The following is a 114,285-nucleotide window of genomic DNA, read 5'->3' on the forward strand; positions in this document are numbered from 1 at the left end:
TGCGCGACATCCGCCTCGAATCGCACTGCGAGCATCACATGGTGCCGATCATCGGCAAGGTCCATGTCGGCTACCTGCCCGACAGGCGCGTGGTCGGCATCAGCAAGCTCGCCCGCGTCGTCGACGCCTATGCCTATCGCCTGCAGATCCAGGAGAAGCTGACGGCGCAGATCGCCAACACGCTGCAGGAGGTCCTGCAGCCGCGCGGCGTCGCCGTCGTCATCGAGGCGGCCCACCAGTGCATGACGACGCGCGGCGTCCACAAGTCCGACGTCACCATGGTGACCAGCCGCATGCTGGGCGCCTTCCGCGACAATGGCGAGACCCGCCGCGAGTTCCTGACCATGATCGGCCGGACGTCGGCCTGAGGACTCATGTTCCTCGCCCCCGCCAGGGGGAGAGGAGCAGGACGTCAGGACAGGTCAAAGGAGTACCATGCCAGGGGAGATCGTCGATTCGGTCGAAATGCTGCGCCGCCTCGTGGCCTTCGACACCACCTCGCGCCATTCGAACATGGCGCTGATCGAGTACGTCCAGGGATACCTCGAGGGCCACGGCATCGAGTCGAAGCTGGTGCCGAGCGAGGACGGCAAGAAGGCCAACCTCTTCGCCACCGTGGGTCCGATGGAGAAGGGCGGTGTCGTGCTGTCGGGCCATACCGACGTGGTGCCGGTCGACGGCCAGCCCTGGGACACCGATCCCTGGACGCTCACCCTCAAGGACGGCAAGTACTACGGCCGCGGCACCTGCGACATGAAGGCGTTCTACGCCATCGGCCTCGCCATGCTGCCCGAGTTCAGGAAGGCCAGGCTGAAGAAGCCGATCCACTTCGCGCTCAGCTACGACGAGGAGGTGGGCTGCATCGGCGCCCATTCGCTGGCCGCCCGCATGGCCAGCGAGGTGCCGAAGCCGCGCGCCATCATCATCGGCGAGCCGACCATGATGACCGTCGTGCACGCCCACAAGGGCGCGCAGATCTACGTCACGAAGTTCACCGGCTTCGAGGCCCATTCCTCGATGACCCATCTCGGCGTCAGCGCCATCCATTTCGCCGGCGAGTTCGTGCACTGGCTGAACACGGTGCAGGACGAGCTCGACGCCGCCGCGCCCAAGGGCAGCGAGTTCATGCCGCCGGCGGCGACGTTCAACGTCGGCACGATCGTCGGCGGCACCGCGGGCAACATCCTGGCGCGGGAGTGCGAGGTCCTGTGGGGCTATCGCGAGCTGCCGACCGAGCCGCTCGAGAAGCTCGGCAAGCGGGCCATCGCCTGGCTGCAGGACGAGCTCCTGCCGAAGATGAAGGCGCGCCACCCGGCCGCCGCCATCAGCACCGAGCTGCGCTCCTCGACACCGGCCTTCTCGGCCGAGGGCAACGACGAGGCCAAGCTGCTGGCCGCCAACTGGTCGGGCTCCAACACCGTGGGCAGCGTCGTCTACGCGACCGAAGCCGGCATCTTCCGCAAGACGCTCGATGTCCCCACCGTGGTCTGCGGCCCCGGCGACATCGCCCAGGCGCACCAGCCCAACGAATACATCCTCGCCTCCCAGATCGAGGCCTGCGAGGGCTTCATGCGCCGCATGGTGGAGTGGTGCAGCCGCGACTGAGCGGGTCTTTCCGCCCCCTCACCTGACCTCTCCCCCAACGGGGAGAGGAACATGAGGTGGGTCGCCCCATCATTTTCGGGCTCCTCTCCCCCACCTTGGGGGAGAGGCTGGGTGAGGGGGTGCGATGCGCGGCCTCAGCCCGACAGCGCCGGCAGGGCCTTCTCGAGGGCGACCGGCGACACGCGCATCAGCCCGGTGAAGGGCTGCTGCATGTCCAGGATCAGGTAGAGCGCGGCCGCGCCGCACAGCGCCACGAGCAGCAGGGCCACCATCGAGGTCGGATTGAGCGGCGTGAACAGGCAGAAGCTCACGAACAGGGCGGTCAGCCAGAACACCACGACGTAGAGGATCGGCTGCGGCAGCCGGGCCCGCGACCATTCGAACAGGGCGAGCCGCGTCTGGGCCAGCCGGATCGCCGTCACCAGCCCCTGCTCCTTGAGCGTGAGCTGCAGCGGCGTCGCGGCCTGGAGGCCGGAGATGGAATTGTACAGGGCGTGCGAGGCGCTGCCGAGCGGCGGGGCGCCGTCGCGCGGCTCCTGCCCGTGCCACACCTGGTCGATCAGGCCGGCGATCGCCTGGCGCAGGGCGAGCCGCGTCGGCCTCGCCGCCGTGCCGTAGTTCTCGAGCACCGTGTCGAGCAGGATCACGTCGGCCGCGATCTGCCGGACGTCGGTGCGCTGGGCCTCGAAGGAGTTGTAGGACGAGTTGATCAGCAGGCCGAGCACCAGAGCCGTGATGGTGGCGACCAGCGCCGCGCCGAGCCGGACGATGTCCTTCGCATTCTCGTCGAGATGATGGTCGGGCAGCGCGCGCCGCAGGGCGGTGCCCGCTCCCGCGCCGGCGAGCATCAGCGCCAGCGCCAGCAGGGATTCGGCTAGCGGCTGCATCGTCTCCCTGCCCGCTGTCTTCGTCCTCGCTCGGACTCTAGGGGATATTCAGCCCGGCTGGAATCGGCCGATTCCAGAAACGCGTTTCCCCGACGCCGCTCCTCAGGATTGCGGCGTCTCCGCCGGCCGGGTCGCCGTCATCGACGGCCGCCCGGCGACGCGGTCGTACCAGGCCGCGAGCGCCGGCGCGCCGGTCCGCCAATCGTCCTCGGGATAGCGCCAGTCCTGGTAGCCGCAGGCCACCGCGGTCGTGATCTGGGCGAGGTCGAAGGCCGGCCCGAAGCCGCCGACGCGCGGCTCGAGCGCGGCGAGGCAGCGGAGCTGCCGCTCCCGCATCTTGGCGATGAAGTCGGCCGACCGGTCGGCGGTCCGCAGCAGCTCGGCGCGGCGCAGGATCTGCGCCTCGATCACGGCATTGGCGATCGAGATGTCGGCCAGCCCCCGCCAGCGCGCGGCGCCCTCGCGCGCCAGCAGTCGATAGCCGCCCAGCTCGGCGTTGATGAAGTCGCAGATGGCATGGGACTCGACCAGCGTCACGTCTGGCGTGACCAGGGCCGGGATGCGCTGCACCGGCGTGTCGGCCGCGAAGCTGCCGCCATGCGCCACCGTGCGGGTCGCCCAGTCGTGCGGCCAGCGGGTCGGCACGAACTCGAACCGGTCGCGCAGGCCGAGCTCCAGGATCGACACGACGACCCGCCGGACCCAGGGCGACGCAGGCGTTGTATAGAGGCGCACGTTCCGATCTCCGCGGCGGTGGCTGGATGCCAACCCTAACGCGGCGCGGCCCATGCGGCGAGCACCGCCCCCTCACCTAACCTCTCCCCCGAGGGGGAGAGGAACATGAGAAGGACGCACGCACCTTTCTCTCTTCCCCCTTTCTTTCGAGCTCCTCTCCCCCCTTTGGGGGGAGAGGTTGGGTGAGGGGGGCAACGCGAGGTCGCTACTCCGCCGGCGCGGCCGGCCGCCGCCGGCCGAACGAGGCCATGCTCTGGAACACGCCGTCGCGCCGCACCAGCGCATGGAACAGCGCCGCCGCGAAGTGCAGCAGGATCAGCGCGAAGAAGGCGAGCGCCAGCCAGCGATGCGCCGCCCACAGCAGCGTGTGCAGCTGGTCGCTCTGCGGCAGCAGCGCCGGCAGGCGGATGTTGCCCCACAGCACGACGGGATAGGCGGCCGTCGACAGCATGGCGTAGCCGATCAGCGGCATCGCGATCATCAGCGCATAGAGCGCGTAGTGCGACAGGTGGGCGCCCAGCCGCATCATCGGCGGCAGGTCGGCGGGCAGCGGCGGCGTGCCGGAGATCGAGCGCACGACGATGCGGATCAGCACCAGGAAGAAGATGGTGACGCCCAGCGTCTTGTGGAGGGCGACCAGCGGCACGTAGTCCGGCCGCACCGTCGAGACCATGAAGATGCCGATGAACAGCATCGCCAGGACGCAGATCGCCATCAGCCAGTGCAGCAGCCGCTGCAGGCCCGTGAAGCGCAGAGCCGTGAAGCGCGGTCCCGTGAAGCGCGGTCCGCCCGCTTCCGGCCTCATGGCTTGCCTCCCGGCGGCGCCTTCGGCGTGCGCGGATAGTCCTCGTATTCGGCGGTGCGCAGGTCGTAGGACCTGGCATAGGCCGCCGAACGGGCCGCCGGGAAGGGATCGTCGGACACGCTCATGCCGCGCGGCAGGATCGTGGGATCGAAGTTGATCTCGCGACACGGCCCGTCGGCCTCGGCCTCGATCTTCTCGACCACCAGCGTGCCGGCCGTGACGGTGCGCCGGTCGGCGGGCCACGCCTTGGTCGGATCGGCGGTGATGTCGCCCGGGCCCGCGACCGTCAGCACCAGCGTCCAGCGCTGCGGCGCCGCCGCGACGCGACTCGCGATCTCCTGCTCGAGATGGTTGGGACCGAGCCTGGCGAGGTCCTGCGGCGTGATCGGCACCGGCGTGGCCTCCGGGATCAGCGACCAGCGCACCGCGTGCTGCGTCCCCGACGCGTCCGTGAACAGGAAGGCGTTCAGGCCGTTGAACCGGTCCTCGGCATAGCTCGAGGTCCAGGGCGCCGTGCCGGCCCACTGGGCGAAGGGGACGAACTCCGGATGGGCCGCGACGAAGTCCTTCATCGCCTGCGGGTCCTTGGCATGCGCCGCCCGCTGCAGGTCGTAGAAGCCCTGCGGCGTCGAGACGGCGAAGATCGGCGGATCGATCATGGCGCTGCGCCAGACCGCGCCGTCGGGCGTCGTGATCTGCAGGCCGAGGCCGCGCACGCGCACCGTCGCATCCGGGGCGTTGGGGTCCGGCGTGCCGAGGTTGAAGCGGCCGAGCGCCGGATAGGTGCCGGCGCGGAACACCTGCGCCGTCGACAGCGCCGCGCCGTCGCCGCTCGACCGGAAGGTGCCGGTGAAGCAGATGCCCTTGGCGTGGTTGCGCCGGTGGCCGAGCGCGGGCCCGCCGGCGGGAGCCAGCGAGTTGACCAGCCGCGTCGGCGTCAGCCGCTCCGGCGAGAACCATCCGGCGGTCCAGGCGAACGCGCCGGCGGCGAGGGCGACGCTGGCGGCGATCGCGACCAGGGCCGGAAGGGGGGATCGGGGCGGCGGCTGAAGCATGGTCCGGTACTCTACTGTCGGGTGCTGCCGTGACTCTTTCGAGTATGGGCGCGTCCTTTCCGGTTCGCACGCGCCCCGCGCCTCACGATCCCTTGAGCCGTGTCTCCACCAGGTCGACCTCGCGGACCAGCCGTCTTCCCGTCTCCTCCGACAGCCGGCCCATCCGCACGAGCCGGTAGATCTGCTGGCGCTCGGCCTGCGTCGCGGCGAGCCGCAGCGTCGCCTCGAAGCCCCGGATCTTGCGGCCGAGGTCGCGCTCGGGACCCTTGCGCGACAGCGATTCGATCCGCTGGCGATAGATGCCCGCCACGCGCTCGGCGGCATCGGCATAGGGGTCGGCATCCCGCGCGTGGTTCGCCGCGTCGTGCTGGAGGCGGCGGATCGCCGCCAGTGCGGCATGGCTGGCGGCGAGGCGGGCCTCGTCCTCCGCTTCCTCCTCGCCCGGCTCGGGCGGGAACGGCATGCGGCGCAGCAGCCGGGGCAGCAGCAGGAAGGCGGCCACCAGGGAGGCGATGATCACGCCGGCCGCCAGGAAGATCGCGAGGTCGCGCGCGGGAAAGGGCCGGCCGTCGGCCAGGAAGAAGGGCAGGGCCAGGACGCCGGCCAGCGTGACCGTGCCGCGCGCGCCGGCCACGCTCATCGCCGCGATCGGCCGCCAGCCCGGCACGGTGCGGTCGCCCGTGCCCGTGCCCATGCCCGTACCCGTGCCCGCGCCCATTCCCGGGCGGCGCAGGGCGAGCTTCAGCAGGGCGGCGACCCAGACGAAGCGCAGCGCCATCACGGCGACGTTGATCGCCACGACGTAGACGGCGAGCCAGGCGATCTCGTCGTGTCCGGTCTCGCGCACGACCCTGGCCGCGCCCGAGGCGATGCGCGGCAGCTGCTCGCCCAGCAGGATGAAGATGATGCCGCTGGCGCCGAACTGGACGGTCTCCCAGACGGCGCTGCGCCGCACGCGCGTCACCGCGAGGATGCCGCCGCGCTGCTCGAGCAGGCTCATCGCGATGCCCGCCGCGACCGCGGCCAGGATTCCCGAGCACGCGGCCATCTCGGCCAGCCGGTAGGCGGCGAAGGGGATCAGCAGGCTGATCAGGATCTGCGCCCCGGTATCCTCGCCGTAGCGCCGCGACACCCAGTCCTTGGCGAAGCCGGCCGTCAGCGTCACGGCGGCGCCGATCGCCAGGCCGCCGGCGGCGACCCAGAGGAAGGTGACGAAGGCGTCGGGCAGCGAGAAGGTGCCGGTCAGCAGGGCCGCCAGCGCGAACCGCATGCAGACCAGCCCGGACGCGTCGTTCAGCAGCGCCTCGCCCTCGAGGATGCGCAGGAAGCGCGGCGGCACGCGGGTCCGGGCGGCGATCGCCTGCACCGCCACGGGATCGGTCGGCGAGATGACGGCGGCCAGGGCGAAGGCCACTGCCAGCGGCACCTGCGGGATCATCCAGTGGATCAGGAAGCCGAGGCCGAGCACGGTGAACACGACGAGGCCCAGCGCCAGCGCCGCGATCGTGCCCTTGTCGCGCAGCAGCGCCGCCTTCGGGAGGCGCCAGGCGTCGTAGAACAGGAGCGGCGGCAGGAAGAGCACGAAGAAGAGCTGCGGGTCGAGCTGGACGCCGAGGTCGGCGACCGCGGCGATGAAGGCGCCGAACGCGATCTGCACCAGCGGCAGCGGGATGGGCAGCGGCAGGCTGCGGGCGGTGACGCCGCTCAGCACGACGGCCGTCAGGAGGATCAGCACGACCTCGAGCGGAGCCAACCCTTCCTCCTTGCGCGCCCGGACCCGCCGGAGCCCTGCCTGTCGATACGGTCATTGTGATTCAGGCGCAACCAGCCGCAACGGGCAACCGCCGGTCACGCCCGCCGGCAGCCGATGCGACGTCCCGCAAGATCGCGCTCCCGTCGGCCCTGCCGGAGAGCCGCCGGAGGCGGACCGCCACTTTCGACTTCATCCGCCGCCGGTTCGGCGGTACGGTCACGGGCTTCTCACGCCACGTTTGATCGGACGCGCCACGCGCGTCCTGGCGGCGGCCTCCTCCCGGCTCGGGTGGAGCAGTGGGCAGCCCGCCATCGCAGCGTTCGCGCCCGGCTTCGGCCTCGGCGAACAGGGACGAAGCGAGGCGGGATCGTCGCTCGAGCGGAGAAGGAAGCATGGTCCATCTGCCTGCGCCGGTATTCCGGCGAACCAGGCCGGCGACGGAAACGCCGCAGGCGTTGCGTGGCGATTGCGTCGGCGACGCCCGCCCCGGTCTCGCGCGCGGAGGGATCCGACGGCTGGGACGCGATTGCCGCGATCTCCTCCGCAAGGGATTCGACCGCATGACGGGGCTCGGCCGCCGACATCGAACCCGGCCCGACGCGACCGGTCGCACGGCCAGCTGAATCGTGGCCGGGCCCGCTCGCGCGTCCCCGGTTCCCTCCCACCCGATTCCCGGAATCATCCCATGACCTTCGACGACATGGTCCTGCTGGCTCTCCACATCGCCACCTTCGCCTGCGGAATGGCCCTCCTCTCGCATCGGTTCTTCGCCGCGCAGCAACGATGGCTCGGCGCGAGATTCGGCCTCCAGTCGCACCTGCCGGGCATTGTCGGCCTCGCGCTCATGCTGTTCGGCGTCGTCTCCGCGTCGTCGCTGGGATGGGCGTTCGGCGTCGCGACCGTGCTCGCCGGCGTCGCCGTCGCCTACCTCTACGTGTACGTGCTCCGGCAGCGCATCGAGGCGGGTCTTCTCGGTCCGGTGTTCGCCATGCTCGCGGTCCTGCTGCCGCTCGGCGATCGCTGATCCGGCCCATCGGACGGGCATCGCACGGTCGCGGGACACGAGGCATCCGGCCGACGACGTCGCGTGGCCCCGGGCGTCGGGCGGTGGGATCGGCTGCCCGGCCTCAGGCCGCGCTGGCGTAGATGCGGTCGAGGTCGCCGTCGTCGGAGGCGTATTCGGCCGGGCAGAACTCGCACTTCACGGCGACGCGGCCCGACGGGTCGCACATGTCGTCGAGCTCCTCGCGGCGGATCGCGCGGCGGGACGCGGGTCCTCGGGCCCCGGGCTAGGTTCTGTACTCATAAAGGGATTCCCCTGAGGTCGTAGCTGTGATTCAAGCATCCAAACGGTCGGGAGCTTGTTCATGGCACGGTTTGACCTGAGCGAGAGAGAGTGGACAGTGATCTCGCCACTGCTGCCGAATAAGCCGCGGGGAGTGGCGCGCAAGGACGACCGGCGGGTCTTGAACGGGATCTTCTACACGCTGCGGACGGGCTCTCCGTGGCGCGACCTGCCGGATCGCTATGGGCCCTATACGACTTGCTACAACCGCTTCAACCGCTGGGCCAAGGCCGGCGTCTGGCTGAAGGTGTTTGAGGCCTTGGCCCAGCATTCACCGCAGTCCTTGCAACTCATCGACAGCTCGATCATCCGAGCTCATCAGCACGCCGCCGGGGGTAAAAAGGGGGTCCGGATCACGCCATCGGTCTGTCTCGTGGAGGACTGAGCACCAAAATCCACGCCGTGGTGGACCGTGACGGTCTGCCCATCCGAATCGCTCTCACCGCCGGGCAAACCCACGATCAAACCGCGGTTCCAGCGCTCTTGAGCGATCTGCCGCCAGGCTGCGATGTCGTCGCTGATCGGGGCTACGACAGCAATGCCGTTCTCGACTTCATCCATCAGGCCGGAGCACGTGCCCACATTCCCAGCCTCAGCCGCAGGCTGGTCCGCCGGACGGTCGATCCGGCGATCCATCGCCAGCGCAATCTCGTCGAGCGCTTCTTCAACAGGCTCAAGCACTTCAGGCGCGTCGCGACACGGTTCGACAAGCTCGCCCGAAACTATCTTGCCGCCGTCCTGCTCGCTTCCACCAGACTATGGCTTCGAACTTATGAGTCCACGACCTAGCCCGAGGCGGCCGGTGACCGAGGGCCAAGGAGAATGACGGCGGTGCCCGCGAGGCAAAGGGCTGCCCCGATCATGTCCCAGCGATCGGGCCGCACGCCCTCCGCCAGCCACAGCCAGATCAGGGCGGCGACGATATAGATGCCGCCATAGGCCGCGTAGCTGCGGCCGGCGTGCGCAACGTCGACCAGGGTGAGGAACCAGGCGAACAGGGCCAGGGACACCATGCCCGGCGCCAGCCACCAGGCCGACTTGCCCATCCGCAGCCACGCCCAGAACGTGAAGCATCCGGCAATCTCCGCGACCGCGGCGCCGACGAAGGCGGCAAGTGACAGATTCATGCGATGGACTCCAGGGCGAAGGGCGATTCGCTCTCGACCCTATCAGACGGTGGGGAGGGCGGGTGGAGGGATCGCGGCCCTGTTGGGCGGCGATCTCGATCTAGCTCAGAGCGTAGCTGCCGGCTTGGTCCACATCGAAGTCGCACGTGTGAAGTTCATGAATCTCCCAACGCTGATCCGCATCCGAGGCTTCGCTGCCTCGGCCTCATTGAAGAGGCAAGTATGGCCTTAACAAAATGTTAAGAGGGGAACCATCTGAGGCTCCGCTGCCTCGGATTCATTGAAGGAACCGATAGAGATTGTCGAGCAGGCGGCGCGTGACCCTATCCGAGGCCGTTGCAGCTTCGATCCCATGGAATCTCCGTCTTTTGCCGACAGAGTGGCGACCCTTCGGTCGACCATCGAGACCTCGCATCCCGGTCTCTGCGACGGGCGTGACTGCACTGCAGTCATCAACATGTTGCGATTCGGGGCCCGTCACGCTCTAGCCTTGGCCGTTCCCGGAGCCCAAAAAGTCGCAATAAAATGACCCTGCCTCTGGCGTCTGAGCACATCCCTTGAAATGAACTATTACCCAAGTTATATTCCGGTCATGACCGCCCAAGGCCGCCCCACCCTCTACGACCCCGAGCTCTGCGAGCCGGCGCACAACTACTGCCTGCTGGGTGCGACCAACGACGATCTGGCGGAATTCTTCGGCGTATCGCCCAGCACCATCGACAACTGGATCGCGCGCCATGCCGAATTCGGCGACGCGGTGCGGCGCGGTCGCGTCGTGGCCGACGCGCGGGTGGCGCGCGCGCTCTACGACCGCGCCGTTGGATTCGAGCGGCCAGTGGAGCGGCCAGTGGAGCGGCCAGTGGAGCGGTCCGTGATCGCGGGTGACGCGAAGACGGTCACGACCACGGTCTACTATCCGCCCAGCGTGGCGGCCTGCATCTTCTGGCTGCGTCACCGTCAGCGCAGCTCCTGGAGTGAATCCAGCCAGCTGGCGAAGGGCAGGGCGGTCGACGACCCCGCGGCGTTCGCCGATGACGACATCGCGCGGCTCGAGGCGGCAAGCGAGAGGGCGCGCCGCGGCGGCGAGGGCGCTGTCGGGGCAAGTGCCGGCGATTGAGAGGCGGGCGCTCGCGCATCCGTCGATGCGCGCCGTATCGGGCGTCGCCGGCCTACGCCGCGCTGGCGTAGATCCGGTCGAGGTCGCCGTCGTCGTAGGCGTACTCGGTCGAGCAGAACTCGCACTTCACCGCGACGCGGCCCGACGGGTCGCGCATGTCGTCCAGCTCCTCGCGGCGGATCGCGCGCAGCACGCGGTCGATGCGCTCGCGGCTGCAGCGGCAGCGCGCGGCGAAGGGGCGGGGCGCGAAGCGGCGCGGCTGCTCGGCATGGAACAGCCGGTGCAGGAGGACCTCGCCCGGCAGGCCGGGATCGAGCATCTCGGCCTCGGTCGCCGAGGCCATCAGGATCACCGCCTTGCGCCAGTCGTCCTCGCGCTGCTCCTGGTCGATGTCGAGGCGGCCGGCGTCGAACTCCGGCATCTGCTGCACCATCAGCGCGGCGGCCCGCCAGTGGCCGGCGCCGTCGGCGTCGACCGTGTGCTGCGCGGCGATCTTGATGCCGGTCGGCAGCTGCTCGGACTGGCGGAAATAGGTATGGGCGCAGTCGGCCAGGGTCGCGCCCTCGAGCGGCACGACGCCCTGGTAGCGCTCGGTGTGCTGGCCCTGGTCGACGGTGAAGGAGAGCCGCCCGCGGCCGAACAGGCGCGGCACGTAGGCGTCCGGCGCCTCGCCCGCATGCAGCGGCTTGTCGCCGCCCTCGCCCAGCGCCACCGCCAGCTTCCAGGAATCGAACTGGGCGTAGCCGCGCAGGGCGCCGTCGCTGGTGAGGTCGGTGACGAGGAGGCGGACCGGCCCGTCGCCCGAGATCTGCAGGGTGAAGATGCCGTCGTACTTGAGCGAGGTGGCGAGCGCCGTGCACAGCGTCATCGCCTCCGCGAGCGGCCGCGCCACGGCCAGCGGATAGCCGTGGCGCTCGATCACCGCGTCGAGCGAGCGGCCGAGCCGCACCAGACGCCCGCGCACGCCCAGCGCGTCGAGCTGGAACGGCAGCGCCTGGTCCCCTTCCGGCTTGTCGGCGTCGGAAGAGCGGAAGCCTTCCGACGATCCCATCAGGAAAGGCACCAGGCCAGGATGCTCTTCTGCGCGTGCAGGCGGTTCTCCGCCTCGTCGAACACGACCGACTGCGGCCCGTCGATGACGTCGGTCGTCACCTCCTCGCCGCGATGGGCGGGCAGGCAATGCATGAAGATGGCGTCGGGCTTGGCCTGCTTCATCAGCCGGTCATCGACCTGGTACCCGCGCAGGAGGTTGTGGCGGCGCGCGGCGCTCGGGCTGTGCGGGTCCTCGTCGCCCATCGACACCCAGGTGTCGGTGACGACGCAGTCGGCGCCCTTCACGATCGATTCGGGATCGTGGCCGATCGTGATGCGACCCTGCGACTTCGACGCCCAGTCGACCACGTCGGCCGGTGGCTTGAGCTCGGGCGGGCAGGCGACGCGCAGTTCGAAGTCGAACTGCACGGCGGCATGGATCCAGCTCGTCGCCATGTTGTTGCCGTCGCCCGACCAGGCGATCGACTTGCCCCGGATGGGACCGCGATGCTCCTCGTAGGTCATCACGTCGGCCATGAGCTGGCAGGGATGGGTCTTGTCGGTCAGGCCGTTGATGACCGGCACCGTCGCGTACTTCGCCATCTCGAGGAGCTTCTCCTCGACCGTCGTGCGCATCATGATGATGTCGACGTAGCGGCTGAGCACGCGCGCGGTGTCGGCGATCGTCTCGCCGCGGCCGAGCTGGGTGTCGGTGCGGCCGAGCATGATCGTCTGGCCGCCGAGCTCGCGCATGCCGACCTCGAACGACACGCGGGTGCGGGTCGAGGGCTTCTCGAAGATCATCGCGAGCGTCTTGCCGGCGAGCGGCTTGTCGTGCCCGCCGTTCGCCCGCGCCTTCTTCATCGCCTTGCCGTGATCCAGGATCTGGCGAAGCGTTTGCGGATCGACCTGGTCGAGGTCGAGGAAATGCTTGGGAACCGCCATGGCCTACTCGGCGGCCTTGGTGGCACCCTGAGCCTCGGCCTCGAACGACTGCGCCGCCTTCTCGAGGATCGACACGCCCTCGTCGAGGGCGGCCTTGTCGGCGATCAGCGCCGGGAAGACGCGGATCACGTTTTCCCCGGCGATCGGCACGAGCATGCCGAACGACATCAGCCGGTCGACCATGTCGCCGGCCGGCACGACGCAGCGCAGCCCCTGCAGGAAGCCGGTGCCGCGCGCCTCGGCGAAGACCTTGGGATGCTTCTTCACCAGCGCCTGGAGCTGTCCCTTGAGATACTCGCCGCGCTGGTGGACGCCGTCGAGGAAGCCCGGCTTCGTGATCTCGTCGAGCACCGCATTGGCCACGCCGGTGGCGAGCGGATTGCCGCCGTAGGTCGAGCCGTGCGTGCCCGGCACCATGCCGACGGCCGCCTTCTCGGTCGCCATGAAGGCGCCGATCGGGAAGCCGCCGCCCATGCCCTTGGCCACCGCCATGACGTCGGGCGCCACGCCCGACCATTCGTAGGCGAAGAGCTTGCCGGTGCGGCCGAAGCCGGTGTGGATCTCGTCGTAGAACAGCAGCAGGCCGAACTCGTCGCAGATCGCGCGCAGCGCCTTCAGGAAGTCGGTCGTGGTCTCGCGCACGCCGCCCTCGCCCTGGATCGGCTCGACCAGGATGCCGGCCGTCTCGTCGTCGACCATGTCGCGCACGACGTTGGCGTTGTTCAGCGGCGCGTGGCGGTAACCCGCCGCCGGCGGGCCGAAGCCCTCCAGGTACTTCTCGTTGCCGGTCGCCGCCAGCGCGTTCAGCAGCCGGCCGTGGAAGGCCGCCTGGAAGCAGATGATCTTGTAGCGCTTGGGCTTGCCGTTCACGTACTGGTACTTGCGGATCAGCTTGATGCCGCCCTCGATCGCCTCCGCGCCGGAATTGCAGAAGAACATCGTGTCGGCGAAGGTGAGCTCGGTGAGCCGCGTCGCCAGCTTCTCGCCGTTGCCGATCCGGTAGAGGTTCGACGTGTGCCAGAGCTTCTGGCCCTGCTCGGTCAGCGCCTTGACCAGGGCGGGATGGCAGTGGCCCAGCGCGTTCACGGCGATGCCGGACGTGAAGTCGAGAAAACGTCGGCCGTCCGTCGCGTAGAGATAGTTGCCCTCTCCGCGTTCGAACACGACGTCCTTGCGACCGTACGTCGGCATCACAGCCGTAATCACGGGGAACCTCCTGCAAAAGAAAACACCCTGCTTCGGGACCGCGGCGCCGGAACGGACAGACCGGGTCGAGCAGGGTCGGGCACTATCTTATCCGCGTCCGGGTGTGTCAACGTGGCCCATCTGCTCGCTCTCGCTCATGCTCCTCTCCCCCGTCAGGGGGAGAGGTTGGGTGAGGGGGCCTGCTCCGTTGTCGCCCCCCTCACCTTGCCTCTCCCCCTAGCGGGGGAGAGGAACATGAGATAGGAGACCCGCCTTCCGATGACCGCCACGCCGACCCGCAACGCCACGCTGGCTCTCAGGCGCGCCGATTTCCGATCGGTGCCGGAGATGCTCGGCTACGCCGCGCGCGGCGACACCGGTGTTACCTTTTATAGTGTCAGGGGCGAGATTCTCTCGACCCTCGCATGGCGCGACGTCGAGACGCGCGCGCAGGCGGTGGCGCGTCGGCTGATCGGCGCCGGCTTCCAGCGCGGCGAGCGCATCCTGGTGACGGCCGATACCTGGCCGGGCTTCTTCGACCTGTTCTTCGGCGCCCAGCATGCCGGCCTGCTGCCGGTGCCGGTCTCGGTGCCCGCCGGCATCGGCGGCAAGGACGCCTATGTCGAGCAGCTTCGCCGCCAGCTCAGCGCCTCGGGCGCGGTGGCCGCGATCGCCATCGACGAGCTGCGCGACTTCCTGCTCGAGGCGGCGCGCGACCTGCCGGCGGTGCGGCTGGCCGGCGGCATGGACGTCATCGAGGCGTTGCCCGATGCGGCCGTGGAGCTGCGGCCGCTCGGCCCCGACGAGCTCTGCTACATCCAGTTCTCCTCGGGCAGCACGCGCCATCCGCACGGCGTGCAGATCACCCAGGCGGCGCTGATGGCCAATCTCGCGGGCATCACCGGACCGGCAGGACTCGACGTCGTGGCCGGCGACCGCGCCGTGAGCTGGCTGCCGCTCTATCACGACATGGGACTGATCGGCTTCCTGATGGCGCCGCTCAGCTGCCAGCTTTCGATCGACTATCTGACGCCGCGCGACTTCGCCCGGCGGCCGGCGCAGTGGCTGAACATCATCTCGCAAAATCGCGGCAGCATCGCCTACAGCCCGAGCTTCGGCTACGACCTCGCGGTCCGCCGCGGCGCCAGGCAGGCGCCGGACGATCTCGACCTGTCGAGCTGGCGCCATGCCGGCATCGGCGGCGACATGATCCGGCCCGACGTGCTCCAGCGCTTCGCCGAGACCTTCGCCGGCGCGGGCTTCGACCGCGGCGCCTTCATCCCGAGCTACGGCATGGCCGAGGTCTGCCTCGCCATCACCTTCAGCCCGCACGGCACCGGCGTGCGCACCGACACGGTCGACCGCACCGCGCTGGCGCAGGAGCAGCGCGCCGTGCCGGCCGGCGACGCCGCCGACGAGCAGCGTGCCCGCCGCTTCGTGCTGTGCGGCCGCGTGCTGCCCGGCCATCGGCTCGAGGTCCGCGGCGCCGACGGCGCGGTGCTGGCCGACCGCGCGGTGGGCCGCATCTTCGTGCAGGGGCCCAGCATCATGCCGGGCTACTTCGGCGCGCCCGAGGCCAGCGCCGAGGTCCTGTCGGCCGACGGCTGGCTCGACACCGGCGACCTCGGCTACACGCTGGCGGGCGAGATCGTCGTCACCGGCCGCGCCAAGGACCTCATCATCGTCAACGGCCGCAATGTCTGGCCGCAGGACATCGAATGGGCCATCGAGGCGCGCCGCGTCGTCAAGGGCGGCGATTCCGCGGCCTTCTCGGTCGATACCGGCGAGGGCGAGCGCGTCGTGGTGGCGGTGCTGGCGCGCGTGTCGGGCGACACGGCGCGCGAGGCGCTGGCCCGCGACGTTGCCGGCGTCGTGCGCGAAAGCGTCGCCGTCGACTGCGACGTCGTCCTGGTGCCGCCGTCGATGGGCCTGCCGACCACCTCCTCGGGCAAGCTCTCGCGCTCGCGCGCCAAGGCCAACTACCTGGCCGGCCTCTATGCCCCGAAGACGGCGGCGGCGTGATTTCTCTTCTCCTCCCCGTCGCGGATTCCGCGATGGGGAGGTGCCGCCGGCAGCGGCGGCGGAGGGGTCATGAGCGCCATTATGGTTGCCCATGACCCCTCCGCCCGCTGCCGCGCCTGTGAAGGCGCTCACGCGGGCACCTCCCCCTCGCCGGATCGGCGACGGGGAGGGGGAGTATCGCGGCCATGACCCTCGTCGCGGTCACCGGCGCGACCGGCTTCGTCGGGCCGCACCTGGTGGCGGCGCTGGGGCGGCGCGGCTTCCGGCTGCGCCTGCTGGTGCGGCGCTGGTCGCCGCTGCCGTCGCTGGACGGGGTCGATGCCGAGCTGGTCCTGGGCGACCTGGGCGACCGGCGGGCACTGGCCGCGCTGGTCGACGGCGCCGATGCCGTCATCCATGCCGCCGGCCTGATCAAGGCGCGCCGGCCGGCCGACTTCATGGCGGTCAACCGCGACGGCACGGCGCTTCTGTCGGCGCTGGCGCCCGACGCCACCTTCCTCCTCCTGTCGTCGCTGGCCGCCCGCGAGCCGTCCCTCTCGGCCTATGCCGCCAGCAAGCAGGCGGCCGAGGCGGCCGTGGCCAGCCGGCCGGGCCGCTGGCTGGCCGTGCGCGCGCCCGCGGTCTACGGGCCGGGCGACCGCGAGACCCTGGCCTATTTCAAGGCGGTCGCCCGGGGTCTCGCCCCCGAACCCCGGGTCGCGGAGGCGCGCCTGTCGCTGATCCACGTGGCCGACCTGGCCGAGGCACTGGCCCGGACGGTCGCGGCCCCGCCGCCGCCCGGGGGCTACGAGATCGACGACGGCCACCCGGGGGCCTACGGCTACGGCGACATGGCCGCCGCCGCCGGCCGGGCATTGGGGCGCGAGCCTTTTCGCTTGGCGGTCCCGCGGGCCGTCATGGCGGCGGTCGCCGGCGCCAATGGACTTTTGCAGACCCTGGGCGGGCCGGTCCGCATCCTGACCCCGGGGAAGGTGCGCGAGATCTTCCATCCCGACTGGACGGCCCACGACCGGCGGCTGGCGGCAGCGATCGGCTGGCGGGCGCGTTACGACCTGGAGGCCGGATTCCGCGAGACGATCTTGTGGTACCGGCGGCAGCGGTGGCTCTAGAGGTTGTGAAACACTGCGTAACAATTTGTCATTTCACAAGGAATCACCGTTTCTGTCAGAAGGACGTTGTCTTACCCCGAGACTTTGGAGAGACGCGTTTTGCGCACCGCCCACGAAATGACCGTCGAAAACGGCGGCATCCTCGACACCCTCGCCGCCCCGCAGATCTTCTCGCGGGCGGAGGTGATTCGGGAAATCTGTGTCCATCTCGAACCCTACCGGGTCGGCGAAAGACCGATCACGGGCGGCACGGTGATTGCCAAGGACCTGACCATCGATTCGCTCGCGATCATGGACATGGTCATGGAGCTCGAGGATCGCTTCGACGTTTCCATTCCCATGGGCGTCATCGCCGAGATCCACACGGTCGACCAGCTCGCCGACACGATCCGGGAGCTCGGCGCCCGCGGCTAGGCGGCCGCCGGGACACCGTCATTGAAAATCGGACGCGGGTAGGGGAGCTCGTCACATGGGCTTGTTCGACCGACACGCCGGCCTGCTCGAGGCCTACCGCGACGTCCGGACCACCGGCTACGACCCGTTCCAGATCCGCATGGAGCGGGTCCTGTCGCCGACCGAGGCGATCATCAACGGCCGCAAGACGCTGCTGGTCGGGACGAACAATTATTTCGGCCTGACCTTCGACCCGTCCTGCATGGAAGCGGCGATCGAGGCGATTCGCGCCGAGGGCACCGGCACGACCGGCTCGCGCATCGCCAACGGCTCCTACAGCGAGCACGTCGCGCTCGAGAAGGAGATCGCCGAGTTCTACGGCAAGAAGCACTGCATGGTGTTCACCACCGGCTACCAGGCCAATCTCGGGGTGATCGCCACGCTGGGCGGCGAGGGCGACTTCCTGCTGATCGACGCCGACAGCCACGCCTCGATCTACGACGCCTGCAAGATGACCCAGGCCGAGGTCGTGCGCTTCAAGCACAACGACCCGTCGAGCCTGGAGGCGCGCCTGCGCCGCCTTGGTGATCGGCCGGGCAACCGCATCGTCGTGCTCGAGGGCATCTACTCGATGCTGGGCGACAGCGCGCCGCTCGTCGAGTTCATCGACGTCTGCAAGAAGTACGGCGCCTACGTGCTGATCGACGAGGCCCATTCGCTGGGCGCCTTGGGCGATCACGGCCGCGGCCTCTGCGAGAAGGCGGGCGTGCTCGACGACTGCCACTTCATCGTCGGCACCTTCTCCAAGACGCTGGGCGCCATCGGCGGCTACTGCGTCTCGGACGATCCCGACTTCGACATCCTGCGCGTCACCGTCCGCTCCTACATGTTCACGGCGTCGCTGCCGCCCTCGATCGTCGCCTCGGTGCGCCAGGCGCTGCGGGTCGTGAAGGCACGGCCCGAGCTTCGCACGCAGCTCTGGGACAATGTCGCCACGCTCTACGACGGTCTGAAGGCGCGCGGCTTCACGCTCGGTCCCGAGCACGGCCCGGTGGTCGGCGTGCACCTGCCCGACCGCACCACGGCCATCGGCTTCTGGCGGGCGATGCTGGACGCCGGCATCTACGTCAACGTCGCGGTGCCGCCGGCCACGCCCAACGGCGTGTCCCTGCTGCGCTGCTCGCTCTGCGCCGTGCACACGCGCGAGCAGCTCGAGCACATGGTCGAGGTCATGACCGGGATCGCCCGGCAGTTCGGCGTCCTTCCCACCGAGCCCCAGCTGCGCGCCGCCGGCGCCCGCTGAGGCGCGATGTTCACCCTCGCGCACCTGTCCGATCCGCATCTGCCGATGCCGCCGGCGCGGCCGCTCGAGCTCGTCGGCAAGCGGGCGACCGGATACTTCAACTGGTGGCGCAGCCGCGTGCGCGTGCATGTCCCCGAGGCGCTGGCCGCCATCGTGGCCGACATCGCGCGGCAGGCGCCGGACCATGTCGCGCTCACCGGCGATCTCGTGAACATCTCGCTGGGCACCGAGTTCGAGGTGGCGGCGCGCTGGCTTGCGACGCTGGGGCCGCCCGACCGCGTCACCGTCGTGCCCGGCAACCATGACGTCTATGTCGCGACCGCCTGGCCGCTGAGCCTCGGCCTGTGGGGCGCCTACATGGCGGGCGACGGCCAGCCGGCGGCGCAGGGCTTCGACACCTTCCCGATCGTGCGCCGGCGCGGACCCGGCAGCGAAGGGGTCGCCCTCCTCGGCCTGTCGAGCGGCGTTCCGAAGCCGCCGTTCTTCGCGACCGGCACGCTGGGCGAGGCCCAGCTCGCGCGCGCCGAGCGGCTGCTGGCCGAGCTCGGCGGCGAGGGGCTCTGCCGGGTCGTGCTGATCCACCATCCGCCGCTCACCACCGAGAAGCACTTCAAGCGGCTGACCGACGCCGCCGCCTTCCAGGCGATGATCCGCCGGGTCGGCTGCGAGCTGGTGCTGCACGGCCACAACCATCGCAGCGAGGTGGCGCGCATCGCCGGTCCCGACGGGCCGGTGCCGGTGATCGGCGTCACGTCCGCGTCGGCCGCGCCGGACAGTCCCTACGGCCGCGCCCGCTACCACCTGATCCGCATCGCCCGCACCGGCGCGGGCTGGCGCATCGACGTCGCCCTGCGCGCGCTCCGGCCCGACGGGGCGGGCTGCGAGCCGGACGGCAATCTCGTGTTCCACAGCGGCGGCGGCCTCGCCGCGCTGGCCGCCTGAGGGCGGCCCGGACCCTCATGAGCGCAGCCGACATCGTGGTGTCGCCGGTCACGGACAAGGCCGGCCTCAAGGCCTTCATCGAGCTGCCCAAGCGGCTCTATGCCGGGCACAAGGGCTACATCCCCCATCTCGACACCGAGCGGCGCGAGGCCTTCACGCCCGGCAAGAACCCATTGTTCGGCCATGTCGAGGTCGCCTTCTTCCTCGCCCGCCGCGCCGGCCACGTGGTCGGCCGCATCACAGCTCAGATCGATTCTGTCTCTCTCGAGCGCTACCAGGACGCCACCGGCCACTTCGGCTGCCTGGCGGCCGAGGACGATCCGGCGATCTTCGCCGCCCTGTTCGCGGCGGCCGAGGGCTGGCTGCGATCGAAGGGCATGAAGCGGGCGACCGGCCCGTTCAGCCTGTCGATCAACGAGGAGGTCGGGCTGCTGGTCTGGGGCTTCGACAGCCGTCCGGTCCTGCTGACGCCCTACGATCCGCCCTGGTCGGGCCCGCGCGTCGAGGGCTGCGGCTACGCCAAGCTGAAGGACGTCTTCTCCTACGACTACGACGTCCAGAACGCGCCCGAGACGATCGGCGCCAAGCTGATGGCGCGGGCGGGCATGGCCGGCCGGGTCAAGGTGCGCTCCGCCGACATGAAGTTGTTCGACGCCGAGGTCCGCACCCTGGTCAACATCTTCAATGACGCCTGGAGCGACAACTGGGGCTTCGTGCCCTTCACCCAGGCCGAGATCGACCACGCCTCCAAGGCCTTCGGGCCGGTGATCGTGCCCGACCTCGCGGTGTTCGTGGAGGTCGACGACGAGGCCGTGGCCTTCATCGTCGCGCTGACCAACCTCAACGAGGCGATCGCCGAGTTCAACGGCCGGCTGGGTCCGGTCAACCTGGTGAAGCTCCTGTGGCGGCTCAAGATCGCCGGCGTCGGCAGCACCCGCGTGCCGCTGATGGGGGTGAAGAAGCGGTTCCGCAACCATCCGCTGATGGGGGCGGGACTCGCCATGATGGCGATCGACACGCTGCGGGCCAACGGCAAGCGGCTGGGCAAGACCAGCGCCGAGCTGGGCTGGATCCTCGAGGACAACAAGGCCACCAACAACATCATCCGCTCGGTGGGCGGGGTGCACTACAAGACGCACCGGATCTACGAGAAGGCTTTGTGAACGCCCCGGCCGACGGCGCCGGGCCGCCGCCGGCGCGGCCGCATTCCGCCTTCGCCCCGCTCGCCAACCGCGCCTTCCTGGCGCTGTGGATCGCCAACCTCCTGTCCAACACCGGCGGCTGGATGCAGACCACGGGCGCGGCCTGGGAAATGACCAGCCTGACGGCCGAGCCGATCTTCGTCGCCCTGCTGGCGGCGTCGGGCACGCTGCCCATGTTCCTGTTCTGCTTCCTGGCCGGCATCCTGGCCGACCGCTTCGACCGCCGCCGCTACATCATCGCCTGCCAGGTCTGGATGATGGCCGTGGCCGCCACGCTGGCGGTGCTGGCCTTCCTCGGCCGGCTGGACCACTGGAGCCTGCTGGCGCTCAGCTTCTGCATGGGGCTCGGCAACGCCATGAACGCCCCGGCCTGGCACGCCATCGTGCCCGAGATCGTGTCGGGACCGATGCTGCGGCCGGCGATCGCGCTGAACAGCGCAGGCTTCAACCTCGCCCGCACCGTGGGCCCGGTGGTCGGCCAGATCCTGCTCGGGCTGGTCGGCGTCTTCCTCCTCTTCGCCATCAACGCGCTGACCTATGTCGGCGTCATCCTGGCGATGACGGGCTGGCGGCGGCCGGCCGAAGCCCATGCCGCCCAGCGCCGCGAGGGCTTCGCCGAGGCGGCCCGCTCGGGCATCGCCTTCGTGCGCGCCAACGGCGATCTCAAGGCCATCTTCGCTCGCGGCCTGTGCTTCTTCCTGCCGGGAATCGCCATCGCCACGCTGCTGCCGGTGATCGGCCGGTTCGAGCTCGGGCTGGACGAGTTCGCCTTCGGCATCCTCTACGCCGTGTTCGGAGCCGGGGCGGTCAGCGGCGCCATCCTGATGTCGACCGCCAACCGCCTGCTCGGCCCCGACCGCGCCAACATCTGGGCGATGGGAATCCACGCGGCCGTCACGCTGATCGCCGCGCTCGATCTCACACCGACTGTCGTCGGCGCCTGCGTCGCCGTCACGGGCGCCTGCTGGATCACGGTCATCGCCAACAACGGCGCGGCGGTGCAGATGATCCTGCCCAACTACATGCGGGCCCGCGGCATGGCGGTCCACCAGATGGTGTTCTTCGGCGCCATGGTCGCGGGCGCGCTGCTGTGGGGGAAGATCGCCACGCTGCTCGGCTCGCAGGCGGCGCTGATCATCTCGGCCGGCCTGCTGGTCCCGGCGACCGTGCTGGCGGCGTCGATCCGTCTGCCCGGCTCGTCGCTGCCGCGCGCCTGATCCTGTGATGGCGTGACCACAAGAGACGTAAAAATTTGCCAGTCGGGGCAGAATCTTCTTGCGATGGCGTCGATTAGTTGTAGATAGCGAATTGAAAGACGCCCACGCACGTGCCGCTGGCCCATAGTGGTTACGCAACGACGGAAAGCGTCCTTTTTGGCAGTGCCGGCGCAAGCCGGGTCCGGGAAGGAGCTTCTGAGATGGTTGCTTACCGTGCGGGGCGCGTACCCCGCTATTATGTCGATTGCCCGGTGAACCAGGACCGGGCCTTCTTGACCGCTCCTTCGCTGCTGCAGACCCGGACTCCGTCGAGTATCGGCTGACGCCGCTGCCGTCACGGCACCGCGCGTCACTTTTCGACGTCTGCAGAACCCATCCTCATTGGATTGACGGGGAACCCCCCAGCGATGACCGAGCGTATTTTTCGTTATCTCCGCGAGCAGCAGCCCGAGACGCCGTGCCTGGTGATGGATCTCGACGTGGTCGAGCACAACTTCCGGCGCATGCGTGAGCTGCTGCCGGCGGCGCACATCTTCTACGCCGTGAAGGCCAACCCGGCGGCGCAGATCCTGTCGCGCCTGTCGGGCCTGGGCTCGAAGTTCGACACCGCGAGCCGCGGCGAGATCGAGCTCGTCCAGGCGACCGGCGTCGGCATGGACCGCGTCTCCTTCGGCAACACGATCAAGAAGGAAAAGGACATCGCCTGGGCCTACCAGCAGGGCGTCCGCCTGTTCGCGTTCGACAGCGAGGCCGAGCTGCAGAAGCTCGCCCGCTCGGCGCCGGGCTCGCGCGTCTTCTGCCGCGTGCTGGTCGACTGCGGCGGCGCCGAGTGGCCGCTCAGCAAGAAGTTCGGCTGCGCGCCGGAGATGGCCAAGGACCTGCTGCGCAAGGCCAAGGAGTGGGGGCTCGACGCCTACGGCATCTCCTTCCATGTCGGCAGCCAGCAGACCGACCTCGAGCAGTGGGACCGCGCGCTGGGCCAGGTCTCGCAGATGTTCTTCGCGCTCGCCGAGGCCGGCGTCGACCTGCGGATGGTCAACATGGGCGGCGGCTTCCCGGCCCGCTACCGCGCCGAGGTCAACAGCATCGAGGCCTACTGCGAGGCGGTCGGCCGCGCGCTGGTGCGCCACTTCGGCAACCGCATGCCCGAGGTCATCATCGAGCCGGGCCGCTCCATGGTCGGCGATGCCGGCGTGATCCAGAGCGAGGTCGTGCTGGTGTCGCGCAAGGCGGCCAACGATCGCAAGCGCTGGGTCTACCTCGACATCGGCAAGTTCTCGGGCCTCGCCGAGACGATGGACGAGAGCATCAAGTACCGCGTGCGCACGGCGCGCGACGGCACGCGCGTGGGCCCCGTGGTGCTGGCCGGCCCGACCTGCGATTCGGCCGACATCCTCTACGAGAAGACCGAGTACAAGCTGCCGCTGGCGCTGAAGCCCGGCGACAAGGTCGAGATCCTGTCGACCGGCGCCTACACGACGACCTACTCGTCGGTGGCGTTCAACGGCTTCTCGCCGCTCAAGGCGATCTGCATCTAAGCCTCGTTCCACCTCAGGGACGAACCGACGGGGCCTTGAGAAAGGCCCCGTCGCCGTTTATCGACCACCTTCAACAAGGCAGGGACACGAAATGGCGAAGACCGTCGCGCGGAAGAAGTACCTCGATTTCAAGGGACGCATGGTGATGATCGGCTTCGGCTCGATCGGCCAGGGCGTGCTGCCGCTGATCCTGAAGCATATCGGCATCAAGCCGCGCCAGATCACGGTGATCGCCGAGGATGACCGCGGCGGCCTGCCCGAGACCGAGCGCTACGGCATCGAGTTCATCCAGAAGCGCCTGACCAAGGCCAACTACCGGCAGATGCTGGCCGGCCGGCTCGCCAAGGGCGACTTCCTCGTCAACCTGTCGGTCGAGGTCGCCTCGACCGCGCTGGTCGAGCTCTGCCAGGAGAAGGGCGCCTTCTACATCGACACCTGCATCGAGCCGTGGCCCGGCGGCTACACCGACCCCAGCCTGTCGGTGTCGCTGCGCTCCAACTACGCGCTGCGCGAGACGATGCTGAAGCTGAAGCCCAGGTACGCGGGCGGGCCGACGGCGGTGATCGCGCACGGCGCCAATCCCGGCCTGGTGTCGCACTTCACCAAGCAGGCGCTGCTCAACATCGCGCGCGACACCGGCGTCAAGACGGCGGTTCCGAAGACCCGCGAGGCGTGGGGGCGGCTGGCGCGCCGGCTGGGCGTGAAGGTCATCCACGTCGCCGAGCGCGACACCCAGGTCTCGCCAATCCCGAAGGAGGTCGGCGAGTTCGTCAACACCTGGTCGATCGACGGCTTCGTCTCCGAAGGCAGCCAGCCGGCCGAGATGGGCTGGGGCACGCACGAGAAGGCGCTGCCACCCGACGGCGCGCGCCACAAGTTCGGCTGCGGCGCGGCGATCTACCTGAACCGGCCCGGCCTGCTCACGCGCGTGCGCACCTGGACGCCGCTCGAGGGGCCGTTCCACGGCTTCATCATCACCCACAACGAGTCGATCTCGATGGCCGACTACTTCACCCTGCGCGACGGCGCCAAGGTGCTGTACCGGCCGACCGTGCACTATGCCTACCATCCGTGCGACCAGGCGATCATGTCGATGCACGAGTGCGCGGGGAAGAACCTCCGCCAGCAGAAGCGCCAGCGCCTGATCGTCGACGAGATCGTCTCGGGCCGCGACGAGCTCGGCGTGCTGCTGATGGGCCACAAGAAGGGCGCCTACTGGTACGGCTCGCAGCTCGACATCAAGGAGACGCGCAAGCTTGCGCCCTACAACAACGCGACCTCGATCCAGGTCTGCGCGCCCGTCCTGTCGGGCATCATCTGGGCGCTGGAGAATCCCGATCGCGGCGTCGTCGAGGCCGACGAGATGGACTTCGCCCGCAACCTCGAGATCTGCATGCCCTATCTCGGGCCGGTGGTCGGCAAGTACAGTGACTGGACGCCGCTCAAGGACCGCGGCGGGCTGTTCCCCGAGAAGCTCGACACGCGCGATCCCTGGCAGTTCCAGAACTTCCGCGTGAACTGACGACGATGCCGGCGGCGGTCCTTTCCGTGGGAAGGACCGCCGCTCGCGCGCCTACTTGCCCGACAGGTCGATGAACGACGGCTTCTGGTCGAACGGGATCAGCTTCACGTCCTTCGCCGAGAAGTCGAGCTTCGACAGGTCGAGATAGCGCGGCGTGGGATTGGCATAGTCCCAGATCGCGTAGGTGCCGGCCTTCATGTCGGCGACGGCCGACCATTCGGTGGTCTCGAAGCCGGCCACGCCGCCGCCGGTCGAGCCGCCGGCCTCGGTGGTGATGGCGCCGGGCGGGATGTCGAAGTTGTTCAGGATGTGGCGCGCCGCGTCCATCGCCGCGCCGCCGGTCGGCAGGTCGGGCAGGTTCTGCACGAACATGAAGGCGCGCACGAAGCGCGAGGGCGACAGGAAGTCGCCTGGCATGCCGTGCAGGCCCGCGCCCGTGCTGGGCGCGGCGATCGTGAGGCCGCCCGCCTTGCGCGGCGGCGGCTCCTTGGACGACAGGTTGCCGTAGAGGCCGAGGTTGGCGAGGTGCCAGGGGAACTGCGGCGCGTTGGTCATCACGCCGATCGGGTTGTCGTACATGTGGAGCTGGCCGCCGACATACTCGACCACCAGGCTGTTGCCGTCGCGGTCATGCAGCGTGACGTGCAGCGGCACCGGCGCCTTGAACACGGCCTGCGGCGCGTTGCTGACCTTGATCTTGGGCAGCGCGTTCCTGACCTCGGCCACGGTCGCGAAGTTGGTCAGCATCCAGGTCAGCATCTCGAACGAGGCGATGGAGTTGCGTGCCTCGGATGCCGGGACGTCCTGGTACCTGGCGAGGTTGGGCAGGTAGAGCATGCCGCCCGTCAGGCCCTTCTCGTTCATGCCGTCGACGAGGATGTTCATGCCGAGCGCCGAGGCGCCGGTCGCGCCGAACTTGGTCTTCCACTTCAGGCCGCCGCCGGCGGCGCCGTCCGGACCGTAGGCCGTGTAGTCGTAGTCGCGCGGCATCACGATGAGCTGCGACTGCATCGGCAGGCCGAACTCGAGCGTGCGGCCATAGACGATCGAGCCGTCCTTGGCCTTGATGATGAAGGAGGTGCAGGCCTGGCTGGCGACGGGCGCCACGGCGAGTGACAGCGCGGTGACGGTGGCGAGCGCCGTGCGGGCGATCCTGCCGAACTTCCTCATGCATCCTCCTTTTCTCTCGCTGTCGTACAGCGCGGCCAAGATGGGCGAAACGGTCGGCACTTTCAAACCGCGAGGGAACGTGGAACGATCCTGATGCGCACGAGCGCAGCGAAAGAGGGCACGACGTGCAGGCACCACGAATCCTGAAGCGCCGCGGACTGCTGCGCGTGTCGCTCGCCGGCGCCGTCGTCGCAGGCTGTGCTCCGCGCCACGAGGCGGCCGCGCCGCTGGTCCCCGTCCGCGCCGAGATCGACCGCATCATCGACATCTCGGTCTGCGTGCGTCCGTTCCGTCCCGCCGGGCCGCGCGTCGAGACCGAGCGGCTGGGCGACACGCTGGTCGTGCACAATTACGGGCACGGCGGCAGCGGCTGGTCGCTGTCCTGGGGCTCGAGCGCGCGGGCGGTGCGGATGGCGATGGAGCCCGGCGCGCGCGAGGTCGCGGTGATCGGCTGCGGCATCCTCGGCCTCACCTCGGCGCGCCTCGCGCAGGAGGCGGGTGCGCGCGTGACGATCTACGCCCGCGAGCAGCTGCCGCTCACGACCTCGGCGCGGGCGACCGGCGAATGGACGCCCGATTCGCGGATCGCGCTCGCCTCGGCGGCCGCGCCCGGCTTCCCTTCGGTGTGGGAGGAGATGGCGCGCACCGCCTTCAGGACGCATCGCGGCTATCTCGGCCGGCCGGGCCAGCCGGTGGAGTGGGTCGACCAGTATGCGATCACCGACGATCCGCCGCCGCCGCCGCGCCGGCCGGGCCCGCGCCCCGACGGGATGCGCGTCGATTTCGCCAACTACGGCAACCTGATCGCCGACCTGACGCCGGAATGGCGGCGTCTGCCGCCCGGCGCCACGCCGTTCGCGAACGCCACGGTCGCCCGCAGCGCGATCATGATCTTCAACATCCCGGACTACGGCCGCACGCTGATGAGCGACTTCCTCGCCGCCGGCGGCCGGTATCTCCCGGCCGACTTCAGGACACCGGCCGAGATCGCGGCGCTCGGGCAGAAGGTCGTGATCAACTGCACCGGCTACGGCGCGCGCGACCTGTGGGGCGACACGACGCTGGTCCCCGTGCGCGGCCAGATCGCGCGCCTGATCCCGCAGCCGGAGGTGCGCTACGGGCTCGTCTACCGCCATGTGCTGACGGTGCCACGCCGCGACGGCATCGTCGTGCAGTCGTTCGTCGGCGGCGAGGCCGCCGGCTACGGCGATTCCAGCGAGGTGCCGGATCGTGCCCAGACGGAGGAGGCGGTGAGGGTGCTGGCCGGCCTGTTCTCGCCGTCGCACTGGGTGAGCTGAGCCGGCCGGCCGGCGCCCGTCACGAGGCCGGCGCGGCCTCGCCGGGCGCGCTCCGCACGACGCAGCGGAAGCCGACATGGCTGGTCGTCGTGTCGATCTGCTCGGCGTGGCGGGCCGCCGGCCGGTAGCGCTTGCAGTAGCTCGGTGCGCAGAGATGCGAGCCGCCCTTGAGCACCTTGCGCGGGATCTGCAGCCGGTCGCGCCGGTCGTGGCTCTGCTCCATCGGGCCGCCGCGCGGATTCTCCGGCACGCAGCAGGCCTTGCCGGCATCGGCGGGATGGCGGCTGGAGAACCAGTCTACCGTCCATTCCCAGACATTGCCGATCATGTCGTGGACGCCGTAGCCGTTGGCGGGAAAGGTGCGAACGGGGGAGGTCCGCGCCCAGCCGTCGGCGCGCGAGTTCTCGTGCGGGAAGGCGCCCTGCCAGGTGTTGGCCATGTGCTTGCCGCCGGGCGTCAGCTCGTCGCCCCAGGCGAACTCCGCGCCGTCGAGCCCGCCGCGCGCGGCGAACTCCCATTCTGCCTCGGTCGGCAGCGTCTTGCCCGCCCACCGCGCGTAGGCCTCGGCGTCGCGAAAGGCGATCTGCACCACCGGGTGGTCGTCGAGGCCGCCGATATGGCTGCCCTTGCCGTAGGGCCGCCGCCAGCAGGCGCCGAAGGTGAAGCGCCACCACTGGCTCCAGTCCTCGAGCGAGACGGGCTTCGACGGCGGCGTGAACACGAGGCCGCCCGCCTTCAGCATGTTGGGGCGGGCGCCCGGATAGTCCTTGGGATCGGGCGGGATCTCGGCCCAGGTCACATGGCCGGTCGCCTCGACGAACCGGCGGAACTGGGCGTTGGTGACGGGCGTGGCGTCGATCCAGAATCCGTCGACCGTGACCGAATGGGCCGGCGCCTCCTCGGGATAGTGGTCGTCCGACCCCATGCGGAAAGTGCCGCCGGGGATGCGGATCATGGTCTCGGTGACGCTCATGTCTCGTCCGGACGGGTCCTGGGCTGGCGCCAGCCTAGCCGAGCGGCGCATGCGCTTCCACGGCCGGAGCGATACGGTTTGTGCATCGCGGCATACGCTCCCGCCGGTGCGGCGGCGGTCCTCAGAGGAAGAAGATCACCGTGATCAGCACGAACAGCGGCAGCAGGATGATGCTGGACCAGACCATGTAGCCGAAGAAGCTCGGCATTCGGATGCCGCTTTCCTCGACCACGGCCTTGACCATGAAGTTGGGCGCGTTGCCGATGTAGGAGTTGGCGCCCATGAACACCGCGCCGCAGGAGATGGCGGCCAGCGTGCTGGCCAGCGCGGTCATCAGGGTCGGGGCGTCGCCGCCGGCCAGGTTGAAGAACACGAGGTAGGTCGGCGCATTGTCCAGGAAGCTCGACAGGATGCCGGTCAGCCAGAAGTACCAGATGTCGTTGGGCTGGCCGCCCGAATCGGTCACGAGGGCGACCAGCGGCTCCAGCACGCCCTCGCGGCCGGCCTTCAGGATGGCGATGGCGGGCGCAATGGTGATGAAGATGCCGGCGAACAGCTTGGCGACCTCGGCCATCGGGGCCCAGCTGAAGCCGTTCTCCGTGCGCAGGGTGCGCGGCGTGATGGCCAGCGACACGCCGCAGATCGCGATCAGCGCCAGGTCGCGCAGAACGTTCTGAAGCTCGAGCGTCACGTGGTAGACGTCGAAGTGGATGCCCGGCTTCCAGGTGCCGCTCATCAGCACCGCGCCGACCACGGCGGCCAGCAGGATGATGTTCACGCCGCCCTCGATGCGCACTGGCGATTCCGGCGTCGGGTCACGCTTCATGTGCCCTTCCTTGCGGTACCAGTAGCTGTCGAGCAGGAAGAACAGCACCAGCAGGACGATGACGCAGACCAGCATCTCCGTGAACAGGTGCGAGGTGGTCCAGAAGAAGTCGACGCCCTTGAGGAAGCCCAGGAACAGCGGCGGATCGCCGAGCGGCGTCAGCGCGCCGCCGATGTTCGACACCAGGAAGATGAAGAACACGAACACGTGGATCTTGTGCCGCCGGTCGTCGTTGGCGCGGATCACGGTGCGGATCAGCAGCATCGAGGCGCCCGTCGTGCCCATCCAGCCGGCCAGCACCGTGCCGATGGCCAGCAGGGCGGTGTTCATCGACGGCGAGCCGTGCAGGTTGCCCTTGATGTGGATGCCGCCCGTCACGGTGAACAGCGCCAGCAGCAGCACGATGAAGGGGATGTAATCGAGCAGCAGCAGATGGATGATCTCGTAGACGGCGGTCGGCACGCCATGCAGCAGCGCGAAGGGCACGATCACCAGCGCCGCCCACGCCGCCGACACCTTGCCGAAATGGTGATGCCAGAAGCTCGGGGCGGTGAGCGGCATCACGGCGATCGACAGCAGGATGCCGGCGAAGGGCAGCACCCACAGAAGGTTGAGCTTGCGCCCGTCGATCGCCGGCGCATCGGGCGATGCGGCGAGCGCCGGGACGGAGGTGACGAAGAGGACGAGCGCCGCGGCGGCGAGGATCGATCGATATCGCATTCTGTCAGGCAAGGTACGTGGCCGAGACGCCGCCGTCGACCGTGAGTGTATGGCCGTTGACGTAGGAGGCCGCCGGCGAGGCGAGGAAAAGCGCGGCGCCGGCGATCTCGTGCGGCTCGGCCCAGCGCTTGGCCGGGCAGCGCAGGCGCTGCCGCTCGCCGGCCGGGGAGGCCTTGAGCGCGGCATTGGTCTCGGTGGCGAAGAAGCCCGGCGACAGGATGTTCGAGGTCACGCCGCTGCTGCCGAGCTCGGCCGCCAGCGCGCGGCCGAGCGCCGACAGGCCGCCCTTTGCGGCGGTGTAGGACGAGGCGCCGGGCGTCGCGAGTTCGGCGACGATCGAGCTCACCAGGATCAGGCGGCCCCAGCCGCGCTCGACCATGGCGGGCACGACGAGCTTGACCAGCGCGTGGGCGGCGACGAGGTCGACGTCGACCAGCCGGGCGAAGGCCTCGGGCTCGATCTCGGCGAACGGGCGCCGGTCGCGCTCGCCGACATTGTGGACCAGGATGTCGACCGGCCCCGCCAGGCGCATCGCGTCCCGCATGGCGGCCCGATCGGCCATGTCGAAGACGGCCGGGTCGGCCGCGAAGCCCGCGTCGCGCAGCGCCGCGAGGCGCGGCTCGAGCCGGTCGAGCGCGCGCCCGTGCAGCAGCATGCGGGCGCCAGCCTCGGCCAGCGCGCGGGCGATCTCCCATCCCAGCCCGCGCGCCGACCCGGTCACGAGCGCGGTGCGGCCGTCGAGCCGGAACAGATCGGGGAAAATCGACACGGGGCGGGTCCTTCGTTTATTCCTCCTGCCCGAATAGCGTCGCGGGGGGAAATGCTGCAACTGCCCAAGGTCATCGGTCATCGCGGCGCCGCGGCCTATGCGCCGGAGAACACCCTGGAGTCCTTTCGCGAGGCGAAGCGGCGCGGCGCGACCTGGGTCGAGACCGACGTCAAGCTGACAGCCGACGGCGTGCCCATCCTGATGCACGACGAGTCGCTCAAGCGGACCACCGGCCTGGACCGGCTGGTGGCGCAGACCCCGCGCGCCGAGCTGCCGGCGATCGTGCCGACCTTCGAGGAGGCGATCGCCTGCTGGGCCGGGCTGGGGCTGGGCTGCAACGTCGAGATCAAGCCCTGTCCCGGGCGCGAGGAGGAGACCGCGGTGGCCGCGGTCGAGACCATCCGGCGCTGCTGGCCGGCCAGCCTGCCCATCCCGCTTCTGTCCAGCTTCAAGGATCCGTCGCTGGCGGCCGCCCATCGCGCCGCGCCGGAGCTGCCGCGGGCGCTGCTGATCGATGCGCACGGCGACACCTGGGAGGCGCGGGCCCGGGCGGTGGCGGCGGTCGGGATCAACACCAACGGCAAGCGGCTGACCGCGCCCTGGGCGGTCGACATCAAGCAGGCCGGGTTTCTGCTCAGCGTCTATACGATCGACGATCCGGCGGTCGCCCGCACCCTGGTCGCGATGGGCGCCGACTGCGTCATTACCGACGCTCCGGACGTCGTCCTGGCCGCCCTTTCCTGAGGTTTCGGGGCGCTCTTTACACAGGCGTGGCGGACTGTCATGAGGCTGTAACAAAAGAGACACATCGCAGTCTTGAGGCCCGCCGATACATCGGCAGGGGATTAACCGGGAGGTTTTTCATGACACGGATTCTATTGTCTTCCGTCGCGGCCGCGGCGGCGCTGGCCAGTGCGCCGGCGGCCTGGGCCCAGACCGAGATCCAGTGGTGGCACGCCATGGGCGGCAACCTGGGCGAAACGGTCAACCAGCTGGCCGAGGGCTTCAACAAGTCGCAAAGCGAATACAAGGTGGTGCCGGTCTACAAGGGCTCCTACACGGAGACCCTGACGGCCGCGATCGCCGCCTTCCGCGCCAAGCAGGCGCCGCACATCGTGCAGGTCTTCGAGGTCGGCACGGCCAACATGATGGCCGCCAAGGGCGCCGTCTACCCGGTCTACGAGCTGATGGCCGATGCCAAGGAGCCGTTCGATCCCAAGGCCTATATCGGCCCGGTCTACGGCTACTACTCGACGACCGACGGCAAGCTCCTGTCGATGCCGTTCAACTCCTCGACCCCGGTCCTCTACTGGAACAAGGATCTGCTGAAGAAGGCGGGTCTCGATCCGAACAAGCCGCCGCAGACCTGGCCGGAGCTGGGCGAGATGGCCAAGAAGGCGATCGACGCCGGCGCCAAGTGCGGGTTCACGCCGCAGTGGCAGACCTGGACGATGATCGAAAACTACGGCGCCTGGCACAACCTGCCCTACGCGACCAAGGCGAACGGCTTCGGCGGCACCGACATCGAGCTGAAGTTCAACGACCCGGCCCGCGTGAAGTTCATCCAGATGCTGGCGGACTGGAGCAAGGACAAGCGCTTCGTCTACGGCGGCCGCGAGGGCAAGTCGACGGCCCTGTTCACCGCCGGCGACTGCGTGTTCCACATCGCCTCGTCCGGCAGCGCCGCCGGCATCGACAAGGCGCTGGGCCAGGAGAATGTCGGCATCGCCATGATGCCCTATTCGCCCGACGTCATCGCCAAGCCGCAGAACTCGATCATCGGCGGCGCCACGCTGTGGGTACTGAAGGGCAAGCCGGCCGCCGAGTACAAGGGCGTCGCCAAGTTCCTGAGCTACCTGTCGACGACGCCGGTGCAGGCCAAGTGGCACCAGGAGACCGGCTACGTGCCGATCACCACGGCCGCGGCCGAAGCCACCGAGAAGGCCGGCTTCTACAAGAAGTTCCCGGGCCGCGACATCGCGGTCAAGGAGCTGACGCTGAACCCGCCGACCGAGAACTCGAAGGGCCTGCGAATCGGCAACTTCGTGCAGATCCGCGACGTGGTCGACGAGGAGCTGGAGTCGGTGTGGTCCGGCAAGAAGGACGCCAAGACGGCGCTCGACGAAGCGGTCAAGCGCGGCAACGAGCTGCTGCGCAAGTTCGAAGCCGCCAACAAGTAGGCGTGGTTGTTCGCGATTGCTTCAAGCGCGAGTCACGCCACCTCATGTTCCTCTCCCCCGCGAGGGGGAGAGGCCAGGTGAGGGGGCGCGACGTGCCGTCCCCCCTGACCCAACCTCTCCCCCCAGAGGGGGAGAGGAGCCTGCATGAGCGGGTGCGCGGCGGGCAAAGCGTCGCCTGATGGAAAAGCGCGTCATCTTCAACGAGCGCTGGCTGCCGTATCTCCTGGTGGCGCCTCAGCTGATCATCACGCTCGTCTTCTTCTTCTGGCCCTCGGGCCAGGCGGTCTGGCAGTCGCTGCTGCTGGAGGACGCGTTCGGCGGCAACACCAAGTTCGTCTGGTTCCACAATTTCGAGAATCTTCTCTCGGACCCCCACTACTATGCCTCGGCGCGGCTGACCCTGGTGTTCAGCGCCCTGGTGGCCTCCATCGGGCTCGCGGTGTCGCTGCTGCTGGCGGTGATGGCCGACCGGGTGATCCGCGGTGCCTCCCTCTACAAGACGATCCTGGTATGGCCCTATGCCGTGGCGCCGGCCGTGGTCGGCGTGCTGTGGGGCTTCCTGTTCAATCCGTCGGTCGGCGTCGTGGCCTGGGCGCTGAGCGCCGTCGGCATCGAGTTCAACTACGTGATCAACGGCAACCAGGCCCTGCTGCTGATCGTGGTCGCCGCCGTGTGGAACCAGATCAGCTACAATTTCCTGTTCTTCCTGGCCGGCCTGCAGTCGATCCCCAAGTCGCTGATCGAGGCTGCCGCCATCGACGGCGCGGGGCCGGGCAAGCGGTTCTGGGACATCGCCTTTCCGCTGCTGTCGCCGACCGGCTTCTTCCTGCTGGTCATCAACATCATCTACGCCTTCTTCGGGACGTTCGGCATCGTGGGCTCGCTGACACAGGGCGGCCCGGGGCAGGCGACCAACATCCTGGTCTGGAAGGTCTACAATGACGGTTTCCGCGGCCAGGACCTCGGCGCCTCCTCGGCGCAGTCGGTGATCCTGATGGCCGTCGTCATCGCGCTCACCTTCGTGCAGTTCCGCTTCATCGAGCGGCGGGTCCACTACTGATGGTCGAGAACCGGCCCTTCGTGACCTTCCTCAGCCACCTGGTGCTGATCGTCGGCCTGATCGTCATCGCTTTCCCGGTGTGGATGACCTTCGTCGCCTCGACCCACGACCAGGACACGATGCTGCGATCGCCCGTGCCGATCTGGCCCGGCCCGTATCTGCTCGAGAACTACTGGACGGTGCTCGTCGAGGGCTACAAGAGCCGGCCCGGCACGGTGCCGCTCTACGTCACGCTGACCAACAGCATGGTCATGGCGCTGGGCGTGGCGATCGGCAAGATCCTGATCTCGATCATCTCCGCCTTCGCGATCGTCTACTTCCGGTTCCCCTTCCGGATGGCCTTCTTCTGGGCGATCTTCATCACCCTGATGCTGCCGGTCGAGGTGCGCATCGTGCCCACCTATGGCGTCGTGGCGCGCCTCGACATGCTCGATTCCTACTCGGGCCTGATCATCCCGCTGATCGCCTCGGCGACGGCGACCTTCCTGTTCCGCCAGTTCTTCCTGAGCGTGCCCGACGAGCTCACCGAGGCGGCGCGGGTCGACGGCGCCTCGCCGATGCGCTTCTTCTGGGACATCCTGCTGCCGATGAGCCGCACCTCGATCGCGGCGCTGTTCGTGATCCAGTTCATCTACGGCTGGAACCAGTACCTGTGGCCGCTGCTGATCACGACCAAGGAGAGCTTCTATACGGTGGTCATGGGCGTCTCGCGCCAGGCCAACGTCGTTGATGCCGTGCCGAGCTGGAACCTCCTGATGGCGATGGCGATGCTCGCCATGCTGCCGCCGGTCCTCGTCGTGGTGTTCATGCAGCGCCAGTTCGTGCGCGGCCTCGTCGAGACGGAGAAGTAGGACCATGGCGCAAGTGCACCTGCGCGGCGTGAAGAAGACCTACGACAACAAGGTCGAGGTCATCCACGGCATCGACATGGAGATCGGCGACGGCGAGTTCATCGTGATCGTCGGCCCGTCCGGCTGCGGCAAGTCCACGCTGCTGCGCATGGTCGCCGGCCTCGAGCGCATCACCGGCGGCGAGGTGGCGATCGGCGACAGGGTGGTCAACGAGCTGGAACCCAAGGACCGCGACATCGCCATGGTGTTCCAGAACTACGCGCTCTACCCGCATATGAGCGTGTACGAGAACATGGCCTATGGCCTGAAGATCCGCGGCATGAAGAAGGCCGAGATCGACAGCCGCGTCCAGAAGGCGGCCAAGATCCTCGAGCTCGGCACCTTCCTGCAGCGCCGGCCGCGCCAGCTCTCCGGCGGCCAGCGCCAGCGCGTCGCCATGGGACGCGCCATCGTGCGCGAGCCCGCCGTGTTCCTGTTCGACGAGCCGCTCTCCAACCTCGACGCCAAGCTGCGCGTGCAGATGCGCCTGGAGATCAAGCGCCTGCAGCGCGAGCTCGGCGTCACCTCGATCTACGTCACCCACGACCAGGTCGAGGCCATGACGCTGGCCGACCGGCTGATCGTCATGAATGCCGGCGTCGCCGACCAGATCGGCACGCCCATGGAAGTCTACGATCGGCCGGCCTCGGTGTTCGTGGCAGGCTTCATCGGATCGCCGGCCATGAACTTCCTGGCGGCGAAGGTCGGCCCCGACCGGCGGTCCGTCGAGCTGGTCGGCGTGGGCGACCTCAAGCTGACGCTCGGCGCCGCGACGTCGGCCGCGGCCGGCCAGCCCGTCGCGCTCGGCATCCGGCCCGAGCATCTGCACCCCGCCGACGACGGCCCGATGCAGTTCGAGGTCGAGCTCGCCGAGCCGCTCGGTGCCGACACGCTGCTGCATGGCCGCTTCGGGACGGCCAATGAGATCGTGACCGTTCGACAGAACGGGCATGTCGTCGCGCATCCGGGCGAGAGGCGTCATTTCAAGGCAGAGCCCGGTCATCTTCATCTCTTCGATTCGGACTCCGGCAAGCGACTTCCCGACGCGTGACGCGTCGCGCTTGCCGTTGATGCGACTCATGTGTTCTGGTCTGTCACCCGAGAGCAGTCATCTGCGTTGATCGGCCACCGAGCGACGTCGTCGTTCAGTGGACAAGTCCGGGGATGCTCTCATCCCTGCGCCATAATGTTGCCGCATGCGCACGCAACCTCGAACGGACCGGGGAGTTACGGATGGATGCTGACGATACTCCGGTCCGCGGACGCGCTGGCCGATCCAAGAAGAAGGCGGTGAAGTCGAAGGCCCACGCGGCCAAGGCACCGTCTGTCCTCTACTGTGTCCAGCGTGGCGCGGGTTCACAGTCGGCCGCGAAGCAATGGCCGAGCAGGATCGATGCCGCCGCCGATCTCGGCGCGGACCAGCTCTGCTTCAATCCGTTCCTGCTGAGCGGCGACGATCCGATGCTGATCGCCGACTTCATGCGCGCCGATCCCGCGCTCGGCCTCGCGGGCTCGGCCGACGACGCCGTGCGCGAGCTGGCGGCCCTCTGCAAGAAGCGCGACATGGCGCTCTGCGTCGATCTCGTGCTCGATCGCGTGGCGCTGGATGGCGCCGCCATGGGACAGGTCGAGGGCCTTTTCCAGGCGCTTCACCAGAGCGAGATCATCGACCCGCGGCTCGACCCGTCGATCGCCCGCAGCGCCGTGCTGAGGCCAGGCTGCGTCGACGCGCTCGCCGCCTGGTGGGGCGAGCGTCTGGCGCGCCTCGTCGATGCCGGCGCCGCGAGCTTCCGCCTGCTCGGGCTCGAGCTGCTGCCGCCGGGTGCTGTCGCCGCCGTCGTCGCGGCGGCGCGCCGGCGCGCGACCTGCTCGTTCCTCGCCTGGACCCCGGGACTGTCGTGGATCCGGCATCGCGAGCTGGCGGCCGCCGGCGTCGACGCGGTGTTCGCCTCGACGGCGTGGTGGGACGGCATCGCCGACTGGTACGTCGAGGAGCTCGATTCGCTCTGCCGCACCGCGCCGGTGATCGGCACGGTGCAGCGCGCGCCCAGCGAGGTTTCCTCCGACATCGCCGCGCGCCGCCGGGCCCTGCAACTGGCAGCCGGCACGACCGATGGGCTGTTCCTGGCCGAAGGAATCGAGGCGGGGCTGGAGCCCGACTTCCGCGCGTCCATCGGCCGGCTGCGCGACAGAAGCTCGGATCGGCGCATGATGGCGGCGCGCCGGCTCACCGGCTCGGCGTCCCGTGTCACGGCGGTGGCACGGCTCGACGCCGTCGATCCCCGCAGCGCCTCGCTGGGCCGCGTCGTGCTGGTAAACACCGATGGCGAGCGGCGTCGGCCGGTGCCGGTCAGCCTCGATCCGATCGATCCCGCGGCCGGCGCCGTTCTCGGCGACCCGCGCCTGGCGGACGGCGGTATGGTCCCCGAATTCCTGGAGCCCGGCGAGGTGCTGATGGTCGATGTGAAGCCGTGCCAGGCCGTGCGCGATCCCGAGGCTCCGCCGGTTTCGGCGGCAACGACGCTCTCGCCGGTGGTCATCGACCGCGTCGCCCCGAACGTCGGCGAGGGACTCGCGGTGCGGCGCGTCGTCGGCCGTTCCATCACGGTCGAGGCCGACATCTTCGCCGACGGCCACGACCTGCTGGCGGCCGAGCTCCTGTGGCGGGCCGTCGACGAGACGGAATGGCAGCGCGCGCCCATGGTGCCGCTGGCCAACGATCGCTGGCGCGGCAGCATGATCGGCCGCCGCGTCGGACGGCACGTCTTCACCATCGAGGCGTGGCGCGACGACTACGGCTCGCTCGCACATGCGCTGGAGGTCAAGCACGCGGCCGGCGTCGACGTGTCGGTCGACATGGCCGACGCGGTCGCCCACCTGAAGGAACTGAAGCTCGACGGTCCGCTGAAGGCACTGGCCGCGGCGGAAGGCGAGGCGCGGGTCCACGTGCTCACATCGGCGGAGACCCGCCGCGCGGTGGCCGCCCGCGACGCGCGCGTGCGCGCCTGCCGGCATCCCGAGATCATCATCGAGATCGAGCGTCCGCAGGCCGCCTTCGCCAGCTGGTACGAGCTCTTTCCCCGCTCGCTCGGCACCTTCGACGACGTGATCGCCCACCTGCCGCGGGTCCGCGAGATGGGCTTCGACGTCCTGTACTTCCCGCCGATCCATCCGATCGGCACGACCAACCGGAAGGGCCGGAACAACGTCCTCAAGGCGGCACCGGGCGATCCCGGCAGCCCCTATGCGATCGGTGCGGCCGACGGCGGCCACGACGCGATCCACGCCGAGCTCGGCTCGCCCGAGGATTTCCGCCGCCTGGTCGCGGCCGCGGCCGCACAGGGGCTGGAGATCGCGCTGGACTTCGCGATCCAGTGCTCGCCCGACCATCCGTGGCTGAAGCAGCATCCGGGCTGGTTCAAGCGCCGCTCCGACGGCACGATCCGCTTCGCCGAGAATCCGCCCAAGAAGTACGAGGACATCGTCAACGTCGACTTCTACGCGGATGCGGCGGTGCCCGATCTGTGGCTCGCGCTGCGCGACGTGGTCCTGCACTGGATCGGCGAGGGCGTCCGCATCTTCCGCGTCGACAACCCTCACACCAAGCCGCTGCCCTTCTGGGAGTGGATGATCGCCGACGTGCGCCGGCAGCATCCCGAGGCGATCTTCCTCGCCGAGGCCTTCACGCGGCCGGCGATGATGTACCGGCTCGGAAAGATCGGCTTCTCGCAGTCCTACACCTACTTCACCTGGCGCAACTACAAGGGCGAGCTGACGGACTATCTGCGCGAGCTCGCGGCGCCCCCGGCGGCCGACTTCTACCGGCCGCACTTCTTCGTCAACACGCCCGACATCAACCCGTACTTCCTGCAGAGCTCGGGCCGAGCAGGCTTCCTGATCCGGGCGGTGCTGGCGGCGACCCTCTCGGGCCTGTGGGGCGTCTACTCCGGGTTCGAGATCTGCGAGGCGGCGGCGCTGCCGGGGCGCGAGGAATATCTCGATTCGGAGAAGTACGAGGCGCGGCGCCGCGACTTCGCCCAGTCCGGCAACATCGTCGGCGAGATCACCATGCTCAACCGCCTTCGACGCCTGCATCCGGCGCTGCAGAGCCATCTCGGCGTCACCTTCTACAATGCCTTCAACGACCAGGTGTTGGTCTACGGCAAGGCAACGCCAGGCAGCGAGCGGCAGGACATGATCCTGGTGGCCGTCAGCCTCGATCCGCACAATGCGCAGGAAGCCGATTTCGAGGTTCCCCTGTGGGAGTGGCAGATGCCCGATGACGGAACGGTCGAGGTCGAGGACCTGGTGCACGGCAACCGCTTTTCCTGGCACGGCAAGGTCCAGCACATCCGGCTCGACCCGGGGATGCCCTTCGCCATCTTCCGCCTCGCCCCTCCCGGAGCCCTGTGATGAACGCGCCCTCGACCGAGATCCGCACCGTCAGCGGGCAGGAAAGCGTCTGGTACAAGGACGCGATCATCTACCAGCTCCACGTCAAGTCGTTCTTCGATTCCGACAATGACGGGATCGGCGACTTCCCGGGGCTGATCTCGCGCCTCGACTATATCGCCGAGCTCGGTGTCAACACGCTGTGGCTGCTGCCCTTCTATCCCTCGCCGCGGCGCGACGACGGCTACGACATCGCCGAGTACACTGCCGTGCATCCGGAGTACGGCACGCTCGACGACTTCAAGCGGTTCGTCGAGGAAGCCCACAAGCGCGGCATCCGCGTCATCACCGAGCTGGTCATCAACCACACGTCCGACCAGCATCCGTGGTTCCAGCGCGCGCGGCTGGCGCCCGCCGGCTCGCCCGAGCGCGACTTCTACGTCTGGTCCGACAACGACCAGAAATACAGCGGCACCCGCATCATCTTCCTCGACACCGAGCGCTCGAACTGGACCTGGGACCCGGCGGCGAACGCCTACTACTGGCACCGCTTCTATTCCCACCAGCCCGACCTCAACTTCGACAATCCGGCGGTGCTGGAATCGGTCCTGAACATCATGCGGTTCTGGCTCGATCTCGGCGTCGACGGGCTGCGTCTCGACGCGGTGCCGTACCTCGTCGAGCGCGAGGGCACGATCAACGAGAACCTTCCCGAGACCCATTCCGTCCTGAAGCGGATCCGGGCGGCGCTCGATGCCTCCTATCCCGACCGCATGCTGCTGGCCGAGGCCAACCAGTGGCCGGAAGACACCAAGGAGTATTTCGGCAACGCCGACGAATGCCACATGGCGTTCCATTTCCCGCTGATGCCGCGCATGTACATGGCGCTGGCGCGCGAGGACCGTTTCCCGATCACCGACATCCTGCGCCAGACCCCGCCGATCCCGGAGACCTGCCAGTGGGCGATCTTCCTGCGCAACCACGACGAGCTGACGCTCGAGATGGTGACCGATTCCGAGCGCGACTACCTGTGGCAGGTCTATGCCACCGACCGCCGGGCGCGCCTGAACCTCGGCATCCGCCGCCGCCTGGCGCCGCTGATGGAGCGCGACCGCCGTCGCATCGAGCTGCTGAACTGCCTGCTCTTCTCCATGCCGGGCACGCCGGTGATCTACTACGGCGACGAGCTGGGCATGGGCGACAATATCCGCCTCGGCGACCGCGACGGCGTGCGCACGCCCATGCAGTGGTCGCCCGACCGCAACGGCGGCTTCTCGCGCGCCGACCCGGCGGCGCTCGCGCTGCCGACGATCATGGATCCGCTCTACGGCTACGAGACGATCAACGTCGAATCGCAGACCCGCGACGCCCATTCCCTGCTGCACTGGATGCGGCGGACGCTGGCGATCCGCGGCATGCACGCCGCCTTCGGCCGCGGTGGGCTGCGCTTCCTGTACCCCAAGAACCGCAAGGTGATGGCCTATCTGCGCGAGTTCGAGAACGAGGTCATCCTGTGCGTGGCCAACGTGTCGCGCAGCCCGCAGGCCGTCGAGCTCGACCTGTCGGAGTTCGCCGGCCGCGTGCCGGTCGAGCTGACCGGCGGCTCGCTGTTCCCGCCGATCGGGCAGCTCACCTACCTGCTGACCCTGGCACCCTACGGCTTTTACTGGTTCATCCTGACGACGGAGCACGATGCGCCGTCGTGGCACATGCCGGCGCCGGAGCCGATGCCCGACTATATCACGGTCGTGGTGCGCGACGGGCTCGAGAAGGCGGTCGAGGCCTCGGCCGCGGTGCTCGAGCGCGAGACGCTGCCGTCCTACCTCCAGAAGCGCCGCTGGTTCGGCGCCAAGGACCAGCACCTGCAATCGTCGCGCTTCGCCTACCTCGCGCCGCTGGGCAGCGACCCCAGCCTGCTGCTGGGCGAGCTCGAGGTGCAGACCGACCAGGGCACCAGCCGGTGGCAGCTGCCGCTGTCGGTTGCCTGGGATGACGAGTCACCTGCGGCGCTGCCTTCGCAGCTCGCACTGGCCCGCGTCCGCCGCGGCCGCCGCATGGGCCTGCTCACCGACGCCTTCGCCCTGGCGCCCTTCGCCCGCCGGATGGTGGAGGCGATGGCCGAGGGCGCGCGCATCGACACGCCGCAGGGTCACGTCCATTTCGACCCGATGCCCGATGCGATCGAGCAGCTGCGCCGGCCCGCCGACGCCCCGGTGGCATGGCTGGCCGCCGAGCAGTCCAACAGCTCGCTGATCGTCGACGACATCGTCATGCTGAAGATCTTCCGCTCGATCTCGGCCGGCGAGCATCCCGAGGCCGAGATGGGCCGCTATCTGACGGCGCACGGCTTCGCCAACTCACCGGCCCTGCTGGGCACGGTGCGCCGCATCGACACCGAGGGCCGCGAGCACACGCTGGCCGTCGCGCAGGCCTTCGTGCGCAACCAGGGCGACGCCTGGACCTGGGCGCTGAACCAGTTCAACCGCGCCCTCGACGACACGGCCAGCCACGAGGCCTCGGCCGAATCGCGCGGCGACGACATCCGCGACTATTACGACTTCGCCGCCACCATCGGCCGGCGTCTCGGCACCATGCATGTCGTGCTGGCCCGCCAGACCGACGAGCAGGCCTTCGCGCCCCAGACGGCCTCGAGCAGCGACGCCGACGAGTGGATCGCCCGGGCGACCGGGCTGATGACCCGGGCGCTCGACATCGTGGCGTCACGCCCCTCGTGGGACAACGAGACGGTGGAAGCCGACGCGAAGTCGCTGATCGAGAACCGCGACGCCCTGCTCGAGCTGGTGACCCGGCTCGGGCGGCTGGGCGAGGGCACGCTGATGACCCGCATCCACGGCGACTTCCATCTCGGCCAGGTGCTGGTCGCGACCGGCGACGCCTACATCATCGACTTCGAGGGCGAGCCCGCCCGGCCGCTGCAGGAGCGCCGCCGCAAGGCGAGCCCGCTGCGCGACGTGGCCGGCCTGGTGCGCTCCATCGACTATGCGGTGGCCACGGCGGTCGATCCCAAGAACATCATCGCCAACCGCGTGGCGCCGGCCCGCCGGCAGCGTCTGGCGGTGCGGCTGCGGCACGGGGCCGAGAAGGCCTTCCTCGACGCCTATCGCGAGGCCACGTCCGGCCTCGCCTCCATGGGCAGCGACTCGCTGCTCGATTTCTTCCTGCTGGAGAAGGCGGCCTACGAGGTCGGCTACGAGGCCGCCAACCGGCCGACCTGGCTGCCCACGCCCGTCTCGGGGCTGGCGCGCTTCGGCGGCCGCCTCCTGCGCAACCTGGCCCGGAGCGAAGCATGAGCGACATGACGCCCCCCCGGCTCGATCGCGGCGAGGTCGAGGCGCTGATGACGGCGCGCCACCGCGATTCCTTCAGCGTGCTGGGACCGCACGACGGCCCCGACGGCCGCATGATCCGCGCCTATCTGCCCGGCGCACGGCTCGTCGAGGTGCTGCGGCGCGGCGACGGGGCGAGCCTCGGCAGGCTGGCGGAAGTCGAACCCGGCCTGTTCGAGGGACCGGTGGCCGATGCCTCGCCCTACCGGCTGCGCGTCGAGTGGCCGGGGGCCGTGCAGGAGACGGAGGATCCCTATTCGTTCGGCCCGCTGCTGGGCGAGCTCGACCTTCACCTGTTCAACGAGGGGCGGCACTTCGACCTTGCCAGCGCGCTCGGCGCCAACGTCGCCACGATCGACGGCGTGACCGGCGTGCGCTTCGCGGTGTGGGCGCCCAATGCCGAGCGAGTCGCGGTGGTCGGGGACTTCAATTCGTGGGACGCCCGCCGCAATCCGATGCGCCTGCGCTATCCCTCCGGCATCTGGGAGCTGTTCGTGCCGCGGATCGGCGCGGGCGTGCGCTACAAGTTCGACATCATGGGGCCCGGCGGCGTGCGCCAGACCGAGAAGGCCGATCCGGTCGCCCAGCAGGCCGAGATGGCGCCCGGCACGGCCTCGGTGGTGGCGTCGCCGCGCGGCTTCCAGTGGACCGACGAGGCATGGATGGCGGGGCGGGGGCGGCGCCAGGCGCCCGACGCGCCGATCTCGATCTACGAGGTCCATATCGGCTCTTGGCTGCGCCAGAACGAGGCCGCCCACGGCTCGCTGTGGGACCTCGCGACCGAGCGCCTTATCCCCTATGTCCGCCAGCTCGGCTTCACCCATGTCGAGCTGCTGCCGGTCACCGAGCATCCATTCGGCGGCTCGTGGGGCTACCAGCCGCTCGGCCTGTTCGCGCCCTCGGCGCGCTACGGCTCGCCGGAATCGTTCGCGCGGTTCGTCGACGCGCTGCATGCCAACGGCATCGCCCTGCTGCTCGACTGGGTGCCGGCCCACTTCCCCACCGATCCGCACGGGCTCGCCCGTTTTGACGGCACGGCGCTATACGAGCATCTCGACCCGCGCGAAGGCTTCCATCGCGACTGGAACACCTTCATCTACAATTTCGGTCGGCGCGAGGTGCAGGGCTTCCTGATCGCGAGCGCGCTCCACTGGCTCGAGCGCTTCCACGTCGACGGCCTGCGGGTCGACGCCGTGGCCTCGATGCTCTACCGCGACTACAGCCGCCCGGCCGACGGCTGGGTCCCCAACGTCTATGGCGGTCGCGAGAATCTCGAGGCGGTGGGCTTCCTGCGCCATCTCAATGCCGTGGTCGGCGAACGCTGCCCCGGCGCCATCGTCGTGGCCGAGGAATCGACGGCCTGGCCGGGAGTGACGGCGTTGCAGCCGGACGGGCTCGGCTTCTCGTACAAGTGGAACATGGGCTGGATGCACGACACGCTCCACTACATGGAACGCGAGCCGGTCTATCGCGCCTACCACCACGACGGCATGACGTTCGGCCTGGTCTATGCGTTCTCCGAGAAGTTCATCCTCCCGATCTCTCACGACGAGGTCGTGCACGGAAAAGGCTCGCTGCTCGGCAAGATGCCGGGCGACCGCTGGCAGAAGTTCGCCAACCTGCGCGCCTATCTCGGCTTCATGTGGACGCATCCGGGCAAGAAGCTGCTCTTCATGGGCTGCGAGATCGCCCAGCCCCAGGAGTGGAACCACGATGCCGAGATCGCCTGGCCGCTGCTCGAGGATCCGGCCCATGCCGGCATGCAGCGGCTGGTCGGCGACCTCAATCGCCTCTATGCCGACGAGAAGGCGCTGCACCGACGCGACGCCGTGCCCGAGGGCTTCCGCTGGCTGATCGGCGACGATCGCGCAAACTCGGTCTTCGCCTACCTGCGCCTCGGCGAGGAGGGGGATCCGCCCATTCTGGTCGTCTGCAACATGACGCCGGTACCGCGCCACGGCTACCGGATCGGCGTGCCGAAGCCGGGCCGCTGGCGCGAGGTCGGCAACACCGATTCGCGCTTCTACGGCGGCAGCGACATGGGGAACGGCGGCGGCGCCGAGAGCCTCGACGAGCCCGCGCACGGCCACGCCCAGTCGCTCCTGCTGACCCTGCCGCCCCTCTCGACGATCATGCTGAAGGCGGAGACCTGACGGTGGCCCCTTCGGGCGACCGGCTTCTGCCGGGGGCGCCATATCCCTTGGGCGCTACCAGCGACGGTCTCGGCACCAACTTCGCGGTCTTTTCGGCCAATGCCAGCAAGATCGAGCTCTGCGTGTTCGCCGCCGGCGGCAAGCGCGAGATCGCGCGCTACGAGCTGCCGGAGTGCACCGACGAGGTCTGGCACGGCTACCTGCCCGGGGCGCGCGCCGGCCTGATCTACGGCTACCGCGCCTACGGGCCCTACGAGCCGCAGCGCGGGCATCGGTTCAACCACAACAAGCTGCTGCTCGATCCCTATGCCAAGCGGATCGCGGGCGAGCTGCGCACTTCCGACGCGCTCTACGGCTATCGCTTCGGCTCGCCGCGCGGCGATCTCTCGTTCGACCGCCGCGACAGCGCCCCCGGCATGATCAAGGCGGTGGTGACCGACGACAGCTTCAACTGGGGAGACGACCGGCCGCCGGCCGTGCCGTGGTCCGACACCGTCATCTACGAGGTCCATGTGCGCGGCGCGAGCATGCTGCGCGGCGACCTGCGTCCCAACGAACGCGGCACCTTCGCGGGCTTGTCGCATCCGGCGTTCATCGACCATCTGCGCCGGCTCGGCGTGACGGCGGTGGAGCTGATGCCCGTGCATTCGTTCATCCAGGACCGTTCGCTGCTGGAGAGGGGCCTGCGCAACTACTGGGGCTACAACACGGTCGGCTTCTTCGCCCCCGAGCTCCGCTACCTGTCCGACAACACGCCGGACGACATGCGCATCGCCGTCCGGCGGCTCCACGCGGCCGGCATCGAGGTCATCCTGGACGTCGTCTACAACCATACGGCGGAGGGCAGCGAGCTCGGCCCGACCCTGTCGTTCCGCGGCCTGGACAATGCGAGCTACTACCGGCTCCTGCCCGACAATCCCCGCCACTGCATCAACGACACCGGCACCGGCAACACGGTGAACCTGAGCTCCCCGCGCGTGCTGCAGATGGTCATGGATTCGCTGCGCCACTGGGTGACCAACTACCATATCGACGGCTTCCGCTTCGACCTGGGGGTCACGCTGGGCCGCGAGCAGCACGGTTTCGACCCCAACTCCGGCTTCTTCGACGCCGTCCGCCAGGATCCCGTCCTGGCGCGCGTCAAGCTGATCTCCGAACCCTGGGACATTGGCCCGGGCGGCTACCAGCTGGGGCAGCATCCGCCCGGCTTCGCCGAATGGAATGACCGGTTCCGCGACGGCGTGCGCCGCTACTGGCGCGGCGATCCGGGCCAGCGGGCCGACTTCGCCGCCCGCCTCGCGGGCTCGGCGGATTTCTTCGATCGCCAGTCGCGACGGCCCTGGGCCTCGATCAACTTCGTCGCTGCGCACGACGGCTTCACCCTCGCCGACACGGTGAGCTACGTCGAGCGCCACAACGAGGCCAATGGCGAGGACAACAACGACGGCCATTCCGAGAACTGCTCGTCCAACTGGGGCGTCGAGGGGCCGACCGACGATCCTGCGATCCTCGACGTGCGCCGCCGCCTGCAGCGGGCGATGACGGCGACCGTCCTGCTCGCCCAGGGCACGCCCATGCTGCTCGCGGGCGACGAGTTCGGGCGCACGCAGCAGGGCAACAACAACGCCTACTGTCAGGACAACGAGGTGTCGTGGATCGACTGGAGCCTCGCCGAGACCGCCGAGGGACGGGCCCTCACCGATTTCGTGGCGCGCCTCGTGGCGCTGCGGCACCGCCACGCCGTGCTTCGGGCGCCGCGCTTCCTGCACGGCAAGGAGGGGCTGCTCGACGGGCTTCCCGACATCGCCTGGTTCGATGCTTCGGGCGAGCTCGTGTCAACGGAATCGTGGAACGACCCGGAGGAACGGCGGCTGGTGCTGCGGCGGGCCGGCGGCAACGGCGACGGCAGGATCTCGATCCTGTCGACCTTCCTGAACGCTGCCGACGAGGAACAGCTTTTTCGCCTGCCACCGCCGGGCCTCCCCGCGCGTTTACTCCTCGACAGCGCGTCGCCCGAGGCGCCCGAGCATGCGCTCGACAGCGACGAGATCGTGGTTGGGGCCCGGTCGGTCGTGCTCGTCCTGCATGAACGCCCGAACGACAAGGAGACCAGATGACCCGCTTCGCGCGCGACCTGCCCTTCGGCGCGACGGTGCTGGCGCCTGACCGCACGCGGTTCCGGCTGTGGGCACCGGCCCAGAGCCGGGTCGTTCTCGACATCGAGGGACGCGAGCCGATCGCCATGGCCGGCGACGGCGCCGGCTGGTTCGAGGCCGAGGCAGCGTGCGGGGCGGGGGCCCGCTACCGCTTCCGGCTGGAGGACGGGCTGGCCGTTCCGGATCCGGCGGCGCGGGCGCAGGACATCGACGTCCACGACCCCAGCCTGGTCGTCGATCCCGCTTCCTATACCTGGCGGAACCCGCACTGGCGCGGGCGTCCCTGGCCCCAGACGGTGCTTTACGAGCTGCATCCCGGCGCGATGGGCGGCTTCGCCGGGATCGAGGCTCGTCTGCCGGAGCTGGCCGACCTCGGCGTCACGGCGGTGGAGCTGATGCCGATCGCGGACTTCCCCGGAAAAAGGAACTGGGGCTACGACGGGGTGCTGCCGTTCGCGCCGGACCGCGCCTACGGCACGCCCGACGCGCTGAAGTCGCTGATCGACACCGCCCACGGGCTCGGCCTGATGGTCTTCCTCGATGTCGTCTACAATCACTTCGGACCGGACGGGAACTACCTCTCGGCCTACGCCCCGGCCTTCTTCCGCGACGACGTACCGACCCCGTGGGGCACGGCGATCGACTTCCGCCGGCCCGAGGTACGGCGGTTCTTCACCGAGAACGCGCTGTACTGGCTGATGGAGTACCGCTTCGACGGCCTGCGGCTGGACGCCGTGCATGCCATCGCCACGCCCGACTGGCTGGACGAGATGGCGGCGACGGTGCGCGGCACGGTCGAGCCCGGCCGCGAGGTCCATCTCGTGCTGGAGCACGACGCCAACATCGCCGATCATCTGCGCGGCGACTTCGACGCCCAGTGGAACGACGACGCCCACCATGTGCTGCATGTGCTGCTGACCGGCGAGAGCGACGGCTACTATTCCGACTATGCCGACCGGCCGGCCGAGCGGCTGGCGCGCTGCCTCGCCGAGGGCTTCGTCTATCAGGGCGAGGCGTCGGCCTACCGCAAGGGCGAGCATCGCGGCACGCCCAGCGCGGACCTGCCGCCAACGACCTTCGTGCTGTTCCTGCAGAACCACGACCAGATCGGCAACCGGCCGTTCGGCGACCGGCTCGCCGCCTCGGTCGATCCGCAGGCGCTGGAGGCGGCCGTGGCCTTGCAGCTCCTCTGCCCGCAGATCCCGCTGATCTTCATGGGCGAGGAGGGGGCGAGCCGCACGCCGTTCCTCTATTTCACCGATCATCACGGCGCGCTCGCCGACGCGGTGCGCGAGGGACGGCGCCGCGAGTTCGCGGGCTTCACCGGCTTCCGCGCGGGAGAGGGGACGGCCGCCATTCCCGATCCCAATGCCGCCGCAACCTTCGAGGACAGCCGGCCGGTTGCCGCAGACGAAGGCCGCCGGACGCTCTACCGCCGGCTGCTCGCGCTGCGCGCCGAGCGGATCGTGCCGGGCCTCGCCGGTGCGCGGTCGCTGGGCGCCTCGGCCTGCGGGCCAGCGGCGGTCGCGGCCGGCTGGCGGCTGGGCGATGGCGCCGTGCTGACGCTGCTGACCAATCTCGGGACGGCGCCGTGCAGCGTGCCTCCTCCCGAAGGCGAGTTGCTGTTCGAGTCGCGCGCCGGTCTCGGCGCGGCGGCGGCGCAGGGAAGCCTCGGGCCGAGGGCGACGGTCGCCTTCCTGCGGCCGCGGGCCGAGCCGGCATGAGGGAAGAGGACGTCCTCGACCGCGCGCGCGAGGTCGGCATCGCCGTCGACTGGACCGACGTCGCCGGCCGCCAGCAGCGCGTGCCGACCGAGGTCCTGCGCCGGCTGCTCGACGCAATCGGCGACACCGCGCGGCCAGCCGGCGTGCCGCCGCTGGTCACGGCGCGCGTCGGCCAACGCATCGTCCTGCCCGACGACGCCGTTCTTGCCACCGACCGGCCGGCCGAGCTGGCGCTCGAGCAGGGCGACGTGAAGGCGCTGCGCCTGCGCGACGGCGCACTGCCGGGCATCGCCACGCCGGGCTATCACCGCCTGCGCTTCGGCGATCGGGAGATCGTCTTCGCGGTGGCGCCGCGGCGCTGCGTGACGGTGCAGGACGTCGCCGGGGGACGGCGCCTCTGGGGCGTGGCGGCGCAGATCTACGGCCTGCGGCGGCCGGGCGACGGCGGCATCGGCGATGCCGGCGCGGTGCGCGACCTTGCCGAGGCGGCGGCGCGCCACGGCGCGGATGCCGTGGCGCTCAGCCCCGTGCACAGCCTCTTCCCGCACGAGCCGCACCGGTCGAGCCCCTATTCGCCGTCCAGCCGGCTGTTCATGAACCCGCTCTACGCCGACCCGCGCGTCGTCGCCGAGCTCGAGGGGGAGACCGGCGAGGTGCCGGTGGCCGACCTCATCGATTGGACCGATGCCGGCGCGGCCAAGTTCGCGCATCTGCGCCGCCTGTTCGCGCATTTCGACGCCGGGCACACGGCGCTGGCGGCCGAGTTCGAGCGCTTCGTCGAGCAGGGCGGCGAGATCCTGCGCCAGCATGCGCAGTTCGAGGCCGAGCAGGCGGGGCCGGCGGCGGCCGGCGGCGAGCGCTACCATCTCTTCCTGCAGTGGATCACGGCGCGGTCCTTCGCCGCCGCCCAGCAGGGCGCGCGGGACGCCGGCATGCGCATCGGCCTGATCAGCGACCTCGCGATCGGCATGGACCGCGCCGGCAGCCACGCCTGGTCGCGCCGCTCGGACCTGCTGCTCGGCCTGTCGATCGGCGCGCCGCCCGACCTGTTCAGCCCGGAAGGCCAGGATTGGGGCCTGACCGGCTTCTCGCCGGGCGCCCTGGTGGCCCACGGCTTCGAGCCGTTCCTGGCGACGCTGCGGGCGGCGCTGGCCCATGCCGGCGGCGTGCGCATCGACCACATCATGGGCCTGATGCGCCTGTGGCTGATCCCGCTCGGCCGGCCGGCGGCGGAGGGGGCCTATCTCGCCTATCCGTTCGAGGACCTGCTGCGGCTGCTGGCGCTCGAATCCCATCGCCATCGCGCCGTCGTGATCGGCGAGGACCTCGGCACGGTGCCGCCGGGCTTCCGCGCCCATCTGCGCCGCGCCGGCATCTCCGGCATGGACGTTATGTGGTTCGAGCGCACGCGGCTCAGCTTCCGCCGGTCGTCGCGCTGGCGGGCCGACGCCGTCGCCATGACCACGACGCACGACCTGCCGACCGTCGCCGGCTGGTGGAGCGGCGAGGACATCCGGACGCGCCGCGCCCTCGGCATGGCCGCCGAAGCGCCGGACGAGCGGGCGCGCGACCGCAGCCGCCTGTGGCGCGCCTTCGCCGCCGCCGGTGTCGGCGGGGCGACGCCGCCGCCTGAGGACCGGCCCGCCGCGGCCGTCGATGCGGCGCTCGCCTATGTCGCGCAGTCGCCCGCGGCGCTGATGCTGGCGCCGCTCGAGGATCTGCTCGGCCTCAGCGAGCAGCCGAACCTGCCGGGCACGATCGACGAGCATCCCAACTGGCGCCGCCGCCTGCAGCCGATGGCGCGCGACATCTTCGCCGCGCCCGAGGTCGCGGCGCGCGCCGATCTGATCAACCGCCATCGCGGAGGTGCCTCGTGACGCCGCGCGCGACGCTGCGGCTCCAGTTCCATCGCGGCTTCACCTTCGCCGACGCGCGCGCGCTCGTTCCCTACTTCGCGCGACTGGGCGTCAGCCATCTCTATGCCTCGCCGATCGCGACGGCGCGGGCAGGATCCACGCACGGCTACGACGTGGTCGACGCCACGACCGTCAATCCCGAGCTGGGCGGCGAGGCGGAGCTGCGAGCGCTCCGGACGGCGCTCGACCGCGAAGGAATGGGCCTCGTCCTCGACATCGTGCCCAACCACATGGCGGCCGATCCGGCCAATGCCTGGTGGGCCGACGTGCTGCGCCGCGGCCGGGCGAGCCGCTATGCGCGGTACTTCGACATCGACTGGGAGGCCGACGACAAGGTCCTGCTGCCCATTCTCGGGAAGCCGCTCGACGAGGTCCTGGCGGCCGGCGAGCTGGTGCGCGACGGCGACGTCTTCCGCTACTTCACGCATCGCCTTCCCGCCGCGGAGGGCGGCGTCGAGGACCAGCACTGGCGGCTCGCCTGGTGGCGCAGCGCCGGCGATCGCATCAACTGGCGGCGCTTCTTCGACATCAACGAGCTGGTCTGCCTGCGCATGGAGGAGCCCGAGACCTTCGAGGCCGTGCACGCCCTGCCGCTGCGCCTGCACGCCGAAGGCATCGTCGACGGGCTGCGCATCGACCATGTCGATGGGCTCACCGATCCGGCCGCCTACTGCCGCGCGCTGCGCCGGCGCCTCAAGCCCGGCGCCTGGCTGGTGGTCGAGAAGATCCTGCTTCGCGGCGAGCAGCTTCCCGCCGACTGGGGCTGCGACGGCACGACCGGCTACGATTTCATGGACGAGGTCGACGCGCTGCAGCACGACCCGGCCGGCGCGGCGCCGCTCGCCGCCGGCTGGGCGCGGCTGAGCGGCCGTCCCGCCGACTTCGCCGTCGAGGAGGAGCAGGCGCGGCACGAGGTCGTGGCCCGCAGCTTCGGCGCCCAGCTCGACGCCTGCGCGCGGGCCTTCGCCGGCGGCGAACTGGCGCCACCTGCCCTGCGCCGCGTCCTCGCGGGCCTGCTGGCGCACTTTCCCGTCTATCGCACCTACGGGGTCGACGGCATCCTGTCGGCGGCCGATCGCGCCGTGCTGGCGCGCGCGGCGGAGGGGGCGCAGCGCGACGCGCTGGCGGTCGACCGCTGGGCGGTCGATGCCCTGGTTGCCCGGTTCGAGGAGCCCGGCCGCGCCCGCGCGGTGGCACGCTTCCAGCAGTTGAGCGCGCCGGTCGCGGCCAAGGCGGTCGAGGACACGGCCTTCTATCGCTACGGCCGGCTCCTGTCGCGCAACGACGTCGGCTTCGACGTCGAGACCTTCGCGCTCGACGCCGGTGCCTTCCACGCCCGCATGCGGCGCCGCGCCGAGACGCTGCCGCGCGCCATGCTGACCACGGCCACGCACGACCACAAGCGCGGCGAGGACGTGCGGGCACGGTTGGCCGTCCTGAGCGGGATGGCGACCGAATGGGTGGGGCTGCAGGAACGCTGGGTCGCCGTGGCGCGCGCGCTGGCGCCGGGCGGCGCGCCGTTCGACGGCGACATCGCCATGCTGCTGCAGACGATCGTCGGCGCCTGGCCGTTCGATCTCGAGCGCGGCGACGCGGCCGGCCGGCAGGCCTTCGCCGAACGGCTCGTCGCCTGGCAGGAGAAGGCGCTGCGCGAGGCCAAGCTCGCGAGCGACTGGGCGGCAGTCGACGAGGGCTACGAGACCGCGGCGCGGACCCTGATCGGGGCGCTGGTCGCCGAGGACCGGTCGCCGGCGCTGCTCGACGAGATCGTCGCCCTGGTGCGGCGCATCGCGCCGCCGGGCGCGCTGAACGGGCTGACGCAGGCCCTGCTGCGTCTCACCGTGCCCGGCATCCCCGACCTCTACCAGGGCACGGAACTGTGGGATCTGAGCCTGGTCGATCCGGACAACCGTCGGCCGGTCGACTGGCGCCGCCGCTCCGCGGGTCTCTCGGACGCACCGTTCGCCGAGCTGCTGGGCCGCTGGCGCGACGGTCGCGCGAAGCAGGCGCTGGTGGCACGGCTCCTCGACCTGCGCCGGAGGTTGCCGTCCCTGTTCGAAAGCGGCGACTACCGGCCGGTGACGGTGGAGGGTGCGGCGGCCGGCGAGATCCTCGCCTTCTGCCGCCGCCACGGCGGGGCGTGGTTGCTGGTCGTGGTCCCGCATCTCGCCGACCGCCTGCCGCTCGACGGCGAGGCGCTGACGCTCATTCCCGGCGGCTGGCGCGACACCGCGATCGTGCTGGAGGATGCGCCGGCGCAGGCGTCGTGCGTCCTGGGAAAGCGGACGGTCGCGCTCGCCGGTCCGCTTGTGCCGCTTGCCGATATCTGCGGCGACCTGCCGTTCGCGGTGCTGAGCGTGTCCTGACCTGATCGGCCGCGGCGCCGTCAGCGATGGCGCTGCCGGCGATAGTGGTCGGCCAGCGCGTCGCCGCCGAAGTCGGCGCCGAGGTCGCGCCACACCGAGTGGATGTGGTTGGCGTCGTTCTGCGTGTTGTCGTGCTCGATCAGCGTCGCCGACCCCTGGATGCGGAAATAATGGGCCTCGCCGGGCTGCAGCGACCCCGCCCAGGCGAAGCGGAAGGTCTCGAGCCCCTGCTGCATCACGCGCTGCTTCTGCGCGGCCACGAGGTCGGGCGTCAGGGTGGCGAGGAAACGGTCGAGCAGCGCCTCGACCCGACGGCGGGCATCGGCCGGCATGGCCGAGAGTGCGAGGCCGCGCGGCGCGCCGAGATCGCGCTCGCGCTGCGGGCGGGCGACGATCTCGCCGAACGAGCGGTCGGCGATCAGCGCGGCGCGCCGCTCGGCGTCCGGCAGGCCGGTCATGATCTGCCGCGCAAGGTCCTCCGAGGCGCCGAGCAGCCGGAAGCCGCGATGGGGGCCGCTGCGGACGGTCGCGGGATGGGCGCCGACGAAGTACGGGGTGACGGCGACCTCGCCGGGCGCCGGCAGCGCCACGTTCAGCGACAGGTGATGCCCCTCGAAGCGCCAGCCCCAGGGCAGCGTGCCCGGCGTGCCGAAGATCGACAGGAAGTAGCGGTCGGGATCGCGGAAGCTGCCCTGGCTCTCGCGCAGCACGCCCTCCAGCAGCCGCACGCCGTCGAGCAGCTCGAGCCCGCGCTCGTTCAGCACCGAGGCGAACAGCCGGCGCGCGGCCGCGGCCTGGGCTGCCGTCATCTCGGCGAGGCTCAGCCCGGAACGGCTGCGCGGAATATAGTGCCAGTCGAGGCGGTTGGCCGACGCGTAGGCGATCAGGACCTTGCGACGCTGGCCCTCGTCCAGTCCGGCGAGGAAGGCCGCCGCCTGGTCGGCGATGCGGCGAGCGGCATCCGCGCCCTGCGCGGAGGCGCCGCCGAACGGCAGCATCGTCGCCGCCGCCAGCACGAGCCGCCGCGTCGGCGGATCGTGCCTGTGGGGGGAGGGATGATCGTGCGGGTGCCAGCCGTCGTGCGGCACGGCAGGACCGCGCGGTCCGGGCCTAGCTCGAGCTCGGCGGATACTTCAGCGAGCAGCCGTAGGGCCGGGTCGAGGACTCGGCGATCGGCTTGCCGGCCAGCAGCTCGTCCAGGCCGACGCGCACATACTGCTTGGCCTTGGGAACGTCGGCGACGTTCGACGACGGGATCGAATCGATGCCGCCCTTGTACACGAGCACGCCGTTGGCATCGATGATGTACATGTGCGGCGTCACCGTCGCGCCGTAGGCGCGGGCGATCTTGCTCTGGGGGTCGAGCAGCACCGCGGCCGGCGCCGCGTCGCGCGTCTTGGTGAGATCGTTGGCCTGCGCGGCGGTGACGTGGCCCTGCTCGCCGGTCGCCGACGACGCCGAGGTCAGCCAGACCACGCCCTTGGCCGCGGCCTCGCGCTGCTGCGTCTGCATGTTCTTCGAGGTGTAGTGCTTGCGGACGTACGGGCAGTCGTGGTTCGTCGTCTCGATCACGACGACCTTGCCCTTGAGGTCGGCGAGCGACCAGGTCTTGCCGTTGCTGTCGACGGCGGTGAAGTTCGGCGCCGGCTTGCCGAGATCGGGGCTGGCGGCGAAGGCGGCGGCTGGCACGAGTGCCGCGGCGGCGGTGCCGAGAACGAGGGTACGGCGGGGAATGACCAGCTTGGACATGTTGCCCTCCTAACGCTTGGCCGGCGGGATCGCGGCCAGTTCCGAAAGCATGAGAGATTCGGTGAGCACCTGCGGCAGGATCTTCGGCCGGTCGGCACCCGGGACCCAGAGAAGATAAAGGGGAACGCCGGCGCGGCCCAGTTCCCTCAACGAAGATGTGATCTCGGGATCGCGATTGGTCCAGTCGCCCTTGAGTTTCACGACGCCGGCCTGTTCAAAGGCGCGGCGCACCGCCGGCGTCTCGAGCGCGACACGCTCGTTGACCAGGCAGGTGATGCACCAGGCGGCGGTGAAGTCGACGAACACCGGCTTGCCGGCAGCGACATCCTGCTCGAGCCGCTGGCGCGAGAAGCGCTCCCAGCCCTCGAAGCTGACGCCGCCCGTGCTGCCGGTGGCGGAGGCCGCGGTCGCCGGCGCGTCGTCGATCTTGAGCGTGGCGGCGAAGGCCAGCAGGACCGCGGCGGCGGCCAGGGCGCGGCGGAGCCAGGCGCCGACCGACACGCCGCCCTCGCCGAGCCGGCCGAGCCGCAGCAGCCAGATCGCGAAGGCGATCAGGATCATGCCGCCCAGGGCATAGACCACGCCGTCGGCGCCGGTCTGCTGGGTCAGCACCCAGACCATCCAGACCGCCGAGGCGTACATCGGGAAGGCGAGGAACTGGCGCAGCCGGTCCATCCAGGGCCCCGGCCGGGGCAGCAGCCGCTGCAGGGCGGGCGTGAAGGACAGGACGAGATAGGGCAGGGCAAGCCCCAGGCCCAGCGCCAGCAGGACGGCGACGGTCTGCGGCGCCGGCTGGGTAAGCGCATAGCCGAGTGCGGCGGCCATGAAGGGGACGGTGCAGGGCGTCGCCACGATGACCGCCAGCACGCCGGTGAAGAAGGCTCCGGTGACGCCGCCGCGCGCCGCCAGTCCCTGGCCCACGCCGACGAAGCGGCCGCCGACCTCGAACATGCCGGACAGGTTGAGGCCGACCACGAAGAAGAGATAGGCGACCAGCAGGGAGAAGACCGGCGACTGGAACTGGAAGCCCCAGGTGACCTCGCCGACGCTGCTGCGGATGGCGATGACCGTGGCCGCCATGGCTGCGAACGACACCAGGATGCCGGCCGTGTAGGCGATCCCGTCGCGCCGCGTCTCGTAGAGCGCGTGGCCGGCGAGGCGGGCAAAGGCGGCGGCCTTCATGGCGAGCACCGGAAAGACGCAGGGCATCAGGTTCAGGATCAGCCCGCCCAGCAGGGCGAAGAATAGGGCCTCGACCAGCGACAGGCTCGCCTCGCTGACCGCGGCGAGCGGGCGCATCGATGCGACGGCGGGATCGAGCCGGGCCGACACGTCGAACGCCTGGTGGACGTCGCCGCCGGCCGTCTTCTCGGTCAGGACCAGCGTGCCGGTGAGCTGCGCCGGCGGCGCGCCCTTGGCGTCGCCATGCTTCAGCGGGATGTGGATGCCGTCGGGGCCGATCGTGGCCTTCTGGCGCACCATGGCGGCGACCTGGCCCCATTCGGCGGGGAAGAAGTAGATGTCGGCGATCGTGTCGGCCTTCAGTCCCTTGGCCTCGACCAGCAGTGTCGGATCGCCCGACTTGGTGACGCCGTAGCGCGCTGGCCAGGGGCTGGCGACGGGCACCGCCTGGCGCGCCTTGTCGAACACGGCCCGCACCGGGGGCGCCGCCGGCGCGCCGGTCGCCGACACCGGCAGGTCGAGGGCGAAGCTGCCCTCCTCGGGAATGCAGACATCCTCGCAGACCAGCCAGTTGGCGGTGGCCGCGAGCTTGAACGTGCCGGCGGCATCGGCCGGCGGCGTGATGCGAACCAGCAGCACGGCCTCGTCCTTGAAGCCGTAGTTGATCACGCCGCCGATATTGAAGAGGTGGGGCGCCGGCCAGACGATCGGATCGGCCTTGGCGCCGGCCGGCAGGGTCCAGTTGATGTCGGTCGGCAGGCCCGATTCGCCGGGGTTCTTCCAGTAGGTGTGCCACTTCGGCCGGATGGTCTGGCGCAGGCCGACCCAGAAGGGCTCGCCCGGCTTGACGGCCGACACGTCGGCCAGCAGCTCGGCCCGGACATTGTCGGTCTGGACGACCGACTGGGCCGCCGCCGACTGGGCCGCCGCCGGCAGGGCCGCGAGCAGCACGAGGAGGAACGCGAGCAGACGTCTCATGTCAGCCAGTAAGTGCCGCCGCAACCCGGCCGATGCAAGGCAATCACGTTCACCCCATCGTGATCTTTTGCCCGTGCGATGGCCGCGGTCTAAGGTCTTGGGGCAACTGGAGAATTCATGCTGCGGCTGAATGACGGGCAACTGCTGGAGAGCCTGGACCGGCTGGCCGGGATCGGCGCCATCGAGGGCGGCGGCTGCGCGCGGCTCGCGCTCAGCGACGAGGACCGGGCCGGCCGCGACCTGGTGGTCGGCTGGATGAAGGAGCTCGGGCTGCGGCTGCAGGTCGACGCCATCGGCAACGTCGTGGGCGTGCGGCCGGGAACCGAGGACCTGCCGCCGGTCATGACCGGCTCCCATATCGACACGGTGCGGACCGGCGGCCGCTACGACGGCAACTACGGCGTGCTGGCCGGCCTCGAGGTCGTCCGCGCCCTCAACGACGCGGGGGTGAAGACGCGACGGCCGGTCGCCGTCGCCTTCTTCACCAACGAGGAGGGGGCGCGCTTCCAGCCCGACATGATGGGCAGCCTCGTCTATGCCGGCGGCATGGGCCTGAACGAGGCCTATGCCGCCACCGACAAGGACGGCCGCTCGGTCGGCGACGAGCTGCGCCGCATCGGCTATCTCGGGCCGGCGCGGCCCGGCGCGATCCGGCCGCATGCCTTCGTCGAGCTCCATATCGAGCAGGGTCCGATCCTCGACGAGGAGAAGGTGCGGATCGGCGTCGTCGAGAGCGTGCAGGGCATCTCCTGGACCGAGTATGGCGTGAACGGCGTCTCCAACCACGCCGGGACCACGCCCATGCGCCTGCGCCGGGACGCGGGCTATCTCGCCGCCTCCGTCAGTGTCTTCGCCCGCGCGCTGGCCCTCGAGATGGGCGGCGACCAGGTCGCCACGGTGGGGACGATGGGCTTCCGCCCCAACCTGATCAACGTCGTGCCCAACCGCGCCGTCTTCACCGTCGACCTGCGCAACACCGACGAGGAGAAGCTGAAGCACGCCGAGGCGCGCGTCGCTGCCCATATCGCCGAAGTCGCGGCGGCGGAGCGCGTCGAGGTCGAGGCCAGGGTGCTCGCCCGCTTCGAGCCGGTGATCTTCGATGCCGGTCTGGTCGACCGCGTCGAGCATCATGCGAGGGCGCTGGGGCTCGGCACCCGCCGCATGCCCTCGGGCGCCGGCCACGACGCTCAGATGATGCAGCGGCTCTGCCCGACGGCGATGATCTTCGTGCCCTCGGTCGACGGGCTCAGCCACAACGTCAAGGAGCACACCGAGCCGGCCGACCTGGTCGCCGGCGCCCAGGTGCTGCTGAACCTGATGGTCGAGCTCGCCGGGGAGACGTGACATGGCCACCGATCGCACCGCTTCGCGCCGCATCGTCCTGACCGGCGCCGCCGGCGGCGTCGGCACGATGATCCGCCCGCTGCTGGCGCCGCTCTATCCGGGCCTGGTGCTGAGCGACAAGGCGACGCCGGCCGGGCTGCGCGCGGACGAGACTTTCGTCGCCGCCGACCTCACGCGTCCCGACGAGGTCGCTGCCGTCGTGGCCGGCGCCGACGCGGTCATCCATCTCGGCGGCTATTCGGTGGAAGGGCCGTGGGACGCGATCCTGCAGGCCAACATCGTGGGCTGCCACACTCTTTTCGAGGCGGCGCGACAGGCCGGCGTGCGGCGCGTGGTGTTCGCCTCGTCCAACCACGCGGTCGGCTTCTATCCGCGCGCGCGCACGATCGGGCCCGACGTGACGGTGCGCCCCGACAGCCGCTACGGCGTCAGCAAGGCGTTCGGCGAAGCGCTGGGCGCCCTCTACGCCGACAAGTACGGCATTTCCGTCACCTGCCTGCGCATCGGCAATGTCGGGCCGCGGCCGCTCGACGTGCGGCGCCTGTCGATCTGGGTCTCGCCCGAGGACCTGGTGCAGCTCATCGCCATCGGCCTCGACCATCCCGATATCCGGTACGAGATCCTGTACGGCGCCTCCGACAACGCGGCCGCCTGGTGGGACAATGCGCGCGCCCGCGCGCTCGGCTACCGGCCGACCGGCCGGGCCGAGGACCATCGCGCCCATGCCGAGGCCGAGCAGGCGCGGATCGGACCCGACCCGGTGGGCGACCGGTTCCAGGGCGGCTCGTTCTGCTCGGCGGAGTTCGACAACGATGTCGCGCGCGCCGGGCCGGCGGACTGAGGCCAAAGGCGTGGACCTTGCATCCGCGGCGGCGATAATCGCCGCGAAGGAGTGAAGATGACCCGTACCCTCACCGTGGGCGCCGCGCAGATGGGCCCGATCCAGCGCAGCCATACGCGCCGCGACGTGGTCGAGCGGCTGGTCGCGCATCTGCGCGAAGCGAAGCGCATGGGCTGCGACCTCGTGGTCTTTCCCGAGCTCACGCTGACGACGTTCTTTCCGCGCTGGTGGATGACCGACCAGGCCGAGATCGATTCCTTCTTCGAGAGCGAGATGCCGTCCAACGAGACGGCGCCGCTGTTCACCGAGACGCGGCGTCTCGGCATCGGCTTCTGCCTGGGTTATGCCGAGCTCGTGCGCGAGAACGGCCGCGTGCGCCGCTTCAACACCTCGATCCTGGTCGAGCGCGACGGCCAGATCGTCGGCAAGTACCGCAAGGTCCATCTGCCCGGCCATGCCGAGCACGAGCCGGAGCGGCCCTTCCAGCATCTCGAGAAGCGCTACTTCGAGGTCGGCAACCTCGGCTTCCCCGTGTTCAAGGCGTTCGGCGGCAACATGGGCATGTGCATCTGCAACGACCGGCGCTGGCCCGAGACCTATCGCGTGATGGGCCTGCAGAACGTCGAGATGGTGATGCTGGGCTACAACACGCCGCTGCACAACGCGCCGTCGCCCGACCACGACGAGCATTCGTGGTTCCACAACCAGCTCTCGATGCAGGCCGGCGCCTACCAGAACGGAACCTGGGTCGTCGGCGTGGCCAAGGGCGGCACCGAGGAAGACGTGCCGTCGCTGGCCGACAGCATGATCGTCGCCCCGTCCGGCAAGGTCGTCGCCCGCGCCGGCTCGGACGGCGACGAGCTGATCGTGCATCGCTGCGATCTCGATGCCGGCCTGAGCTACAAGCGCACGACCTTCAACTTCGCCGTCCACCGCCAGCCGGACCAGTACCGGATGATCGTGGAGCGCAAGGGCGCGATCGAGCCGTAGGGCGCTACCCGGTGGCCTTGGTGAACTTCCCGTAGCTGCGCTCGGGCGTGCCGCGGAACAGCGACATGTGCGTGTGGGTGGCGACGAACGGATCGCCGACCTTCTTGCGGCCCAGCGTGACGGTGGTGCGGCCGGGCCGGTCGAAGCGGTCGCCGTTGGGATGGAAGCCGTCCGATTCCCAGATGCCCATGCCGATGGCCATCAGCCGGTCGGCGGAGACGATGGCCTCGATCTTGTCGAGATCGTAGCGGAAGTTGCGGATCGTGCCCCAGACGTTGCGCCACTGCCGCGCCTCGGCGAGGTCGCGACCGGTCATGAAGTCCGTGAAGGTGCCGAAGGCGATCATGTCCTCGGCGAAGATCGGCCGGGCGGCCTCGTAGTCGACGGCGCGGCAGCACTGCGCCAGCGTGTCGAACCAGTCGCGGACCGCCTGCATGTCCTCGGGATTGACGGGGCTGAGCAGCTTCATCGGGAACTCCTATAGGCCGAACCTTTGCCAGTGCAGGCGCTCCTCGAGCGCCGCCAGCGTCGAGGGGCCGATGCCGTCGATGCCGGTGCCGAGGCGCAGGCGCGACAGCAGACCGCGGCGCGGCGCGATCACCGGCAGGCGGACGCGGGCACCGAAACGGGCCTGCAGCGTCTCGCGCAGGTCGCCCAGGGAATCGGCCAGGCCCAGCTCGACGCCGCGCCGGCCGGTCCAGAACTCGCCGCTGAACAGGACGGATTCCTCGGCCTGCAGCCGGCCGGCGCGCCGCTCGCGCACCCAGGCCTTGAAGCCTTCGTGGATCTCGGCCTGAAGCCGCTCCAGCCGCTCGACGTCGTCGGGCTTTTCCGGCCGGAACGGGTCGAGCATGGCCTTGCGCTCGCCCGACGTGTGGACGCGGCGCTCGACGCCGACCCGGGCCAGCAGGTCCTGGAAGCCGAAGCCGGCGCTGATCACGCCGATCGAGCCCACGATCGAGCTGGGATCGACGACGATCTCGTCGGCGGCGCAGGCCAGCCAGTAGCCGCCGGAGGCCGCCACGTCCTCGACGAACGCGATGACTGGCAGTCCCTTCTCGCGCGCGAGCAGGCGGATGCGCTGGCCGATCAGGGCCGACTGGACGGGCGAGCCGCCCGGGGAGTTGATGGTCAGGGCGACCGCCTTGGCGCCGCGCATCTCGAAGGCGCGCTTGAGCAGCGGTGCCACGGTCTCCATCGACAGGCCGCGGCTGCCCAGAAGGCCGCTCGAGGCGATGACTCCCGACAGGCGGACAACGGGAACGACGGGTCCGCGACGAAAGCGGTCTCTCAGCCAACCGAACATGGCGCGCACTGTCGCGGCGGGCCGCTCAGAAGGCAAGCGGAGCGGCGTGGCGCAGGATGGCCTCCGCTTCGTCGGTGAAGCCCCCGTCCGGCCGGTGGAGCGTGAGCGGCGCGACCTCGCGACGTTGCAACACCTCCGACCGGCGGGCCCGCAGCAGCACGCGCGCTGCCGGCGGCAGGCGCTTCACGGCGATGTCGCCCCAGCCCAGCGCGGCCAGGAGTGCGGTCGCCTCGTCGAGGCGATCGCTGCGATGGACGACGATCAGGTCGCCTGCAGGTTTCAGGGCCTGCACCGCCACCGACAACCAGCGGGCGAGCGGCGCCGTCGATTCGACGGTCGCCAGCGCCTTGCTGGGGTCGGGCGAGGGGTCGGCGACGGCGGCGGCCAGATAGGGCGGATTGGTCGCGACATGGTCGAACGATCCGAGCGCCGCGGGCAGGGGGTGCGCGATGTCGTGCTCCACGACGTGCACATGCGCGCTCATGCCGTTCAGTTGGGCATTTTTCGTCGCCAACGTAGCGAGCTCCGCCTGCATCTCGACGCCCACGATCTCGCACCCCGGCGTGCGTGCGGCGATGCAGAGCCCCACGGCACCGACGCCGGCACCGAGATCGAGGATGCGCTGGCCGGGTCGCGAATCGACAGCGGCGGCGAGCAGCACAGCGTCGATGGCGACACGGTAACCGCGCCCGGGTTGCAACAATCTCACACGGCCGCCCAGCAAGGCGTCTTCGGTCAGCGGGCGTTCCATGGTAGGGATCATGTCACGACATCGTGTCGCAACAATCAGGCTTCCGCGCAGACTAGTCTCCGGCATGGCAAAGGTCGTTTCCCTCGAGGGCAAGCGCAAGGCGCCGAGCCTTGAGCCACTGCTGTCGCTCTGCGCCGACGACATGGCACAGGTCGACCGCGAGATCGTGGCGCGCATGCGCTCGCCAGTCGCCCTGATCCCCGAGTTGGCCAATCACCTGGTGGGCGCGGGCGGCAAGCGCATGCGGCCGCTGCTGACCGTCGCGTCGGCCCGGCTGTGCGGCTATCCCGGCAGCGACGATCGCCACATCAAGCTCGCGACCTGTGTCGAGTTCATCCATTCGGCGACGCTGCTGCACGACGACGTCGTCGACGTGAGCGCGCTGCGGCGCGGCAAGCCGTCGGCCAACGCGCTGTGGGGCGACAAGGCCTCGGTGCTGGTCGGCGACTTCCTGTTCACGCGTTCGTTCGAGCTGATGGTCGACGTCGGCTCGCTCGACATCCTGGGCGTGCTGTCGCGCGCCTCCTCGACCATCGCCGAGGGCGAGGTGCTGCAGCTGGTGAGCCAGCGCGACACCAGCACGCCCGAGGCGACCTATCTCGAGGTGATCAAGGCCAAGACCGCCAAACTGTTCGCCGCCGCGGCCGAGGTCGGCGCGATGGTTGCCGGCCGCCACGGCGCCGAGCGCATCGCGCTCGAGAGCTTCGGCATGAATCTCGGCATCGCCTTCCAGCTCGTCGACGACGCGCTCGACTATGACGGGCGCGAGGCCCAGCTCGGCAAGACGATCGGCGACGATTTCCGCGAGGGCAAGATTACCCTGCCGGTGATCCTGGCCTTCCTGCGCGGCCGCGCCGTCGAGCGCGAGTTCTGGAAGCGCGCCATCGAGACGCTGGACCAGCGCGACGGCGATCTCGCGCACGCGCGGATGCTGCTCGACCGTCACGGCGCGATCGCCGATACGCTCGAGCGCGCCCGGCACTACGGCGCCATGGCGCGCGACGCGCTCGGCCTCTTTCCCGACTCGGCGCTGAAAGCCGCGCTGCTGGAAGCCGTCGACTTCGCCATCGTGCGCGCCAACTAGGCGTCGCGATGGCCGCCCGGCACGTCCTTGCGATCGACCAGGGAACCACCAGCACCCGCGCGATCGTGTTCGACGCCGACGGGCGGCCGGTGGCCTCGGCCCAGAAAGAGCTGCCGCAGATCTTCCCGCGGCCGGGCTGGGTCGAGCACGACCCCGACGAGATCTGGTCGGCGACCGTGGAGGTCTGCCGCGGCGCGCTGACGAAGGCGAAGCTGGAGGCGAGCGCGCTGGCCGGGATCGGCATCACCAACCAGCGCGAAACGACGGTCGTCTGGGACCGCAGCACCGGCAAGCCGATCCACAACGCCATCGTCTGGCAGGACCGCCGCACCGCCGATCGCTGCGAGGCGCTGAAGCGCGCCGGCCACGAGGCGGAGGTGACGGAGAGGACGGGCCTGATCCTCGACCCCTATTTCGCGGGCACCAAGATTGCCTGGATCCTCGACACCGTGGCGGGCGCCCGGGAGGCCGCGGAGAAGGGCACGCTGGCCTGCGGCACGATCGAATGCTTCCTGCTGTGGAGGCTGACCGGGGGCAAGGTGCATGCCAGCGACGCGACCAACGCCAGCCGCAGCCTGCTGCTCGACATCCACAAGGGCGACTGGGATGCCGACCTTCAGAAGCTGATCGGCGTGCCCGCCGCGCTGCTGCCGAAAGTGGTCGACTGCTCGGGCGAGCTCGGCGTCGCCACGGCCGACATTCTCGGCGCGCCGGTCCCGGTCCTGGGCATGGCGGGCGATCAGCAGGCGGCCACGGTCGGGCAGGCCTGCATCGTGCCCGGCATGGTCAAGGCGACCTACGGCACCGGATGCTTCGCGCTGCTCAACACCGGCAGCATCGCCATGCGCTCGCACAACCGCCTGCTCACCACCGTCGCCTACCAGCTCGGCGGCCGGCGCACCTATGCGCTGGAGGGCAGCATCTTCGTCGCCGGCGCCGCCGTGCAATGGCTGCGCGACGGGCTGCGGCTGATCGAGACGTCGGCCGACATCGAGCAGGTCGCGAGCGGCGCGCGGCCGGACAACAGCGTCTACATGGTTCCGGCCTTCGTCGGCCTGGGCGCGCCCTACTGGGACGCCGGCGCCCGCGGCGCCCTGCTCGGCCTGACGCGCGACACCGGCCCGGCCGAGATCGCCGCCGCGACCCTCGATTCGGTCTGCTACCAGACGCGCGACCTGATCGACGCCATGCGCGGCGACGGCGCGCAGATCGACGAGCTCAGGGTCGATGGCGGCATGGTGGTCAACGATCCGCTGATGCAGCGCCTCGCCGACACGGTGGCCGTTCCCGTCGAGCGGCCGGTGGTGACCGAGACGACGGCGCTGGGCGCCGCCTTCCTGGCCGGCCTGGCCGCCGGCCTCTGGCCCTCGCTCGACGCGCTGTCCAAGACCTGGGCGCTCGACCGCGCCTTCAAGCCCGCCGAGGACGCCGCCTCGCGCGATCGCCGCTACGCCGGCTGGCAGGACGCGGTGCGCCGGGTGCGGAGTTCCTGATCCGGACGTCCGTCGTCCCGAGCGCGGCGCGGGACCTTTGCGAGGCTCGGGGTCACGGGGAACTCGCCAGGCGCTTGCCCGGCGGAACCTCGGACCTTAGGTTGCGCCCGCCATGGCCGACCGCTCCAATCCCGTCTACTGCGCCGTCGACACCGTCGACCTTCCTCTCGCCGCCCGGCTGATCAGGTCGGTGACCGGCGGGACCTGCCCGGCGGTGGGCGGCATCAAGCTCGGCCTCGAATTCTTCCTGGCCCATGGCGCGCCAGGCGTGCGCTACGCCTTCCCGGCGCCGGTACGCGCCACCGGGATCGGCTTCTTCCTCGACCTCAAGCTGCACGACATCCCCAACACGGTGGCCGGCGGCATCCGCGCCGTCGTCGAGCTGGAGCCGACCTTCATCACCATCCACACGGCGGGCGGCCCGGCGATGATGCGGGCGGCGGCGGAGACCGCGGCGGCGGAGGCGAGCCGTCTCGGCGTCGCCCGGCCGCGCCTGCTCGGGGTCACGGTGCTGACGTCGCTCGACCGCGCCGACCTCGAGGCGACCGGCGTTGCTGCCGATCCTTCCGGGCAGGTGCTGCGTCTGGCCGCGCTCGCCCGGCGCAGTGGCCTCGACGGCGTTATCTGCTCGCCACTCGAGATCGCTGCCCTGCGCGCCGAATGCGGCCCCGACTTCGTGCTGATGGTGCCGGGCATCCGCCCGGCCGGCTCGGCGACCGGCGACCAGAAGCGGGTCATGACTCCGGGCGAGGCGGTGCGGCTCGGCGCCCATCATCTCGTGATCGGCCGGCCGATCACCGAGGCATCCGATCCCGCCGCGGCCGCCCAGGCGATCGCCCGCGAGCTCGGCGCCGGGTGACGCCATGGTCGAGGCCAAGATCTGCGGCCTGTCGACGCCCGAAACCATCGATGCGGCGGTCATGGGCGGCGCCCGCTTCGTCGGCTTCGTCACCTATCCTCGCTCGCCGCGCCATGTCGCCTCCAACGACCTGCTGACAGCGCTGGGCGCGCGCGTGCCCGAGGGCGTGATCCGCACCGGCCTGTTCGTCGATCCCGACGATGCCCTGCTCGACGAGCGCCTCGCCACCGGCGCCATCGACCTCCTGCAGCTCCACGGCGCGGAGACGCCGGAGCGCGTCGCGTCGGTCAGGGCGCGGACGGGCAAGCCGGTGATGAAGGTCATCAAGGTCGGCCAGGCGTCCGACGTCGAGCGCGGCATCGCGGCCTACGGGACAGTCGCCGACCGGCTGATGTTCGATGCCGCCGAGGGGACCCTGCCGGGCGGCAATGCGACGGTCTTCGACTGGTCGTTCCTGTCGGGCCGGCGCGTGCCGCTGCCCTGGATGCTGGCCGGCGGGTTGACTCCGGACAATGTCGCCGAGGCGGTGCGGGTCACCGGCGCGCCGATCGTCGACGTTTCCTCTGGCGTGGAATCCAGCCGCGGTGTCAAATCCATCGAGCGGATTCGCGCCTTCCTCGACCGCGTGAAGGCGCTCCAGGGGAGCCCGGCATGAAGACAGAACGGCGACTGAAGGAGCTCGGCATCGAGCTCACCAAGCCCACCTCGCCGATGGCGAACTACGTCAACGCGGTACGCACCGGCAACCTCCTGTACCTCGCCGGCAAGGGACCGGGCCTGCCGGGCCATCCGCTGCCGGTCGGCAAGGTCGGCCGCGAGTTCACGCGCGAGCAGGGCTACGAGTACGCGCGCCAGACCGGGCTCAGCCTGATCGCCGTCATGAAGGCCGAGCTGGGCGACCTCGACCGGGTGAAGCGGATCGTGAAGATCCTGGGCATGGTCAACGCCACCCCCGACTTCGGCGAGCATCCCGAGGTGATCAACGGCTGCTCGGACCTCTTCGTCACCGTGTTCGGCGACCGCGGCCGCCATGCGCGGTCGGCGGTCGGCATGGGCTCCCTGCCGCGCGGCATCCCGGTCGAGATCGAGGTGATCGTCGAGGTCAATTCCGCGCCGGTGCGCGCCACTACCGCCGCCCGGACCCGCAAGTCGACCCAGAAGGCCAAGCGGAAGTCGGCCAAGACCAAGCGCCGGTAAATCTGCGGGCGGCTTTTGACCGTATCCTGTCGGGCTGCTAAGTCCGCGGTCCGACAGGGAAAGCCATGCCGACCTCACCCAACAGTTTTCGCACCGGTCCCGACGAGCGCGGGCATTTCGGCATCTTCGGCGGCCGCTACGTCGCCGAGACCCTGATGCCGCTCATCCTCGAGCTGGAGCAGGCCTACAATACGGCCAAGGCCGATCCGCAGTTCCAGGGCGAGCTCACGTCGCTGCTGAAGCACTATGCCGGGCGGCCGAGCCCCCTCTACTTCGCCGACCGCCTGACGAAGAAGCTGGGCGGCGCGAAGATCTATCTCAAGCGCGACGAGCTCAACCACACCGGCAGCCACAAGATCAACAACGTGCTGGGCCAGGTGCTGCTGGCCAAGCGCATGGGCAAGACCCGCGTGATCGCCGAGACCGGCGCCGGCCAGCACGGCGTTGCCACGGCGACGGCCTGCGCGCTGTTCGACATTCCCTGCGTGGTGTTCATGGGCTCGGTCGACGTCGACCGCCAGGCACCCAACGTGTTCCGCATGAAGATGCTGGGCGCGGAGGTGCGGCCGGTGACGTCGGGCGCCTCGACTCTCAAGGACGCCATGAACGAGGCGCTGCGCGACTGGGTGGCGACCTGCGAGACGACCTTCTACTGCATCGGCACGGTGGCGGGCCCGCATCCGTATCCCGCGATGGTCCGCGACTTCCAGTGCGTGATCGGCGACGAGGTGCGCAGCCAGATGATGGAAGCCGAAGGCCGCCTCCCGGACACGCTGGTCGCCTGCATCGGCGGCGGCTCGAACGCCATGGGCCTGTTCCATCCCTTCCTCGACGACAAGAGCGTGCGCATCGTCGGCGTCGAGGCGGCCGGACGGGGCGTCGAGACCGGCGAGCATGCGGCATCGATCGCCGGCGGCCGGCCGGGCGTGCTGCACGGCAACCGCACCTACCTGCTGCAGGACAAGGAAGGCCAGATCACCGAGGCGCATTCGATCTCGGCCGGCCTCGACTATCCGGGCATCGGCCCCGAGCATTCCTGGCTCAAGGACCAGGGTCGCGTCGAATATGTCTCGGCGACCGACGACGAGGCACTCGACGCCTTCCATCTCCTGTGCCGGCTCGAGGGCATCATTCCCGCGCTCGAATCCTCGCATGCGCTGGCCTACGTGAAGAAGCTCGCGCCGACCCTGCCGAAGGACAACCTGCTGGTCGCCAATCTCTCCGGCCGCGGCGACAAGGACGTGCCGCAGGTGGCGGCGCGCATGGGGATCGATATCCGATGAGCCGCATCACCCAGCGTTTCGACAAGCTCAAGGCCGACAAGCGCGCCGGCCTCGTCGCCTACATCTCGGCCGGCGATCCCAACGCCGAGATCGGCTACGAGATCCTGAAGGGCCTGCCGGCGGCCGGCGCCGACCTGATCGAGCTCGGCATGCCGTTCACCGACCCGATGGCCGACGGCCCGTCGATCCAGGCGGCCGGCCAGCGCGCGCTCAAGGCGGGCATGACGGTCGAGAAGACCTTCGACATGGTGCGCCGCTTCCGCAAGGAGACCGGCGACGACGCCACGCCGATCCTGCTGATGGGCTACTACAATCTCGTCTACCAGCGCGGCGTCGAGCGGTTCTGCAAGGAGGCCGCCGCCGCGGGCGTCGACGGGTTCATCCTGGTCGACCTGCCGCCCGAGGAAGCCGACGAATTGAAGCCGCATGCCGAGGCGAACGGTCTCGACACGGTGCTGCTGACGGCGCCCACCACCGACGACAAGCGGCTGCCCGCGGTGCTGAAATATTCCGCGGGCTTCGTCTACTTCGTGTCGGTGCTGGGGATCACCGGAGCCAAGTCGGCGACCGAGGAAGCGGTGGCGTCCCATGTCGGACGCATCAAGCGCCACACAAATCTACCGGTCGGTGTCGGCTTCGGCATCAAGACGCCGGAGCAGGCCGCGGCCGTGGCCCGCCACGCCGACGCGGCCGTCGTCGGCACCGCCATCGTCGACCGCGTCAAGGCGGGGCTCGACGAGGCCGGCAAGCCCAAGCCCGATCTGCTGCCCGGCGTGTTCGCCTACATCAAGGCCCTGGCCGAGGGCGTGCGCGGCGTGCGCAAGGGCTGAATCTGCGGGCAACCTGCGGTTGGCCGCGCGCTGTGACCAATTGCTGCGCGCACGCCCGAGTTCATCGTCAGGTCATGTTGGTGGTCCCATATCCCGGTCGACCCCGATCCCGGTCGATCCGAGGAGACCGACATGCCGCCCTATCCGACCGATGCCAAGGCCAAGCTCTGCCGCCGGTTCCTCGCCGCCCTGGAGGCGCTCGACGCGGCCGGCCGCGAGCCCGACCGCTGGGAGGAGGAGTGCCTCGCCTATGCGCTGGGGGCGATGGCCTGCGGCATGTACCTGGTCGCCGAGGTCGAGCTCGAGGCGTTCCAACGGGCGCCTTCGGAACGCTCGCCGGACGAAGTCGCCGCCCTCATCGCCAAGCCGCGCCGCTTCACCAAGGACATGTTGCGGGCGGGCCTCGAGTATACGCAGGCGCGCTTCGGCAAAGCCGGCAGCGCTTCCCCCGACATTCCCGCGGCCCTCACCGCCGCTTCCGTCGATCTGCAGTCCTCGCTGCCCGTGACGGCCTGACGCCCCTCGGACGGCGCGCTTCGACCTGCCGCTTCCGCCTACAGTCGCCGCAGTGCGTGACGCATGAGCCGGATGATGCGCTTCTCATTGCGCGCGATCCGGTCGACCCAGCCAGCGACGCCGAGCGCGTAGACCTGATCTTGCGGCTCCGGGCCCGTCGGCGGGAAGCGCATGGCGATGTGACCGCCACCCGGGGTCACGAGGTTCCTCGAGAAGAAGTATCCCTGCCGTCGCATCCGGTCGACGTTCTCCAGGACGCGCCGCAATTCGATCCGGTCGCGGCCCGAACGGTGCTCGGCATTGGTCCGTCGTACCAGGGCTGCAATCTCGCGTTCGTCCGCTTCGCTCAGAAGCGCAAATCCGGATGCGGACCATACGAGCAGGCGCCGCGTGCCTGTCGGCACATGGATGCGCAGGGCGTTCGTCGCCTGCACCACGCGGATGTACTGGGCGTAGATGCCGTTTCGCGCGGCGATCGAGATGGTTTCGCCTGTCCCGGCGCTGAGCTCCTGCAGCATGCGGGCGAACGAGCCGTCTTCGGCCGAGGCGCGTGTCGTCCACGAACCGAGCATGCCGACCCGCAGCGTCGGCTTGAACGTCCGCTGCGTCCGGTCATGCGAAAGATAGCCGAGCTGAACCAGGCTGTGCAGCAGCACCGAGGTGGATGAAGGCGGCAGGCCGAGGCGCCGGCTGATCTCGGTCAGTCGCGCCTCGCGCTGGACGTCGTCGAAGAATTCGAGAATGCGCAGCGCCCGCGCTGCCGACTTCACGACCGCATCCTCGCGCGCCGCAGCGTCGACGATCAGCAGAGCCCCTCGTGAATTTCGCGGCTTCGCCGGCATGAGGAAAGGCTACCAGAACGGGGCAGCGGCTTCACATACGTGAATTGTTCGCGCGCGGGATGGAATCCGCTGCGGCCGGCCCTACGATTGTCGTCCCAAGGAGAGAAGGAAAGGCAAACGACCTTTCCCTCATGTTGAGGAGACGCCATGCGAGAGGTCCGGTTCGACCCGCTTCGTGTGCAGTTCGATCTGCGGCCCGCAGGAAAGCCTGGGGTGCCTTCTCGCAGCGGAAACGTGATGCCGGCGGTCCAGGAGGTTCACGGAAGATCTTCGATCCGGCGTTCGGCCGCCGGAGCGTGCGGGCTTTGGACGGCGAAAGAATAGACAATAGGAGGAGGAACGAGATGAAGATGATCGGCGGGCCGGCACGAGTCGGTGCCATGTCCCTCGCGACGATCCTGCTGGGCATGTTGGTGGCTGCGGCTCCGGCCGGCGCGACCAACTGGAAGACCTACAGCTACAATCCGACGGCGACGCATCCTGCCATTGTCGGCCTCGAGAAGATGGCCGAGCAGATCGACAAGGCGACGAACGGCAAGATCAAGATGAAGGTGAGTGTCGGCGGTTCGCTGCCGATCAGTGCCACCGACATAACGCAGGCCGTCGCCGACAATGTCGTGCAGGTTGGCGCCGACGGCTTTTTCCTGGGCAACATCCGGATCGGTGGCGTGCTGCGCCTGCCGTTGCTGCTGACCACCCGCGATCAGTATGAGAAGGCGGCCGAGATCATGGAGCCGTACCTGGAGAAGGCCCTCGCCAAGCAGGGCGTGACGCTGCTCGCGCAGTACCTCTATCCGCTTCAGGTCGCCTGGTCTTCGCGGGAGCTCAAATCCCTCGAGGACATCAAGGGGCAGAAGCTGCGCGTCACGTCGCCCGAACAGGGGGAGTTCGTGAAGCGGTTCGGCGGAATCCCCGTGACGATCGGCGCGCCGGAAGTCGCTTCGTCGCTGCAGCGCGGCGTCGTGAACGGCGTCTTCACCGCCAGTGCGGGCGGTGGCCGCATCTGGAAGGAGATGCTGAAGTACAACTACCGGCTCGGTCCGAACTGGTTCAACAGCCTGATCATCGTGAACACCAAGGCGTTCGACCGGCTGAGCGACAAGGAAAAGCAGGCGGTACGCAAGGCGGCCCAGGATGCCGCGGCGTGGATGACCGAGACGATGAAGGGCGAGGAAAGCCAGATCACGAAGGAGCTCGCCGCCGGCGGCATGGTCGTGACCGAACCGACCCAGGCCCAGATCGATGCCGGCGTCGCGAAGATGCGGGACTACTGGCCGCAATGGGCCAAGGAAGTCGGCCCCGAGGCGGAGGAGGCGCTGGCGAAGGTCCGCAAGGCCATTGGTCAGTAGCGTAATCTGTCTTGCCTCGCTGCGGTCCACGGGCTCGTGGGCCGCAGCGTCGCGGAGGCGGGGATGAACCGTTCCTTCCTGTCGTGGATCGTCGAGGCGAGCGCGCGCCTCGCCGAGCTGCTGATGCTGGCCATGATGGCCTTGATCACCGTCGAGATCGTCTGTCGCAGCTTCCTGGGATTTTCGCTCCTGCTGGTCGACGAAGTCGCGGGCTACGTGCTGGTGGCGATCCTGTTTCTCGGGGTCACCACGAGCTTCCGCAGCGGTAGCCTGTTGCGGGTGGAGTTCGTCATCAACAACCTGCCGGCGAGAGCGCAGCTCTGGCTCGATGCGGCCTTCGATCTGATCGGCTTCGCTTTCGTGGCGATCCTCGACTACGCGTTGATCAACTTCGTCAGGTCCACCTTCGAGCGCGACATGCACGCGCCGACCCTGCTGGGGACGCCGCTGTACATTCCGCAGGCGGTGATGCCCGTGGGTGCCACGCTCCTGGCCGTTGCCCTGCTGGCCTCGACGGTCGACAAGGCAAGGCGCGCCTGGACCGGGCGGATCCCGGACGAGAGCGGTGCGCGCTGATGGAATGGATCGTCGAATCGTCCTGGGTCGTCGTCCTGTTCGTCGGCCTGTTGCTCGGGGGCTTGTGGATTCCCTTCGCGATGGGGGCGGCGGCCAGTCTCCTTCTCTTCACGACGAACGGCTGGAGCGGCTTCAATGCCTACGGGCTCATAACCTGGGGCAGCGTCAACAGCTTCACCCTGACCGCAATCCCGATGTTCATCCTGATGGCCGAGGTGCTGGTCCAGAGTGGGGTCGGAGCCCGGGTCTATCGCGGCCTCGCCGTGTCGGTGCGCTACCTGCCGGGCGGCCTGCTGCAGACCAACATCCTGGGCTGCGCGCTGTTTTCCGCCATCAGCGGCTCGAGCGTCGCGACCGCGGCGGCAATCGGTACGGTGGCGTTGCCTGAACTGGAAGAGCGGAACTACGACCCCAAACTGTCGGCCGGCACGCTGGCCGCCGGCGGCACGCTCGGAATCCTCATCCCGCCCAGCATCGCCATGATCCTCTATGGATCCTTCACCGAGGTCTCGATCGCCAAGCTGTTCATGGCGGGCGTGTTGCCGGGGCTGCTCCTGGCGGCGCTGTTCATGGCCTATGTGGCCGTCCGAGCGTTGTTGCGTCCCGATCTGGCGCCGCGCAGGGCGATGGCGGCGCAGTCGATGCTGGCGACTGCGAGCCAGCTCCTGCCGTTCGTGGTGCTGATCGGCCTGGTGCTCGGCGGCATCTATTTCGGGGTGGTGACGCCGACCGAGGCGGGCGCCGTCGGGAGCGCGCTGTCGCTGCTGATCGCGGTGATCTGGGGTCGCTTCGGGTGGCGCGAGTTCCGGATCGCGATCCGCAACAGCACGAGGGTCAGCGCCGGCCTGCTGTTCATCGTGCTGGCCGCCTACCTGTTCGCCTATGCCGTCGAGGATGCCGGCATCGCTTCCTCGCTGACCGAGTGGTTCGTCGGCCTGAAGCTCGGGCGCATCGAGTTCATTGTCGTGATCTTCGCGATGTACCTGGTGCTCGGCTGCGTCATCGACAGCATCGGCATGATGGTCCTGACGGTGCCGCTGCTCTATCCCGTGCTTCTCGAATACGGAATCGATCCGATATGGTTCGGCGTGGTTCTGGTGGTGATGATCGAGCTTGGCCAGATCACGCCGCCGGTCGGCATCAACCTGTTCGTGATCCAGAGCATCTGGAACGGCCGCATCGGACAGGTGATCGTCGGCACCGCGCCGTTCGTGCTGATCATGATCGCCTTCGTCGCGCTGCTGACCGTCTGGCCGGAGCTCGCCCTCTATCTGCCGTCCCGGATGTAGTCCGGGCGGGAGCGCCTACGCCTCCTCGTCGTCGAACAGCAGGTCGGCGACGAAGGGGTTGGTCTTGCGCTCCCAGCCGAAGGTCGAGGTCTGGCCGTGGCCCGGCACGAAGGTGATATCGTCGCCGAGGGGCCACAGCCGCTGGCGGATCGAGCCCAGGAGCTGCTCGTGGTTGCCGCGGGGAAAGTCGGTGCGGCCGATCGAGCCGCGGAACAGCACGTCGCCGACGAAAGCCACCTTCGATGGCCTGTGCGCGAACACGACGTGGCCCGGCGTGTGGCCGGGGCAGTGCACGACGTCGAGGGTGAGCTTGCCCAGCGTGACGCTGTCTCCGTTCGCGAGCCAGCGGTCGGGTACGAATGGCTTGTAGCGCGGGAAATTGTACTTGGCGCCCGATTCGGGCAGGCCCTCGATCAGGAACAGGTCGTCCTCGTGCGGTCCCTCGATCTTCACGCCATAGTGGTCGGCCATCGTGCCGGCCGCCGAGGCGTGGTCGACATGGCCGTGGGTCAGCAGGACCTTGGTGATGGTGATGCCGTTCTGGGCGATTGCTTCCTGCAGCATGTCGAAATCCCCACCGGGATCGACGGCCGTTCCTTCCATGGTCTCGTCGCACCAGACGAGGGAGCAGTTCTGCTGGAACGGGGTGACGGGGGCGATCAGAACCTTGAGCATGAGTCCGATCTAATGCCTCCCGCCGCGGCGCGGAAGGGCGTATGCTGCCGGGCGGCGACATGACTGCGATGATTCGGCGTCTCCTGCTCGGCGTTCTCGCCCTCCTTGGCCTCGCGGCGCTGCCGGCGCATGCCCAGATCGCGGCGGTGACCTCGCCCTCCGGGCCGGTGCTGGCCGGGCCCTACGTGGTGGTCGATGCCGCGACCGGCGAGACCCTGCTGGAACGCAACGCCGGCTACTTCTGGCATCCGGCGTCGCTCACCAAGATGATGACCCTGTACATCGTCTTCGAGGAGCTGAAGTCCGGCCGGCTCACGCTCGCGTCGCCGTTCTCGCTGTCGGAGTCGGCGCGCGCCAAGCCGCCCTCCAAGCTCGGCCTCGGTCCCGGCCAGTCGATCACCGTCGAGCAGGGCATCCAGGCGCTGGTCGCGCGCTCGGCCAACGACGTCGCCGTGGGCTTCGCCGAGCTGATCGGCGGCTCGGAGGCGGCGTTCTCCGTGCGCATGACCGAGACGGCGGCCCGTATCGGCATGAACGGCACGCAGTTCCACAATGCCAGCGGCTGGCCCCATCCCGGCCAGATCACGACGGCGCGCGACATGGCGCTGCTGGCCATGGCGCTGATCAAGCAGTTCCCCGAGTATTACGGCTATTTCCATACGACGGAGTTCATGCTGGGCAAGGCGCGCATCGGCCCGGGCATCAAGTTCCTCGATCTCTATTCTCCCTACGCCGACGGGCTGAAGACCGGCTTCACCTGCGCCTCCGGCTTCAACATCGTGGGCAGCGCGGTGCGCGACGGGCGGCGGCTGATCGCCGTGGCGTTCGGCTTCCGCCGCGCCGACCTGCGCGACGAGTTCATCGTGCGTCTGCTCGACGAGGCCTATGCGCTCAAGACCGGCGGCAACCGGCCCAAGGTCTGGCAGATCCGCGACGGCCAGGGCGGGCCGGCGACGGTGATGGAGCAGAGCGAGTGCGGCACCATCCGCTACGACATGCCGGGCGACGCCGTCTGGCTGGGCACCTACGGTGACTGGCGCACCGCCCGGCACGCCTACGACGTCGGTCAGGCCGAGCTTGCCCGGCTGGGCATCACGCGCCTGGGCAAGGAATACATTCTGCCCGTCACGAGCAACAAGGTGACCCGGCAGGCGGCCATCATCGCCGATCTCGAGCCGGCGGCGGCCCAGAAGCTGTGCGCCGATTACCAGGCCCGCAAGCTGTTCTGCCAGATCCGCAAGCCGCAGGATTTCGCGCCGCCCTTCTCGGGATTCTGGCGCTGAGCGGTCGCCGGCCGGGTGCCTTGGCCGGGGCCGCCGTTCGTGCGATACCGCGACCATGAACTGGCTGACGAACTTCGTCCGACCCAAGCTCAAGGCCCTCATCTCGCGCAAGGAAACGCCGGAGAATCTCTGGCTGAAGTGCGTCAAGTGCGAGCAGATGCTGTTCGTGCGCGACTGGGAGGCCAATCAGGAAGTCTGCAGCCATTGCGGGCATCACATGCGGATCCGGCCGCTGAAGCGGCTGCCGTTCCTGTTCGACGAGGGCAAGTACGAGCTGCACCCGCTGCCGCGCGTGGTGCTCGATCCGCTGAAGTTCCGCGACACCAAGCGCTACGACGCCAAGATCAAGGAGGCCCAGGCCAAGGCCGAGGGCAGCACAGACGCGCTGGTGGTGGCGAGCGGCGCGGTGGGCGGGCGCGTCACCGTCACGGCCCTGCTCGACTTCGACTTCATGGGCGGCTCGATGGGAACCGCGGTCGGCGAGGGGCTGGTGATGGCGGCCGACCTCGCCATCGCGCGCCGCGCGCCGCTGATCGTCTTCTCCGCCTCGGGCGGCGCCCGCATGCAGGAGGGCATCCTGTCCCTGATGCAGCTCACGCGCACGACAATCGCCGTGCGCCGCGTCAAGCAGGCGGGGCTGCCCTACATCGTCGTGCTGACCGATCCGACCACGGGCGGCGTGTCGGCCTCGTTCGCCATGCTGGGCGACGTCCACATCGCCGAGCCCGGCGCGCTGATCGGCTTCGCCGGCCCGCGCGTCATCCAGGACACGATCCGCCAGGAGCTGCCCGAGGGCTTCCAGCGGTCCGAGTACCTGCTGGAGCACGGCATGGTCGACGCGGTCGTGCACCGCCACAAGCTGCGCGAGACCCTGATCCGCCTCGTCTCGCTGCTCATGGATCCGCTCGCCACCGAAGCGCGCAGCCCGGCGGTCGCGACGTCCTGAACCGATGGCCACCGGGCCGAACCTGATCGATCCGCTGCTCGAGCGGGTCATGCGGCTCCATCCGAGGCTGATCGACCTCGGCCTGGACCGCACCGAGCGCCTGCTGGCAGCCCTGGGTTCGCCGCATCTCAAACTGCCGCCGGTGGTCCATGTCGCCGGCACCAACGGCAAGGGCTCGCTGGTCGCCTACCTGCGCGCCATGGCCGAGGCGGCGGGCTATCGGGTGCACGTCTATACCTCGCCGCATCTCGTGCGCTTCAACGAGCGGATCCGCGTCGCCGGCGAGCTGATCGACGACGAGGCGCTGGACGAGATCCTGACCGAGTGCGAGCAGGCCAACGGCGAGCAGCCGATCACCTTCTTCGAGATCACCACGATCGCCGCCTTCCTCGCCTTCTCGCGCGTGCCGGCCGACCTCGCGGTGATCGAGGTCGGCATGGGCGGCCGGCTCGACACGACCAACGTCGTGCAGCCGGCGCTGTCGGCGATCACGCCGATCGGCTTCGACCACACCGGCTTCCTGGGCGAATCGCTCGAGGCCATCGCCGACGCGAAGGCCGGCATCCTGAAGCGCGCCGTGCCGGCGGTGATCGGCCGCCAGCGCGAGTCCGCCGCCTGCGTGATCGCCGACGAGGCCGCGCGGCTGGGCGTGCCGCTGTTCCGCATGGGCCGCGAATGGCAGGTCGTCCCGACGGCCGACGGCTTCCGCTACGACAGCGACCTGCTGGGCCTCGACCTGCCGGCGCCGGCCCTGGTCGGCGCCCACCAGATCGACAATGCGGCGACCGCGGTGGCCTGCATCGAGCGCCTGCGCGCCGCCCAGTTCGACATCGGCGAGGCCGCCGTCCGCCGGGGCCTCGCCTCGGTCGAATGGCCGGCCCGCCTGCAGCGCCTGACGCGTGGCCCGCTGGTCGAGGCCCTGCCGCCGGCCTGCGAGCTCTGGCTGGACGGAGGCCACAACGAGGATTGCGGCATCGCGCTCGCGCGGCAGGCGGCCGACTGGGCGCGCGAGCCCGCGGCCCTGCCGCTGGACCTCATCTTCGGCATGCTGACGACCAAGGACGCGTCGGGCTTCCTGCGGCCGCTGGCGCGCCACGCCCGCACGGCGCGCGCCGTGCCCATCGAAGGCCATTCCGCCTACACGCCGCGGGACGCCTGTGCGCGCGCCGAGGAGGTCGGGCTGGATTGCCAGCCGGCGGACGACATCGTCGCAGCGCTCGAGGACCTCCTTGCCACCCAGCCCGCGCCGATGCGCATCCTCATCTGCGGCTCGCTCTACGTCGCCGGCGAGGTCCTGGCCCGCAACGGCTGAGCGCCACGAAAAAGCGCCTCCCGCATCATCCCCTCATCCGGCCTCGCCCCCGCGGGGGAGAGCAGCGATGAGGAGGGATGAGGGAGGCGCTCGATCGGATATGCGCGCGTCCGCGGAGGTCAGCTGACGACGGTGTTGATCCAGCTCACCAGCTTCTGCTTGGGCTCGGCGCCGATCTTGGTCGCCGCGACCTGGCCGTTCTTGAACAGGAGCAGGGTGGGAATGGAGCGCACGTTGTAGCGCGACGGCGTCTGCGGATTCTCGTCGATGTTGACCTTCACCACCTTGAGCTTGCCGTCCATCTCCTTGGAGATGTCCTCGAGGGAGGGGCCGATCATGCGGCAGGGGCCGCACCATTCCGCCCAGAAGTCGACCAGGACGGGCGTGTCGGACTTCAGGACTTCCTGCTCGAAGGAAGTGTCGGTTGCTTTGACGGTCATGTGATGCTCCCAAAAACCATACGAGCCGGTCGATCGACCGGCGCCGCCCTTGGACGGAGAAGCTAGGAACCCGGCCCCGTCTCGTCAAGATATGGGCATTCAAGGCATTGATTCTTCTAGGGTTTTTGCGTCGATCTCCATCAGCAGCGGGGTTGCGGTCCAGAGCAGGAAGGCGCGCACCGCGCGGCCCGGATAGATGTCCGCCAGCAACGCGCGATAGAGGGCGAGCTGGCGGCGATAGGCGAGGGGCACGTCGGCGGCCGCGCCCGGCGGCGGCCGGTTGGTCTTGTAGTCGACGATCAGAACCTCGCGGTCGGACACCGCCAGCCGGTCGACCTGTCCGCTGACGGCGAAGGCGCCGCGGCGCGTCGAGACGATGCCGGTCAGCGGTACCTCGGCGCGGGCCTCGCCGGCGAACAGCAGCCGATGGGCCGGCGCCTCGGTGACGGCCAACGCTTCGGCGCTCCAGGCGGCGATCTCCTCCTCGCCGAGGCCGTGGGCCGGCTGGGCGAGGAAGCGATGGGCGGCCGCGGCGCGGTCGGCCGGCGCGATGGCCGGCAGGTGGCGCAGGAGCTCGTGCAGGAGACGGCCGCGCAGCCAGCGCCGCGGATCGCCGGCCTGCAGCGGGCTGAAGGCGCGCCGCTCGGCGGGCGATTCGTCGGGCAGCGGCCGCGACGGTGCCAGCGGCGAGGGCGGATCGGGCTCGGCCGGGGCCTGCTGGCGGCTCCAGTCCGGCAGCGGGGCGGCCCGGGGCAACGCCAGCTCGGCCTGCTCGGGCGCGCCGATCGTGCCGGCGTTGGACAGCAGCCAGCCGTCGCCCGACCAGCCGGCATCGCCGAGCGGTTCGGTGAAATCGAAGACCTGCGGGACGGCGCGGCCGCGCGGCAGGGCGCTGTCGGCCGCCACCTCGGCCTCGCTGCTGCGGCGCAGGCCCGCCTCGATGCGCTCGTACCAGCAGCCCCGGTCGGGCTTGCGCGCGCCGTACCAGCCGCCGACATACAGCCGGTCCTCGGCACGGGTCATCGCGACGTAGAGAAGGCGGTTCTGCTCCTCGAGCGCGCGGTCGCGCGACACGGCGCGCCAGGCGCGGGCGGCATCGTTGGCATCGTCGGCGCGCGGCAGCCAGAGTCGCGCTTCGCCGTCGCTGTCGCTCAGCAGGCGCTCGGGATCGCGCGGCACGCGCGTTGTGTCGGGCAGGTAGACGATCGGCGCCTGCAGGCCCTTCGAGGCGTGGACCGTGAGGATCCGCACCTCGCGCCGGCGGTTCTGGTCGAGGTCGCGCTTGATCTCGCCGCCGCCGGTCTCGAACCAGCGCAGGAATCCCTGCAGCGAATGGCCCTCGCTGCGCTGGTACTGCAGCGCCCGCGACAGGAGCTCGTCGATCGGGTCGGCCGCCTCCTGGCCCAGCCGCTCGAGCAGGCGGGCGCGGTCGCCTTCGGGGCCGAGCGCAAGGGCGAAGAAGTCGAAGGGCGTGACGAAGTCGGCGCGGCGCAGCCACTCGGACAGGCGGCGATGGGCGCCGGCGAAGGCGAGCTCGCCCGAGCGCTCGCACAGCGCGCGCCACAGATGGCCGGGCCGCTTCCACGACAGGGTGAAGAGCTCGTCCTCGCCGAGCCCGATCATCGGCGACTTCAGCAGGCTGGCGAGGTTGAGGTCGTCCTGCGGCAGCAGCACGAAGCGCGCCATGGCGAGCAGGTCCTGGATGGCCAGCTCCTCGCCCAGGTTCAGCCGGTCGACGCCGGCCACCTCGACGCCTTCGCGCTTCAGCTCGCGCACCAGCGCGTTGACGAACTCGTTGCGCCGCCGGACCAGCACCATGAAATGGCCGGCGTGCAGCGGCTCGCCGTCGCGCGCGCGCCGCTCCGTGCCGATCAGGCTCTTGGCGTGCGTGGCGATCCGGCGGGCGAGCCGCTGGTGCGGCGGCATCGGGACGCCGCGCGCCGCGGCGCCGCCGGTGTCGGTCTCGCCTTCCTTCTCGGGGCCGCTGACCAGCGGCCACACCTCGACCAGGCCGGGCTCGTCCTTGCGGCTGGGCAGGTGGTAGACGTCGCCCGGGTCGGCCACGCCGCGCGCCGCCTCGATCTCGCCGAACACCCAGTCGACCGCGTCGAGCACGGCCGGCGTGGAGCGGAACGATACGTTGAGGCCGACCGATTCGAAGCGCTGCTCGGCGAGGCGGATGCGCCCGTCGAACCATTCGCGCATCTCCCGGAGCTTGCGCGGATCGGCGCGCTGGAAGCCGAAGATCGACTGCTTCGTGTCGCCGACGGCGAACACCGTGCGGCTGCGCTCGACCGCGCCCTGGCCGGCGAAGAACTCCTCGGTCAGCCGGCGGATCACCTCCCACTGGTCGGGATTGGTGTCCTGCGCCTCGTCGACCAGGACGTGGTCGATGCCGCCGTCGAGCTTGTAGAGGACCCAAGAGGCGCTGTCGGCGCTCTCCAGCAGGCGGCGCGTGGCGACGATCAGGTCGTCGTAGTCGAGCGCGGCGCGACGGCGCTTGGCGCCGGCATAGCGGCCGGCGATGTCGAGGCCGAGCTGCAGCAGGGCGATCGTGCGCTCGACCAGGGCGGCGCCGGCGACGCGATCGAGCGCGGCGCGCAGCCGTTCGGCCTCGCGCAGCAGCACCGGCTCGATCCCGGGCATGGCCGCGATCGCCCCCTTGCTGGCCAGCCGCTTCAGGATCGCACCCTTTTCGGTGAAGAAGACCTGGCCATAGGTCGCGAGCAGTCCGGGGCGGGCCTCGCCGGCCGCCAGCCAGTCGGCGATCACCTGGCCGCGCGCGACGTCCGACTTGCCGCCGCGCGCCAGGGCGCGGGCGGCAGCCGCCAGCCCGGCGGCGTCGAAGGCGGCGTCGCTGCAGGCGTCGCTGGTGAGCTGGCCGGCCGAATCGTCCGGCGCGCAGCCCATCGCGGCCGCCAGCCTCGTTCGCACGCGCCGCAGCCCGGCCCGGTCGCCGATTCGAGACAGCAGCCAGGCCCGCTCCGACAGCAGCTTGGTCATGAGCTCGGCGTATTCCGCGATCGAGATTCGCCCAGCCACCGAGCCCAGCGCGTCGACCAGCTCCTGGGGCGCCTCGTTCTGCGCCAGCGCCTCCATCTGCTCGTCCAGGGCATCGCGCAGCAGCGCCTGGGCCTCGGCCTCGTCCAGCACCTTGAAGCCCGACGCCACGCCCGCCTCGAGCGGGAAGCGCTTCAGCAGCGCCTGGCAGAAGGCGTGGATGGTCAGGATGTTGATGCCGCCCGGCGCGTCGAGCACGCGCGCGAACAGCCGTCGGGCGACGATGCGCTCGTCGGGCGCGGGCTTGCGGTCGATCAGCTTCTCGATGGCGGCGTCGAGCCCGGCATCGTCGGTCATCGCCCAGCGCCCGAGCTGGGTCGCGAGGCGGTTGCGCATCTCGGCGGCGGCGGCCTTGGTGAAGGTGAGGCAGAGGATGCGCTGCGGCTGCACGCGGTCGAGCAGCAGGCGCGTCACGCGATCGGTCAGCACCTTGGTCTTGCCGGTGCCGGCATTGGCTTCGACCCAGGCCGACTGGTCCGGCATGGTGGCCCGGCGCTGCGAGGCGGTGGCCATGGCGAGCGGATCGAGGACGCTCATTCCTCGTCCTCCTGCGCCACCGTCGACCATTCGGCGGCGCGCTCGAGATGGGAATAGTCGTTGAAGTGCGGGATATGCTCGGGCCACGGCAGGGCGGTATAGGGCATGCCGGGCTGAGCGAACTCCTCGGACATCTTCTCGACCAGGGCCAGCATCTGCGGCACGAGCTCGTCGGCCGCCGCGATCTCGCTCACCTTGCCGCCATCGCCCAGCCCGTTTGCCTGCCAGTAGGACAGCCGCACGGTGCGGGCCTTGCCGGCGATCTTCTCGAAGCCGCCGCGCTCGGCCATCGCAGCCTCGAGCAGGAGCTGCGGCGCGAACAGCGCCTCGAGCTCGGTCTTGGTCGGCACGCGGCCGGTCTTGTAGTCGATGATCTCCCAGGTGCCGCGCTCGACCTCGTCGATCCGGTCGGCGCGGGCCTCGATGGTGAGCGGCCGGTGGCGCGGCCCGATCTTCAGGGCGCCCTTGGTCTCGCTGGCCAGCAGGCGCGCGCCGGCACGCCGGCGCTCGTTCTCGGTGGCGACCAGCCAGCCCGCCAGCCGGCGGAACCGCGGCCACCAGAAGGCACGCTCGGCCGGCGCCGTCAGCAGGGCGCCAAGATGCTGCTCGCCCAGCGCCTCGAACTCGGCCACGGCGTCGGGCGGCAGCACGCCCGACGGGTGCCGCCGCATGAAGGCGTCCAGCGCGTCGTGCAGGGCGTTGCCGCGATCGGCGGCGCCCAGCGCCGCTTCCAGCGGCTCGAGCGCCTCCAGGCGCAGGATGCGGCGGGCGTAGAGCCCGTAGGGATCGCGCCGCCACTGCTCGATGCTTGAGACCGAGAGGCGCGTGGGCCGCGCCTCGACGGGCGGGCGCGGCTCGGGCCGCCGGCCCGGCCGGTAGCCGCGCGGCGGCCGGTCGAGCGCGTCGGCCCAGGCGAGGTAGCTGCGCTGGCCGCGCTGGATGTATTCCGGCGGCGCCGTCTTGCCGTCGTGTTCGTAGCCGAACAGCGCATCGAGGCGGGCGAGCCAGCGCGACGGCACGGTCGGCGCGCCGCCCTCGCGCTCGGCGCGGGTCAGCAGCACGCGCTCGGCGCCGAGCGCCGCCACGAAATCGTGCGCCGAGAGGCCGATCCGGCGCTCGGGCTGCGGCAGGCCGAGCGCGGCGCGCATCGGCCGGTTGAGCCACGGTCCCGTCTCGACGGCGGGCGGCCAGGTGCCGTCGTTCAGCCCGCCCAGCACCAGGAGGTCGGCGCGCTGCAGGCGGGCCTCGAGCGGACCCCAGATCGCCAGCCGCGGATGGCGTCCCCAGGCCGGGCGCAGGGTCTCGGGCGCCAGCATGGCGGCGAGCAGGGCGGGCCACTCGCCGCCGGCGATCGGTCCGGCCTCCTCCCAGGCGGCGCGCAGCCGCGCCAGCACGTCGGCCAGCGCCTCGCCGGCGTCGCCCGACCACAGCGCATCGGGCGAGGCAATGGTCTCGGCCGCCGCCAGGGTGGCGTCGAGCAGGGCAGCGGGCGGCGCGCCCGCCGCCATCTCGCCCACCAGTAGCGCGGTCGCCGCCTCGACCCGGTCGACCAGGCCGCGCACGGCGTCGCGGTCGCCGGGATGGCCGAACGATGCCGCGTCGATGCGGGCGCGGATCGCGGCGAGGCCGGGGGCGGGCTTCAGGCCGCGCAGGCACTTGCGGTCGAGCCGCCGCGCCGCCGCCAGCACCTCGCCGCGCGCGCCGCCCAGCGTGCACAGGGGATGCTTCAGCAGCGCGAGCAGGGCGGCCGGCGCGAAGCCCGCGTCGATGGCGGCCGTCAGCGCCAGCAGCAGCGCGGCCGGCGGCGAATCCGCGAGCGGCGTGCCGGCCGAATCGTCGATGTCGATGTCCCAGCGGCGCAGCTCGGCGGCGACGCGGCGCGCGAGGTCGCGGTCGGGCGTGACCAGCGCTGCGGTGCGGCCCTCGTCCTTCAGCACCTCGCGCAGCGCCAGCGCGATGACCAGCGCCTCCTGGTGGGGCGTCGCGCAGTCGGCGCGCGTCACGTGCTCGAGCGAGGAGGCGGGCGGGCGGGTCCAGTCCTCGCTGGTCGCCGCCGGCCGCATCAGCTCGGTGATCAGCAGATGGCGCGCCGTGCCGCCGCCGCCCGGCCAGTCGCCGACATCGGCTCGCGAGCGGCCGAGCGCCGCCAGCAGCTCGCGCAGGCCGAACTGCGGATGCGTCTCGTCGAGCTCGTGCCAGCTGCGCTCGTCCATGTCGCGATCGAGCCCCGGCAGGACGATCTTGCCCCGGGGCAGGCCGGCGACGACGCCGAGAAGCTCGCGGGTCGCCGGCTGCGAGCCGGTCGAGCCGGCGGCGATCACCGGGGTCGTGGGTGGCGCGTCGCGCCAGCGCTGCGCCTGGGCGCGGATCGCCCGCGTGCGCCGGTCGATGGCGTCGATGCGGCCACGCTCCGCCAGCACCTGCGGCCAGGCCTCGCCGACGATCGCCAGGAACTTCAGCGTCCGCTGCCAGTGGCTGGCGAAGTTGCCGTCGACCAGCTGCGCCAGGCGGTCGAAGGCGACGCCTTCGATCGCGAGCTCGTCGAGCAGGCCGCCGAGCTCGCGGGCCAGCAGCAGGGCCTGCGCCGCCGACTGGGCGACAGGATGGCCGCTGTCGTCGGTGAAGGCCGCGACCAGCCGCGACAGCAGCGCGTCGCGCTCGGCCGGATCGATCGCCGGCGGCAGGCCGAGCGCGGCATGCTCGCCGGAGGCGATGTCCCATTCGCTCTCGTCGACGTCGCCCAGCGGCAGGAGCCGCGGCAGGATCGTCGGCCGGCCTCGGGAGGCGCGCAGGAACGCCTCGCGCAGCGCCCGCACCGAACGGCGGGTCGGCACCAGGATCTGCACGTCGGCCAGCGCCAGGGGATCTCCACCATGCTCGGCCATCACGCCGGCCGCCAGCTCGTCGGCGAAGCGGCGGTCGATGGCGATGGTGAAGACGCCGGTCACGCGGCGAGCACGCGCTCGGCCGTGGCCAGCGCCTCGGGCGTGCCGACGTGGAACCAGTCGCCGTCGTGCAGCACCCCGCACAGCCGGCCCGCGGCCTCGGCGCGATGCCACAGGGCGAGGAGCGAGAACGGTCCCTCCGGCGAGTCGTGGAACAGGCGCGCCGAGCAGATCGAGACGCTGGCGAACACGTAGGGCGACAGCGGGGCGGTGCCGCGGTGGCGCAGATGGCCGCGCGGCTCCTGGAAATAGTCGCCGCGGTCGTTCGGGCCGCGGCCGAACATCTTGTGGAGGGACTGCAACAACAGAAGCGCGTCCATGCGTTCCGGGTCCCAGCGGCCCTCCATGCGGCTCAGCATCGATTCGGTCGGCCCGTCGCGCCACAACCCGTCGCCGTTCAGCACGAAGAACGGTCCGGCGCCGAGGAGGGGCAGCGCGTTCTTCACGCTGCCGCCGGTATCGAGCAGCCGGTCCTCGACGACGATGCGGGCCCGGCCGCGGATGCGCTCGACGATCTGCTGGCCGAGATGGTGGACGTTGACGACGATGTTGGTGACGCCGTGCGCTTCCAGCCGGTCGAGGCTGCGCTCCAGCATCGATCGGCCGGCGACGTCGAGCAGCGGCTTGGGGACGCGATCGGTCAGGGGCCGCATGCGTTCGCCGCGCCCCGCGGCCAGGATCATCGCTGTGTCGATCATGGCGCTCCGATACGCCGCAGCGGCGGCGGCAGCAACCGGTCGACCCAGCGGCGCAGCGGCTCCAGGGCCTGGTGCCCGAGGGCGCGCTCGAACTGGCGCCAGACGCGCGGCAGGTGCGGCAGATAGTCCGGCTTGCCGTCGCGGTCGCGCAGGCGGACGAACAGGCCGATGACGCGGGCGTGACGCTGGGCCGCCATCAGGGCGAAGCCGGTCTCGAAGTCGTCGCGCGCCAGGCCGGTCTCGCCGAGGTAGCGGTCCATGCACGTGGCGTGCACGGGCGGCGGCACGTCGCGCCGCGCATCCTCGATCAGGGAGACGAGGTCGTAGGCGGGATGGCCGAGCTGGGCGTCCTGGAAGTCGAGCAGGCCGCAGGCCCGCACGCCCGTGCGTGCGGGCAGCCACAGGAGATTGTCCTGGTGGTAGTCGCGCAGCAGCAGCGTGTCGGGCAGCGCCGGCAGGTTGGCGAGGCAGTCCTGCCACGCGGCGCGATAGGCGGCGGTTTCCTCCGTCGGCGTCGGCCGGCCGGTGGCGGCCGGCAGGTACCATTCCGGCAGCAGCATCGCGGCGTCGATCAGCGCCTCGCCGGCATAGGCGCCGAGGCCCGGCAGGAGGGCCCGCGGCCCGGCCTGCTGGAGGGTCACCAGCACGTCGGTGGCGCGGGCATAGAGCGTCGCCTCGTCGCCGCCCGCCGCGAGCACCCGGGCGAATGTGTCGTCGCCCAGGTCCTCGAGCAGCAGGAAGCCCGCCGCCTCGTCGACGGCGTGCACCACCGGCGCACTGAGGCCGAGGTCGAGGAGATGGCGGGCGACGCGCACAAACGGCCGCACATCCTCCTCCGGCGGCGGCGCATCCATGACCACCGCAGAGCCGCGCGGGCGGCTCAGCCGGAAGTACTTGCGGAACGAGGCATCGCCGGCGAGCAGGCGTTCGCCGGCATCGCCCCACCCGGCCGACCGCTCGAAGGCGGCGCGGCGTCGTTCGCGCTCAGATATCGCCAAGTCTTGTATCGCCAAGTCTTGCGTCTCCCGTGAGATCGGCGCGCCGTCCCGCGCCCTCGATGGCCAATGCGATGTCCAGCCGCTCGTCCGGCAGCAACGGGCCGAGCCGGTCGGCCCATTCGACCAGCGCGATCCCGTCGGCGCGCGCCTCCTCCCAGCCCAGCTCATAGGCCTGTTCCGGCGTCTCCAGGCGATAGAGGTCGAAGTGCCAGAAGACGCCGCGCCGCGTGTCGTAGACCTCGACCAGGGTGAAGGTCGGGCTGGGCACGATCAGCGCCGGATCGCCGGCCGCCGCGCGCAGGATGGCGCGCACCAGCGTCGTCTTGCCGGCGCCGAGGCCGCCGCGCAGGGCGACGACGTCGCGCGGCCGCAGTCGCCGCGCGAGGCTGGCGCCCAGCCGCTCGGTCGCGGCTTCGTCAGGCAGGAAAAGCGAGAAGGTCGGCACCGGTGCTCCGATGCCGACTCTTAACACGCCGCCGGGGCGGCCGGTCTGTGGGTCGATCAGCGGTCATTCGCGCGTGTCCGAGGACGCACTCTCCCTTCGGACAACCGCCTCGTCGCGGTATGAAAGCGCATGGCCCGGGCAGATCAGACCGAAATCACCTTCCGCATCGTCATCGAGCAGCCCGTTGCCGGCGTGCTCCACAGCCTGCAGGCGAAGGATGGGGGGCCGCTCGATCCGAAAGGGTCGGACGGCGGCGAGCCCCTCGTGTTCGACTTTCCCGTCCGCGTCGGTCCTGGTCCCAAATTCCTCGGCGACCAGGTCCGCCGCGAGGGACCGGTTCGGCGCTTCGTTTACATCCGCATCGGTCAGTTGGCCGGTGACGCGGCCTCTCCCTGGTCCCGCCGGATGAAGATCGACATCCACGATATCGGGCAGGACCTGCTGGATCGTGCGGGCCGCGGGACAGGCGTCATCGAGACAAGGATCAACGGCACGGGCGAGGACGGCACGCCCGCCTGCGCCACCGTGCGGCCTGCGGCCCGGCGCCTGGCCAAACGATAAGGGCTGCATCCGGTCGGATGCAGCCCTTCGTTTCGATGGTGCTTCGGCCAGGCCCTAGTAGCGGTAGAGCTCGCCCTTGAACGGGCCGGCCTCGGGCACGCCGATATACTTGGCCTGGTCGGCGCGCAGCTTGGTCAGCTTGGCGCCGACCTTCTCGAGGTGCAGGGCCGCGACCTTCTCGTCGAGGACCTTGGGCAGCGTGTAGACCTTCTTCTCGTACTTGCCGGGGTTGGTCCACAGCTCGACCTGGGCCAGCGTCTGGTTGGAGAACGAGGCCGACATCACGAAGCTCGGATGGCCGGTCGCGTTGCCGAGGTTCACCAGACGGCCCTCCGACAGGACGATGATGCGCTTGCCGTCGGGGAACTCGACCTCGTCGACCTGCGGCTTGACGTTGTGCCACCTGAAGTTCCGCAGGCTCGCGATCTGGATCTCGCTGTCGAAGTGGCCGATGTTGCACACGATGGCGCGGTGCTTCATCGCCTTCATGTGCTCGAGCGTCAGCACGTCGACGTTGCCGGTGGCGGTGACGAAGATGTCGGCCTTGGGCGCGGCCTCCTCCATCGTCACGACCTCGTAGCCTTCCATCGCCGCCTGCAGGGCGCAGATCGGGTCGATCTCGGAGACCATGACGCGGCAGCCGGCCTGGCGCAGCGACGCGGCCGAGCCCTTGCCGACGTCGCCGAAGCCCGCGACCATCGCCACCTTGCCCGACATCATGACGTCGGTGCCGCGGCGGATGCCGTCGACCAGCGATTCGCGGCAGCCGTAGAGATTGTCGAACTTCGACTTGGTGACCGAGTCGTTGACGTTGATGGCCGGCCACAGGAGCTTGCCTTCCTTGGCCATCTGGTAGAGGCGGTGCACGCCCGTGGTCGTCTCCTCGGTCACGCCCTTGATCGAGGCGCCGAGCTTGGCGTACCAGCCGGGCTTCTCCTTGTTGGTCTTGGCGATCGCCTTGTAGAGGACCTCTTCCTCCTCGTTGGTCGGCTTGGCGATCAGCGACGGGTCCTTCTCCGCGCGCGCGCCGAGATGGACCAGCAGCGTCGCATCGCCGCCGTCGTCGAGGATCATGTTCGGCTCGCCGCCGTCGCCCCATTCGAAGATCTTGTGGGTGTAGTCCCAGTATTCCTCGAGGCTCTCGCCCTTGATCGCGAACACCGGCGTGCCGGACTTGGCGATTGCCGCCGCGGCATGGTCCTGCGTCGAGTAGATGTTGCACGAGGCCCAGCGCACGTCGGCGCCCAGCGCCTTCAGCGTCTCGATCAGCACGCCGGTCTGGATGGTCATGTGCAGCGAGCCCGCGATGCGCGCGCCCTTGAGCGGCTTCTTCGGCCCGAATTCCTTGCGGATCGACATCAGGCCCGGCATCTCGGTCTCGGCCATGTCGAGTTCCTTGCGGCCCCAGTCGGCGAGACCGATATCCTTGACGATGTAGTCCTGGGCCATGTGGCGCGCTCCCGGCATGTAAAGTGGGGCGTGTCTTAACAGCGGCCCGACATCGCCTCAACGCGCCATATGCGCATATAAGCAAGAATTTATGCGCATATTCCCGACGCTTTATGCGACGGACACCTTCCGCACTCGTGTCCCGCAGGCCGATGTCGGCGATCGGCACCTCGCACTTCACCGGCGGCGTGTCGATGCCCTGCGTCCCCGGCCGCGGATCGGCCAACCAGGCGTCGAAGCCGCCGGAGTCGCCGATGGTCAACGCCGTCCAGGCGAGCGTGCCGGGATCGGCCTGGACGAACCCCTTGTCGCGGTTCCACATGTTGATCGGCTGGAAGCGCTCGACGGTGTTGCCGTCGAGCGGGCAACTCCCGGCGGCCTAATCCTCGCCGAACTTGCCTTCGACCAGCGCCGACAGGGCGGTCATGGCCTCGGCGGCCTGACGGCCCGAGCAGCTCAGCTCGATCTCGCAGCCGATGCCGGCGGCCAGCATCATCAGGCCCATGATCGACAGGCCGGAGACCTCCTGGCCCTTGAACACGACGCGGACCACCGAATCGAACTGACCGACGGTGCGGACGAACTTGGCGGCGGCCCGCGCATGCAAACCGCGCTTGTTGGTAATGACGAGCTTTCGTCGCAGGGCGCCGACGCTGGCCTCGGCCGCTTCCTGCGGGACGTCGTCCGTCACGAAGCTTCCTTCGCCAGGATGCGCGACGCGACGGCGATGTACTTGCGGCCGGCTTCCTGCGCGGCGCGCACGGCTTCGGCGATCGGACGGGTGCGCACCGAGGCGAGCTTGACCAGCATCGGCAGGTTGACGCCGGCGAGCACCTCGATGTTGGCCTGCTCCATGATCGAGATGGCGAGGTTGGACGGCGTGCCGCCGAACATGTCGGTGAGCACGATCACCCCGTCGCCCGTGTCGCAGGCGCGCGCGCTGGCCAGGATTTCGGCGCGCCGCTTCTCCATGTCGTCGTCGGCGCCGATGCAGACGGCCGACAGGCACTGCTGCGGTCCGACGACGTGTTCGAGAGCCAGCACGAATTCACGCGCCAGGTTGCCGTGAGTCACCAGTACGATGCCGATCATTCGTCACTCTACCCTGCGCCGACGGCTTCCCCGGCCGCCTCGGCGTCCCGGTGGGAGAGAGTGACCGAGCGGCCCGTGTCGCGCAACCACCCTGCGAGATCCTCGGCCACGGCCACCGAGCGGTGGCGGCCGCCGGTGCAGCCGACGGCGATGGTCAGATAGGCCTTGCCCTCGGCATCGAAGCGCGGCAACAGCGGCGCGATCAGCGCCCGCAGCGACTCGATGAACGGGCGGTAGCCGCCGTCGGCCGCGACGAAGGCGGCGACCCTGGGATCGCGCCCGGTCAAAGGCTTGAGCTCCGGCACATAGTGCGGGTTCCGGAGAAATCGGACGTCGAACACCAGGTCGGCCTCGCGCGGGAGCCCGCGGCGGTAGGAGAAGGACATCACGGCCAGCCGCGTGCCGGCGCCGCGGCCGAGCGCGAAGTGCCCGCCGAGGAGCTGCTTGAACTCGTGCGGCGCCAGCGCCGAGGTGTCGATCACGACGTCGGCCGAATCGCGTAGCCAGCCGATCTGCTTGCGCTCCTCGCCGATCGCGTCGGTGACCGGCCGGTCGGGCGCCAGCGGATGGGGCCGGCGCGATTCGGTGTAGCGCCGGCGCAGGGCCTCGGTGTCGCAGTCGAGGAACAGCAGCCGGGCGGCGATGTCGGCACGCAGGCGCAGCTCCTGGACGCGCCGCACCAGGTCGTGCGGGTCGAAGCCGAAGGTGCGGGTGTCGACGCCGAAGGCCAGCGGCGCGGCCAGCTCCCCGGGACTGCCGGCGGTCGAGCGCATCAGGTCGCCGAGCAGCGGCAGCGGCACGTTGTCGACCGCGACGTAGCCCATGTCCTCGAGCGCCTTGAGCGCCGTTGCCCGTCCGGCCCCGGAAAGCCCGGTCACCAGCACGAACGGCCGGCGGTTGTCCTGGGCTGGGCGGGGGGTCTCTTGCATGTCGTGGCGCGCGCGATCATGCGTCGGCACTTTGCTGCAGGGCAAGGCGCAACTTGGCCGGGGCCGAGGCCTCGAACGGGAAGAGCGCGAGAACCGGTAGGTCGACGCCCAGGAGCGTCTCGCGCGCCGGCTCGGGCAGGCGCTCGATACGGTCCGGCGCGACGAGGTCGACCAGCAGCGCGATGCGGGCGCTCGCCCGGCGGCGATCGCGCGGCAGGGCCGCGATGCCGAGCCCGCGGACCTCGATCAGGCCGGCGATCGACGGCGGCGCGGCGGCCATCAGCGTACGCCCCCGGCGCGAGATCTCCGTCTGGTCGTCGGCGACCAGGCGGGCGCCGGCATCGATCAGCCGCAGCGCCAGGTCGGACTTGCCGGCACCGGAGGGGCCGCGCAGCAGCACGGCGCGCCAGCCGCGTCGGTGCGGCAGGGCCACGCAGGTCGCGTGCAGGCGCATGCTACTTTCGCGAATCGGCCGCCGGCACGCGGATGGTGAAGCGCGCGCCGAGCACGCGGCCGTCGGGCGCGCGCCGGTTCGAGGCGGTGATCGAGCCGCCGTAGGTCTCCATGATCTGCCGGCAGATCGACAGGCCGAGGCCGGAATGCTGGCCGAAATGCTCGGTCGGCCGCTCCGAGTAGAAGCGCTGGAAGATCGATTCGAGATTGTCTTCCGGGATTCCCGGACCCTCGTCGTCGATGGTGACGACGAACGGTCCGTTGCGCGGCGCACGGCTGAGCTCGATCAGCAGGCGCGAGCCCGGCGGGCTGAACGACAGGGCGTTGTCGATGACGTTGCGGAAGACCTGGCCGTAGCGGCCGTCGTGGCCGTGCGCCAGGTAGGGCGGGTTGGCGGCCAGCCGGAACTCGACCGTGACGCCCGACTTGCCGGCGCCGCGGCTGGTGAAGTGGTTGGCCATGTCGCCGAGCAGGGCGCTCAGGTTGACCTTCTGCACCTCGCCGCGCATCAGCTCGGCGTCGAGGCGGGACGCTTCCGAAATGTCGGTGATCAGCCGGTTCAGCCGGTTGATGTCCTCGATCACGATGCCCATCAGCTTCTCGCGCCGCTCGGGATCGAGATTGGGCCGGGCCGCCACCTCGATCGCCGAGCGCAGCGAGGTCAGCGGGTTCTTGAGCTCGTGGGCGACGTCGGCGGCGAAGCTCTCGATCGTGTTGATGCGCTGCCACAGCGCGTCGGTCATCGAGCGCAGCGCGTCGTTCAGGTCGCCGATCTCGTCGCCGCGCTTTCCGAGGTCGGGAATCTCCGGCCGGTTCTCGCGCGCCAGCCGGACCTCGTCGGCGGCGCGGGCCAGGCGCACGATCGGCTGGGTGATGGTGCCGGCGAGGTAGAGCGACAGCAGGACGGTGATGCCGAGCGCGGCGGCGGCGATCACCAGCATGTCGTAGCGGACCTCGCGCAGCGAGGCCGCGATGGCGCGGTTGTCGCGCGTCAGCACGAGCGCGCCCAGCACCTGCTTGTAGCGCTGCACCGGCACGGCGGCGCTCAGGATCAGCACGTTCTCCGGGCCCAGGCGCACTGCCGAGGCGTTGAAGCCGCGCAGCGCGCTTGCGGCCTCGGGAAAGTCGCGCACCGTCGGCGCGGTCCGTTCGACATATTCGGGGAACCGGTCGGCGCGCGAGAGCTGGCGCGCGATCCAGTCGCCGATGCGGTCGGTCCAGCGCACGTCCTCGGACGAGGGCGGCGTCTGCGGCGGCGGCAGGGGCACGACATGGATGCGGCCGACCTCGTTCAGCATCGCCGAATCGCCCATGAGATCGCCGGTCTCGGTGAACAGGCGGGCGCGCACGCCGGTCGGCCGGACCAGCCGCGTCAGGAGCTGGCGCGCGGCATCGGCGTCGAGGCGGTTGACCGTCGTCTCGCCGCCGGCCACCGCGACCTCGGCGATGCCGGCCGCCACCATCTCGCCCTGGACCGCCAGCGAGGCGAGCTCGGCGTCGATCAGCTCCTCCTCGTAGTCGCTGAGGTAGACGGCGCCCAGGGTGAGGAGGGCGACGGGAATGATGTTCAGGAGCAGGATGCGCCGCGTGAGCGGCGAGTGTCGCCGCGTCGCGCTGCGCCGGCGGCGCAGCAGCGACGGCGTCTCGGCCGGACGCGGCGGCGGCGCGGGGCGGCGCCCGAAGGCGGCGCCCAGCCGTCCGACCAGTCCGTGCAGCCAGAGCCAGCGGCGCGCCGGCTCAGGCGTCGCGGTATCGGTATCCGATGCCATAGAGCGTTTCGATCTGCTCGAACTCGCCGTCGACCTCGCGGAACTTGCGGCGCACGCGCTTGATGTGACTGTCGATCGTGCGGTCGTCGACGTAGATCGTCTCGCCATAGGCCGCATCCATGAGCTGGTCGCGGTTCTTCACGTGGCCGGGCCGCTCGGCGAGGGACTTCAGCAGCAGGAACTCGGTGACCGTGAGGTGCACCTCCTTGCCCTTCCAGGTGCACTGGTGGCGGCTGGGGTCGAGGACCAGGTCGCCGCGCACGATCCGCTCGGCCGCGTTCTCGCCCTTGCCGCCGCCGGCGTCGGCGCGGCGCAGCACGGCGCGGATGCGCTCCAGCAGCAGGCGCTGCGAGAACGGCTTGCGGATGAAGTCGTCGGCGCCCATGCGCAGGCCCAGCACCTCGTCGATCTCCTCGTCCTTGGAGGTGAGGAAGATCACCGGGAACTGCTGGGTCTTGCGGACGCGGTTGAGCAGCTCCATGCCGTCCATGCGTGGCATCTTGATGTCGAAGATGGCGAGGTCGGGCGGTGCCTGGCTCAGCCCCTCGAGAGCCGACGCGCCGTCGGTGAAGGTCTTGATCTGGAAGCCCTCGGCCTCGAGAAGCATCGACACGGAGGTAAGGATGTTACGATCGTCGTCGACGAGGGCGATGGTCTTTCGCACGGCTTGGCTTCTCCTGACAGGGCTGACAATGGTACCACAGACCGGGCCGTCGCCGTCCCAATCTGCCATCGATGTGAGCGAATTAAGGCGCTTTTATCCTCAAACCATGACCCAGGACGACCCCTCGCGCACGGTGCGCCACCTGGTGCGCGGCCTCGACCGCGCCGCCCTGGCGACCGCGCTGCCCGGCGGCGACGGCCCCTGGCCCTACGCCTCCCTGGTGCTCACGGCCGTCGACCATGACCTCTCGCCGGTGCTTCTGCTGAGCGACCTCGCCGAGCATGCGAAGGCGATCGCCGCCGATCCGCGCGTGTCGCTGCTGTTCGACGGGACCCAAGGGCTCGACCAGCCGCTCACCGGACCGCGCGTCACGCTGCTCGGGCGGGCCGAACAGAGCGACGATCCGCGCTTGCGGGCGCGCTATCTCGCGCGCCATCCCGATGCCGAGATGTATGCGGGCTTCAAGGACTTCCGCTTCTACCGGGTCGCCGTGACGCGCGCGCATCTGGTCGCCGGCTTCGGCCGGATTCGCTGGCTGGACGATCTCGGCGTCCCCTCGGCCGAGGGGATGCCCGACGCCGAGGCCGGCATCCTGGCCCACATGAACGCCGACCACGCCGACGCCGTCGATCTCTACGCGGCGCGGCTGCTGGGCCTGGACGGCACGGGCTGGCGCCTGACGGGCATCGATGCCGAGGGGCTCGATCTGCGCCGGGGCGGCAGCGTCGGCCGCCTGGCCTTCGAGGCGCCGCTCACGGCGGCCGGCGAGGCCCGCAAGGTGCTGGTGGCCCTGGTGGCGAAGGCCCGCCAGGCCGGCGCCGCGGCCTGATTCCGCGGCGCGGCATGGCCTTCGCGCCTGCACACTCGAAGGGCGGCTTTCCCCGCAATTAAACTGTCGCAGGCGCGGCGAGAGCCTTGCCACCTTCGGGGTGTGCCAGTAGCGCTTGCATGGACATGAATGCGTCACGTTCCTAGATAGGCCTCATGAACAGGAGAAACGCCTTGGATCAGCCGAAGAGTGTCGTCCCCAAATTCGGACTCGAGACGCTGGGGCTGAGAAATTCTGGCGACATCCACTGGAACCTCTCGGTTCCGTCCCTGTACGAGCAGGCGATCCGCCGCGGCGAGGGCCGCGTGGCCGACGGCGGCGCGCTGGTGGTGCGCACCGGCGTGCATACCGGACGCTCGCCCAACGACAAGTTCTTCGTCGAGGATGCGGCGACGCAGGGCGTCATCGACTGGGGCAAGACCAACAAGGCGATCTCGCCCGAGCGCTACCGTGCCCTCTACAACCGCATGCTGGCCTATGCCCAGCGCCGCGAGCTGTTTGCCCGCGACTGCTGGGCCGGCGCCGATCCCGCGCATCGCATCGGCGTGCGCGTGCTGACCGAGACGGCGTGGCACAACCTCTTCGCCCGCAACATGTTCCTGCGGCCGCGCCGCGAGGAACTGGAGGGCTTCCGCCCCGACTTCACGATCCTGAACCTGCCGGGCTTCCAGGCCGAGCCCGCGCTCGACGGCACCGCCTCGGACTGCGCCATCCTGGTCAACTTCAGCGAACGCATCGTGGCGATCTGCGGCACCTGGTACGCCGGCGAGATCAAGAAGTCGGTGTTCACCATCCTGAACTACCTGCTGCCCGACAAGAACGTGCTGCCCATGCACGCCTCGGCCAATGTCGGCCCCAAGGGCGACGTGGCGATCTTCTTCGGCCTGTCGGGCACCGGCAAGACGACGCTGTCGGCGGATCCCTCGCGCACGCTGCTGGGCGACGACGAGCACGGCTGGGCCGACACCAGCCTCTTCAACTTCGAGGGTGGCTGCTACGCCAAGGTGATCAAGCTCAGCCGCGAGGCCGAGCCGGAGATCTACGCCACGACCGAACGCTTCGGCACGGTGCTGGAGAACGTCGTGATCGATCCGGCAACCGGCGCGCTCGATCTCGACGACGGGCGGTTCACCGAGAACACCCGCGCCTGCTATCCGCTGGAGTTCATCCCCAACGCGTCGGAGACGGGGCTGGCGGGCACGCCGGAGAATATCGTCATGCTGACTGCCGATGCGTTCGGCGTCCTGCCGCCGATCTCGCAGCTCTCGCCCGAGCAGGCGATGTACCATTTCCTGTCGGGCTACACGGCCCGCGTCGCCGGCACAGAGAAGGGCGTTACCGAGCCGCAGGCGACCTTCTCGACCTGCTTCGGCGCGCCGTTCATGCCGCGCCATCCGACCGTCTACGCCAAGATGCTGGGCGAGAAGATGGCGCGCCAGCACGTCAAGTGCTGGCTGGTCAACACCGGCTGGTCGGGCGGCGGCTTCGGCGTCGGCGAGCGCATGTCGATCCGCCACACGCGGGCGATGGTGCGGGCGGCGCTCGACGGCCGGCTGGCCGCCGCCGCCGCGGCGCCGGATCCCCATTTCGGCATGCTGGTGCCGGCGGCCTGCCCCGACGTGCCCGGCGAGGTGCTGAACCCCAAGAACACCTGGAAGGACAAGAAGGCCTATGACGTCGCCGCGCGCGACGTCGCCCAGCGCTTCGAGGCGAACTTCCGGCAATTCGAGGGCCACGTCGACGGCAAGGTCAAGCAGGCCGCGATTCGCGCCGCCGCCTGAGGCCGTCGCGGCCGGCTGTTCCGGCGACCGGAACGGCCTATGATGACCGGGCCGTGACCCTCGAGACCACTACTGCCGCCGCCCCGTTGCGGCGGCGCCTGCGCCTGCCGCTGATCGTGGCGCTGGCGCTTGCCTTCGTCTCGCTCGCGCTGATCTCGGGCATCGCCTACATCGCCGTCCTGGCCGGCGCGACCAACACCGCCGAGCGCCTGCTGGTCGACAAGGCGGCGCGCGTCGTCGAAGCCCAGGTCGGCGCGATCCGCAGCCGGCTCGACCCCGTCACGCAGCATCTCGACATGATCGCGGCACTGGCCGCGAGCGGCCGTATCGACATCGGCTCCCCGGTCGACATGCGCGAGGCGCTGTGGGTGATGATGACGCGCGTTCCGGTCATCTCGAGCGCCGGCTTCGCGACCTTCGACCTGCAGTTCGAGCGCGTCGCGCGGCTGCCCGACGGCAAGGTGATCCGGGACACGATCCCGCTGGTCGACCTGCCGCGCGGCCTGGAGCGCTTTCGCGAGCTGCAGACGACGGACGACACCTTCTGGGGGGCGCTGTTCTGGAACGAAGCGCTGCAGCAGCCGCTGCTGAACGTGCGGACCCCGATCCGCCGCCTCGACGGCGCCTTCATCGGCGGCCTTATCGCCACGCTGGCGCTGGGCGACCTGTCGCTGCTGATCGGCGAGGCGAGCAAGGGCAGCGAGGGCCGCTACTTCATCCTGGTGGGCCGCGACCGGGTCCTGGCCCATCGCCGGCTGGTCGATCCGCGCGGTCTCGGCCTGACCGAGGACCGCGAGCTGCCGACCATCGGCGAAGTCGATGATCCGGTGCTGGCGCGCATCTGGTCGACGCCGGTGCGCGGCGCCCAGATCGACCGGGCGCTGGGCGACGTCGGCCACGTGGTGCAGGCCGAAGGCCGGTTGTGGGTCTTCGTCTATCGCGAGCTGAAGGGCTACGGCCCGACGCCGTGGCTGGTCGGCCAGTACTTCCCGCTCGAGGACGCGACCAGCGACCTCGACCGCCTGACCAACGGCGCCATCGTCGGCGCCGCCACGCTGGCCGTCGCCGCGGTGCTGGCGCTGCTGATCGGTCTCAGCATGGTGCGCTCGATCCGCACGATCACCTCGGCCGCCGAGGCGATCGAGCGCCTCGAGTTCGACCAGCCCTTCCATCGCAGCTCGCGCCTGCGCGAGATCGACGATGCCGGCCACAGCCTCGACAAGGCGCGCGGCGCCCTGAAATGGTTCGGCGCCTACGTGCCGCACCGGCTGGTGTTCCGGCTCATGGAGCTCGGCGAGGATGCGGTGCGTTCGCGGCGCCGCAACGTCACCGTCATGTTCAGCGACATCGTCGAGTTCACGCCGCAGGCCGAGGACCTGCCCGAGCAGGAGACGGCTGACCTCCTCAATCACCACTTCGCGCTTCTCGGGGCCTGCATCGAGCACGAGCACGGGGTGATCGACAAGTACATCGGCGACGCCGTGATGGCGGTGTGGGGCGGACTGACGCACATGGAGGATCATGCCGACCATGCCGTGCGCGCCGCGCTGGCGATCGCCCGCGTCGTCCGCGAGGACAATGCGGTGCGCCGCGCCGCCGGGCAGGCTCCGATCCGCGTGCGCATCGGCCTGCATTCGGGGCCGGTCGTGGTCGGCAACATCGGTGCGCCGGGCCGCGTGAACTTCACCGTGGTCGGCGACACCGTCAACATCGCCCAGCGCTTCGAGCAGCTCGGGAAGGACTTCATGATGGCCGACGACGAGGTCGTCGTGCTGGCCAGCGGCGCCACCCTCTCGGCGATCAAGGACCGCGCCGTGCTGGGGGCCGAACCGATCACGCCGGTGTTGCGCCAGGTCAAGGGCCACGACGAGCCGGTGGAAGTATTCCGACTGGCGTGACCCGCTGGACGAGATGCTGCTTGCACCGCTAGTGTGGACTTCGTCACCGCGCTTTCGGGAAGGACCAACAATGAATCGGCGTCGTCTGCTGGGATTGTCCACGGTGGTCCTGGCGATGGGTCCTGCTTTCTCCCTCCGGGCGCAGGAATCGAAGAAGCCTTTCACGGCCGAGCAGCTCGACCAGCTCCTCGCACCGATCGCGCTCTATCCGGACGCGCTGCTGTCGCAGGTCCTGATGGCCTCGACCTATCCGCTCGAGGTCGTCGAGGCGGCGCGCTGGTCGCAGGCCAATCCCAACCTCAAGGGCGACGCCGCCGTGCAGGCGGTGAAGGACAAGGAGTGGGACGTCAGCGTGAAGTCGCTGGTCGCCTTCCCGCAGACGCTGGCGATGATGAACACCCACCTCGACTGGACCCAGAAGGTGGGCGACGCAATGATCGGCCAGCAGAAAGACGTGGCCGACGCCGTCCAGAGGCTGCGCGCCAAGGCCAAGGCGCAGGGCACCCTGAAGGACACGCCGCAGCAGAAGGTCACTACCCAGTCCTCGGGCTCGGCCAGCGCGATCGTGGTCGAGCCGACCAACCCGGAAGTGATCTACGTTCCCTACTACAACCCAACCTGGGCCTACGGTCCGTGGCCCTATCCGGCCTATCCGCCGGTCTATTATCCGCCGCCGCCCAACTACGGCGCGGCCCTGATGACCGGCATGATGTTCGGTCTCGGCGTCGCCGCCGGCGCGGCCATGTTCGGCGGCTGGCACTGGGGCTGGAACGGCTCGGGCTGGGGCAACAGCTACACGACGGTCAACGTCAACCGGGCGACGACGATCAGCGCCAACAACTTCAACGCCAGCCGCTATCGCAACGGCGAGTGGACCCACGATCCGGCGCATCGCGCCGGCGTGCCCTACCGCACGCCGGCCGAGCGCCAGCGCTACAACCAGGTCCGGCCGGGCGCCCAGCAGCGCGAGCAGTTCCGCGGCCAGCTCGACGGGACCAACCGCGCGCAGGCCGCCACCAACCGCGAGCAGGCGGTGACGAACCGCTCGCAGGCGGCCACCAATCGCGAGCAGTCGGCGGCCAACCGCGAGCAGGCCAACCGCAACGCCGTGCAGTCGCGCGGCACGCAGGGCCGCAGCAGCGCCTTCGACGGCATCGAGCGCGGCGGCGACGTGAACCGCGACTATGATCGCGGCCGCTCCTCGTGGGGCGACCGGAGCTTCGATCGCGGCGGCGGCGGCGGGTTTCGTGGCGGAGGGTTCCGGCGATGAGTGGCGCGATGTTCCGGCGCGGTCTTGCCGCCCTCGCTCTGGTGGTCGGCCTCGCCGCCGTCGCGGTCGCGCAGACGCCCGCGCCGGCGGCGAAGACTCAGGGCTTCGCCACCCCCGATGCCGCCGCCCAGGCGCTCACCGAGGCGGTGCGCAAGAACGACCGCAAGGCCATGGATGCCCTCCTGGGCACGGCATGGCACGACTTCGTGCCGGGTTCCGACGACGATGTGCAGCGCCGCCGCGCGGCCTATCTCGCGGCCTGGGACGATGCCCACAAGCTGGTCATGTCGGGGGACGACAAGGCCCGGCTCGAGGTCGGCAAGGCCGGCTGGACGCTGCCGATCCCGCTGGCCAAGGACGGCGGCGAGTGGCGCTTCGACGTTGCGGCCGGGCTCAAGGAGATGGTGCTGCGCCGCATCGGCCACGACGAGGCGGCGGTGGTGCAGACGCTGCTGGCCATCGTCGACGCCCAGGGCGACTACGCCCTCATCGATCCCATGAACACCGGCGCGCCGGCCTATGCCCGGCGGCTCCTGAGCTCGCCCGGCCGCAAGGACGGGCTCTACTGGCCGGCCAAGCCCGGCGAGCCGCAGAGCCCGCTCGGACCGGCGGTCGCCCGGGCGCAGGCCGACGGCCAGGCGCCGGATGGCCACTACGGGTACTATTTCCGCCTGCTCTATTCCCAGGGCGCGGCGGCGCCCGGCGGCGCGCGCGACTATCTGGTGAACGGCCGGATGATCGGCGGCTTCGGCGTCATCGCCTGGCCGGTGCGCTACGGCGACACGGGCGTGATGACCTTCATCGTCAACCAGGACGGCGTCGTGTACCAACAGGATCTCGGCCCGCAGACGGCGCAGAAGGCGGGCGCGATTTCATCCTTCGATCCCGGCAAGGGCTGGACGAAGGCGGACATGACCCCTCCCTGAGTCGGGAGGGGCGGAGCGGGAGAAGAGCATGGTCAAATCCAAAATCGTGGCATTGATCGTCGTCGCGGGCGTCCTCGGCGGCTGCGAGAACATGACGACGGGCCAGAAGGGCGCGCTCACCGGCGCTGCGCTGGGCACCGGCATCGCCGCCGTGGCCGGCGGCAGCTTCGGCGCCGTGGTCGGCGCGGGCCTGATCGGCGGCGCGGCGGGCTACATCACCGGCAGCGCCATCAGCGACAACAAGTAGGACGGGGACCCGAGATGAAGACCATTTTCCTCGCCGCCGCCGCCTCGCTGCTCGTCGCAGCCGCCGCCCAGGCGCAGAACCCGCCGCTCAACTTCGACCAGGCGGCGTACATCACCTGCAAGGAAGCGCACGCGATGAACCCGGAGGCGCGCAAGGCGCTCGCGCTCTATCTCGGCGAGCATTCGGCGCGGCATCACGGCGTCATGATCCCCGACGGCCCGATGGGCACGCAACTCGGCCACCTGGTCCGCGGCGGCTGCACGCTGGCGCCCGACGCCTACCTGTTCACCGTGATCGACCGCGCCATCGTGGCGGAGATGGCGCGCCTGCCCAAGCGGCCGTAGCTCCGGCCGTCATCCCGAGCGTAGCGAGGGACCTTTTCGTCGCTTCAAAGGCCCCCTCGCTGCGCTCGGGGTGACAGACCCTCGACCCTTCAGGTCAGCTTGATCATGACGTGCTTGGCATAGGCCGGCCGCGTCGCGAGCCGCTCGTACCAGGCGCGGACGTTCTTGAGCTCCGGGCGCTTGATGTCGAGCGCATACCAGCGATAGGCGAAGCAGCCGACCGGGATGTCGCCCATCGTGAAATGCTGGCCGGCGACGTAGCGGCGCCCTTCCAGCCAGCCGTCGAGCCGGCCGAACAGGCGGCCGGCATCCTCCGCCGCCTTGTCGATCGCGGCCATGTCGCGCTTCTCCGGCGGCGTGCGGATCAGCCCCCAGAAGGCGATGCGCATCGGCTCCGAAATGGTGCTGAGCTGCCAGTCCATCCAGCGGTCGGCGTCGCTGCGCTGGCCGGGATCGACGGGCCACAGCGTGCCGGCGGCGTACTTGGCCGCGAGGTAGCGCAGCGCCGAGTTGCTCTCCCAGATGATGCGCCCGCCGTCATCGATGGTCGGCACGACGCCGTTGGGGTTCATGTCGAGGTACCATTTCTGGTCGTTGCCGCCGAAGGCGCCCCCGACATCGGTGCGCTCGTAGGCGATGCCGCACTCGTCGGCGGCCCACAGCACCTTCATGACGTTGATCGAGTTGGCTCGGCCCCAGATCTTCATCGCTCTCTGCTCCCCCTTCAGCACTGCCACTGCGGCTGCCCGTCGACGAGTCGCAGCAGCTGCCTGGCCTTCGGATCGTCCTCCTCGAGCGGCGACTTGCCCTCGAAGCGCACATGGGTCTCGTCCACCCAGACCGGCCGCGGGCGCAGGAACGACGCCTTGCCCGAGCCCGGGCAGGCCGGCAGGTCCTGGACCTTCGTCACTTTCGGCGGATGGGTCGTGAAGTCGATCACGTCGAGGTCGACGCCGTTCATCAGGTTCGACTGCAGCGCCACGGCGCGCTTGCCGGACGGCGACAGGACGGGAAGGGACGCGACCCGCGTCGTCTGGCCGTCCTTCTCGGCGATCAGGTAGGCAAGCCCTTCCTCGTAGAGGCCGACATCGACCACGTAGAGGCCGAGCGAGGGCCACCAGGCGGCCAGGCGATGCCGGCGGAAACGGTCGGCCTCGCAGGCATTCTCGTCGTCGCAGTCGGTGATCTTGAGCAGGCGGCCGTTCTGCAGCCGGAGCCACAGGATCGGTCCGTCGCGCGCCGCCCGGTCGCCCAGCTTGGCCAGCACCGCGGCCTCCGCGGGATCGCCGGCCTTGGCGCCCTTCTGCGCCGCGCAGCAGGGGCCGCTCTCGACCGTCATCTTGGAGCCCCACAGCAGGCCCTTGCTGGGCGTCGCCGTGCGCACCCGCGGATCGGTCTGGGCCGACGCCGCAGCGGCGAAGGCGCCGACCATGGCGGCCACGGCCGCGGCGACGATGGCGATCGAGCGGGAACGGTCCCAGACCTTCATTGCGCGGTTCTCCTCTCTCTCAGCATTGCCAATGCGCGCGGCCGCCCTCGACGCGCAAGACCTGCCGGGTGTCGGGTCGGGCGGCAGGCAGGGGCGGCTCACCTTCAAACGTCACGGTGCGGTCGTCCAGCCAGACCGGTCGCGGCCGCAGGAAGGCCTCCGGCCCGGCGCCGCCGCAGTCCGGCAGGGGCGTGACCTTGGCCAGGCTCGGCGGCTCGTGGACGAGATCGACGATCTCGAGATCGACGCCCGATATCAGGTTGGAGACCAGGGCGACTGCCTGGCGCCGGGATGGCGACAGGACCGGCGGCGCGGTGGTCACCAGCGCCGCGCCGTCGCGTTCGGAGACCAGGTAGGCGACGCTCTCCTCATAGAGGCCGACCGCCACGACGTAGAGGCGATGATCCGGCCACCAGTCGACCAGCCGGTGAAGCCGCGTGTCGTCAGCCGTGCAGCCGCTCGCCTCGTCGCAGTCGATGAGCCGCAGTGTCCGGCCGCCGGCCAGGGAGAGGCTGAGGACCCGCCCGTCGCGCGCCGCCTTGCCCGGCAGTCCGGCCACAACGGCGGCATCGGAATCCGGCACGGGCACCGCGTCGGTCGTCGCCCCGCAGCAGGGACGGTCGTCGATCGTCGCTTTCGAGCCGTTGATCGATCCGGCGGACGGCGACGACCATTGCAGCGTCGGATCCTGAGCCGCCACGGACCATCCGGCGGTGAGGACGACGGCGGCACCCATCCAGCCCGGCCAGCGCATGACCTAGTGGGCCGCCGCCCAGTTGTCGCCGACGCCGGTCTCTACGACCAGCGGCACCGACAGGGTCGCGGCGCCTTCCATGACGCTGCGCGCCACGGCCTTGGTCTTGTCGATTTCCTGGTCGGGGACCTCGAACAGCAGCTCGTCGTGGACCTGCAGCAGCATGCGGCTCGCCAGGTGCGCCTCCTTGAGCGCCGCGGGCAGCCGGATCATCGCCTTCTTGATGATGTCGGCGGCGCCGCCCTGCAGCGGCGCGTTGATCGCGGCGCGCTCGGCGAAGGCGCGCATGCCCTGGCTCTTGTCGGCGATGAAGCGCAGATGGATCTTGCGGCCGAACGGCGTCTTCACGTAGCCGTTGCGGCGCGCATATTCCTTGGTCGTCTCCATGTAGTCGCGGATGCCGGGATAGCGCTGGAAGTAGCGGGCGATGTACTCGCGCGCCTCTTGCTGGCCGATGCCGAGCTGGTTGGCGAGGCCGAAGGCGGAGATGCCGTAGATGATGCCGAAGTTGATCGCCTTGGCGCGCCGGCGCACCAGCGGGTCCATGCCCTTGACCGGCACGCCGAACATTTCGCTGGCCGTGATGGCGTGGATGTCGTCGCCGCGCGCGAAGGCCTCCTTCAGCGAGGCGATGTCGGCGACGTGGGCGAGCAGCCGGAGCTCGATCTGCGAATAGTCGGCCGACAGGAGCTTGTGGCCGGTCTCGGCGATGAAGGCCTCGCGGATCTTGCGGCCCTCCTCGGTGCGGACCGGGATGTTCTGCAGGTTGGGATCGGTCGAGGCGAGCCTGCCGGTGGCCGCGCCGGTCATCTGGTAGGAGGTGTGGACGCGGCCGGTCCTGGCGTCGAGCTCGCGCACCAGGGCATCGGTGTAGGTGCCCTTGAGCTTGGCGATCTGGCGATGCTCCATGATCTTGACGGGGAGCGCGTGGCCCTGGGCCGCCAGGTCCTCGAGGATGCTGACGTCGGTCGCCCACGAGCCGTTCTTGTTGCGCCGGCCGCCCGGCAGCTTCTGCTCGTCGAACAGGATCTCGCCGAGCTGCTTGGGCGAGCCGACGTTGAATTCGCGGCCGGCGATCTTGTGGATCTCCTGCTCGAGCTCGGCCATGCGCTTCTCGAACTCGGCCGACAGCGTCCGCAGACGCGGCGCGTCGATCTTGATGCCGGCCTGCTCCATGCCGAGCAGCACCGGGATCAGCGGCCGCTCGATCGTCTCGTAGACGCCGACCATGTGCTCGTGCACCAGCCGCGGCTTGAACTCGGCCCAGAGCTGCATGGTGACGTCGGCATCCTCGGCGGCATAGTCGCGCGCCTTGTCGATCGGCACGCGGTCGAAGCTCACTTGCTTGGCGCCGCTGCCGGCCACCTCGGAGAACTTGATGGTCTTCTGCCCGAGATAGCGCTCGGCCAGCTCGTCCATGCCGTGATTGTGCCGGCCGGCATCGAGCACGAAGGACAGCAGCATCGTGTCGTCGACCGGCCCGATCTCGACGCCGTGCTGGCGCAGCACGCACATGTCGTACTTGATGTTCTGGCCGACCTTGAGGACCGAGGGATCCTCGAGCAGCGGCTTCAGCCGGGCGATCGCCGTCTCGAGCGGGATCTGGCCGGGCAGCAGCCGGCCGCCGTCCTTGTCCGCGCCGTCGCCCGCGAGATCGAGCGTGCCCTGCGCCTCGCCTCCGGGCGCGCGATGGCCGAGCGGAACGTAGGCGGCGCGCCGTCGGCTCGAATTGACGTTGCCCCACGGTCCCTCGAGCAGGGCGAGCGACACGCCGACCAGGCCGCCGTTCTGGGCGTCGAGCGCGTCGGTCTCGCAGTCGAAGGCCACCGTGCCGGCCTTCGTCGCTTCGGCGACCCATTCGTCGAGCTGGGCCGCCTCGGTGACGAGCTCGTAGTCGGCGGCGGTGAAGGGCTGGTTCGACTTCGGCCGGCCCGTCGAGGGCGCAGGGCCGGGGGCGGCGCCGGCCGCGGGAGCCGGGCGCACAGCGGGGGCGGCCGGCGCCACCGGTGCCGTTGCCTCGCCGAGCTCGCCGGCGAAGCGCGTCACCAGGCTCTTGAAGCCCTGCTGCTCCAGCCACGGCAGCAGCACGTTGGGATCGGGCTTGCGCTTGTCGAAGCTGTCGGGATCGGCCGGGGCCGGGGCGTCGTCGCGCAACGTCACCAGCTGCTTGGAGATGCGCGCCAGCTCGGCATTGGCGATCAGGGCCTCGCGCCGCTTGGGCTGCTTGATCTCGCCGGCGCGGGCCAGCAGCGTCTCGAGGTCGCCGTACTCGTTGATGAGCTGGGCCGCCGTCTTGACGCCGATCCCCGGCACGCCCGGCACGTTGTCGACCGAATCGCCGGCCAGCGCCTGGACGTCGACCACCTTGTCGGGCGCGACGCCGAACTTCTCCATCACCGCCTCGGGTCCGAGCCGCGTCTTCTTGATCGGGTCCATCATCTCGACACCCGGCCGGATGAGCTGCATCAGGTCCTTGTCGGAGGAGACGATGGTGCAGGTGGCGCCGGCTTCCAGCGCCAGCCGGGCGTAGGTCGCGATCAGGTCGTCGGCCTCGTAGCCGTCGAGCTCGCACACCGTGACGTTGAAGGCCCGGGCCGCCTCGCGGATCAGCGGGAACTGCGGCACCAGGTCCTCGGGCGGCGGCGGGCGGTTGGCCTTGTACTTGTCGTAGATCTTGTTGCGGAACGTGACCTCGCTGGAATCGAGGATCATGGCGATGTGGTCGACCTCGGGCTTGTCCAGCAGGTCGGCGACCAGCATGCGGCAGAAGCCGTAGACGGCGTTGATCGGCGTCCCGTCCGGCCGCGTCATGGGCGGCAGGGCGTGGTAGGCGCGGAACAGGTAGCCGGATCCGTCGACCAGGTAGAGGTGCCGGATCGGCGCGTTGTCGCCCGCGCCGCCGGTCGCGTCCTTCTTGGCCGCCGGAGCGGCCGCAGCCTTGGATTTCGCCATGTCCAAGGCGTAGCACGCGGCGGGCGGGACTCTCCAGCGCGGCCGATGTGCACAGTCGAAGGCCGACCGGCGGCGCAGAGGATCTGCGTGTTCAATTTTCGAACGGGTCGCTGATCGCGTGGAGCGCCCTCGAGGCGTAACGAGGATCCACGACAAGGTGCAAGTCAAACCATCGAGCTCACCGATAGCAAAATTGCCGAATTACGGAAATTCGGATATACTGCGCCGATGAAGACCACCCTCACAGTGACTGACCGCGGAACGATCACGCTTCCCGCGAAATTGCGTCGTCAGCTCGGCATCAAGGCCGAGGATCAGTTGATTGCCGAAGCGACATCGGAAGGATTGCTGCTGCGGCCGGCGGTAACGCTGCCGGTCGAGATCTATACCGAGGAGCGGATCGCCGAGTTCGATGGTGCAGAAGCCGAACTCGCCGAGTTCTACCGGCGCAAGCGTCCCACGGCGCGTCGTTCTCCGCCTCGTCGCTCGTCTTCCTGAGGTGCGCATCTTCCTCGACGCCAACATCCTGTTTTCGGCGGCGAGATCGGACGGTGCGGTGCGCCGCTTCCTGCACGATCTGGCGGCACGGGGACACGTTCCGTGCGCCGATGGCTACGTTGCCGAAGAGGCGCGCCGCAATCTTGCGGCGAAGGCTCCGCAGGCCTTGGCATCGCTGGCGCTGCTGCTCGATCGGGTCGAGGTGGCATCGCTTCAGGCCCCAACCACGACATTGCCAAGCCTCGCCGCGTTGCCGGAAAAGGATCGACCGGTCATGGTAGCGGCCGTGCGCATGCGATGCGACGTGCTGGTCACCGGCGATCGTACCCATTTCGGCGCGTTCTACGGCCGGAGGTTAGCCGGCATCTCCATCCATTCGCCGCGCTCGCTGGCCGAGGCGCTGCTTCCGTAGAAGCGGCTTACCTCACGGACTTGAGCGTCGGCAGCCGGTAGCGGTCCTCGGGGTCGTTCCAGCCCTTGAAGTCGGGCTTGCGCTTCTCGGCGAAGGCGGCCCGCGATTCCATGAGGTCGCTCTTGGCCCCGTGGTCGTGCAGGGCGGCCGCGAGGGCCTGCTGGTCGGCGCTGGGGGCGGGCCGCATCTGGCGCATCATGTGCACGGTGTTGACGCGCGAGGCCGGCGGCAGGGTGAGCAGGTGCTCGGCCATCTTCAGCGCCTCGGGCATCAGCTGGTCGGCCTCGACCAGGCGGTTCAGGAAGCCGATCTCGTGGAAGCGCTGGGCGGTGAAGCGGAAGCCCAGCGCCATCTCCATGGCGACCGGATAGGGCAGGTTGGCGATGTGGCCGTGATTGTAGCCGCCCAGCAGCCAGCGCTTGGCCTCGGAGACCTCGAAGATCGCCTCGCGCACGGCGACGCGCAGGTCGGTGCGCTCGACCAGCATGAAGCCGCCGCCCATGGCGAAGCCGTTGATCGCGGCGATCACCGGCTTCTCCAGCGCGCCGGTCATGAACGGATCCTCGAGCTTCGGCCGCTCGCCGCCGGCCACGCCCTTCTCCAGCGATTCCTTCATGTCCTCGCCGGCGCAGAAACCGCGGCCGGTGCCGGTGAAGATCGCGACCTCGAGTTCCTTGCTGTGCCTGAAGTCGGTCCAGATCCGCGCGAGCTCGGTGCGCATCTCGGTGTTCAGCGCGTTCAGACGCTCCGGGCGGTTCATGCGCACCACGAGCACCTGCCCGTGACGTTCGGTCTCGACGACGGCCATGTCTGTCTCTTCTTTTCAAAAAGGTGTCACGAGTGTGCCGTCGCGGTGTTGCCGCGGGCAAGCCGGATCGGGCCCCGTCCGACGCGTGGGCGCGTCCGATTTTGCTTGGCGCATCGGCGCCGGACGGCCACCTTTGCCGCGGGGGAGATCTTCATGCGTCGCGTAGCCCTTTGTGCGGCCCTCGTGCTGGCGAACATCACCGCGGGCACGGCCGGCGCCGAGGCCCAAACCTATGATCCGCAGGGCCAGAAGCTGGTCGGCCGCATACACGACGCCAATCGCGCCGGCCAGCAGCGGCTGGACCAGTCGCTCGGCGACGGCATCGACACCGCGCGGGCGCGCTACGCCGCCGCCAAGAAGCAGATCCAGACACGACCGGCGTCACCTACTCCATGGAGACGTCGGTCATGAGCCAGTGGGGGACGCCCAACGGCGGCTCGGGCGCCGTCCAGGCGATGTTCACCCCGGCCGTGAACTGGGACGTCTTCTCGTCGCCGACGGTCGGCGACGGTTCGCTGCAGTTCCACTTCATGGCGGCGCAGTACTGGTCGGCCGCCACCGGTGCCAGCCTGGGCGCCAGCATCGACCTCGTCAGCCCGATCAACAACCAGCCGACCGCCAACCAGCAGTTCGTCCAGCTCACCTACACGCACGGCTTCCCGGGCGAGTGGCTGTCGCTCTCGGTCGGCCAGTACGCCTTCTCCAACTTCGACGGCAACGCCTACGCCAACGACCAGCAGGTGAACTTCATCGGCTACTCGCTGACCCAGAACGGCAGCCAGAACTACTCCCAGGCCGGGCTCGGCGCCTACGCCCAGCTCAATCCCACGCGCGAGTTTACCTTCGCGACGGGCTTCCAGGACGCCAACGACTTCAGCGGCAGCTACGTCCAGTTCCCGACGCTGGGCCAGGGACAGTACGCGTGGTTCCTCTACGGCGCCTGGTCGCCCACCGTCGCCGGCTGGGGCCAGGGCAACTTTGCGCTGCTCTACTACAACCAGCCGGGCGTGGCGGCGCAGCCGCTGGCCAGCACCGGCCTGTCGTTCAGCGCCTCGCAGCCCGTCGGCGACCGCTGGGGCCTGTTCCTGCGCGCCAACACCGCCTGGCAATCGAGCTTCGCCATCCAGTCGTCGATCGCCGGCGGCGCCGTCCTGAACGATCCGCTGAAGCGCAGCCCGTTCGACCAGATCGGCCTCGGCATGGCGTGGAACGCCACCAACATGTCGCTCTATGCGGGCTCGTCCGCGCGGCCGAGCGAGACCATGGTCGAGGCCTACTGGGCCTGGTCGCTCTACCATGCGCTCCTGATCACGCCCGACATCCAGCTCTACCTGCAGCCGGCCCTGGCGCCCTCGTCCGACATCTCGGCGGTCTTCACGATCCGCGTCACCCAGCTCTTCTGAGGGATCGCGGACGCGGGCCCGCCCTAGGACGGCTTGGCGGCGTCCTGGCTCCAGCCCTTCTTCTCGGCGTCGAAGAAGGAGGCGAACACCTTGCGGATGGTGCTCTCGGCGATGTCGCGGGTGATGAAAACGACGCGGCTCCTGCGGTCGTCGCCCTCGGGCCAGGCGTCGAGCGTGGCCGGCGGGTGGAAGACGTGCTGCACGCCGTGGATCACCACCGGCTTGTCGGTGTCCTTGACGTTCAGGATGCCCTTCATGCGCAGCAGGTCGGGGCCGCGATAGGTCACCAGCGCGTCGAACGCCGCCGCCACCGTCGACCAGCTCATCGGCTCGTCGAAGGTCATGCAGAAGGCCTTGATGCGGTCGTCGTGGCGATTGACGTTGTGCGGATCCTGCTCGCCCTCGCCGTGCGCATGGTCGTGCCCATGCCCTTCCTCGTGGCCGTGCCCGTCGCCGTGATCATGCCCGTGACCGTGATGATGGTGGTGGCCGCCGCCATGGTCGTGGGCGTAGGCCTCCTCGTGCAGCCAGCGCTTGACGTCGGCGGTCTTCGTGTCGGGATTGTAGAGGCCGGCGTTCAGGATCTCGTTGGGATCGATCTCGCCGGCCGAGATGGCATGGAACGGCGCGCCCGGATTGAGCTGGTGCAGCCGGCCCTTGAGCTCCGAGAGCTTGGGCGCGTCGGCGATGTCGCTCTTGGTCAGCAGCAGCCGGTCGGCGACCGCCGCCTGCTTCACCGCCTCCTCGTGGTTGTCGAGCGTGCTCGTGCCGTTGACGCCGTCGACCGTGGTCACGACGCCGTCGAGCCGGTAGCGCGAGGCGAGCAGCGGGTCGGTCATCAGCGTGTGCAGGATCGGCGCCGGATCGGCGAGGCCCGTGGTCTCGACCACCATGCGCTTGAACGGCGTCACCTCGCCCTTGGAGCGCTTCAGGAACAGCTCGCTCATGGTGCGCACCAGGTCGCCGCGCACCGTGCAGCAGAGGCAGCCCGAGTTCAGGGTCACCATGCCTTCGTCGTCGGCCTTCTCGACCAGCAGGTGATCGAGACCGATCTCGCCGAACTCGTTGATGATCACCGCCGTGTCGGCGAGCTCGGGCCGCTGCAGCAGCTTGTTGAGGAGCGTGGTCTTGCCGCTGCCGAGGAAGCCGGTCAGCACCGTCACGGGGATGCGCTGCTCGGCGGCGGTCTGGGTATCGCTCATCGACGTCTCAACTCCTGTTGGCGGCTCCCGCGTGCCAGAAGCGCTCGGCTTTCCTGAACGTCTTCCACGCCGCCTCGATCTTGCGGCGGCGGCGCTTGTCGCCGGCGTCGGCCTCGCGGGCCAGCTGCTTCAGCGCCGGCGCCACGTCCTCCGTGGGCCGCGCCGCCGTGGCGATGTCGGCCAGCACGTGGCGGGCGACGGTCCGGTCGTTCAGGGCGCCGAGCGCGCCCTGCAGGCGCGCCGTGGCCTCGATATAGGGCTTCGCCGCCGGGGAGGCAAAGGCCGGCTGCAGGAACTCCGCGGCGTAGCGCAGCTTCTTGATCGAGATGCGCAGCCTGTGCAGCCCCTTGGCGCCCAGCGAGCCGATCTTGCGGCCATGGCGCAGCACCTTGTCGTGGCGCAGGTCGAGCGCCTGGCGGGCGAACTCGTCGAGACGGTCGCTGGGATGGGCCGGCGACAGGTCGAGGAAGGCGTGGAGCTGCCGGTCGAAGCCGTCGAACCGGGCGCTTTCCAGCGCCGTGCGGGCGCGCTCGAGATGGAGGTTGGCGAGGCGCCGCGCGACGCGCTGCACCAGCGGCGGCACCTCGCTCGCGGTTTCCGTCAGGAAGACGTGCAGGTCGCGCGAGGGGCCGCATTCGCCGGCCAGCCACTTCGCCTCGGCGCCGAGCGCGCGCACGACCGGCCCGTCGACGGCATGGCGGAACAGGCCGAAGGCTGCGCGCAGGCGGCGCAGCGCCACGCGCGCCTGGTGGATGCCGACCGGCCGGCGGCTGGTCAGGACCACCGTGCGATACCTCACGAGGTCGGCATGGCAGGCGGCCACGATGTGCCGCAGCGCGACATCGGGGGCAGTGGAGGGATCGAGTCCGGTGTCGAGCGGCGCCATGCAGGGCGACCGTAGCCAGCGGCGGAAGACCGGCAAACCGCAAAAAACGACACTATCGTGAAGGTTTTGTGACGTGCGGCCCGGCGTTTGCTTGGCGGCCTCGGGATTCGCGTTGCGCCGCCGATGGTTAGCGTTGGCGTTTCCCTTCTGTTTCCAGTGGCGGGGAAGGGCCGGCGTGCCCTAGAGTTATGCGATGAGCGTCGATGCGACAGCGTTCAAGAAGGGGATGCGCCATCTTGCGGCGAGCGTCACCCTGATCACCACGCGCCATCGCGAGCAGCGCGGCGGACTGACGGCGACGGCGGTCTGCTCGGTCTCGGCCGAGCCGCCGCAGCTCCTGATCTGCGTCAACAAGACCGCCAGCGCCCACGATCCGATCGGCGAGGCCGGTTTCTTCTGCGTCAACGTCCTGGCGCCGCAGCACCGCAAGATCGCCGAGCGCTTCGCCGGCATGGACGGTGTCGAGGGCGACGACCGCTTCCGCGATCTCGGCGACTGGGCGTCCATGAGCACCGGCGCGCCGGTGCTCAAGGGCTGTCCGGTGTCGTTCGACTGCCGGCTGGTGACCAAGGTCGCGGCCGGTACCCACACGATCTACCTCGGCGAGATCGTCGACATCGCGCTCGATCCCGCGGCCCATGCGCTCCTGTACTGCGACGGCGCCTTCGTCCACGGCGAGCTCCTGAAGAAGGCGCTGCAGGCGGCTTAGCCGCTTCCACTGTTCACGCCTCGAGTTCCTCTCCCCCGATAGGGGGAGAGGCTAGGAGAGGGGGCTCGAAGGCCGTCTGTAACCCCCTCTCCCAACCTCTCCCCCTATCGGGGGAGGGGCCTGATGACAGGGAGGAACAAGGGTTGCGCCGTCGGCCCAAGCCTCTATGTTCCCGCGCCGATTGGGGCGTAGCCAAGTGGTAAGGCAGAGGATTTTGATTCCTCCATTCCCAGGTTCGAATCCTGGCGCCCCAGCCACGCCCATGGCGCGTGGCATGGCCTTTGCTGCAACCGGCGCAGAAGCCAATTGCCGCCAGGTCATCCCCCATGTTCAAGACGTCGTCCTTGCTCGCCCGCTCGAGCGCGGCCGCGCTCGCCTTCGCTGTCGCGATCGGCAGCCAGGCCGCCCTCGCGCAGGGGACGCTCCGCATCGGCATGACCGCGGCCGACATCCCGCTGACCACCGGCCAGACCGACCAGGGCGGCGAGGGCATGCGGTTCATGGGCTACACGCTCTATGACGGGCTGATCAACTGGGACCTGTCGTCGGCCGACAAGCCGTCGGTTCTGGTGCCCGGCCTCGCCACCGGCTGGAAGATCGACCCGGCCGACAACACGCGCTGGATCGTCGCCCTGCGGCGCGACGTGAAGTTCCATGACGGCAGCGACTTCAAGGCCGACGCCGTCGTCTGGAACTTCGACAAGATCCTGAACGACAAGTCGCCCCAGTACGATCCCAAGCAGGCGGCGCAGGGCCGCTCGCGCATCCCCGCGGTGAAGTCCTACAAGGCGCTCGACGACCACACGGTCGAGTTCACCACCAAGGCGCCCGACGCCTTCCTGCCCTACCAGATCGGCTGGATCATGATGTCGAGCCCGGCGCAGTGGGAGAAGGTCGGGAAGGACTGGAACAAGTTCGCCTACACGCCGTCCGGCACCGGCCCGTGGAAGCTCGCCAGCTTCGTGCCGCAGACCCGCGCCGAGCTGGTGCCCAACAAGGACTACTGGGACAAGGCGCGGGTGCCGAAGCTCGACAAGCTGGTCCTGCTGCCGCTGCCGGAGCCGACGGCGCGCACCGCCGCGCTGCGCTCGGGCCAGGTCGACTGGATCGAGGCGCCGTCGCCCGACGCCGTGCCCAGCATCGAGAAGGCCGGCTTCAAGATCGTCACCAACGCCTACCCGCACAACTGGACCTGGCATCTCAGCATGGTCGAGGGCTCGCCGTGGAAGGACGTGCGGGTGCGCAAGGCGGCCAACCTCGCGATCGACCGCGATGGCCTGAAGGTGTTGCTGAACGGGCTGATGATCCCGGCGAAGGGCTTCGTCGTGCCCGGCAGCCAGTGGTTCGGCGCGCCGAAGTTCGACGTGAAGTTCGATCCGGCAGCGGCCAGGAAGCTGCTGGCCGAGGCGGGCTACGGCCCGTCCAACCCCGTCAAGGTGAAAATCCTGATCTCGGCCTCGGGGTCGGGCCAGATGCAGCCGCTGCCGATGAACGAGTACATCCAGCAGAACCTCGCCGACGTCGGCATCAAGGTCGACTTCGACGTCGTCGAATGGAACGCCATGATCAACCTGTGGCGCGCCGGTGCGAAATCGGACCAGGTGAAGGGCGCCAACGGCATCAACTTCACCTATTTCATCCAGGACCCGTTCACCGCCTTCATCCGCCATCTCGATTCCAAGCTGGTGGCGCCCAACGGCACCAACTGGGGCTACTACCAGGAGCCCGAGATGGACGCGCTGCTGGAGAAGGCGCGCACCACCTTCGAGCCCAAGGCCCAGGACGAGGTGCTGCGCCAGATCCACCAGAAGATCGTCGACGACGCGCTGTTCCTGTTCGTCACGCACGACGTCAACCCGCGCGCCATGTCGCCCAAGGTGACGGGCTTCGTGCAGGCCCAGAACTGGTTCCAGGACTTCTCGCCCATCACCATGAAGTAGGGCGAGACACCTGAACCTGCAGCCGCATCGCGCGGCTGCAGGACGACGGTCGTCAGGTGGCGAGGCTTACGCGGGCTCGAGCGTGCGCTTGCGGCGGGTTGGCGGACGCGGCGGCAGCCGCGCCGGCAGCAGCTCGGCGATCTGCACGGCGTTCAGCGCCGCGCCCTTGCGCAGGTTGTCGCCGGTGACGAACAGCGCCAGCCCGTGCTTCACCGTGGGATCGACGCGCACGCGGCCGACCAGGACCGCGTCGCGGCCCGTCGCCTCGAGCGGCGTCGGCACGTCGCTCAGCGCCACGCCCGGCGCGTCGCGCAGGATCGCCAGCGCCTCGGCCGGCGGCAGGGCGCGGTCGAACTCGGCGTTGATCGACAGCGAATGGCCGGTATAGACCGGCACGCGCACGCAGGTGCCCGCCACCGGCAGGCCGGGGATCTCGAGGATCT

Annotated in this window: 100 protein-coding genes, 1 tRNA gene and 1 pseudogene (2 of these 102 cut by a window edge); 60 read left to right on the forward strand and 42 right to left on the reverse strand. The window is 69.9% G+C overall.

What is annotated here, in order from left to right; genetic code table 11:
• Positions 1-368 carry the 3' portion of a GTP cyclohydrolase I FolE gene (folE, locus tag ACO073_RS08775; RefSeq protein WP_421996809.1) on the forward strand. The gene continues 259 nt to the left of window position 1, outside the view, so only the last 368 of its 627 coding nucleotides appear in the window; its start codon lies off the left edge, out of view; its stop codon occupies positions 366-368.
• 67 nt (positions 369-435) lie between these two features.
• The gene (gene argE / locus ACO073_RS08780) at positions 436-1,605 is read left to right on the forward strand and encodes an acetylornithine deacetylase (protein WP_421996810.1); all 1,170 of its coding nucleotides are present in this window, start codon (positions 436-438) and stop codon (positions 1,603-1,605) included.
• Positions 1,606-1,739: 134 nt separating this feature from the next.
• Here the strand turns inward: argE and ACO073_RS08785 are convergent, their stop codons facing one another.
• From ACO073_RS08785 to ACO073_RS08805, 5 genes are all read right to left on the reverse strand, one after another.
• Positions 1,740-2,492 (reverse strand): hypothetical protein, encoded by a 753-nt coding sequence (locus tag ACO073_RS08785; protein WP_421996811.1) that lies wholly within the window; start codon positions 2,490-2,492, stop codon positions 1,740-1,742.
• A 102-nt stretch (positions 2,493-2,594) separates the two neighbouring features.
• Positions 2,595-3,227 (reverse strand): glutathione S-transferase family protein, encoded by a 633-nt coding sequence (locus ACO073_RS08790; RefSeq protein WP_421996812.1) that lies wholly within the window; start codon positions 3,225-3,227, stop codon positions 2,595-2,597.
• A gap of 205 nt (positions 3,228-3,432) precedes the next feature.
• Complete coding sequence (locus ACO073_RS08795; RefSeq protein WP_421996813.1) at positions 3,433-4,032, reverse strand: cytochrome b; 600 nt, start codon at positions 4,030-4,032, stop codon at positions 3,433-3,435.
• A complete protein-coding gene (locus tag ACO073_RS08800; protein WP_421996814.1) occupies positions 4,029-5,087 on the reverse strand; it encodes a catalase family peroxidase in 1,059 nt (352 codons plus the stop codon). Before ACO073_RS08800 ends, ACO073_RS08795 begins: the two co-directional genes overlap by 4 nt.
• 82 nt (positions 5,088-5,169) lie before the next feature.
• Positions 5,170-6,840 (reverse strand): Na+/H+ antiporter, encoded by a 1,671-nt coding sequence (locus ACO073_RS08805; protein WP_421996815.1) that lies wholly within the window; start codon positions 6,838-6,840, stop codon positions 5,170-5,172.
• A gap of 685 nt (positions 6,841-7,525) precedes the next feature.
• Between ACO073_RS08805 and ACO073_RS08810 the strand changes: the two genes are divergently transcribed.
• Both ACO073_RS08810 and ACO073_RS08815 read left to right on the forward strand, forming a co-directional pair.
• Positions 7,526-7,864 (forward strand): hypothetical protein, encoded by a 339-nt coding sequence (locus ACO073_RS08810; RefSeq protein ID WP_421996816.1) that lies wholly within the window; start codon positions 7,526-7,528, stop codon positions 7,862-7,864.
• A 343-nt stretch (positions 7,865-8,207) separates the two neighbouring features.
• Positions 8,208-8,974 (forward strand): IS5 family transposase gene (locus tag ACO073_RS08815; protein ID WP_421996817.1). Its coding sequence is split into 2 segments (ribosomal slippage): positions 8,208-8,532 and positions 8,532-8,974, totalling 768 coding nucleotides; the frame shifts between segments, so codons are not numbered across the junction.
• On the opposite strand, the gene ACO073_RS08820 is transcribed toward ACO073_RS08815, so the two are convergent.
• Positions 8,971-9,312 (reverse strand): YnfA family protein, encoded by a 342-nt coding sequence (locus tag ACO073_RS08820; protein WP_421996818.1) that lies wholly within the window; start codon positions 9,310-9,312, stop codon positions 8,971-8,973. The genes ACO073_RS08815 and ACO073_RS08820 overlap by 4 nt on opposite strands.
• Positions 9,313-9,904: 592 nt before the next feature.
• On the opposite strand from ACO073_RS08820, the gene ACO073_RS08825 reads away from it, so the two are divergent.
• Positions 9,905-10,429, forward strand: coding sequence for a hypothetical protein (locus ACO073_RS08825; RefSeq protein WP_421996819.1), 525 nt, complete (start codon positions 9,905-9,907; stop codon positions 10,427-10,429).
• Between the two features lie 52 nt (positions 10,430-10,481).
• On the opposite strand, the gene ACO073_RS08830 is transcribed toward ACO073_RS08825, so the two are convergent.
• Genes ACO073_RS08830 through ACO073_RS08840 form a run of 3 tightly spaced genes read right to left on the reverse strand, consistent with a single transcriptional unit; the run spans position 10,482 to position 13,597 of the window.
• Positions 10,482-11,492, reverse strand: coding sequence for an Hsp33 family molecular chaperone HslO (locus ACO073_RS08830; RefSeq protein WP_421996820.1), 1,011 nt, complete (start codon positions 11,490-11,492; stop codon positions 10,482-10,484).
• Positions 11,480-12,406, reverse strand: a complete 927-nt coding sequence (argF, locus tag ACO073_RS08835; RefSeq protein WP_421996821.1) for an ornithine carbamoyltransferase — start codon at positions 12,404-12,406, stop codon at positions 11,480-11,482. Before argF ends, ACO073_RS08830 begins: the two co-directional genes overlap by 13 nt.
• 3 nt (positions 12,407-12,409) lie before the next feature.
• Positions 12,410-13,597, reverse strand: coding sequence for an aspartate aminotransferase family protein (locus ACO073_RS08840; RefSeq protein WP_421996822.1), 1,188 nt, complete (start codon positions 13,595-13,597; stop codon positions 12,410-12,412).
• Positions 13,598-13,870: 273 nt separating this feature from the next.
• Here ACO073_RS08840 and ACO073_RS08845 point away from each other — a divergent pair, with 273 nt between their 5' ends.
• The 9 genes from ACO073_RS08845 (at position 13,871) to ACO073_RS08885 (ending at position 24,839) form a co-directional block, all read left to right on the forward strand.
• Positions 13,871-15,613 carry a fatty acyl-AMP ligase gene (locus ACO073_RS08845; protein WP_421996823.1) on the forward strand — a complete coding sequence of 581 codons (1,743 nt, stop codon included), beginning with the start codon at positions 13,871-13,873 and terminating at the stop codon, positions 15,611-15,613.
• Positions 15,614-15,798: 185 nt separating this feature from the next.
• Positions 15,799-16,722, forward strand: a complete 924-nt coding sequence (locus tag ACO073_RS08850; RefSeq protein ID WP_421996824.1) for an NAD-dependent epimerase/dehydratase family protein — start codon at positions 15,799-15,801, stop codon at positions 16,720-16,722.
• Positions 16,723-16,839: 117 nt separating this feature from the next.
• Positions 16,840-17,136: an acyl carrier protein gene (locus ACO073_RS08855; RefSeq protein ID WP_421996825.1), complete on the forward strand. Its 297-nt coding sequence runs from the start codon at positions 16,840-16,842 to the stop codon at positions 17,134-17,136.
• A gap of 55 nt (positions 17,137-17,191) precedes the next feature.
• On the forward strand, positions 17,192-18,418 hold the full coding sequence (gene spt / locus ACO073_RS08860) for a serine palmitoyltransferase (RefSeq protein ID WP_421996826.1): 1,227 nt from the start codon (positions 17,192-17,194) through the stop codon (positions 18,416-18,418).
• A 6-nt stretch (positions 18,419-18,424) separates the two neighbouring features.
• Complete coding sequence (locus ACO073_RS08865) at positions 18,425-19,360, forward strand: metallophosphoesterase family protein (protein ID WP_421996827.1); 936 nt, start codon at positions 18,425-18,427, stop codon at positions 19,358-19,360.
• Positions 19,361-19,377: 17 nt separating this feature from the next.
• Positions 19,378-20,523: a dATP pyrophosphohydrolase gene (locus ACO073_RS08870; RefSeq protein ID WP_421996828.1), complete on the forward strand. Its 1,146-nt coding sequence runs from the start codon at positions 19,378-19,380 to the stop codon at positions 20,521-20,523.
• Positions 20,520-21,779 carry an MFS transporter gene (locus ACO073_RS08875; protein WP_421996829.1) on the forward strand — a complete coding sequence of 420 codons (1,260 nt, stop codon included), beginning with the start codon at positions 20,520-20,522 and terminating at the stop codon, positions 21,777-21,779. The genes ACO073_RS08870 and ACO073_RS08875 overlap by 4 nt, the downstream gene beginning before the upstream one ends.
• Positions 21,780-22,186: 407 nt before the next feature.
• Entirely contained in the window at positions 22,187-23,317 is a 1,131-nt protein-coding gene (locus ACO073_RS08880) for a type III PLP-dependent enzyme (RefSeq protein WP_421996830.1), read from the forward strand.
• Positions 23,318-23,408: 91 nt separating this feature from the next.
• The gene (locus ACO073_RS08885; RefSeq protein WP_421996831.1) at positions 23,409-24,839 is read left to right on the forward strand and encodes a homospermidine synthase; all 1,431 of its coding nucleotides are present in this window, start codon (positions 23,409-23,411) and stop codon (positions 24,837-24,839) included.
• 51 nt (positions 24,840-24,890) lie between these two features.
• Here ACO073_RS08885 and ACO073_RS08890 read toward each other — a convergent pair whose 3' ends face one another.
• Positions 24,891-26,009 (reverse strand): linear amide C-N hydrolase, encoded by a 1,119-nt coding sequence (locus tag ACO073_RS08890; RefSeq protein WP_421996832.1) that lies wholly within the window; start codon positions 26,007-26,009, stop codon positions 24,891-24,893.
• Positions 26,010-26,134: 125 nt separating this feature from the next.
• Here ACO073_RS08890 and ACO073_RS08895 point away from each other — a divergent pair, with 125 nt between their 5' ends.
• Complete coding sequence (locus tag ACO073_RS08895; protein ID WP_421996833.1) at positions 26,135-27,307, forward strand: FAD-dependent oxidoreductase; 1,173 nt, start codon at positions 26,135-26,137, stop codon at positions 27,305-27,307.
• A gap of 19 nt (positions 27,308-27,326) precedes the next feature.
• Here the strand turns inward: ACO073_RS08895 and ACO073_RS08900 are convergent, their stop codons facing one another.
• The 3 genes from ACO073_RS08900 to ACO073_RS08910 all read right to left on the reverse strand — a co-directional run bounded on the left by ACO073_RS08900 (position 27,327) and on the right by ACO073_RS08910 (position 30,595).
• Entirely contained in the window at positions 27,327-28,280 is a 954-nt protein-coding gene (locus tag ACO073_RS08900; protein WP_421996834.1) for a formylglycine-generating enzyme family protein, read from the reverse strand.
• A gap of 121 nt (positions 28,281-28,401) precedes the next feature.
• Positions 28,402-29,826, reverse strand: a complete 1,425-nt coding sequence (locus ACO073_RS08905; protein WP_421996835.1) for a sodium:proton antiporter — start codon at positions 29,824-29,826, stop codon at positions 28,402-28,404.
• Positions 29,827-29,830: 4 nt separating this feature from the next.
• Complete coding sequence (locus ACO073_RS08910) at positions 29,831-30,595, reverse strand: SDR family oxidoreductase (protein ID WP_421996836.1); 765 nt, start codon at positions 30,593-30,595, stop codon at positions 29,831-29,833.
• 51 nt (positions 30,596-30,646) lie between these two features.
• Between ACO073_RS08910 and ACO073_RS08915 the strand changes: the two genes are divergently transcribed.
• The 12 genes from ACO073_RS08915 (at position 30,647) to treY (ending at position 52,779) form a co-directional block, all read left to right on the forward strand.
• Positions 30,647-31,339, forward strand: a complete 693-nt coding sequence (locus ACO073_RS08915; protein WP_421996837.1) for a glycerophosphodiester phosphodiesterase — start codon at positions 30,647-30,649, stop codon at positions 31,337-31,339.
• A 119-nt stretch (positions 31,340-31,458) separates the two neighbouring features.
• Positions 31,459-32,775 carry a sn-glycerol-3-phosphate ABC transporter substrate-binding protein UgpB gene (ugpB, locus tag ACO073_RS08920; protein WP_421996839.1) on the forward strand — a complete coding sequence of 439 codons (1,317 nt, stop codon included), beginning with the start codon at positions 31,459-31,461 and terminating at the stop codon, positions 32,773-32,775.
• A 178-nt stretch (positions 32,776-32,953) separates the two neighbouring features.
• Positions 32,954-33,835, forward strand: coding sequence for a sn-glycerol-3-phosphate ABC transporter permease UgpA (gene ugpA, locus ACO073_RS08925; protein WP_421996840.1), 882 nt, complete (start codon positions 32,954-32,956; stop codon positions 33,833-33,835).
• Positions 33,835-34,686, forward strand: coding sequence for a sn-glycerol-3-phosphate ABC transporter permease UgpE (gene ugpE / locus ACO073_RS08930; protein WP_421996841.1), 852 nt, complete (start codon positions 33,835-33,837; stop codon positions 34,684-34,686). The genes ugpA and ugpE overlap by 1 nt, the downstream gene beginning before the upstream one ends.
• A gap of 4 nt (positions 34,687-34,690) precedes the next feature.
• Positions 34,691-35,776 (forward strand): sn-glycerol-3-phosphate import ATP-binding protein UgpC, encoded by a 1,086-nt coding sequence (locus ACO073_RS08935; RefSeq protein ID WP_421996842.1) that lies wholly within the window; start codon positions 34,691-34,693, stop codon positions 35,774-35,776.
• Positions 35,777-36,015: 239 nt separating this feature from the next.
• Positions 36,016-39,138, forward strand: a complete 3,123-nt coding sequence (locus ACO073_RS08940; protein WP_421996843.1) for an alpha-1,4-glucan--maltose-1-phosphate maltosyltransferase — start codon at positions 36,016-36,018, stop codon at positions 39,136-39,138.
• Complete coding sequence (gene treS, locus ACO073_RS08945; RefSeq protein ID WP_421996844.1) at positions 39,138-42,428, forward strand: maltose alpha-D-glucosyltransferase; 3,291 nt, start codon at positions 39,138-39,140, stop codon at positions 42,426-42,428. The genes ACO073_RS08940 and treS overlap by 1 nt, the downstream gene beginning before the upstream one ends.
• Entirely contained in the window at positions 42,425-44,617 is a 2,193-nt protein-coding gene (glgB, locus tag ACO073_RS08950; protein ID WP_421996845.1) for a 1,4-alpha-glucan branching protein GlgB, read from the forward strand. The genes treS and glgB overlap by 4 nt, the downstream gene beginning before the upstream one ends.
• 2 nt (positions 44,618-44,619) lie before the next feature.
• Positions 44,620-46,734 carry a glycogen debranching protein GlgX gene (glgX, locus tag ACO073_RS08955; protein WP_421996846.1) on the forward strand — a complete coding sequence of 705 codons (2,115 nt, stop codon included), beginning with the start codon at positions 44,620-44,622 and terminating at the stop codon, positions 46,732-46,734.
• The gene (gene treZ / locus ACO073_RS08960; protein ID WP_421996847.1) at positions 46,731-48,497 is read left to right on the forward strand and encodes a malto-oligosyltrehalose trehalohydrolase; all 1,767 of its coding nucleotides are present in this window, start codon (positions 46,731-46,733) and stop codon (positions 48,495-48,497) included. The genes glgX and treZ overlap by 4 nt, the downstream gene beginning before the upstream one ends.
• A complete protein-coding gene (malQ, locus tag ACO073_RS08965; RefSeq protein ID WP_421996848.1) occupies positions 48,494-50,374 on the forward strand; it encodes a 4-alpha-glucanotransferase in 1,881 nt (626 codons plus the stop codon). Before treZ ends, malQ begins: the two co-directional genes overlap by 4 nt.
• The gene (treY, locus tag ACO073_RS08970) at positions 50,371-52,779 is read left to right on the forward strand and encodes a malto-oligosyltrehalose synthase (protein WP_421996849.1); all 2,409 of its coding nucleotides are present in this window, start codon (positions 50,371-50,373) and stop codon (positions 52,777-52,779) included. Before malQ ends, treY begins: the two co-directional genes overlap by 4 nt.
• Positions 52,780-52,799: 20 nt before the next feature.
• Here treY and ACO073_RS08975 read toward each other — a convergent pair whose 3' ends face one another.
• The 3 genes from ACO073_RS08975 to ACO073_RS08985 are packed head-to-tail and all read right to left on the reverse strand — an operon-like array spanning position 52,800 to position 56,688.
• Positions 52,800-53,867 carry a DUF3500 domain-containing protein gene (locus ACO073_RS08975; protein WP_421996851.1) on the reverse strand — a complete coding sequence of 356 codons (1,068 nt, stop codon included), beginning with the start codon at positions 53,865-53,867 and terminating at the stop codon, positions 52,800-52,802.
• Between the two features lie 22 nt (positions 53,868-53,889).
• Entirely contained in the window at positions 53,890-54,528 is a 639-nt protein-coding gene (locus ACO073_RS08980; protein WP_421996852.1) for a thioredoxin family protein, read from the reverse strand.
• A gap of 9 nt (positions 54,529-54,537) precedes the next feature.
• On the reverse strand, positions 54,538-56,688 hold the full coding sequence (locus tag ACO073_RS08985) for a protein-disulfide reductase DsbD family protein (protein WP_421996853.1): 2,151 nt from the start codon (positions 56,686-56,688) through the stop codon (positions 54,538-54,540).
• A gap of 117 nt (positions 56,689-56,805) precedes the next feature.
• Here ACO073_RS08985 and ACO073_RS08990 point away from each other — a divergent pair, with 117 nt between their 5' ends.
• Genes ACO073_RS08990 through ACO073_RS09000 form a run of 3 tightly spaced genes read left to right on the forward strand, consistent with a single transcriptional unit; the run spans position 56,806 to position 59,863 of the window.
• Positions 56,806-58,032 (forward strand): Zn-dependent hydrolase, encoded by a 1,227-nt coding sequence (locus ACO073_RS08990; RefSeq protein WP_421996854.1) that lies wholly within the window; start codon positions 56,806-56,808, stop codon positions 58,030-58,032.
• A gap of 1 nt (position 58,033) precedes the next feature.
• Positions 58,034-58,873: an NAD-dependent epimerase/dehydratase family protein gene (locus ACO073_RS08995; RefSeq protein WP_421996855.1), complete on the forward strand. Its 840-nt coding sequence runs from the start codon at positions 58,034-58,036 to the stop codon at positions 58,871-58,873.
• 57 nt (positions 58,874-58,930) lie between these two features.
• Complete coding sequence (locus ACO073_RS09000; RefSeq protein WP_421996856.1) at positions 58,931-59,863, forward strand: N-carbamoyl-D-amino-acid hydrolase; 933 nt, start codon at positions 58,931-58,933, stop codon at positions 59,861-59,863.
• Between the two features lie 4 nt (positions 59,864-59,867).
• Here ACO073_RS09000 and ACO073_RS09005 read toward each other — a convergent pair whose 3' ends face one another.
• The 3 genes from ACO073_RS09005 to ACO073_RS09015 are packed head-to-tail and all read right to left on the reverse strand — an operon-like array spanning position 59,868 to position 61,920.
• The gene (locus ACO073_RS09005) at positions 59,868-60,332 is read right to left on the reverse strand and encodes a YybH family protein (protein WP_421996858.1); all 465 of its coding nucleotides are present in this window, start codon (positions 60,330-60,332) and stop codon (positions 59,868-59,870) included.
• A gap of 9 nt (positions 60,333-60,341) precedes the next feature.
• Positions 60,342-61,169 (reverse strand): S49 family peptidase, encoded by an 828-nt coding sequence (locus ACO073_RS09010; protein ID WP_421996859.1) that lies wholly within the window; start codon positions 61,167-61,169, stop codon positions 60,342-60,344.
• 25 nt (positions 61,170-61,194) lie between these two features.
• Positions 61,195-61,920 carry a tRNA1(Val) (adenine(37)-N6)-methyltransferase gene (locus tag ACO073_RS09015; protein WP_421996860.1) on the reverse strand — a complete coding sequence of 242 codons (726 nt, stop codon included), beginning with the start codon at positions 61,918-61,920 and terminating at the stop codon, positions 61,195-61,197.
• 64 nt (positions 61,921-61,984) lie between these two features.
• On the opposite strand from ACO073_RS09015, the gene ACO073_RS09020 reads away from it, so the two are divergent.
• The 8 genes and pseudogenes from ACO073_RS09020 (at position 61,985) to ACO073_RS09055 (ending at position 69,182) form a co-directional block, all read left to right on the forward strand.
• The gene (locus ACO073_RS09020; protein WP_421996861.1) at positions 61,985-63,004 is read left to right on the forward strand and encodes a polyprenyl synthetase family protein; all 1,020 of its coding nucleotides are present in this window, start codon (positions 61,985-61,987) and stop codon (positions 63,002-63,004) included.
• Between the two features lie 8 nt (positions 63,005-63,012).
• Positions 63,013-64,497 carry a glycerol kinase GlpK gene (gene glpK, locus ACO073_RS09025; RefSeq protein ID WP_421996863.1) on the forward strand — a complete coding sequence of 495 codons (1,485 nt, stop codon included), beginning with the start codon at positions 63,013-63,015 and terminating at the stop codon, positions 64,495-64,497.
• 112 nt (positions 64,498-64,609) lie between these two features.
• Positions 64,610-65,356: an orotidine-5'-phosphate decarboxylase gene (gene pyrF / locus ACO073_RS09030; protein ID WP_421996864.1), complete on the forward strand. Its 747-nt coding sequence runs from the start codon at positions 64,610-64,612 to the stop codon at positions 65,354-65,356.
• Between the two features lie 4 nt (positions 65,357-65,360).
• A complete protein-coding gene (locus ACO073_RS09035; protein WP_421996865.1) occupies positions 65,361-66,011 on the forward strand; it encodes a phosphoribosylanthranilate isomerase in 651 nt (216 codons plus the stop codon).
• A pseudogene (locus ACO073_RS09040) lies at positions 66,008-66,463 on the forward strand (RidA family protein); the annotation flags it as partial. The gene ACO073_RS09035 and the pseudogene ACO073_RS09040, both read left to right, overlap by 4 nt.
• Positions 66,464-66,618: 155 nt before the next feature.
• Positions 66,619-67,836 (forward strand): tryptophan synthase subunit beta, encoded by a 1,218-nt coding sequence (gene trpB, locus ACO073_RS09045; protein WP_421996866.1) that lies wholly within the window; start codon positions 66,619-66,621, stop codon positions 67,834-67,836.
• Positions 67,833-68,666, forward strand: a complete 834-nt coding sequence (gene trpA / locus ACO073_RS09050; RefSeq protein WP_421996867.1) for a tryptophan synthase subunit alpha — start codon at positions 67,833-67,835, stop codon at positions 68,664-68,666. Before trpB ends, trpA begins: the two co-directional genes overlap by 4 nt.
• Positions 68,667-68,798: 132 nt before the next feature.
• Complete coding sequence (locus ACO073_RS09055; protein ID WP_421996868.1) at positions 68,799-69,182, forward strand: hypothetical protein; 384 nt, start codon at positions 68,799-68,801, stop codon at positions 69,180-69,182.
• A gap of 38 nt (positions 69,183-69,220) precedes the next feature.
• Here the strand turns inward: ACO073_RS09055 and ACO073_RS09060 are convergent, their stop codons facing one another.
• Positions 69,221-70,024, reverse strand: a complete 804-nt coding sequence (locus ACO073_RS09060) for an IclR family transcriptional regulator (RefSeq protein WP_421996870.1) — start codon at positions 70,022-70,024, stop codon at positions 69,221-69,223.
• A 344-nt stretch (positions 70,025-70,368) separates the two neighbouring features.
• Here ACO073_RS09060 and dctP point away from each other — a divergent pair, with 344 nt between their 5' ends.
• The 3 genes from dctP to ACO073_RS09075 all read left to right on the forward strand — a co-directional run bounded on the left by dctP (position 70,369) and on the right by ACO073_RS09075 (position 73,238).
• A complete protein-coding gene (gene dctP / locus ACO073_RS09065; protein ID WP_421996871.1) occupies positions 70,369-71,373 on the forward strand; it encodes a TRAP transporter substrate-binding protein DctP in 1,005 nt (334 codons plus the stop codon).
• A 63-nt stretch (positions 71,374-71,436) separates the two neighbouring features.
• Positions 71,437-71,949, forward strand: coding sequence for a TRAP transporter small permease subunit (locus ACO073_RS09070; protein WP_421996872.1), 513 nt, complete (start codon positions 71,437-71,439; stop codon positions 71,947-71,949).
• Complete coding sequence (locus tag ACO073_RS09075; protein ID WP_421996874.1) at positions 71,949-73,238, forward strand: TRAP transporter large permease; 1,290 nt, start codon at positions 71,949-71,951, stop codon at positions 73,236-73,238. Before ACO073_RS09070 ends, ACO073_RS09075 begins: the two co-directional genes overlap by 1 nt.
• 15 nt (positions 73,239-73,253) lie before the next feature.
• Here ACO073_RS09075 and ACO073_RS09080 read toward each other — a convergent pair whose 3' ends face one another.
• Positions 73,254-73,913 (reverse strand): MBL fold metallo-hydrolase, encoded by a 660-nt coding sequence (locus tag ACO073_RS09080; protein ID WP_421996875.1) that lies wholly within the window; start codon positions 73,911-73,913, stop codon positions 73,254-73,256.
• 59 nt (positions 73,914-73,972) lie between these two features.
• Between ACO073_RS09080 and ACO073_RS09085 the strand changes: the two genes are divergently transcribed.
• The 3 genes from ACO073_RS09085 to ACO073_RS09095 are packed head-to-tail and all read left to right on the forward strand — an operon-like array spanning position 73,973 to position 77,454.
• Positions 73,973-75,196, forward strand: coding sequence for a D-alanyl-D-alanine carboxypeptidase family protein (locus ACO073_RS09085; RefSeq protein ID WP_421996877.1), 1,224 nt, complete (start codon positions 73,973-73,975; stop codon positions 75,194-75,196).
• A gap of 55 nt (positions 75,197-75,251) precedes the next feature.
• The gene (gene accD, locus ACO073_RS09090; RefSeq protein ID WP_421996878.1) at positions 75,252-76,142 is read left to right on the forward strand and encodes an acetyl-CoA carboxylase, carboxyltransferase subunit beta; all 891 of its coding nucleotides are present in this window, start codon (positions 75,252-75,254) and stop codon (positions 76,140-76,142) included.
• A gap of 4 nt (positions 76,143-76,146) precedes the next feature.
• Positions 76,147-77,454 (forward strand): bifunctional folylpolyglutamate synthase/dihydrofolate synthase, encoded by a 1,308-nt coding sequence (locus tag ACO073_RS09095; protein ID WP_421996879.1) that lies wholly within the window; start codon positions 76,147-76,149, stop codon positions 77,452-77,454.
• A gap of 119 nt (positions 77,455-77,573) precedes the next feature.
• On the opposite strand, the gene trxA is transcribed toward ACO073_RS09095, so the two are convergent.
• From trxA to tsaE, 6 genes are all read right to left on the reverse strand, one after another.
• Positions 77,574-77,894, reverse strand: coding sequence for a thioredoxin (gene trxA, locus ACO073_RS09100; RefSeq protein WP_421996880.1), 321 nt, complete (start codon positions 77,892-77,894; stop codon positions 77,574-77,576).
• A gap of 99 nt (positions 77,895-77,993) precedes the next feature.
• The gene (gene addA / locus ACO073_RS09105; RefSeq protein WP_421996882.1) at positions 77,994-81,491 is read right to left on the reverse strand and encodes a double-strand break repair helicase AddA; all 3,498 of its coding nucleotides are present in this window, start codon (positions 81,489-81,491) and stop codon (positions 77,994-77,996) included.
• A complete protein-coding gene (gene addB, locus ACO073_RS09110) occupies positions 81,488-84,439 on the reverse strand; it encodes a double-strand break repair protein AddB (protein ID WP_421996884.1) in 2,952 nt (983 codons plus the stop codon). Before addB ends, addA begins: the two co-directional genes overlap by 4 nt.
• Positions 84,436-85,134: a nucleotidyltransferase family protein gene (locus ACO073_RS09115; protein WP_421996886.1), complete on the reverse strand. Its 699-nt coding sequence runs from the start codon at positions 85,132-85,134 to the stop codon at positions 84,436-84,438. The genes addB and ACO073_RS09115 overlap by 4 nt, the downstream gene beginning before the upstream one ends.
• Positions 85,131-86,132 (reverse strand): aminoglycoside phosphotransferase family protein, encoded by a 1,002-nt coding sequence (locus ACO073_RS09120; RefSeq protein WP_421996888.1) that lies wholly within the window; start codon positions 86,130-86,132, stop codon positions 85,131-85,133. The genes ACO073_RS09115 and ACO073_RS09120 overlap by 4 nt, the downstream gene beginning before the upstream one ends.
• Entirely contained in the window at positions 86,119-86,577 is a 459-nt protein-coding gene (gene tsaE, locus ACO073_RS09125; RefSeq protein WP_421996889.1) for a tRNA (adenosine(37)-N6)-threonylcarbamoyltransferase complex ATPase subunit type 1 TsaE, read from the reverse strand. Before tsaE ends, ACO073_RS09120 begins: the two co-directional genes overlap by 14 nt.
• Before the next feature lie 129 nt (positions 86,578-86,706).
• Between tsaE and ACO073_RS09130 the strand changes: the two genes are divergently transcribed.
• Positions 86,707-87,138 carry a DUF5990 family protein gene (locus tag ACO073_RS09130; RefSeq protein ID WP_421996891.1) on the forward strand — a complete coding sequence of 144 codons (432 nt, stop codon included), beginning with the start codon at positions 86,707-86,709 and terminating at the stop codon, positions 87,136-87,138.
• Positions 87,139-87,192: 54 nt separating this feature from the next.
• Here ACO073_RS09130 and ahcY read toward each other — a convergent pair whose 3' ends face one another.
• On the reverse strand, positions 87,193-88,587 hold the full coding sequence (gene ahcY / locus ACO073_RS09135) for an adenosylhomocysteinase (protein WP_421996892.1): 1,395 nt from the start codon (positions 88,585-88,587) through the stop codon (positions 87,193-87,195).
• A gap of 137 nt (positions 88,588-88,724) precedes the next feature.
• Between ahcY and ACO073_RS09140 the strand changes: the two genes are divergently transcribed.
• Complete coding sequence (locus ACO073_RS09140; RefSeq protein WP_421996894.1) at positions 88,725-88,970, forward strand: hypothetical protein; 246 nt, start codon at positions 88,725-88,727, stop codon at positions 88,968-88,970.
• On the opposite strand, the gene ACO073_RS09145 is transcribed toward ACO073_RS09140, so the two are convergent.
• Genes ACO073_RS09145 through ACO073_RS09170 form a run of 6 tightly spaced genes read right to left on the reverse strand, consistent with a single transcriptional unit; the run spans position 88,967 to position 93,563 of the window.
• Entirely contained in the window at positions 88,967-89,278 is a 312-nt protein-coding gene (locus ACO073_RS09145; RefSeq protein WP_421996896.1) for an HPr family phosphocarrier protein, read from the reverse strand. The genes ACO073_RS09140 and ACO073_RS09145 overlap by 4 nt on opposite strands.
• Positions 89,275-89,679, reverse strand: coding sequence for a PTS sugar transporter subunit IIA (locus tag ACO073_RS09150; RefSeq protein WP_421996897.1), 405 nt, complete (start codon positions 89,677-89,679; stop codon positions 89,275-89,277). The genes ACO073_RS09145 and ACO073_RS09150 overlap by 4 nt, the downstream gene beginning before the upstream one ends.
• Before the next feature lie 8 nt (positions 89,680-89,687).
• Positions 89,688-90,608 carry an RNase adapter RapZ gene (rapZ, locus tag ACO073_RS09155; RefSeq protein WP_421996898.1) on the reverse strand — a complete coding sequence of 307 codons (921 nt, stop codon included), beginning with the start codon at positions 90,606-90,608 and terminating at the stop codon, positions 89,688-89,690.
• Between the two features lie 16 nt (positions 90,609-90,624).
• Positions 90,625-91,062, reverse strand: coding sequence for an HPr kinase/phosphorylase (locus ACO073_RS09160; RefSeq protein WP_421996899.1), 438 nt, complete (start codon positions 91,060-91,062; stop codon positions 90,625-90,627).
• 1 nt (position 91,063) lies between these two features.
• Positions 91,064-92,830 carry a stimulus-sensing domain-containing protein gene (locus tag ACO073_RS09165; protein WP_421996900.1) on the reverse strand — a complete coding sequence of 589 codons (1,767 nt, stop codon included), beginning with the start codon at positions 92,828-92,830 and terminating at the stop codon, positions 91,064-91,066.
• A complete protein-coding gene (locus ACO073_RS09170) occupies positions 92,799-93,563 on the reverse strand; it encodes a response regulator transcription factor (RefSeq protein WP_421996901.1) in 765 nt (254 codons plus the stop codon). Before ACO073_RS09170 ends, ACO073_RS09165 begins: the two co-directional genes overlap by 32 nt.
• A gap of 37 nt (positions 93,564-93,600) precedes the next feature.
• On the opposite strand from ACO073_RS09170, the gene ACO073_RS09175 reads away from it, so the two are divergent.
• The 7 genes from ACO073_RS09175 to ACO073_RS09205 all read left to right on the forward strand — a co-directional run bounded on the left by ACO073_RS09175 (position 93,601) and on the right by ACO073_RS09205 (position 100,789).
• A complete protein-coding gene (locus ACO073_RS09175) occupies positions 93,601-94,323 on the forward strand; it encodes a HugZ family protein (RefSeq protein WP_421996903.1) in 723 nt (240 codons plus the stop codon).
• A 173-nt stretch (positions 94,324-94,496) separates the two neighbouring features.
• Positions 94,497-96,104 (forward strand): phosphoenolpyruvate carboxykinase, encoded by a 1,608-nt coding sequence (locus ACO073_RS09180; protein ID WP_421996904.1) that lies wholly within the window; start codon positions 94,497-94,499, stop codon positions 96,102-96,104.
• Between the two features lie 53 nt (positions 96,105-96,157).
• Positions 96,158-98,002, forward strand: coding sequence for an adenylate/guanylate cyclase domain-containing protein (locus ACO073_RS09185; protein ID WP_421996905.1), 1,845 nt, complete (start codon positions 96,158-96,160; stop codon positions 98,000-98,002).
• Positions 98,003-98,072: 70 nt separating this feature from the next.
• Positions 98,073-99,272 (forward strand): DUF3300 domain-containing protein, encoded by a 1,200-nt coding sequence (locus ACO073_RS09190; RefSeq protein ID WP_421996906.1) that lies wholly within the window; start codon positions 98,073-98,075, stop codon positions 99,270-99,272.
• A complete protein-coding gene (locus tag ACO073_RS09195; protein WP_421996908.1) occupies positions 99,269-100,198 on the forward strand; it encodes a DUF2950 domain-containing protein in 930 nt (309 codons plus the stop codon). Before ACO073_RS09190 ends, ACO073_RS09195 begins: the two co-directional genes overlap by 4 nt.
• 28 nt (positions 100,199-100,226) lie before the next feature.
• Positions 100,227-100,445: a bacteriocin gene (locus ACO073_RS09200; RefSeq protein WP_421996909.1), complete on the forward strand. Its 219-nt coding sequence runs from the start codon at positions 100,227-100,229 to the stop codon at positions 100,443-100,445.
• A gap of 14 nt (positions 100,446-100,459) precedes the next feature.
• Entirely contained in the window at positions 100,460-100,789 is a 330-nt protein-coding gene (locus ACO073_RS09205; RefSeq protein ID WP_421996911.1) for a hypothetical protein, read from the forward strand.
• Between the two features lie 89 nt (positions 100,790-100,878).
• Here ACO073_RS09205 and ACO073_RS09210 read toward each other — a convergent pair whose 3' ends face one another.
• Genes ACO073_RS09210 through polA form a run of 4 tightly spaced genes read right to left on the reverse strand, consistent with a single transcriptional unit; the run spans position 100,879 to position 105,984 of the window.
• The gene (locus ACO073_RS09210; protein ID WP_421996913.1) at positions 100,879-101,496 is read right to left on the reverse strand and encodes a glutathione S-transferase family protein; all 618 of its coding nucleotides are present in this window, start codon (positions 101,494-101,496) and stop codon (positions 100,879-100,881) included.
• Between the two features lie 17 nt (positions 101,497-101,513).
• Positions 101,514-102,278, reverse strand: coding sequence for a hypothetical protein (locus ACO073_RS09215; RefSeq protein WP_421996914.1), 765 nt, complete (start codon positions 102,276-102,278; stop codon positions 101,514-101,516).
• Between the two features lie 19 nt (positions 102,279-102,297).
• The gene (locus ACO073_RS09220) at positions 102,298-103,032 is read right to left on the reverse strand and encodes a hypothetical protein (protein WP_421996915.1); all 735 of its coding nucleotides are present in this window, start codon (positions 103,030-103,032) and stop codon (positions 102,298-102,300) included.
• A gap of 3 nt (positions 103,033-103,035) precedes the next feature.
• A complete protein-coding gene (polA, locus tag ACO073_RS09225; protein WP_421996916.1) occupies positions 103,036-105,984 on the reverse strand; it encodes a DNA polymerase I in 2,949 nt (982 codons plus the stop codon).
• A 228-nt stretch (positions 105,985-106,212) separates the two neighbouring features.
• On the opposite strand from polA, the gene ACO073_RS09230 reads away from it, so the two are divergent.
• Positions 106,213-106,482 (forward strand): AbrB/MazE/SpoVT family DNA-binding domain-containing protein, encoded by a 270-nt coding sequence (locus tag ACO073_RS09230; protein WP_421996917.1) that lies wholly within the window; start codon positions 106,213-106,215, stop codon positions 106,480-106,482.
• A 1-nt stretch (position 106,483) separates the two neighbouring features.
• Complete coding sequence (locus ACO073_RS09235; RefSeq protein WP_421996918.1) at positions 106,484-106,894, forward strand: PIN domain-containing protein; 411 nt, start codon at positions 106,484-106,486, stop codon at positions 106,892-106,894.
• Between the two features lie 7 nt (positions 106,895-106,901).
• Here ACO073_RS09235 and ACO073_RS09240 read toward each other — a convergent pair whose 3' ends face one another.
• On the reverse strand, positions 106,902-107,702 hold the full coding sequence (locus ACO073_RS09240; RefSeq protein WP_421996919.1) for an enoyl-CoA hydratase/isomerase family protein: 801 nt from the start codon (positions 107,700-107,702) through the stop codon (positions 106,902-106,904).
• Positions 107,703-107,855: 153 nt separating this feature from the next.
• On the opposite strand from ACO073_RS09240, the gene ACO073_RS09245 reads away from it, so the two are divergent.
• A complete protein-coding gene (locus ACO073_RS09245; protein ID WP_421996920.1) occupies positions 107,856-108,113 on the forward strand; it encodes a hypothetical protein in 258 nt (85 codons plus the stop codon).
• Positions 108,110-109,105 carry a carbohydrate porin gene (locus tag ACO073_RS09250; RefSeq protein WP_421996922.1) on the forward strand — a complete coding sequence of 332 codons (996 nt, stop codon included), beginning with the start codon at positions 108,110-108,112 and terminating at the stop codon, positions 109,103-109,105. The genes ACO073_RS09245 and ACO073_RS09250 overlap by 4 nt, the downstream gene beginning before the upstream one ends.
• Before the next feature lie 23 nt (positions 109,106-109,128).
• Here the strand turns inward: ACO073_RS09250 and ACO073_RS09255 are convergent, their stop codons facing one another.
• Complete coding sequence (locus ACO073_RS09255; RefSeq protein ID WP_421996923.1) at positions 109,129-110,307, reverse strand: CobW family GTP-binding protein; 1,179 nt, start codon at positions 110,305-110,307, stop codon at positions 109,129-109,131.
• Between the two features lie 7 nt (positions 110,308-110,314).
• Positions 110,315-111,193 carry a CHAD domain-containing protein gene (locus ACO073_RS09260; protein ID WP_421996924.1) on the reverse strand — a complete coding sequence of 293 codons (879 nt, stop codon included), beginning with the start codon at positions 111,191-111,193 and terminating at the stop codon, positions 110,315-110,317.
• A gap of 193 nt (positions 111,194-111,386) precedes the next feature.
• Between ACO073_RS09260 and ACO073_RS09265 the strand changes: the two genes are divergently transcribed.
• The 3 genes from ACO073_RS09265 to ACO073_RS09275 all read left to right on the forward strand — a co-directional run bounded on the left by ACO073_RS09265 (position 111,387) and on the right by ACO073_RS09275 (position 113,842).
• Positions 111,387-111,902, forward strand: coding sequence for a flavin reductase family protein (locus ACO073_RS09265; protein WP_421996925.1), 516 nt, complete (start codon positions 111,387-111,389; stop codon positions 111,900-111,902).
• Positions 111,903-112,084: 182 nt separating this feature from the next.
• A tRNA-Gln gene (locus ACO073_RS09270) sits at positions 112,085-112,159 on the forward strand.
• A 69-nt stretch (positions 112,160-112,228) separates the two neighbouring features.
• On the forward strand, positions 112,229-113,842 hold the full coding sequence (locus tag ACO073_RS09275) for an ABC transporter substrate-binding protein (protein ID WP_421996926.1): 1,614 nt from the start codon (positions 112,229-112,231) through the stop codon (positions 113,840-113,842).
• Positions 113,843-113,908: 66 nt separating this feature from the next.
• Here the strand turns inward: ACO073_RS09275 and ACO073_RS09280 are convergent, their stop codons facing one another.
• Positions 113,909-114,285, reverse strand: the final stretch of a protein-coding gene (locus ACO073_RS09280) for an aspartate-semialdehyde dehydrogenase (RefSeq protein WP_421996927.1). It continues 715 nt past the right edge of the window; the window shows 377 of its 1,092 coding nt (coding positions 716-1,092); the start codon falls outside the window, past its right edge — the gene reads right to left on this strand; it ends in the stop codon at positions 113,909-113,911.

Source organism: Reyranella sp. (genome assembly GCF_965229815.1).
Lineage (GTDB): Bacteria > Pseudomonadota > Alphaproteobacteria > Reyranellales > Reyranellaceae > Reyranella.

Coding starts and splice junctions, on each gene's coding strand:
- ACO073_RS08825 (WP_421996819.1), top strand. CDS start 9,905: ATGACCGCCCAAGGCCGCCCCACCCTCTACGACCCCGAGCTCTGCGAG.
- ACO073_RS08850 (WP_421996824.1), top strand. CDS start 15,799: ATGACCCTCGTCGCGGTCACCGGCGCGACCGGCTTCGTCGGGCCGCAC.
- ACO073_RS08840 (WP_421996822.1), bottom strand. CDS start 13,597: ATGCCGACGTACGGTCGCAAGGACGTCGTGTTCGAACGCGGAGAGGGC.
- ACO073_RS09165 (WP_421996900.1), bottom strand. CDS start 92,830: ATGGCATCGGATACCGATACCGCGACGCCTGAGCCGGCGCGCCGCTGG.
- ACO073_RS08795 (WP_421996813.1), bottom strand. CDS start 4,032: ATGAGGCCGGAAGCGGGCGGACCGCGCTTCACGGGACCGCGCTTCACG.
- trpA (WP_421996867.1), top strand. CDS start 67,833: ATGAGCCGCATCACCCAGCGTTTCGACAAGCTCAAGGCCGACAAGCGC.
- glpK (WP_421996863.1), top strand. CDS start 63,013: ATGGCCGCCCGGCACGTCCTTGCGATCGACCAGGGAACCACCAGCACC.
- glgB (WP_421996845.1), top strand. CDS start 42,425: ATGAGCGACATGACGCCCCCCCGGCTCGATCGCGGCGAGGTCGAGGCG.
- ACO073_RS09005 (WP_421996858.1), bottom strand. CDS start 60,332: ATGAAGCTGCTCAGCCCCGTCAATCCCGAGGACATGCAGGCGGTCCGC.
- ACO073_RS09215 (WP_421996914.1), bottom strand. CDS start 102,278: ATGAAGGTCTGGGACCGTTCCCGCTCGATCGCCATCGTCGCCGCGGCC.
- ACO073_RS09015 (WP_421996860.1), bottom strand. CDS start 61,920: ATGGAACGCCCGCTGACCGAAGACGCCTTGCTGGGCGGCCGTGTGAGA.
- ACO073_RS09085 (WP_421996877.1), top strand. CDS start 73,973: ATGACTGCGATGATTCGGCGTCTCCTGCTCGGCGTTCTCGCCCTCCTT.
- ACO073_RS08900 (WP_421996834.1), bottom strand. CDS start 28,280: ATGAGCGTCACCGAGACCATGATCCGCATCCCCGGCGGCACTTTCCGC.
- ACO073_RS08905 (WP_421996835.1), bottom strand. CDS start 29,826: ATGCGATATCGATCGATCCTCGCCGCCGCGGCGCTCGTCCTCTTCGTC.
- ACO073_RS09115 (WP_421996886.1), bottom strand. CDS start 85,134: ATGATCGACACAGCGATGATCCTGGCCGCGGGGCGCGGCGAACGCATG.
- spt (WP_421996826.1), top strand. CDS start 17,192: ATGGGCTTGTTCGACCGACACGCCGGCCTGCTCGAGGCCTACCGCGAC.
- ACO073_RS08995 (WP_421996855.1), top strand. CDS start 58,034: ATGGCCACCGATCGCACCGCTTCGCGCCGCATCGTCCTGACCGGCGCC.
- ugpA (WP_421996840.1), top strand. CDS start 32,954: ATGGAAAAGCGCGTCATCTTCAACGAGCGCTGGCTGCCGTATCTCCTG.
- accD (WP_421996878.1), top strand. CDS start 75,252: ATGAACTGGCTGACGAACTTCGTCCGACCCAAGCTCAAGGCCCTCATC.
- malQ (WP_421996848.1), top strand. CDS start 48,494: ATGAGGGAAGAGGACGTCCTCGACCGCGCGCGCGAGGTCGGCATCGCC.
- ACO073_RS08980 (WP_421996852.1), bottom strand. CDS start 54,528: ATGTCCAAGCTGGTCATTCCCCGCCGTACCCTCGTTCTCGGCACCGCC.
- ACO073_RS09070 (WP_421996872.1), top strand. CDS start 71,437: ATGAACCGTTCCTTCCTGTCGTGGATCGTCGAGGCGAGCGCGCGCCTC.
- ACO073_RS08915 (WP_421996837.1), top strand. CDS start 30,647: ATGCTGCAACTGCCCAAGGTCATCGGTCATCGCGGCGCCGCGGCCTAT.
- ACO073_RS08885 (WP_421996831.1), top strand. CDS start 23,409: ATGGCGAAGACCGTCGCGCGGAAGAAGTACCTCGATTTCAAGGGACGC.
- treZ (WP_421996847.1), top strand. CDS start 46,731: ATGACCCGCTTCGCGCGCGACCTGCCCTTCGGCGCGACGGTGCTGGCG.
- ACO073_RS09240 (WP_421996919.1), bottom strand. CDS start 107,702: ATGGCCGTCGTCGAGACCGAACGTCACGGGCAGGTGCTCGTGGTGCGC.
- ACO073_RS09175 (WP_421996903.1), top strand. CDS start 93,601: ATGACCCAGGACGACCCCTCGCGCACGGTGCGCCACCTGGTGCGCGGC.
- ACO073_RS08800 (WP_421996814.1), bottom strand. CDS start 5,087: ATGCTTCAGCCGCCGCCCCGATCCCCCCTTCCGGCCCTGGTCGCGATC.
- polA (WP_421996916.1), bottom strand. CDS start 105,984: ATGGCGAAATCCAAGGCTGCGGCCGCTCCGGCGGCCAAGAAGGACGCG.
- ACO073_RS08865 (WP_421996827.1), top strand. CDS start 18,425: ATGTTCACCCTCGCGCACCTGTCCGATCCGCATCTGCCGATGCCGCCG.
- ACO073_RS09010 (WP_421996859.1), bottom strand. CDS start 61,169: ATGTTCGGTTGGCTGAGAGACCGCTTTCGTCGCGGACCCGTCGTTCCC.
- ACO073_RS09190 (WP_421996906.1), top strand. CDS start 98,073: ATGAATCGGCGTCGTCTGCTGGGATTGTCCACGGTGGTCCTGGCGATG.
- ACO073_RS08820 (WP_421996818.1), bottom strand. CDS start 9,312: ATGAATCTGTCACTTGCCGCCTTCGTCGGCGCCGCGGTCGCGGAGATT.
- ACO073_RS09020 (WP_421996861.1), top strand. CDS start 61,985: ATGGCAAAGGTCGTTTCCCTCGAGGGCAAGCGCAAGGCGCCGAGCCTT.
- ugpE (WP_421996841.1), top strand. CDS start 33,835: ATGGTCGAGAACCGGCCCTTCGTGACCTTCCTCAGCCACCTGGTGCTG.
- ACO073_RS09245 (WP_421996920.1), top strand. CDS start 107,856: ATGCGTCGCGTAGCCCTTTGTGCGGCCCTCGTGCTGGCGAACATCACC.
- ACO073_RS09000 (WP_421996856.1), top strand. CDS start 58,931: ATGACCCGTACCCTCACCGTGGGCGCCGCGCAGATGGGCCCGATCCAG.
- addA (WP_421996882.1), bottom strand. CDS start 81,491: ATGAGCGTCCTCGATCCGCTCGCCATGGCCACCGCCTCGCAGCGCCGG.
- ACO073_RS09275 (WP_421996926.1), top strand. CDS start 112,229: ATGTTCAAGACGTCGTCCTTGCTCGCCCGCTCGAGCGCGGCCGCGCTC.
- ACO073_RS08845 (WP_421996823.1), top strand. CDS start 13,871: ATGACCGCCACGCCGACCCGCAACGCCACGCTGGCTCTCAGGCGCGCC.
- ACO073_RS08855 (WP_421996825.1), top strand. CDS start 16,840: ATGACCGTCGAAAACGGCGGCATCCTCGACACCCTCGCCGCCCCGCAG.
- ACO073_RS08890 (WP_421996832.1), bottom strand. CDS start 26,009: ATGAGGAAGTTCGGCAGGATCGCCCGCACGGCGCTCGCCACCGTCACC.
- ACO073_RS09075 (WP_421996874.1), top strand. CDS start 71,949: ATGGAATGGATCGTCGAATCGTCCTGGGTCGTCGTCCTGTTCGTCGGC.
- ACO073_RS08935 (WP_421996842.1), top strand. CDS start 34,691: ATGGCGCAAGTGCACCTGCGCGGCGTGAAGAAGACCTACGACAACAAG.
- ACO073_RS08785 (WP_421996811.1), bottom strand. CDS start 2,492: ATGCAGCCGCTAGCCGAATCCCTGCTGGCGCTGGCGCTGATGCTCGCC.
- ACO073_RS09205 (WP_421996911.1), top strand. CDS start 100,460: ATGAAGACCATTTTCCTCGCCGCCGCCGCCTCGCTGCTCGTCGCAGCC.
- ACO073_RS09095 (WP_421996879.1), top strand. CDS start 76,147: ATGGCCACCGGGCCGAACCTGATCGATCCGCTGCTCGAGCGGGTCATG.
- ACO073_RS09170 (WP_421996901.1), bottom strand. CDS start 93,563: ATGGCAGATTGGGACGGCGACGGCCCGGTCTGTGGTACCATTGTCAGC.
- argE (WP_421996810.1), top strand. CDS start 436: ATGCCAGGGGAGATCGTCGATTCGGTCGAAATGCTGCGCCGCCTCGTG.
- trpB (WP_421996866.1), top strand. CDS start 66,619: ATGCCGACCTCACCCAACAGTTTTCGCACCGGTCCCGACGAGCGCGGG.
- ACO073_RS09260 (WP_421996924.1), bottom strand. CDS start 111,193: ATGGCGCCGCTCGACACCGGACTCGATCCCTCCACTGCCCCCGATGTC.
- ACO073_RS08985 (WP_421996853.1), bottom strand. CDS start 56,688: ATGAGACGTCTGCTCGCGTTCCTCCTCGTGCTGCTCGCGGCCCTGCCG.
- ahcY (WP_421996892.1), bottom strand. CDS start 88,587: ATGGCCCAGGACTACATCGTCAAGGATATCGGTCTCGCCGACTGGGGC.
- ACO073_RS08880 (WP_421996830.1), top strand. CDS start 22,187: ATGACCGAGCGTATTTTTCGTTATCTCCGCGAGCAGCAGCCCGAGACG.
- ACO073_RS09195 (WP_421996908.1), top strand. CDS start 99,269: ATGAGTGGCGCGATGTTCCGGCGCGGTCTTGCCGCCCTCGCTCTGGTG.
- ACO073_RS09250 (WP_421996922.1), top strand. CDS start 108,110: ATGAGCCAGTGGGGGACGCCCAACGGCGGCTCGGGCGCCGTCCAGGCG.
- ACO073_RS09230 (WP_421996917.1), top strand. CDS start 106,213: ATGAAGACCACCCTCACAGTGACTGACCGCGGAACGATCACGCTTCCC.
- ACO073_RS09255 (WP_421996923.1), bottom strand. CDS start 110,307: ATGAGCGATACCCAGACCGCCGCCGAGCAGCGCATCCCCGTGACGGTG.
- ACO073_RS08990 (WP_421996854.1), top strand. CDS start 56,806: ATGCTGCGGCTGAATGACGGGCAACTGCTGGAGAGCCTGGACCGGCTG.
- trxA (WP_421996880.1), bottom strand. CDS start 77,894: ATGACCGTCAAAGCAACCGACACTTCCTTCGAGCAGGAAGTCCTGAAG.
- ACO073_RS09265 (WP_421996925.1), top strand. CDS start 111,387: ATGAGCGTCGATGCGACAGCGTTCAAGAAGGGGATGCGCCATCTTGCG.
- ACO073_RS09150 (WP_421996897.1), bottom strand. CDS start 89,679: ATGATCGGCATCGTACTGGTGACTCACGGCAACCTGGCGCGTGAATTC.
- ugpB (WP_421996839.1), top strand. CDS start 31,459: ATGACACGGATTCTATTGTCTTCCGTCGCGGCCGCGGCGGCGCTGGCC.
- ACO073_RS09220 (WP_421996915.1), bottom strand. CDS start 103,032: ATGCGCTGGCCGGGCTGGATGGGTGCCGCCGTCGTCCTCACCGCCGGA.
- pyrF (WP_421996864.1), top strand. CDS start 64,610: ATGGCCGACCGCTCCAATCCCGTCTACTGCGCCGTCGACACCGTCGAC.
- ACO073_RS09210 (WP_421996913.1), bottom strand. CDS start 101,496: ATGAAGATCTGGGGCCGAGCCAACTCGATCAACGTCATGAAGGTGCTG.
- ACO073_RS09160 (WP_421996899.1), bottom strand. CDS start 91,062: ATGCGCCTGCACGCGACCTGCGTGGCCCTGCCGCACCGACGCGGCTGG.
- ACO073_RS09055 (WP_421996868.1), top strand. CDS start 68,799: ATGCCGCCCTATCCGACCGATGCCAAGGCCAAGCTCTGCCGCCGGTTC.
- ACO073_RS09130 (WP_421996891.1), top strand. CDS start 86,707: ATGGCCCGGGCAGATCAGACCGAAATCACCTTCCGCATCGTCATCGAG.
- ACO073_RS08870 (WP_421996828.1), top strand. CDS start 19,378: ATGAGCGCAGCCGACATCGTGGTGTCGCCGGTCACGGACAAGGCCGGC.
- argF (WP_421996821.1), bottom strand. CDS start 12,406: ATGGCGGTTCCCAAGCATTTCCTCGACCTCGACCAGGTCGATCCGCAA.
- ACO073_RS09080 (WP_421996875.1), bottom strand. CDS start 73,913: ATGCTCAAGGTTCTGATCGCCCCCGTCACCCCGTTCCAGCAGAACTGC.
- treS (WP_421996844.1), top strand. CDS start 39,138: ATGAACGCGCCCTCGACCGAGATCCGCACCGTCAGCGGGCAGGAAAGC.
- dctP (WP_421996871.1), top strand. CDS start 70,369: ATGAAGATGATCGGCGGGCCGGCACGAGTCGGTGCCATGTCCCTCGCG.
- ACO073_RS09200 (WP_421996909.1), top strand. CDS start 100,227: ATGGTCAAATCCAAAATCGTGGCATTGATCGTCGTCGCGGGCGTCCTC.
- ACO073_RS09060 (WP_421996870.1), bottom strand. CDS start 70,024: ATGCCGGCGAAGCCGCGAAATTCACGAGGGGCTCTGCTGATCGTCGAC.
- rapZ (WP_421996898.1), bottom strand. CDS start 90,608: ATGCAAGAGACCCCCCGCCCAGCCCAGGACAACCGCCGGCCGTTCGTG.
- ACO073_RS09035 (WP_421996865.1), top strand. CDS start 65,361: ATGGTCGAGGCCAAGATCTGCGGCCTGTCGACGCCCGAAACCATCGAT.
- ACO073_RS08810 (WP_421996816.1), top strand. CDS start 7,526: ATGACCTTCGACGACATGGTCCTGCTGGCTCTCCACATCGCCACCTTC.